Source organism: Amycolatopsis sp. WGS_07 (genome assembly GCF_045278895.1).
GTDB lineage: Bacteria > Actinomycetota > Actinomycetes > Mycobacteriales > Pseudonocardiaceae > Amycolatopsis.
On sequence record NZ_CP136053.1, the window covers coordinates 10080374 to 10193946 of the forward strand.

107 protein-coding genes, 1 tRNA gene and 1 pseudogene (2 of these 109 running past the window's edge) are annotated in these 113573 nt (G+C 69.8%); 62 read left to right on the forward strand and 47 right to left on the reverse strand.

Going from position 1 to position 113573, the window contains the following annotated elements; genetic code table 11:
- Window positions 1-134, forward strand: the end of a protein-coding gene (locus tag RPX00_RS47145) for a GNAT family N-acetyltransferase (RefSeq protein WP_406635914.1). Its footprint begins 232 nt before the window's first position; 134 of the gene's 366 nt are visible here — the last part of the coding sequence; its start codon lies off the left edge, out of view; its stop codon occupies window positions 132-134.
- A 9-nt stretch (window positions 135-143) separates the two neighbouring features.
- Here the strand turns inward: RPX00_RS47145 and RPX00_RS47150 are convergent, their stop codons facing one another.
- Together RPX00_RS47150 and RPX00_RS47155 are read right to left on the reverse strand one after the other, a co-directional pair.
- Window positions 144-2807, reverse strand: a complete 2664-nt coding sequence (locus tag RPX00_RS47150; RefSeq protein WP_406635916.1) for a hypothetical protein — start codon at window positions 2805-2807, stop codon at window positions 144-146.
- 67 nt (window positions 2808-2874) lie between these two features.
- Window positions 2875-3519 (reverse strand): TetR family transcriptional regulator, encoded by a 645-nt coding sequence (locus tag RPX00_RS47155; RefSeq protein WP_406635918.1) that lies wholly within the window; start codon window positions 3517-3519, stop codon window positions 2875-2877.
- 194 nt (window positions 3520-3713) lie between these two features.
- Here RPX00_RS47155 and RPX00_RS47160 point away from each other — a divergent pair, with 194 nt between their 5' ends.
- The 5 genes from RPX00_RS47160 to RPX00_RS47180 all read left to right on the forward strand — a co-directional run bounded on the left by RPX00_RS47160 (window position 3714) and on the right by RPX00_RS47180 (window position 9200).
- Window positions 3714-4679, forward strand: coding sequence for an AraC family transcriptional regulator (locus RPX00_RS47160; protein ID WP_406635920.1), 966 nt, complete (start codon window positions 3714-3716; stop codon window positions 4677-4679).
- Between the two features lie 105 nt (window positions 4680-4784).
- Window positions 4785-6332 carry a bifunctional 3-(3-hydroxy-phenyl)propionate/3-hydroxycinnamic acid hydroxylase gene (locus tag RPX00_RS47165; RefSeq protein WP_406635922.1) on the forward strand — a complete coding sequence of 516 codons (1548 nt, stop codon included), beginning with the start codon at window positions 4785-4787 and terminating at the stop codon, window positions 6330-6332.
- Window positions 6329-7354, forward strand: a complete 1026-nt coding sequence (locus RPX00_RS47170; protein ID WP_406635924.1) for an alpha/beta hydrolase family protein — start codon at window positions 6329-6331, stop codon at window positions 7352-7354. Before RPX00_RS47165 ends, RPX00_RS47170 begins: the two co-directional genes overlap by 4 nt.
- Window positions 7355-7359: 5 nt before the next feature.
- Complete coding sequence (locus RPX00_RS47175; protein WP_406635926.1) at window positions 7360-8184, forward strand: dioxygenase; 825 nt, start codon at window positions 7360-7362, stop codon at window positions 8182-8184.
- A complete protein-coding gene (locus tag RPX00_RS47180) occupies window positions 8184-9200 on the forward strand; it encodes a maleylacetate reductase (protein WP_406635928.1) in 1017 nt (338 codons plus the stop codon). Before RPX00_RS47175 ends, RPX00_RS47180 begins: the two co-directional genes overlap by 1 nt.
- Here RPX00_RS47180 and RPX00_RS47185 read toward each other — a convergent pair.
- On the reverse strand, window positions 9187-10089 hold the full coding sequence (locus tag RPX00_RS47185) for an NmrA family NAD(P)-binding protein (RefSeq protein WP_406635930.1): 903 nt from the start codon (window positions 10087-10089) through the stop codon (window positions 9187-9189). The two genes, RPX00_RS47180 and RPX00_RS47185, sit on opposite strands and share 14 nt — an antisense overlap.
- Before the next feature lie 96 nt (window positions 10090-10185).
- On the opposite strand from RPX00_RS47185, the gene RPX00_RS47190 reads away from it, so the two are divergent.
- A complete protein-coding gene (locus RPX00_RS47190; RefSeq protein ID WP_406635932.1) occupies window positions 10186-10746 on the forward strand; it encodes a TetR/AcrR family transcriptional regulator in 561 nt (186 codons plus the stop codon).
- Here RPX00_RS47190 and RPX00_RS47195 read toward each other — a convergent pair.
- Window positions 10730-11368, reverse strand: coding sequence for a TetR/AcrR family transcriptional regulator (locus RPX00_RS47195; RefSeq protein WP_406635934.1), 639 nt, complete (start codon window positions 11366-11368; stop codon window positions 10730-10732). The genes RPX00_RS47190 and RPX00_RS47195 overlap by 17 nt on opposite strands.
- 65 nt (window positions 11369-11433) lie before the next feature.
- Between RPX00_RS47195 and RPX00_RS47200 the strand changes: the two genes are divergently transcribed.
- From RPX00_RS47200 to RPX00_RS47210, 3 genes are read left to right on the forward strand one after another with little or no spacing between them, the layout of a single operon-like run.
- Window positions 11434-12393, forward strand: a complete 960-nt coding sequence (locus tag RPX00_RS47200) for a PDR/VanB family oxidoreductase (RefSeq protein WP_406635936.1) — start codon at window positions 11434-11436, stop codon at window positions 12391-12393.
- Window positions 12394-12404: 11 nt separating this feature from the next.
- On the forward strand, window positions 12405-13067 hold the full coding sequence (locus RPX00_RS47205; protein ID WP_406635938.1) for an MSMEG_1061 family FMN-dependent PPOX-type flavoprotein: 663 nt from the start codon (window positions 12405-12407) through the stop codon (window positions 13065-13067).
- Window positions 13068-13112: 45 nt separating this feature from the next.
- Window positions 13113-13988 (forward strand): hypothetical protein, encoded by an 876-nt coding sequence (locus RPX00_RS47210; protein ID WP_406635940.1) that lies wholly within the window; start codon window positions 13113-13115, stop codon window positions 13986-13988.
- A 1-nt stretch (window position 13989) separates the two neighbouring features.
- Here RPX00_RS47210 and RPX00_RS47215 read toward each other — a convergent pair whose 3' ends face one another.
- Both RPX00_RS47215 and RPX00_RS47220 read right to left on the reverse strand, forming a co-directional pair.
- Window positions 13990-14505: a hypothetical protein gene (locus RPX00_RS47215; RefSeq protein ID WP_406635942.1), complete on the reverse strand. Its 516-nt coding sequence runs from the start codon at window positions 14503-14505 to the stop codon at window positions 13990-13992.
- Window positions 14506-14508: 3 nt separating this feature from the next.
- Entirely contained in the window at window positions 14509-15510 is a 1002-nt protein-coding gene (locus RPX00_RS47220) for a 4,5-dihydroxyphthalate decarboxylase (RefSeq protein ID WP_406635944.1), read from the reverse strand.
- A 73-nt stretch (window positions 15511-15583) separates the two neighbouring features.
- On the opposite strand from RPX00_RS47220, the gene RPX00_RS47225 reads away from it, so the two are divergent.
- Window positions 15584-16051, forward strand: coding sequence for a MarR family winged helix-turn-helix transcriptional regulator (locus RPX00_RS47225; protein ID WP_406635946.1), 468 nt, complete (start codon window positions 15584-15586; stop codon window positions 16049-16051).
- A 47-nt stretch (window positions 16052-16098) separates the two neighbouring features.
- Window positions 16099-16959, forward strand: coding sequence for an alpha/beta fold hydrolase (locus RPX00_RS47230; protein WP_406635948.1), 861 nt, complete (start codon window positions 16099-16101; stop codon window positions 16957-16959).
- Between the two features lie 7 nt (window positions 16960-16966).
- On the opposite strand, the gene RPX00_RS47235 is transcribed toward RPX00_RS47230, so the two are convergent.
- Window positions 16967-17407, reverse strand: coding sequence for a nuclear transport factor 2 family protein (locus RPX00_RS47235; RefSeq protein WP_406635950.1), 441 nt, complete (start codon window positions 17405-17407; stop codon window positions 16967-16969).
- Between the two features lies 1 nt (window position 17408).
- Window positions 17409-18284, reverse strand: coding sequence for a TIGR03619 family F420-dependent LLM class oxidoreductase (locus RPX00_RS47240; protein WP_406635952.1), 876 nt, complete (start codon window positions 18282-18284; stop codon window positions 17409-17411).
- Between the two features lie 142 nt (window positions 18285-18426).
- Here RPX00_RS47240 and RPX00_RS47245 point away from each other — a divergent pair, with 142 nt between their 5' ends.
- Window positions 18427-19230, forward strand: a complete 804-nt coding sequence (locus RPX00_RS47245) for a hypothetical protein (protein ID WP_406635954.1) — start codon at window positions 18427-18429, stop codon at window positions 19228-19230.
- 76 nt (window positions 19231-19306) lie between these two features.
- Complete coding sequence (locus tag RPX00_RS47250; protein ID WP_406635956.1) at window positions 19307-19543, forward strand: hypothetical protein; 237 nt, start codon at window positions 19307-19309, stop codon at window positions 19541-19543.
- 54 nt (window positions 19544-19597) lie between these two features.
- Here the strand turns inward: RPX00_RS47250 and RPX00_RS47255 are convergent, their stop codons facing one another.
- Both RPX00_RS47255 and RPX00_RS47260 read right to left on the reverse strand, forming a co-directional pair.
- Window positions 19598-20407: an Fpg/Nei family DNA glycosylase gene (locus RPX00_RS47255; RefSeq protein WP_406635958.1), complete on the reverse strand. Its 810-nt coding sequence runs from the start codon at window positions 20405-20407 to the stop codon at window positions 19598-19600.
- A complete protein-coding gene (locus tag RPX00_RS47260; protein ID WP_406635960.1) occupies window positions 20407-20880 on the reverse strand; it encodes a ribose-5-phosphate isomerase in 474 nt (157 codons plus the stop codon). The genes RPX00_RS47255 and RPX00_RS47260 overlap by 1 nt, the downstream gene beginning before the upstream one ends.
- A 44-nt stretch (window positions 20881-20924) precedes the next feature.
- On the opposite strand from RPX00_RS47260, the gene RPX00_RS47265 reads away from it, so the two are divergent.
- Both RPX00_RS47265 and RPX00_RS47270 read left to right on the forward strand, forming a co-directional pair.
- Window positions 20925-21662: a 2-phosphosulfolactate phosphatase gene (locus RPX00_RS47265; protein ID WP_406635962.1), complete on the forward strand. Its 738-nt coding sequence runs from the start codon at window positions 20925-20927 to the stop codon at window positions 21660-21662.
- Window positions 21659-22450, forward strand: coding sequence for an MBL fold metallo-hydrolase (locus RPX00_RS47270; protein WP_406635964.1), 792 nt, complete (start codon window positions 21659-21661; stop codon window positions 22448-22450). Before RPX00_RS47265 ends, RPX00_RS47270 begins: the two co-directional genes overlap by 4 nt.
- Before the next feature lie 47 nt (window positions 22451-22497).
- Here RPX00_RS47270 and RPX00_RS47275 read toward each other — a convergent pair whose 3' ends face one another.
- Window positions 22498-23118 (reverse strand): DsbA family protein, encoded by a 621-nt coding sequence (locus RPX00_RS47275; RefSeq protein WP_406635966.1) that lies wholly within the window; start codon window positions 23116-23118, stop codon window positions 22498-22500.
- 177 nt (window positions 23119-23295) lie between these two features.
- Between RPX00_RS47275 and pepN the strand changes: the two genes are divergently transcribed.
- Window positions 23296-25863, forward strand: a complete 2568-nt coding sequence (gene pepN, locus RPX00_RS47280; protein WP_406635968.1) for an aminopeptidase N — start codon at window positions 23296-23298, stop codon at window positions 25861-25863.
- A gap of 521 nt (window positions 25864-26384) precedes the next feature.
- Here pepN and RPX00_RS47285 read toward each other — a convergent pair.
- Both RPX00_RS47285 and RPX00_RS47290 read right to left on the reverse strand, forming a co-directional pair.
- Entirely contained in the window at window positions 26385-26867 is a 483-nt protein-coding gene (locus tag RPX00_RS47285) for a DUF5130 family protein (RefSeq protein ID WP_406635970.1), read from the reverse strand.
- Entirely contained in the window at window positions 26854-27108 is a 255-nt protein-coding gene (locus RPX00_RS47290; RefSeq protein WP_406635972.1) for a hypothetical protein, read from the reverse strand. The genes RPX00_RS47285 and RPX00_RS47290 overlap by 14 nt, the downstream gene beginning before the upstream one ends.
- Window positions 27109-27394: 286 nt before the next feature.
- Between RPX00_RS47290 and RPX00_RS47295 the strand changes: the two genes are divergently transcribed.
- Complete coding sequence (locus RPX00_RS47295; RefSeq protein WP_406635974.1) at window positions 27395-27820, forward strand: hypothetical protein; 426 nt, start codon at window positions 27395-27397, stop codon at window positions 27818-27820.
- Window positions 27821-27905: 85 nt separating this feature from the next.
- On the opposite strand, the gene RPX00_RS47300 is transcribed toward RPX00_RS47295, so the two are convergent.
- Window positions 27906-28358 (reverse strand): HNH endonuclease, encoded by a 453-nt coding sequence (locus RPX00_RS47300; protein ID WP_101434098.1) that lies wholly within the window; start codon window positions 28356-28358, stop codon window positions 27906-27908.
- 411 nt (window positions 28359-28769) lie between these two features.
- On the opposite strand from RPX00_RS47300, the gene RPX00_RS47305 reads away from it, so the two are divergent.
- Genes RPX00_RS47305 through RPX00_RS47315 form a run of 3 tightly spaced genes read left to right on the forward strand, consistent with a single transcriptional unit; the run spans window position 28770 to window position 31793 of the window.
- The gene (locus tag RPX00_RS47305; protein ID WP_406635976.1) at window positions 28770-29771 is read left to right on the forward strand and encodes a mechanosensitive ion channel family protein; all 1002 of its coding nucleotides are present in this window, start codon (window positions 28770-28772) and stop codon (window positions 29769-29771) included.
- 28 nt (window positions 29772-29799) lie between these two features.
- Window positions 29800-30189, forward strand: a complete 390-nt coding sequence (locus RPX00_RS47310; RefSeq protein ID WP_369806064.1) for a globin — start codon at window positions 29800-29802, stop codon at window positions 30187-30189.
- Window positions 30189-31793, forward strand: coding sequence for a glycoside hydrolase family 13 protein (locus tag RPX00_RS47315; RefSeq protein WP_406635979.1), 1605 nt, complete (start codon window positions 30189-30191; stop codon window positions 31791-31793). Before RPX00_RS47310 ends, RPX00_RS47315 begins: the two co-directional genes overlap by 1 nt.
- A 57-nt stretch (window positions 31794-31850) precedes the next feature.
- On the opposite strand, the gene RPX00_RS47320 is transcribed toward RPX00_RS47315, so the two are convergent.
- Window positions 31851-32039, reverse strand: coding sequence for a hypothetical protein (locus RPX00_RS47320; RefSeq protein ID WP_406635981.1), 189 nt, complete (start codon window positions 32037-32039; stop codon window positions 31851-31853).
- Between the two features lie 385 nt (window positions 32040-32424).
- Here RPX00_RS47320 and RPX00_RS47325 point away from each other — a divergent pair, with 385 nt between their 5' ends.
- Both RPX00_RS47325 and RPX00_RS47330 read left to right on the forward strand, forming a co-directional pair.
- On the forward strand, window positions 32425-32628 hold the full coding sequence (locus RPX00_RS47325; RefSeq protein WP_378305381.1) for a cold-shock protein: 204 nt from the start codon (window positions 32425-32427) through the stop codon (window positions 32626-32628).
- A gap of 394 nt (window positions 32629-33022) precedes the next feature.
- Window positions 33023-33918 (forward strand): annotated as a pseudogene (locus RPX00_RS47330) (acyl-CoA desaturase).
- Between the two features lie 8 nt (window positions 33919-33926).
- Here the strand turns inward: RPX00_RS47330 and RPX00_RS47335 are convergent.
- The 8 genes from RPX00_RS47335 to RPX00_RS47370 form a co-directional block, all read right to left on the reverse strand.
- A complete protein-coding gene (locus RPX00_RS47335) occupies window positions 33927-34373 on the reverse strand; it encodes a DUF6292 family protein (RefSeq protein WP_406635983.1) in 447 nt (148 codons plus the stop codon).
- A 173-nt stretch (window positions 34374-34546) separates the two neighbouring features.
- Window positions 34547-34813: a hypothetical protein gene (locus RPX00_RS47340; RefSeq protein WP_406635985.1), complete on the reverse strand. Its 267-nt coding sequence runs from the start codon at window positions 34811-34813 to the stop codon at window positions 34547-34549.
- 46 nt (window positions 34814-34859) lie between these two features.
- Window positions 34860-35495, reverse strand: coding sequence for a hypothetical protein (locus RPX00_RS47345; RefSeq protein ID WP_406635987.1), 636 nt, complete (start codon window positions 35493-35495; stop codon window positions 34860-34862).
- On the reverse strand, window positions 35488-35910 hold the full coding sequence (locus RPX00_RS47350) for an acyl-CoA thioesterase (protein ID WP_406635989.1): 423 nt from the start codon (window positions 35908-35910) through the stop codon (window positions 35488-35490). Before RPX00_RS47350 ends, RPX00_RS47345 begins: the two co-directional genes overlap by 8 nt.
- Window positions 35907-40889, reverse strand: a complete 4983-nt coding sequence (locus RPX00_RS47355) for an NAD-glutamate dehydrogenase (RefSeq protein WP_406635991.1) — start codon at window positions 40887-40889, stop codon at window positions 35907-35909. The genes RPX00_RS47350 and RPX00_RS47355 overlap by 4 nt, the downstream gene beginning before the upstream one ends.
- A gap of 583 nt (window positions 40890-41472) precedes the next feature.
- The gene (locus RPX00_RS47360) at window positions 41473-43908 is read right to left on the reverse strand and encodes a hypothetical protein (protein WP_406635993.1); all 2436 of its coding nucleotides are present in this window, start codon (window positions 43906-43908) and stop codon (window positions 41473-41475) included.
- Window positions 43909-43926: 18 nt separating this feature from the next.
- Window positions 43927-45603, reverse strand: coding sequence for an energy-dependent translational throttle protein EttA (ettA, locus tag RPX00_RS47365; protein ID WP_406635995.1), 1677 nt, complete (start codon window positions 45601-45603; stop codon window positions 43927-43929).
- 102 nt (window positions 45604-45705) lie between these two features.
- A complete protein-coding gene (locus tag RPX00_RS47370; protein ID WP_406635997.1) occupies window positions 45706-47718 on the reverse strand; it encodes a cytochrome c oxidase assembly protein in 2013 nt (670 codons plus the stop codon).
- A gap of 156 nt (window positions 47719-47874) precedes the next feature.
- Between RPX00_RS47370 and RPX00_RS47375 the strand changes: the two genes are divergently transcribed.
- The 6 genes from RPX00_RS47375 (at window position 47875) to RPX00_RS47400 (ending at window position 52325) form a co-directional block, all read left to right on the forward strand.
- Window positions 47875-48918 (forward strand): LacI family DNA-binding transcriptional regulator, encoded by a 1044-nt coding sequence (locus tag RPX00_RS47375; RefSeq protein ID WP_406635999.1) that lies wholly within the window; start codon window positions 47875-47877, stop codon window positions 48916-48918.
- A gap of 188 nt (window positions 48919-49106) precedes the next feature.
- Window positions 49107-49535 carry a peptidase inhibitor family I36 protein gene (locus tag RPX00_RS47380; RefSeq protein WP_406636001.1) on the forward strand — a complete coding sequence of 143 codons (429 nt, stop codon included), beginning with the start codon at window positions 49107-49109 and terminating at the stop codon, window positions 49533-49535.
- An 854-nt stretch (window positions 49536-50389) separates the two neighbouring features.
- Window positions 50390-50463: transfer RNA gene (locus tag RPX00_RS47385), tRNA-Arg, on the forward strand.
- A 737-nt stretch (window positions 50464-51200) separates the two neighbouring features.
- Window positions 51201-51545: a polymorphic toxin-type HINT domain-containing protein gene (locus RPX00_RS47390; RefSeq protein WP_406643337.1), complete on the forward strand. Its 345-nt coding sequence runs from the start codon at window positions 51201-51203 to the stop codon at window positions 51543-51545.
- 5 nt (window positions 51546-51550) lie between these two features.
- Window positions 51551-51913, forward strand: coding sequence for a hypothetical protein (locus RPX00_RS47395; RefSeq protein WP_406636003.1), 363 nt, complete (start codon window positions 51551-51553; stop codon window positions 51911-51913).
- A 139-nt stretch (window positions 51914-52052) separates the two neighbouring features.
- A complete protein-coding gene (locus RPX00_RS47400; RefSeq protein ID WP_406636005.1) occupies window positions 52053-52325 on the forward strand; it encodes a hypothetical protein in 273 nt (90 codons plus the stop codon).
- A gap of 429 nt (window positions 52326-52754) precedes the next feature.
- Here RPX00_RS47400 and RPX00_RS47405 read toward each other — a convergent pair whose 3' ends face one another.
- The 7 genes from RPX00_RS47405 to RPX00_RS47435 all read right to left on the reverse strand — a co-directional run bounded on the left by RPX00_RS47405 (window position 52755) and on the right by RPX00_RS47435 (window position 60036).
- Window positions 52755-53936 carry a condensation domain-containing protein gene (locus RPX00_RS47405; protein WP_406636007.1) on the reverse strand — a complete coding sequence of 394 codons (1182 nt, stop codon included), beginning with the start codon at window positions 53934-53936 and terminating at the stop codon, window positions 52755-52757.
- Window positions 53933-54973: a hypothetical protein gene (locus RPX00_RS47410; protein WP_406636009.1), complete on the reverse strand. Its 1041-nt coding sequence runs from the start codon at window positions 54971-54973 to the stop codon at window positions 53933-53935. Before RPX00_RS47410 ends, RPX00_RS47405 begins: the two co-directional genes overlap by 4 nt.
- Entirely contained in the window at window positions 54970-55884 is a 915-nt protein-coding gene (locus tag RPX00_RS47415) for a phosphotransferase (RefSeq protein WP_406636011.1), read from the reverse strand. The genes RPX00_RS47410 and RPX00_RS47415 overlap by 4 nt, the downstream gene beginning before the upstream one ends.
- Window positions 55881-57104, reverse strand: coding sequence for a hypothetical protein (locus RPX00_RS47420; RefSeq protein WP_406636013.1), 1224 nt, complete (start codon window positions 57102-57104; stop codon window positions 55881-55883). The genes RPX00_RS47415 and RPX00_RS47420 overlap by 4 nt, the downstream gene beginning before the upstream one ends.
- Window positions 57101-57352: an acyl carrier protein gene (locus RPX00_RS47425; protein ID WP_406636015.1), complete on the reverse strand. Its 252-nt coding sequence runs from the start codon at window positions 57350-57352 to the stop codon at window positions 57101-57103. Before RPX00_RS47425 ends, RPX00_RS47420 begins: the two co-directional genes overlap by 4 nt.
- A 5-nt stretch (window positions 57353-57357) precedes the next feature.
- Complete coding sequence (locus tag RPX00_RS47430) at window positions 57358-58509, reverse strand: radical SAM protein (protein WP_406636017.1); 1152 nt, start codon at window positions 58507-58509, stop codon at window positions 57358-57360.
- Between the two features lie 189 nt (window positions 58510-58698).
- On the reverse strand, window positions 58699-60036 hold the full coding sequence (locus tag RPX00_RS47435; RefSeq protein WP_406636019.1) for a PQQ-binding-like beta-propeller repeat protein: 1338 nt from the start codon (window positions 60034-60036) through the stop codon (window positions 58699-58701).
- Window positions 60037-60309: 273 nt separating this feature from the next.
- Between RPX00_RS47435 and RPX00_RS47440 the strand changes: the two genes are divergently transcribed.
- Genes RPX00_RS47440 through RPX00_RS47480 form a run of 9 tightly spaced genes read left to right on the forward strand, consistent with a single transcriptional unit; the run spans window position 60310 to window position 69928 of the window.
- Window positions 60310-61929 (forward strand): ABC transporter substrate-binding protein, encoded by a 1620-nt coding sequence (locus tag RPX00_RS47440; RefSeq protein WP_406636021.1) that lies wholly within the window; start codon window positions 60310-60312, stop codon window positions 61927-61929.
- Entirely contained in the window at window positions 61896-62906 is a 1011-nt protein-coding gene (locus RPX00_RS47445) for an ABC transporter permease (protein WP_406636023.1), read from the forward strand. Before RPX00_RS47440 ends, RPX00_RS47445 begins: the two co-directional genes overlap by 34 nt.
- Complete coding sequence (locus RPX00_RS47450; RefSeq protein ID WP_406636025.1) at window positions 62899-63711, forward strand: ABC transporter permease; 813 nt, start codon at window positions 62899-62901, stop codon at window positions 63709-63711. Before RPX00_RS47445 ends, RPX00_RS47450 begins: the two co-directional genes overlap by 8 nt.
- Window positions 63708-64520, forward strand: coding sequence for an ATP-binding cassette domain-containing protein (locus tag RPX00_RS47455; protein ID WP_406636027.1), 813 nt, complete (start codon window positions 63708-63710; stop codon window positions 64518-64520). Before RPX00_RS47450 ends, RPX00_RS47455 begins: the two co-directional genes overlap by 4 nt.
- On the forward strand, window positions 64521-65165 hold the full coding sequence (locus RPX00_RS47460; protein WP_406636029.1) for an ABC transporter ATP-binding protein: 645 nt from the start codon (window positions 64521-64523) through the stop codon (window positions 65163-65165). It abuts the gene before it with no gap.
- Window positions 65162-66145 carry an ornithine cyclodeaminase gene (locus RPX00_RS47465; protein WP_406636031.1) on the forward strand — a complete coding sequence of 328 codons (984 nt, stop codon included), beginning with the start codon at window positions 65162-65164 and terminating at the stop codon, window positions 66143-66145. Before RPX00_RS47460 ends, RPX00_RS47465 begins: the two co-directional genes overlap by 4 nt.
- Window positions 66142-67494 carry a Y4yA family PLP-dependent enzyme gene (locus RPX00_RS47470; protein WP_406636033.1) on the forward strand — a complete coding sequence of 451 codons (1353 nt, stop codon included), beginning with the start codon at window positions 66142-66144 and terminating at the stop codon, window positions 67492-67494. Before RPX00_RS47465 ends, RPX00_RS47470 begins: the two co-directional genes overlap by 4 nt.
- The gene (locus tag RPX00_RS47475) at window positions 67491-68543 is read left to right on the forward strand and encodes a PLP-dependent cysteine synthase family protein (protein WP_406636035.1); all 1053 of its coding nucleotides are present in this window, start codon (window positions 67491-67493) and stop codon (window positions 68541-68543) included. The genes RPX00_RS47470 and RPX00_RS47475 overlap by 4 nt, the downstream gene beginning before the upstream one ends.
- The gene (locus RPX00_RS47480) at window positions 68540-69928 is read left to right on the forward strand and encodes an MATE family efflux transporter (RefSeq protein WP_406636037.1); all 1389 of its coding nucleotides are present in this window, start codon (window positions 68540-68542) and stop codon (window positions 69926-69928) included. The genes RPX00_RS47475 and RPX00_RS47480 overlap by 4 nt, the downstream gene beginning before the upstream one ends.
- Here RPX00_RS47480 and RPX00_RS47485 read toward each other — a convergent pair.
- Together RPX00_RS47485 and RPX00_RS47490 are read right to left on the reverse strand one after the other, a co-directional pair.
- The gene (locus RPX00_RS47485) at window positions 69908-70999 is read right to left on the reverse strand and encodes an alkene reductase (RefSeq protein WP_406636039.1); all 1092 of its coding nucleotides are present in this window, start codon (window positions 70997-70999) and stop codon (window positions 69908-69910) included. The genes RPX00_RS47480 and RPX00_RS47485 overlap by 21 nt on opposite strands.
- A 76-nt stretch (window positions 71000-71075) precedes the next feature.
- Window positions 71076-72029 (reverse strand): Lrp/AsnC family transcriptional regulator, encoded by a 954-nt coding sequence (locus RPX00_RS47490; protein ID WP_406636041.1) that lies wholly within the window; start codon window positions 72027-72029, stop codon window positions 71076-71078.
- A 64-nt stretch (window positions 72030-72093) separates the two neighbouring features.
- Here RPX00_RS47490 and RPX00_RS47495 point away from each other — a divergent pair, with 64 nt between their 5' ends.
- The 3 genes from RPX00_RS47495 (at window position 72094) to RPX00_RS47505 (ending at window position 74944) form a co-directional block, all read left to right on the forward strand.
- Window positions 72094-73068 (forward strand): alpha/beta hydrolase family protein, encoded by a 975-nt coding sequence (locus RPX00_RS47495; protein ID WP_406636043.1) that lies wholly within the window; start codon window positions 72094-72096, stop codon window positions 73066-73068.
- Between the two features lie 89 nt (window positions 73069-73157).
- A complete protein-coding gene (locus RPX00_RS47500; RefSeq protein ID WP_406636045.1) occupies window positions 73158-74744 on the forward strand; it encodes an acyl-CoA carboxylase subunit beta in 1587 nt (528 codons plus the stop codon).
- Window positions 74741-74944 carry an acyl-CoA carboxylase subunit epsilon gene (locus RPX00_RS47505; RefSeq protein WP_406636047.1) on the forward strand — a complete coding sequence of 68 codons (204 nt, stop codon included), beginning with the start codon at window positions 74741-74743 and terminating at the stop codon, window positions 74942-74944. The genes RPX00_RS47500 and RPX00_RS47505 overlap by 4 nt, the downstream gene beginning before the upstream one ends.
- Here the strand turns inward: RPX00_RS47505 and RPX00_RS47510 are convergent.
- From RPX00_RS47510 to RPX00_RS47525, 4 genes are read right to left on the reverse strand one after another with little or no spacing between them, the layout of a single operon-like run.
- Window positions 74931-75884, reverse strand: a complete 954-nt coding sequence (locus tag RPX00_RS47510) for an acyltransferase domain-containing protein (RefSeq protein ID WP_406636049.1) — start codon at window positions 75882-75884, stop codon at window positions 74931-74933. The genes RPX00_RS47505 and RPX00_RS47510 overlap by 14 nt on opposite strands.
- A 7-nt stretch (window positions 75885-75891) precedes the next feature.
- On the reverse strand, window positions 75892-76194 hold the full coding sequence (locus RPX00_RS47515; protein WP_406636051.1) for an antibiotic biosynthesis monooxygenase family protein: 303 nt from the start codon (window positions 76192-76194) through the stop codon (window positions 75892-75894).
- A complete protein-coding gene (locus RPX00_RS47520) occupies window positions 76134-77798 on the reverse strand; it encodes a class I adenylate-forming enzyme family protein (RefSeq protein WP_406636053.1) in 1665 nt (554 codons plus the stop codon). Before RPX00_RS47520 ends, RPX00_RS47515 begins: the two co-directional genes overlap by 61 nt.
- Before the next feature lie 26 nt (window positions 77799-77824).
- Window positions 77825-78271 (reverse strand): nuclear transport factor 2 family protein, encoded by a 447-nt coding sequence (locus RPX00_RS47525; protein WP_406636055.1) that lies wholly within the window; start codon window positions 78269-78271, stop codon window positions 77825-77827.
- A 165-nt stretch (window positions 78272-78436) separates the two neighbouring features.
- On the opposite strand from RPX00_RS47525, the gene RPX00_RS47530 reads away from it, so the two are divergent.
- From RPX00_RS47530 to RPX00_RS47575, 10 genes are read left to right on the forward strand one after another with little or no spacing between them, the layout of a single operon-like run.
- Window positions 78437-79228 carry an SDR family NAD(P)-dependent oxidoreductase gene (locus tag RPX00_RS47530; RefSeq protein WP_406636057.1) on the forward strand — a complete coding sequence of 264 codons (792 nt, stop codon included), beginning with the start codon at window positions 78437-78439 and terminating at the stop codon, window positions 79226-79228.
- Between the two features lie 27 nt (window positions 79229-79255).
- Window positions 79256-80200, forward strand: a complete 945-nt coding sequence (locus RPX00_RS47535) for an aromatase/cyclase (RefSeq protein WP_406636059.1) — start codon at window positions 79256-79258, stop codon at window positions 80198-80200.
- Window positions 80193-81767 carry an FAD-dependent monooxygenase gene (locus RPX00_RS47540; protein WP_406636061.1) on the forward strand — a complete coding sequence of 525 codons (1575 nt, stop codon included), beginning with the start codon at window positions 80193-80195 and terminating at the stop codon, window positions 81765-81767. The genes RPX00_RS47535 and RPX00_RS47540 overlap by 8 nt, the downstream gene beginning before the upstream one ends.
- Window positions 81768-81785: 18 nt before the next feature.
- Window positions 81786-82559 (forward strand): cyclase family protein, encoded by a 774-nt coding sequence (locus RPX00_RS47545; RefSeq protein ID WP_406636063.1) that lies wholly within the window; start codon window positions 81786-81788, stop codon window positions 82557-82559.
- A 49-nt stretch (window positions 82560-82608) separates the two neighbouring features.
- The gene (locus RPX00_RS47550; RefSeq protein ID WP_406636065.1) at window positions 82609-83889 is read left to right on the forward strand and encodes a beta-ketoacyl-[acyl-carrier-protein] synthase family protein; all 1281 of its coding nucleotides are present in this window, start codon (window positions 82609-82611) and stop codon (window positions 83887-83889) included.
- A complete protein-coding gene (locus tag RPX00_RS47555) occupies window positions 83886-85160 on the forward strand; it encodes a ketosynthase chain-length factor (RefSeq protein WP_406636067.1) in 1275 nt (424 codons plus the stop codon). Before RPX00_RS47550 ends, RPX00_RS47555 begins: the two co-directional genes overlap by 4 nt.
- Window positions 85157-85414, forward strand: coding sequence for an acyl carrier protein (locus tag RPX00_RS47560; RefSeq protein WP_406636069.1), 258 nt, complete (start codon window positions 85157-85159; stop codon window positions 85412-85414). Before RPX00_RS47555 ends, RPX00_RS47560 begins: the two co-directional genes overlap by 4 nt.
- Window positions 85415-85442: 28 nt before the next feature.
- Complete coding sequence (gene asnB / locus RPX00_RS47565) at window positions 85443-87293, forward strand: asparagine synthase (glutamine-hydrolyzing) (RefSeq protein WP_406636071.1); 1851 nt, start codon at window positions 85443-85445, stop codon at window positions 87291-87293.
- A complete protein-coding gene (locus RPX00_RS47570) occupies window positions 87290-88081 on the forward strand; it encodes an FAD-dependent oxidoreductase (protein WP_406636074.1) in 792 nt (263 codons plus the stop codon). The genes asnB and RPX00_RS47570 overlap by 4 nt, the downstream gene beginning before the upstream one ends.
- A gap of 56 nt (window positions 88082-88137) precedes the next feature.
- Window positions 88138-88509 (forward strand): FAD-dependent monooxygenase, encoded by a 372-nt coding sequence (locus RPX00_RS47575; protein WP_406636076.1) that lies wholly within the window; start codon window positions 88138-88140, stop codon window positions 88507-88509.
- Window positions 88510-88561: 52 nt separating this feature from the next.
- On the opposite strand, the gene RPX00_RS47580 is transcribed toward RPX00_RS47575, so the two are convergent.
- Window positions 88562-89407 (reverse strand): SRPBCC family protein, encoded by an 846-nt coding sequence (locus tag RPX00_RS47580; RefSeq protein WP_406636078.1) that lies wholly within the window; start codon window positions 89405-89407, stop codon window positions 88562-88564.
- A 115-nt stretch (window positions 89408-89522) separates the two neighbouring features.
- The gene (locus RPX00_RS47585) at window positions 89523-89999 is read right to left on the reverse strand and encodes a MarR family winged helix-turn-helix transcriptional regulator (protein WP_406636080.1); all 477 of its coding nucleotides are present in this window, start codon (window positions 89997-89999) and stop codon (window positions 89523-89525) included.
- Between the two features lie 189 nt (window positions 90000-90188).
- Between RPX00_RS47585 and RPX00_RS47590 the strand changes: the two genes are divergently transcribed.
- From RPX00_RS47590 to RPX00_RS47615, 6 genes are all read left to right on the forward strand, one after another.
- The gene (locus RPX00_RS47590; protein WP_406636081.1) at window positions 90189-91826 is read left to right on the forward strand and encodes an MDR family MFS transporter; all 1638 of its coding nucleotides are present in this window, start codon (window positions 90189-90191) and stop codon (window positions 91824-91826) included.
- A 183-nt stretch (window positions 91827-92009) separates the two neighbouring features.
- Window positions 92010-93092, forward strand: coding sequence for a succinyldiaminopimelate transaminase (dapC, locus tag RPX00_RS47595; RefSeq protein ID WP_406636083.1), 1083 nt, complete (start codon window positions 92010-92012; stop codon window positions 93090-93092).
- A gap of 31 nt (window positions 93093-93123) precedes the next feature.
- On the forward strand, window positions 93124-94188 hold the full coding sequence (locus RPX00_RS47600) for a methyltransferase (protein WP_406636085.1): 1065 nt from the start codon (window positions 93124-93126) through the stop codon (window positions 94186-94188).
- Window positions 94189-94239: 51 nt separating this feature from the next.
- Window positions 94240-94962: a HemK2/MTQ2 family protein methyltransferase gene (locus RPX00_RS47605; RefSeq protein ID WP_406636087.1), complete on the forward strand. Its 723-nt coding sequence runs from the start codon at window positions 94240-94242 to the stop codon at window positions 94960-94962.
- A 712-nt stretch (window positions 94963-95674) separates the two neighbouring features.
- Window positions 95675-96595: a LuxR C-terminal-related transcriptional regulator gene (locus RPX00_RS47610; protein ID WP_406636089.1), complete on the forward strand. Its 921-nt coding sequence runs from the start codon at window positions 95675-95677 to the stop codon at window positions 96593-96595.
- Window positions 96596-96792: 197 nt separating this feature from the next.
- Window positions 96793-97647 carry a BTAD domain-containing putative transcriptional regulator gene (locus RPX00_RS47615; protein WP_406636091.1) on the forward strand — a complete coding sequence of 285 codons (855 nt, stop codon included), beginning with the start codon at window positions 96793-96795 and terminating at the stop codon, window positions 97645-97647.
- A 118-nt stretch (window positions 97648-97765) separates the two neighbouring features.
- On the opposite strand, the gene RPX00_RS47620 is transcribed toward RPX00_RS47615, so the two are convergent.
- A complete protein-coding gene (locus RPX00_RS47620; protein WP_406636093.1) occupies window positions 97766-98659 on the reverse strand; it encodes an NADP-dependent oxidoreductase in 894 nt (297 codons plus the stop codon).
- 94 nt (window positions 98660-98753) lie between these two features.
- On the opposite strand from RPX00_RS47620, the gene RPX00_RS47625 reads away from it, so the two are divergent.
- Together RPX00_RS47625 and RPX00_RS47630 are read left to right on the forward strand one after the other, a co-directional pair.
- Window positions 98754-100466, forward strand: coding sequence for a CocE/NonD family hydrolase (locus tag RPX00_RS47625; protein WP_406636095.1), 1713 nt, complete (start codon window positions 98754-98756; stop codon window positions 100464-100466).
- Window positions 100463-100816, forward strand: a complete 354-nt coding sequence (locus tag RPX00_RS47630; RefSeq protein ID WP_406636097.1) for a putative quinol monooxygenase — start codon at window positions 100463-100465, stop codon at window positions 100814-100816. Before RPX00_RS47625 ends, RPX00_RS47630 begins: the two co-directional genes overlap by 4 nt.
- A 54-nt stretch (window positions 100817-100870) precedes the next feature.
- Here the strand turns inward: RPX00_RS47630 and RPX00_RS47635 are convergent, their stop codons facing one another.
- The 3 genes from RPX00_RS47635 to RPX00_RS47645 are packed head-to-tail and all read right to left on the reverse strand — an operon-like array spanning window position 100871 to window position 103122.
- Complete coding sequence (locus RPX00_RS47635; RefSeq protein ID WP_406636099.1) at window positions 100871-101968, reverse strand: alpha/beta hydrolase; 1098 nt, start codon at window positions 101966-101968, stop codon at window positions 100871-100873.
- A gap of 26 nt (window positions 101969-101994) precedes the next feature.
- On the reverse strand, window positions 101995-102855 hold the full coding sequence (locus RPX00_RS47640; RefSeq protein ID WP_406636101.1) for a hypothetical protein: 861 nt from the start codon (window positions 102853-102855) through the stop codon (window positions 101995-101997).
- A 30-nt stretch (window positions 102856-102885) separates the two neighbouring features.
- Window positions 102886-103122, reverse strand: coding sequence for a hypothetical protein (locus tag RPX00_RS47645; RefSeq protein WP_406636102.1), 237 nt, complete (start codon window positions 103120-103122; stop codon window positions 102886-102888).
- 150 nt (window positions 103123-103272) lie between these two features.
- Between RPX00_RS47645 and RPX00_RS47650 the strand changes: the two genes are divergently transcribed.
- Entirely contained in the window at window positions 103273-105540 is a 2268-nt protein-coding gene (locus RPX00_RS47650) for a helix-turn-helix domain-containing protein (RefSeq protein ID WP_406636104.1), read from the forward strand.
- On the opposite strand, the gene RPX00_RS47655 is transcribed toward RPX00_RS47650, so the two are convergent.
- Together RPX00_RS47655 and RPX00_RS47660 are read right to left on the reverse strand one after the other, a co-directional pair.
- On the reverse strand, window positions 105512-106909 hold the full coding sequence (locus tag RPX00_RS47655) for an amidase (RefSeq protein WP_406636106.1): 1398 nt from the start codon (window positions 106907-106909) through the stop codon (window positions 105512-105514). The genes RPX00_RS47650 and RPX00_RS47655 overlap by 29 nt on opposite strands.
- Window positions 106910-106986: 77 nt before the next feature.
- A complete protein-coding gene (locus RPX00_RS47660; protein ID WP_406636108.1) occupies window positions 106987-107916 on the reverse strand; it encodes a DMT family transporter in 930 nt (309 codons plus the stop codon).
- Here RPX00_RS47660 and RPX00_RS47665 point away from each other — a divergent pair.
- Complete coding sequence (locus RPX00_RS47665) at window positions 107915-109330, forward strand: PLP-dependent aminotransferase family protein (RefSeq protein WP_406636109.1); 1416 nt, start codon at window positions 107915-107917, stop codon at window positions 109328-109330. The genes RPX00_RS47660 and RPX00_RS47665 overlap by 2 nt on opposite strands.
- Before the next feature lie 14 nt (window positions 109331-109344).
- Here RPX00_RS47665 and RPX00_RS47670 read toward each other — a convergent pair whose 3' ends face one another.
- Both RPX00_RS47670 and RPX00_RS47675 read right to left on the reverse strand, forming a co-directional pair.
- Window positions 109345-110847 (reverse strand): class I adenylate-forming enzyme family protein, encoded by a 1503-nt coding sequence (locus tag RPX00_RS47670; RefSeq protein ID WP_406636111.1) that lies wholly within the window; start codon window positions 110845-110847, stop codon window positions 109345-109347.
- Window positions 110847-111752, reverse strand: coding sequence for an alpha/beta hydrolase (locus RPX00_RS47675; protein WP_406636113.1), 906 nt, complete (start codon window positions 111750-111752; stop codon window positions 110847-110849). The genes RPX00_RS47670 and RPX00_RS47675 overlap by 1 nt, the downstream gene beginning before the upstream one ends.
- A gap of 72 nt (window positions 111753-111824) precedes the next feature.
- On the opposite strand from RPX00_RS47675, the gene RPX00_RS47680 reads away from it, so the two are divergent.
- Window positions 111825-112457, forward strand: a complete 633-nt coding sequence (locus RPX00_RS47680; protein WP_406636115.1) for a TetR/AcrR family transcriptional regulator C-terminal domain-containing protein — start codon at window positions 111825-111827, stop codon at window positions 112455-112457.
- A 179-nt stretch (window positions 112458-112636) separates the two neighbouring features.
- Here RPX00_RS47680 and RPX00_RS47685 read toward each other — a convergent pair whose 3' ends face one another.
- Window positions 112637-113573, reverse strand: partial view of an NAD(P)-binding domain-containing protein gene (locus RPX00_RS47685; protein WP_406636117.1) — the 3' portion only. 881 nt of this gene lie beyond the right edge of the window; 937 of the gene's 1818 nt are visible here — the last part of the coding sequence; its start codon lies off the right edge, out of view; the stop codon is at window positions 112637-112639.

Genomic DNA, 113573 nt, shown 5'->3' on the forward strand with positions numbered 1-113573 from the left:
GGCAGGAACTCGCCCTCGAAGTCCTCGCGGTCAACACGCGCGCACACGCGTTCTACCTGCGGCACGGATTCCGCGAAACCGGCGGGCGCGCACGGAAAATCCTCCTGGCCCGCGCCCCGGACCAGGAGGATTGACCAGCGGCCTCAGCCCGCGTCCGTCACCGTCCCGGTGAGGTCGACGGCCGGGTGGGATTCCGTCATCTGCAGCAACACATGCTTCGCCGGATCAGGCCCGTCGTGCCGCACCGTCGGGATCGTCAGGTCGGCGCTCAGCTTCCCCGCCATGATCTGCACCCCCACCGTCACGTTGGTCGCCGACAACGGCTGCGGCTTCTTCGGGTCCAGGCCGTGCTCGATCAGCCATTGCGGGTCGATATCCGAGGTCATCAGCTCCGGTCCGGTCTTCGGCGCTTTCACTTCCGCCGCCACGTAGACGTCCGAATCGGCCGCGGCGGACAGAGTGACCGGCCAGGCCAGCGCGGCGCCCTCGACCGCCGACGCGTCCGTCTTGCCGGCGCTCACCACCGGTTCCGGGTCGTCGTTCTCGACGTTCACCGCGCCCTCGGCAGCCCCGACGACCGTGCCGTGGGTGGCTTTCACGCCGGCCAGCAGCCGGTACGGCCAGCTCCACCGGGTGTTCCCAACGACCGTCGCGGGCAGGTCGATCGTGTGCTGTCCCGGCGCGAGCGTGACCGCCTGATACGTCCACTTCACCGACGCCGGCGAGGTCGCGTCAGCCCGGAAGACGCGCAGCGAACCGCCGCCGTCCCCGGTCACCGTGACCGGGATCTGGTACGTCTTCGAGCCGGAATCGCCCTCCTTGACCGTCAGGGAGCCGAGGTCGACCCGCGTCAGCGGAGCCGCGCTCGGTTCGGGCAGACCGGGCCGCCACGCGTACGCGTCCAGCAGCCATGCCTCGCTGCCTGCCTTCTGCGGCGTCAGTTCCAGGCTCGCCACCTCCTGGTGCGGCGGCAGCGGGACCCGGACTTCCTGTCCCCAGAACGATTTCGTCCGTTCGGTCCCGGCGAGGCCGGTCACCGTGAACGAGCCCAGTTTCGTGCGCTTGCCCCGGGAATCCGCGACCGCGACGTCGAACGACTCGGCCGGGGCGTTCTCCGGCGCGATGACCCGCATCGCCAGCGCCCGCGCGCCGCCGGAAGAAAGCGGACGGGGCAACTGGATCTGCGCCGGAGCCCCCGCCGAACGCACATGCACCGCGGCACGGGTCGGATCGGGAGCGTCCTCCAGCCCGACAAAATGCGGCGACTTGGCCGGACCAGTGAGGCACCGCTGATCCGGCCCGACCTGCTGGCAGACGTCTCCGCTGCCGGTGACCTTGGTCGACGAATCCGGGACCAGCACTGGCGTCCGCGCGCCGCCGAGCGCATGCGTCAGCACGTGCGCCGGATCGGCCGACGGGGCACGCACACCCGAACCGTCCAGCAACGGCTGCACCCGCAGATCGTGCTTCTGGAACAGCTGCGCCGCCGCGGCGACATAGGTCGCGCCGACCGCCCGCTGCTGCGCGTCGGTCAACCGCGCGGGCATACCGGGCGAGCAATTCGGGTCCGGTTCGCGAGAGTAGAAATCGTCATTGGCAGGAGCCACCGCGACGCCCGGAGTCCATTCGGCATTGAAGTAATTGTGGTTCGCGCCCGAGACATAAAGCGCGCTGTGCAATGCCGTGTCCCGGCTGACGCCGCGCGCCCCGTCGATGTATTGCTGCCCTTGGAGATCCGATACGTCGCCGTCGCAGGAAGGCAGGAAGGTGACCGACGGGACGTCCGGCACCGGGTTGAGCCCGAACACAGTCGGCGCGATGAAGACGTTGCCGCGGATCTTCCACCGGACCGGCCCGGGGAACCCGGTGTCGCCCGGCGGCGGATACAAACTGTCCATCGCGGCCCTGTTCACGCCCTCGCCGCCGCGGGAATGCCCGACCAGCAACACATTCGACATATCCGCCGCGGCCGAATCCCGCACGATCTGCGGAGCGCTCGCCCGCGCGCTGCCGGACCAGTCCGCCCAGTGCGCGAGGTGCAGCCGGACCAGCGACGACCGGGCCTGCGCCCCGCCGTCCTCCGCCGCGTGGTCGAGCGCGTTGATCGCGTTGGCCGAAATGGACACGGTCACGAATCCCTGCGACGCCAGCAATTCCTGAGTCTGCTGGTAACCGCGGTAGCTCGGGATCGGCAGCATCCCGGTTTTGCACGGCCACGCGACCGAGAAGTCGTTCGGATCGTTCGGGTTGTAACAGGGCTGATGCCTGCCGTGCAGGAACACCACCAGCGGCCGGTTCCCCGGCGCGTTTTTCGGCGCGACGACCAGGCCCTGCATCTCGATCGGCCCGTCCAGCCCCGGCAGCCGCACCGGGTCGAGCGAGTACTCGCCCTTCACTGTCGAGTACTGCCCTGGTTTACCCGGATCCACCGCATTGGCGGGCAACGCGGGCAGCGGCGCCGGGGACGGCTGATTCGCCGTCGCCCGAGGCGCTTCGGTCAACGAACGGCCGCCGACGCGCACCTCCAGCCCGCGCGGATCGCGGATCCCGCCCGCGGGCAGCGAGAACGTCCGCAGATCCGGGCTCGGCCGCGCGCGGCCGAGCAGTTTCCCGCCGGACCAGAATTCCACCGCACCGTCGCCGAACAGCGGTTTCGGCGCGGTCCAGACCAGTTTCCCGTCCGCGACACGCCATTCCGGCGACGCCGCCGGACCGGGGGCCGGACTCGCCGCCGCGGGCTGCGCCAGCGTGACCGCCATGACCGCGGCCGCCGCGATGGGGACAAATTTGCGCAGAAGGACCTTCACTGGGTGCTCCCTCCCCGAAGATCTTTCCTTTCTACCGGGAAAGCAGACCGCCGTGCCAGGCCGTGGTTCAGCCGCGGCCCTCCGGAAGCGCCCCGGTGCGCAGCCCGGCGACGACGATCTCGCCGAACGCGTCGCCGATCTGCCGGGGCGTCATCGCGCCGCGCGGATCGAGCCAAGTGTGTGCCCACGAGGCCACGCCGATCACCGCGAACGCCAGCACGCGCGCGGTCGCGACCGGTTTGAACGCGCCGCTTTCGATCCCTCGCTCGACCACCTGCGTAACGAGCGCTTCGAACTCCTCACGCTTGCGCTCGACCGAAGCGAAGGCTTCGCTGGAGAGAAACCGGCGTTCCTGCTGGAAAATCGAAATCTCAGACCGGTAGATGCCGATCGGCTCGACCAGCACCTCGGTCATCACCCGGCGGAGCACCTGCTCCGGCGCGCCGCCGTCGGCGAGCACCTCGCGGATCCGCCGCAGCTGGAAATCCATGAACTCGTCGTGGATTTCGTGCAGCACGTCCTCTTTGGTCTCGAAATGGTAGTAGAACGCGCCTTTGGTGAGCCGTGCGGTGTCGACGATCTTCTGTACCGAGGTCGCGTGGAAACCGTCCTGTTCGAACAGGGTGAGCGCGGCGTCGACCAGCGCCCGCCGGGTGGCGTCGGGATCACGCGGCGCCCGGCGTCTCCCCGAGGAGGGCTGGACAGCGGCCATCGAAACGCTCCTCACTGGCCGGCTGGCCGCGGATGCCGAGCCAAGAAGGTAACAAACAATCAGGCCCGGCCAGCGCGAAACCGGCAGATCCGGACCCGCCGCACCAGGGCCGAATTGCCCTCGCGCCAGCCGGGTGACCCGAACGGAGCAACGGCTTATCATGGACCGGAGCAGCGGAAAGGCGGTGCGGCCGGATGGCGACTCTCTCGCGGTTCTCCGTGCTGCACACCGCCGACCTGGAACAGTTCCGCGCCGCCGCCTCCCGGTATCTCACCCCGCACCGGCTCTCCCCCGCCGGGCGGGACGAGGGACTGCAGACCGACGTCGCGAAGGTCGAACTGGGCCCGGTCACGCTCGTCTACTGCCGCAATACCGGCGCTGAGCTGCGGGTGGAGCTGACCGAACAGGTCGACTACTACGACGTCAACCTCGCCCTCGGCGGCACCAACCTGCTGCACGCCGACCGCGACGAGGTGTACGTCGACGCCGGGACCGCGGGCATCCTCTCGCCGCGCATGGTCGCGCGCATGGCGCTGTCCGACGGCTACCGCCAGCTGCACGTCCGCGTCGAACGGCACGCGCTGGAACGGCACCTCGAGGAGCTGCTCGACCGGCCGATCGCGGCACCGATCCGGTTCCGGCCGAGGATGGACCTGGCCCGGCCCGCCGCCGCGTCCTGGGCGCAGGCCGTCCAGCTCCTGCTGCGGGACCTCGACCAGCCCGCCGGGCTCGCCGGCGCGGGCGGCGACAGCCCGTGGCCGCCGTTCCTGATGACCGGGCTCCTGCTCGCCCAACCGCACAACTACCAGCGGGAACTGGAGCACCGGCGGACGAGCCCGCGACGTTCGTCGCCGGTCAAACGGGCGATCGACCTGATCGAACGGGATCCGTCGGCCGAGCTGTCGCTCGAACGGCTGGCGCTCGAGGCCGGAACCACGCCGCGGTCGCTGCAACGGCATTTCAAGGAATACGTCGGCTGCACCCCGCGCGAATACGTGCAGAACATTCGCCTTGCCCGCGCGCACGACGATCTGCGATCCGCGCCGCCCGGCACGACGGTCACCGAAATCGCGTACAAATGGGGATTCAGTCACGTGCCCCGATTCGCCGGGGTGTATCAAGCGCGGTACGGCGTGCGGCCGTCGGAGACCCTGCGCTGACGATTCGTGTCGCGCGGCGGATCGGCCTGTCGCGGAACGGATCGGCGGCGCGGGCGAACGTTCCTAACCTCCTCCCAGGGATTCCTTCCCGATGGGAGACAACACATGCACCACGACTTCGACGTCGCAATCGTGGGCTACGGACCGACCGGACTGGTCCTCGCCTCGGCACTGGGCACAAGCGGCCACCGCGTCGCGGTGTTCGAACGCTGGCCCGGGCTGTACGGACTGCCCCGGCTGACGCACATCGACGGCGAGACCGCGCGGATCGTCCAGGCGACCGGCGATCTCGCCCACGCGCTGCGCGACGCCATGCCGCTGCCGAACTACCGCTACCTGAGCGCGGACGGCGAACCGCTCATCGAACTGGACTGGCGGGGCACGTCGTGCGGGCATCCGGCGCATCTGTCCATCTACCAGCCGGACATCGAGGACGCGATCGACCGGCACGTCCGCGCGACCGGGAACGCCGAGGTCAACCAGGGCTGGTCGGCCGTCAACCTGCGCGCGGACGCCGACGGCGTGCAGCTGACCGCGCGGCCGTGGTCGAAGGATCGCACCGGCCAGTGGTCCCATTCCGGCGAAGAACGCACCGTCACCGCGAAGTACCTTGTCGGTGCGGACGGCGCCGGCAGCTTCGTGCGCGCCACGCTGGGCATCGAGCGCAGCGACACTGGCGTGCATGACCGGTGGCTGAACATCGACACCGAACGCTTGCGACCGCTGCCGGAGCGCTTCAGCCAGGTCACCCAGTTCTGCGACCCGGCGCGCGGCCACATGTACATGCCGATCGGCTACCGCAGGCAGCGATTCGAGCTGGCGGTGCTGCCCGACGAGGACGTCGCGGCCTATGAGGACCCGGAGTTCGCCTGGCGCTGGCTGGGCGAAAAGCACGGTCTCGGCCGCGCGGACGTCCGGATCCTGCGCCAGGTCGTGTACACCTTCCAGGGCCGGATCGCCGAATCCTGGCGGCGCGGCCGGGTCCTGCTCGCCGGGGACGCCGCGCACACCACGCCGCCCTACCTCGGGCAGGGCGCGTGCTCGGGCATGCGCGACGGGATCACGCTGGGCTGGAAGCTCGATCTCGTCCTGCGCGGCCTGGCCGGCGACCAGCTGCTCGACACCTACGAGGCCGAACGCAAACCGCACGCCACCGCGATCACGGAGATCTCGACGGCGCTGGGCAAGGTCGCCAACACACACGATCCGGCCGAGGCCGCCGCCCGCGACGACGCCTTCCGGCGCGGCGACGTCCCGCCTCCGCCGCCGTTCCCGACCATCACCGCCGGGGTTGTCCACCCGAACAACCCGTTGGCCGGAACGCTTGCCCCGCAAGGGATTGTGCGTACCTCCGCTGGTGAAGGCCGGTTCGACGACGTCGTTGGCGGCGGGTTCAGCCTGGTGTGCCGGGCAGATCTCGCCGACGTGCTCGACGCGGGTCAGCGTGCGTTCCTCGCCCAGCTCGGCGTGACGATCGCGACTGACACCGTCGAGGATCTCGACGGGACTTACGAACGCTGGTTCGCCTCGACCGGGACGGAAGCCTTCCTCAGCCGTCCGGACTTCCACCTCTTCTGGGCCGGTCCCCTCGCCGAGTTGCCCTCCGCCGTCGACCAGCTCCGTCAGCAGCTCAGCGCGGCGGTGCCAGCATGAGCCGGACCGAGGCGCTCTGGCGCGCGATGCCGCCGACCCGGCTGCTGGACGGCGGCATGGACTACGCCGACATCCTCGCCCTGCAAACCCGCACGGCCGCCGGACAACCGTGGGACGTCGCCGCCGAACAACTCGCCGACGCCCGGCTCACCCGCTCCCCGACCCACCCGGTCACGGCGCTGGCGGAATTGCGTTACGCCGCCGCAGATCTGCTTTTCGCGCAAATGGCGTACAACTTCGACGAGCCGCGCAAAGTCGCGCTCTACGAACGATTCACCTCCGTCATCACGCGCGCCGCCGAACTCGCTGCCCCTCGTTGGGAACGGCTGGAATTGCCCTTCGCCGGCGGAACGCTGTTCGGCTGGCTGATCCGTCCAGCTGGCCCGATCACCGGGACCGTCGTGGTATTCGGCGGGCAAAGCGGTTGGGGCGCAACCTATCTCCCGATCGCGGACGCACTCGCCCAGCGCGGAATGGCGGCCCTGCTCGCCGAAGGCCCCGGGCAAGGCGAAACCCGGATGCGCGGCGGAATCCTGCTGGACGCCGACGTCCGGGCCGCGTACTCGGCCTTCGTCAGCCACGCGGCAAGCGATCGGATCGGGTTGTGGGGCAACAGCATGGGCGGCCTCTACGCCGCCACCACGGCAGCGTCCGACGACCGGGTCACCGCGGTATGCGTCAACGGCGCACCCGCCGCTCCCCGGCTGCTGGGCTTCCGGACCTTCGACGAACAAGCCTGCGCCATGCTCGGCACCCAAGACCACCAAGCCGTCCAAGACAATTTCGACCGTCTCGCGCTAAAGCCGGAAGACCGGATTCGCGGCGCACTGCTCGTCCTGCACGGCGACGAGGACCCCATTATCCGGCTTGCGGACCAGAAACCGTTCCTGGCCGCCGCCGAGGGCCGCGCCGACCTGAAGCAGTGGCCCGACGGCGAGCACACCATCTACAACCACGCCGCCGAACGCACCGCCTACGTCGCCGACTGGTTCGCCGACCGCTTCCGCGAGAAGAAGGACTGACCACTGTGGATTTCACGGAAACCTCAGCCGAACAAGCGGTCATAAACAGCTTCTCGGCCACCGCTGACCCGCGGCTCGCGGAAATCCTCACCGCCGTCACCCGGCATCTGCACGCCCTTGTCCGGGAAGTCCGCCCGACGATGGCCGAATGGGAGCAGGCCATCGAATTCCTCACCGACATCGGCCACACCTGCGGCCCCGCCCGGCAGGAATTCGTGCTGCTGTCCGACGTATTCGGCGTGTCCATGCTGGTCGAAACCCTCAACGACAGCGACGGCGGCACCGAAGCGACCGTGCTCGGCCCATTCCATCTCACCGAATCCCCGCAACGCGAACTGGGCGATTCGATCGACCTGCTCGGCACCGGGGCCCCGTGCGTCATCACCGGCACCGTCCGCGCCACCGACGGGACCCCGCTGCCCGGCGCGAGCGTGGACATCTGGCAGTGCTCCGCGGACGGTTTCTACGACGTCCAGCAGCCAGACCGGCAACCACCCGGCAATGGCCGCGGCCGATTCCGCACCGACAGCGAAGGAAAATTCTGGTTCCGCACCGTCGTCCCGAGCCATTACCCGATTCCCACCGACGGCCCCGTCGGCCGCCTGCTGAACGCGACCGGACGCCATCCGTACCGCCCGGCGCACGTCCACGTAATCGCCGAAGCCGCCGGACACCATTCCCTGACCACGCACATGTTCGTCGCGGACAGCCCATACCTGGACAGCGACGCGGTCTTCGCCGTGAAGCGAAGCCTGATCACCGAATTCGCCGACCGCGGCTCCCATCGCGAAGCCCACTTCGACATCCGCCTCGCCCCGGAGGGAGAGTGATGGACTCCTTCACCTACGAAGCCCTTCCCATGCGAGTCGTCTTCGGCACCGGCACGCTGTCCCGGCTCGCCGAAGAAGCCGATCGCCTTGGCCTGCACCGGATTCTCGTTCTGTCCACTCCGGAACAACGCGACCTAGCCGACCGCGTGGCCGCCGTCCTCGGCGATCGCGCCGCCGGAATCTTCGACCAGGCCCGCCCGCACGTCCCGGTACCGACCGTCGCCGCCGCCGCGCACGCAGCCACCGAACTAGGCGCGGACGGCTGCGTCGCGGCGGGCGGCGGTTCGACGATCGGCCTGGGCAAAGCCCTTGCCCTGCAACTGGACTTGCCCATCGTCGCGCTCCCGACGACGTACGCGGGCTCCGAGATGACCCCGATCTGGGGACTCACCGAAAACAATCAGAAACAGACCGGTCGAGACCGAAAAGTGTTGCCCCGCAGCGTGGTCTACGACCCAGAACTCACCGCCAGCCTGCCCGCGACCGTAGCCGCGACCAGCGGCCTCAACGCCATCGCACACGCCGTCGAAGCCCTTTACGCCCCGGATTCCTCCCCGGTGATCGCCGCGATGGCCGAACAAGGCGTACGCGACCTAGCTACGAATTTCACCGGAGCCAACGCATTACGCGGAGCCTGGCTCTGCGGCGCTTGCCTAGGCGCGACAACCATGGGCCTGCACCACAAACTGTGTCACGTATTAGGCGGAATGCTCGACCTGCCGCACGCCGAAACCCACGCGATCCTGCTCCCGCACGTCGCCACCTTCAACCTGCCCGCCGCCCCGGCCGCGGCCGCAGCTCTGTCGCGGGCCTTGAACACCGACGATCCGGCGGCCTTCCTGGCTGAACTCGCCGCCAGCACCGGCGCCCCGACCACCCTCGCTGCCCTAGGCGTCACGGAATCCGACTTGGCCCGGGTCGTCGACGAGGTGCTGGCCAACCCCTATGCCAACCCTCGGCCCGTGCCCCGCGCAGACTTGGAATCCCTGTTGCACCAAGCGTTCAGGCCCGCATAGCGGTGTCGGCCCATTCCTCGAAGGAGGTCAGCGGAATCCCGAGTTCCCGCGCGAACTCGGGCCGCGCCGGCTGTCCCAGCTCGTTCAGCATCGAGTGCGAGAACCCCATCGGCGGCATCCCGGCGGCGAGCGCCTCGTCCGCTGTCATGTCCGGCACGGTCAGCGGCACGCCCAGCACCCGGGACAGAATCGGCGTGATCTCGGCCATCGACAGATAGTCGCTCGCCAATTCCAGCTCCACCCGGTCGAACCGCTCCGGCTCCGCGATCGCCGCCGCGGCCGCCCGGCCGATGTCCCGCGTCGCGGCCAGCGACAACTTCGTGTCCGGACGGAGAATCGTCACCAGGCCGCCCTCGATGCCGCGCGGAAACACGTACTTCATGGACGGCAGGAAGTTGTCCATGAAGAACCCGGGCTTGAGCAACGTCCACCGCGGGAATTCGGCCGCGCGGAGCCGGTCCTCGATCGCCGCCTTCGTCCCCGTCGACGGAGCCAGGAACGCCCAGCGCTCCTCCCTCAGCTCCGGCCGCCCGCCACCGCTCACCGACGTGTGCACGAACTGCGGCACCTCCGCGATCTTCGCCGCCTCGATGAGGTTCACCGCCTGAATCATCTCACCGGCGAAATCCGGCTCAGCGCCGCTCATATCCGGCATCTGCACGCTGAACACCGCCCGCACGCCCTTCGCCGCGCGCACCACGCTGTCCCGGTCGTGCAAATCCCCGCGGACCAGTTCAGCCCCGAGCGCCTCAACCTTCTTCGCCCGCTCGGTCCCCGGGGCCCGGACCAAAGCCCGGACCGGCACTCCCGCCGCCAGCAGCTCGCGAGCGGTCGCGCCGCCCTGCCGTCCCGTCGCGCCGACGACCAGAACCGGTGCTTGCTCAGCCATGACTCTCCTTCGAAAACGCTAAGTGGCGGACCCCGCCGTTTCGTGTCCGCTACGATACGGCGGGGCCCGCCACTTAGCAAACCCGGAGGTCACGCCATGCCCGGCCAGCAACGTGCGGACGCGCGCCGCAACTACGCGCGAATCCTCGAAGTGGCCGAGGAGGAGGTCGCCGCACACGGGGCGAACGCGTCGCTGGAACAGATCGCGCGCACCGCCGGGGTCGGCTCGGCGACCGTGCGCCGCCACTTCCCGACCCGGCACGCGCTGCTGGAAGCCGTCTCACAAGAGCGGATCGCGCTGCTGGCCGCGCGCGCCCAAGAACTGGCCGGGGAACCCGACAGCCGCCGTGCGCTTCTCGAATGGCTGGACGACGTGGTCAGCTACTGCGTCACGGCACGCGGCCTCGCGGCCGCCCTGGCGTACGACACGCCCGACCCAGCGCACGGCAACTCCTGCTCGATGACGCTGGAAGAGTCCGCCGCCCCGCTCGTGGCCCACGCGGCCCGCGACGGTGCCGTGGCGCCGGAGGTGACCGTCGGAGACCTGATCGCGCTGATCGTCGGCATCACCCTCACCACCGAGCGCCACCCCGACCCGGAAGGCGAGGCCAAGCGGCTGTTCCGGATCGCGGTGGCGGGGATCAGCCCCCAACCCTGACGCGCACCCCGGCGAGCAGCAGGTCCAGCCCGAACTCGAACCGCTCGTCGAAATCGAGCAGCGACTCCACCGGCCCCGACTCGAGATGCGGGTACTGCCGCGCCCCCAGCACCCCCTTGAGCACCTCGATCTCGTCCCCCGTGGCGCCCTGCTCCTCGAGCGCCTCCCCCAGCACGTAGCAAAACACCGCACTAGACGCCCAAAACGCGTGCTTCCGCGGCAATCCGGAAGCGAGCATGCACCCGAGCAGAGTGTCCACATAGGTCAGATTGCTGCGCTTCGCGGCGTAGTTCCCGCCCACGATCCGCGCCCCGTCCCGATACGCGAGCAGCGCGGAACGCAATCCGGTCGCCAGGCTCCGCACCCGGCTCTCCCAGCCGGCGTCCTCTGCGGGCAAATTCTCGACCGCCCCGGCGAGGATCGCCTCCGCCATCTCGTCGATCAGGGCGTCCTTGCCGTCGAACAGCCGGTAGATCGCCGGCAGGTGCAGCCCGAGCCGGTCGGCCAGCTGGCGCATGGTGAGCGATTCCAGCCCGCCGGCGTCGACCAGGTCCAGCGCCTCCCGCACCGCCCGCTCGGCGCGCGTCGCCGCGATCCCCGCCCGTTTCGTCTCGGTTGACATGTTAACGACGTTACCAATACCCTCGGCGAGGCGGCAAGTAACAACGTTAACAAAGGAGGCAGCCCATGGCCCCGAATGCCGGAACCGCCGGCCAGCTGGACGTCTTCGTCCGGCAGCTGCGCTGGGAGGCCGACGGCGTCGTCTCGCTCGACCTGGCGCCGGTAACCGGGAACCCGCTGCCGAGCTGGGCCCCGGGCGCGCACATCGACCTCGTGCTGCCGAACGGCCTCGAACGGCAGTACTCGCTCTGCGGCCCGCCCGGCGAACGCTCCTACTACCGGATCGGCGTCCGCCGGGAACGCGCCAGCCGCGGCGGTTCGGAATATGTGCACGCGTTTCTCCGCCCTGGACAACGCATCTCGATCAAAGGCCCGCGCAACAATTTTGGCTTCAGCCCCGCCGGTTCGTACGTCTTCGTGGCGGGCGGCATCGGCATCACGCCGATCCTGCCGATGGTCCGCGCGGCGGAAGCCCAGGGCGCGGACTGGCAGCTGTATTTCGGCGGCCGCACCAGCGCGTCGATGCCCTTTCTCGGCGAACTCGGCAGGTACGGCAAGCGAGTGCGCTGTCATCCGTCGGACACCACCGGCCGCATTCCGCTGGCCGAGCTGGAAAAGCCCGTCGAAGCGGGCGCGAAGGTCTACGCCTGCGGCCCGGCTTCCCTGCTGTCCGATTTGGACACCGCGGCGGAGAACTGGCCCGCCGAAGCCCTGCACCTGGAACGGTTCAAGGCCCCGCAACTCGCCCCGGCGGAGAACAAGCCGGTCGAAGTGGAATGCGCGGCCTCGAAGAAGACCGTGTCCGTCGGTGCCGACGAAAGCATCGTCAACGCACTCGACAAGGCAGGCATCCGGACGGTGACCTCATGCCGGTCCGGGATTTGCGGTTCCTGCGAAACCAAGGTGCTCGACGGCGTCCCCGACCACCGCGACGGGATCCTCTCCGCGAGCGAGCAGGCGGCGGGCGACCGGATGTTCATCTGCGTGTCCCGGGCCTGCACCCCACGTCTGGTCCTCGACCTGTGAAGGGAGAAATCATGACCACCGCGGCAGACGGCTACACGCCGATCAGCATGGCGCGCATCCGGGAGATCATCGGCTTCCCGGACCAGTTCATCGCCGAGAAAAAGGAAACCTACCTCGGCGAATTCTCCATCCGGTTCATCGCGCACAGCCCGTTCTTCTGCGCCGCCACCATCGGCGCGGACGGCATGGTGGACGTCAGCCCGAAAGGCGACCCGCCCGGTTCCGTGCGGATCCTGGACCCGTGGACGCTCGCCATCCCCGACCGTCCCGGCAACAAACTGGCCGACACCTTCGAAAACATCACCGCCAACCCGTCGATCGGGCTCGTCTTCTTCGTGCCCGGCGTGCGCGAGGTGATCCGCGTCAACGGCGACGCCTTCGTCACCGACGACCCGGAACTGCTGGGCATGCTCAGCGCGGACAGCAAACCCGCGGTGCTCGCGACGATCGTCCGGGTGCGCGAGGTGTTCGGCCAATGCGGAAAAGCCGTGATCCGGGCCAAGCTCTGGGAAGGCGACACCCGCGGCCTCGCCGAAGCAGTGACCCTCGGCGGCGATTTCTACACCCTCAGCATCGCCGAACAGGCACAGAAGATCAACAACAGCCTCGGCGACCTCGTGAACGGTGCCCTGTACGACATGGTCGACGACAAGTACCAGAACGACCTGTTCTAAAACTCCGTTGCCGCACTGACCGAACTGTCCCTACGATCCGTTTTCGTGCGATCTCGACCTTCCTTCGTCACCGACGCCGCCATCACCGAAGCGCTCGCCGAACACTGGCGTCCCGTCACCGAGATCGCTTACCTGCCTTGGGGTTTCGGCGCACACCACTGGCGCGCCGAAACTCTGTTCATCACACTCGACCAGCTCGAACCCCGGCACACCGCGGCGTCGCTGGAAAGCACCTACGCGAGCGCCGCCGCACTGGCCGCGTCGGGCCTGGAGTTCGTCTGCGCGCCACTTCCCACGCGGTCCGGACGCTTCACCGCCGACATCGGAGCCGGCGCACTCAGCGTCACTCCGATGCTGAATGGCCGCAGCCCCGCGGAGGACGAGGTCGACAAACCGGCAATTCTCGCCGCGCTGGAGGCCTTGCACCACACCCCACCACCCGCCGGGCTGCGGCACTGGACCCCGCAGGTAGGCCCGGAATTCGCCGCCGAACTACGGAGCCGCACCGCCGCCCCGTGGACGTCCGGCCCGCTGGCCGAAGAAGCCCGCACCGCACTGGCTGCCCGCAGCGACGCGATCCACCGCTGGACCGACCGGTACCTGGAACTGTCCGCCCTCGCCGCCTCCCGCCGGGACACCTGGGTCCCCACCCACGGCGAACCCCACAACGACAACCAGGTCACCACCCCAGACGGCCTGCGCCTGGTCGACTGGGAAAGCCTCGCCGTCGCCCCGCGCGAACGCGACTACGCCGACCTGCCGGACGCTCCGGGCTTGGACCCGGAAATGGTGGAACTGTTCGCCCTGGACTGGCGGCTCTCCGAACTGCGCGAGTACTCGGACTGGTTTTCCGCGCCGCACAGCGGGAGTGAGGACGACCGGATCGCGTTGGAAGGGTTGTTCGAGGAGTTAGCGGCCTAGTTCAGCGAATACGCGTGACGATGTCCGGCGCCCCGCTTCGATCCGGCGGGCCGAGCTTGCGATTATGCATGGCTACGAGCGCCTCTCCGGTGTCGGCGAACAGGTAGGTGTGGGCGTAAACCTGCCGCCGATGCGTCCATTCGCAGCGCACGACCGGGCGGCGCAGGATCGCCTCGAACCAGTCCGCCGCACGAGCCGCCAGTTCGCCCGGTTCACCGGTCGCGGTGACGGCGAGACTGGTGGGCGTGTCCGGCAAGGTGAGCAGCTGGTTGTGCAGCTCGTCGCCGCGCAGAGTCCGGCCGTCCAGATGCACGCCGACGGTCAGGAGGACGAGCCGCGCGGCTGGATCGCTCAGGTCTAGCCAAGCGACCAGCGGAAGATCCACGCCGGGCGGGTCCACCTGGCTGTCGATCGGCCTCGCGGGCCAACCGGCCGCGCGAACCCGAAGCGCCTCGACGAAGCGCCGTTCACCCTCGCCGAGATCCCCGTTGCATTCGAACCACTCGTCCGCAGCCACGGCCTAAGTATCCAGCAACTCCGGCACAAAAATCTCCTCAACCCTCATCAACCGCTCCGACAACCCCTGCTCAAAATGCCACCGCAAGAACGCCTCCACCGACACCCGATTCTTCTCAATCCCGTACGGCCACCAATCCTCCCCGAACAACCGCCGATTCTCGTCGAACAACGCGCTAAACCACGGCACCATCCCGGCATCCCCCATATGATTAAAGATCCGCCCGCGCCGATACCCCTCCATCGCAACCTCCTTGGCCTCGACAAACCCCCGGTACAACGCCTCAGCCAGCCAAGGATGCCGCGCCAGTAAATCCCGCCGGACCACCACCGTATGCATAATCGGCCGAACCCCGGTCCGCCGGTAATAATCCCGTTCCACACTCACGTAATCCGGGAACAACGGCGCCACCTCCGGCGAATCCTCCCGAATCCCTCTCGGCGGATCCGCGGAAATCATCGCGTCGATCTCCCCCGCCTCCAGCATCGGCCCCAGCGCCGCAGGAGCCTGCCGCACGTCGATTTCCGCCGGGTGCAGCCGCGGGACGAAATCGAACCAGTCCATCGGCCAGTCGAACCCGCCGATCACCCATCGGCTCTGCTCCGGCCGCACGCCGTACTCATCGGACAGAATCCCCTTCGCCACCACCCCCGCGTCGTGCCCGTACGTCGCGAACTCGCCGATCGTCCGGCCCACCAGGTCCGCCGGCGCGCGGATGCCGCTGCGCGTGTTGACGTAGATCGCCGAATGCCGGAACTGCCGGTTGGGAAACACCGGCAGCGCGACGAACGGCGGATCCGGCAGGTCCAGGGTGCGCAGGTAGAAGGTAAGACCCAACTCGGCGACGGCGAACTCGCGCCCGCGCACCATCCGTTCGAACAGGTCCGAGACGATGTCGGCGGTGTGCAGGGTCGCGTCGACGCCGTCGAAGCGGACCCGGCCGTCGAACAGCGGGCGCGTGTTGTCGTAGCGGTACAGGCCGAGGTCCAGCCGCAGGTCAGTCATCAGGAGCCCCTTTCCGTCCCGATCGATACTAAACGCGTTTACTATCCGAGGGCAACCGCTACGATGCCTCCCGATGGACAAGGACGCGCTCGCCGAACTCTTCGCCACCGCCTCGCTCGGCGCCCCCGAGAACGCGGTCGGCTTCGTCATGTGGCGCGTCGTGCACCGCTACGTCCGCGAGGTCGACCAGGCGCTCGCCCCGCTCGACCTGACCCACCTGCAGTTCCAGACGCTCGCGCTCGCCGCCTGGCTGAACCGCACCGGCGGCCCGGTGACCCAATCCGGCCTCGCCGCCTCCGGCGACATCCACCCGATGCAGGTGTCGCAGATCCTCAAGACCTTGGAACGCAAGGGATTCGTCGCCCGCGCCCGCAGCGCCGAGGACGTCCGGGCCAAACGCGTCGAGGTCACCGACCCCGGCGGGGCCGCCCTGCGCGCCGCGCTGCCTCTCGTGATCGAGGTGCAGCACCGCATCTTCGGCGACGAGGGGCTTCCCGGCGGAAATCTGCTGAACACCTTGCTGCGCCTGGACAACGCCTGACCGCTGCTACGGTGGAAGTGCACGGCAGCCTGTCTTGGGGAGGGACGATGCCGGGAACTTTCGCCAACCCGAAAGCCAGAGAACGCTACTTCGCCGCCTACGCGGAGGTCCTGCGGAAGTGGCCGGTTCCGGCCGAGGAACTGGACCTCGCGACGAAGTTCGGCCCCACCCGCGTCCGGCGCAGCGGCCCCGCGGAAGGCACGCCGATCGTGTTGCTGCACGGCGTCATGGGCTCGTCGCTGTCGTGGTACCCGCACCTCGCCGAACTGGCCGCCCGCCACCCGGTGTACGCCATCGATTCGATCGGCGAACCCGGCCATTCGGTCGAGACCGTCCCGGTACGCACCGACGACGACCTCGCCGAGTGGCTTTCCGAAGTCCTAGACGGCCTCGGCCACGAAAAAGTGTGCCTCGCCGGCGTCTCGCGCGGCGGTTTCCTCGCGCTGAACCTCGCGACCCGTTCCGCCGGCCGGATCGCGGGCGTGATCGGCCTGGAGCCGGCCGGATTCGCGGAGATCAGCGTCGCGAAGTTCATGCTCTGGAGCCTCAAGGAGATCGGCCCGTGGCTGCTGCCCGCCACGATCCAGCGCCGGATCGTCGCCGGCGACCCGACGGTCCGGCACACCCTGCGGCCGCTGCTGTTCGCCGCCTTCAGTTACAAAGCACAATTACCGCCGCAACACGTCTTCACCGACAACGAACTGCGCGCGATCGAAGTTCCCGTCCAGCTCGTCCTCGGCGAACGCAGCCACATCCACCGCGCCCGCGAAGTCGCCGCCCGGGTCGCGACGCTGAATCCCCGTATCCGCACGGAAATCGTGCCGGGCACCACGCACGCGCTGACGCTGCAGCAACCCGATCTCGTCACCGCCCGCGTGCTTGATTTCGCCGAAGCTGACCCGGGCTGACACGGCGTCAGACCTGCCGCGCCGTCGCCATCGCCCGCTCCGTTTCCCAGAACGCGCGCATCGAAACGACCAGCCCGTCCTCGTTGACCCGATAGACGAACACGCCGTCGGTGTCGACGCGGTAGCCGCCCGGCAGGAACGTGGTGATGGTGCCGACGTTCGCGACCTCCGACCCGGCCGCGTGCGAATCGCGGATCACGAACTCGAACTTCTCGACGTTCCCGATCGTCTTGTCCCAGAAGGCGGAGAGACCTTCGGGCCCGTGGTGCCCCTTGCCCTCCTCGTCGAACATCGACGGCCCGACCGGGTCCTCGACGACCGCGTCCGGAGCGAACAGCGCGAGCCAGCCGTCCTTGTCCCCGGCGGTCGCCGCCGTCATCGACTTGAACGCCGCTTCCCGCGCGGGCGGCTGCTTCGCCGCGGGGTCCCAGCAGACCTCGACTCCCATGTCACTCCTCGATTTTCGCGATGATCTCGTCGCCGAACTTGCGGATCGCGTCGACCTTCGGGCCCAGGTCCGCGTCGAACCCGTGCCCCTCGAACACCCACGGCATGGTGATCGCGTCGGTGATGCCCGCCTCGGCCTGTTCGCGGAACCCGTCGAGCCCGAACCGGTCGACGCACACCGCCTGGAATTCGAACGGATCGTCGGCGCGCCCGCGCTCGGCGAGCAGGGCCTTGAGTTTGCCGATGGTTTCGCGCAGCTGGTCGAGCGTCATCATCGCGGACGACCAGCCGTCCGCGACGCGCGCGGCCCGGCGCAGCGCGACGTCGGTGTGCCCGCCGATGTAGAACGGCACCCGCGACGGCGGCGCCGGGCTCATCTTGAGCTTGTCGAAGTCGAAAAACTCGCCGTGGAACTCGACCATGTCCCCGCTGAGGATCAGCCGCAGCACCTCGATCGCCTCGTCGAACCGTTTGCCGCGGCGCGCGTACGGCGCTCCGCACCATTCGAATTCCTCCGGCGACCAGCCGATCCCCAGCCCGAGCCCGAACCGGCCGCCGGTCAGCGCGGCGACCGAGTTGACCTGGCGGGCGAGCAGCACCGGATTGCGCGAGCCGAGTTTCAGCACCGACGTGTAGAACTGGATCCGCTCGGTCACCGCGCCCATCGAGGCGGTCGCGACCAGCGGATCCGCCCACGGCGTGTTCTCGTCCCAGAACCGGCTGCCGTCGGGCGTGTAGGGATAGTCGGCGGACACCTTTTCGGAGTAGAAGAGCGAATCGGGCAGCACGATCGAGGAGAACCCGGCGTCCTCGGCGGCGCGGGCCAGCCCGCCGAGCTGGTCGAGCGGGCTCATCGCGATCGACAAGGAGAACTTCATGCCGCGGACTATAACGTGTTCTAGTTTTGCCTGCCACCGCCCGATCGGAGGCGCCGCCGGGAACTCTCCGCGCACGGTCCGCGTTGTCCGTTTCAGGGACGGCTGCCCGGCCGTCGCGTCAGATCGAGACACGGAGTGACCCATGGGCACCGCGATCCTCCTGATCGTGCTGGTCGTCGTCATCGTCGGGGGCGGGTTGTACCTGGCCAGGAAGCAGGCCGCGACCAGACAGAGCCAGCTCGACGACGCCAAGGCCGACGCGCGCCGGCTCGTCGAACGCCTGGGCGGCCAGGTCCTCAACATCACCGGCACCGACACCGCCTCCCAGCAGGCGATGGCCGACGCGAGCGAGCGCTACAACGCGGCCGGCTCGCAGCTGGAGCAGGCCAAGACGGTCGAACAGGCCCGGCTGGTGAAGGAAACCGCCATCGAAGGCCTGTACTACGTGCGCGCCGCGCGCACCGCGATGGGCATGGACCCCGGCCCCGCGCTGCCGGACGAGGCCGAACGCGAACGCGCGGGCAAGGTCACCGAACGCCGCGACGTGGACGTCGAAGGCCAGCACTACGCGGCCTCGCCCGACCCCGGCCAGGACACGCCGTACTACTACCCCGGCGGCCGCGTCGCGGGCCGCCCGGTGCCGCAAGGCTGGTACAGCGAGCCGTGGTGGAAGCCCGCGCTCGTCGCCGGCGCGTGGGGCCTTGGCTCGATGTTCCTGTTCAGCGCCATGTTCTCCGGCATGGGCGGCATCGCCAGCGCCTCGGCCTGGGAATCCGGCTACGACGCGGGCCAGGCAGACGCCCTGGACGCAGGCGGCGGTGCCGACGGCGGCTTCGATGGAGGCGGCTTCGACGGCGGAGGCTTCGACGGCCAGGACTTCGGCGGCGGTTTTGATGGCGGAGGCTTCGACGGAGGCGGATTTGACGGCGGCGGTTTCGACTTCTGACCGGTGACTCCGGTGAAGGCCCCGTGGCAGGTTTGCCGCGGGGCCTTCGTCGTTCCCGCAGGAGGAAACTGGCCGCATGCCAAGCAGCGAACGGAAAGATCAGGCGAACCTGCGCAGTGCCGCGGTTGAAGCCGTGGCGGCCTACCTCGCCGACGAGGACGCGGATATCTACAACCTCACCGACGCCGCCGTCCGGCAGGACGCGCTGCTAGCGGCGCTGAACCTGGTCGCACTGGCCGCAGCGGCAGTCACCGCCCTCGCCGAGGCGACCGGCCGCACACCGCACGAGGCCCTGCGCTCGATCGACCGTTGACGAACGATCAGCGGGCAGCACCACGGGAGCCGCTCTCGCTTCAAACCACCTAGCTCAAGCAGGCTGGCAAGTAGGACACCAATAAAGATTCCGCGCCGCCAATTCCTTCTGCGCCACCGGCGTCCCGCACACCAGACACGGCATCCCAGCCCGCCGGTAGACGTAGACCTCGCCCCCGTGCCGATCCTCCCGCGGCGCCCGGCCCATCGCCGCGGGCAGATGCTCCGGCGCGACAGTGTCGATCCGCCCCACCCGGACCCCGGCGCGCATCAGCGTCACCAGGTCGGCCCACATGTCGTCCCACAGCGCGCGATCCAGCGAACGCCCCGGCACCATCGGCGAAACCCCGTGCCGGAACAGCACTTCCGCGCGATACACATTCCCGACCCCGGCCAGCACGGCCTGATCCATCAGCAACGCGGCGATCGTCGTACGCGACCGCGAGATCCGCTCCCACGCACGATCCGGCTTGGCGTCGCGGCGCAGCGGGTCCGGACCGAGCCGGGCCTTGATCGCGTCGACCTGCGGCGGATCCAGCAGTTCACATCGCGTCGGACCACGAAGGTCGGTCCAGTGGGTGCGGCCGACCAGCCGCATCCGCACCTGCCCGACCGGCGCGGTCTCCGGCAGCGGCGTCTCGCCGAAGGTGCCGTACAGACCTAAGTGGACATGGACTGTCCCCAAAGGACCGTAATCGTGAAACAGGTGTTTTCCGTACGCTTCAGCGGAAACGAGCACCTGCCCGTCGAGTTTCCCCGCCTCCGCGGCGAACCGGCCCTGCGGACTGCTGACCGCGACCGGTCCGCCCGCGTACCGGCGTTTGTGGAGACGGGCGAGCCGATGGAGCGTGTGCCCCTCGGGCATCAGGCCTCCGGCAGGGCCGGCGGGGTGCCGGTGCGCTCGTAGTCGAGCAGCTGCTGCACGCGCCGCGCGTGGCGCTCTTCCGGGTCGACCGGGGTGGCCAGGAACGCCTCGACGATCTCGGTCGCCTGCTCCTCGGTGTGCATCCGGGCGCCGACGCCCAGCACCTGGGCGTGGTTGTGCTGCCGGGTCAGCTGCGCGGTCTCGACGCTCCAGCCGAGGCCGGCGCGGATGCCGGGCACCTTGTTCGCGGCGATCTGCTCGCCGTTGCCGGACCCGCCGATGACGATCCCGAGGCTGCCCTCGTCGGCGGCCACGCGGCGCGCGGTCTCGACGCAGAACGCCGGGTAGTCGTCGGCCGCGTCGTAGACGAACGGACCGATGTCGGTCACCTCGTGCCCCTGTTCGCCGAGGTGGCGGACAAGGTGGTTCTTCAGCTCGAAACCGGCATGGTCGGATCCCAAGTAGACACGCACAGCGGGAGTGTGCCATCTCGCCGCGGACCCGGCATGCTCCGGGGGTGGAGATCGGAACGCAGGCCGGAGCCGGCGTGCGGCTCGAATGGGGCGGCGAAGGCGTCGGGATTCTCGGCCGGGACTGCGCCGTGCTGATCATCGTGGACGTGCTTTCCTTCAGCACCACAACGGATCTCGTCGTCAGCCGCGGTGGCCGCGTGCTGCCGGTGCGCTGGCGGGACGACCGCGGGATCGCCGAGGCGCGCGGGGCCGGAGCGGTCGTCGCGGGCGAAGGAGCATGGACGCTCCGGCCGTCTTCTGTGACGGAGATCCCGTCCGGCACGCTCCTCGCCCTCCCCTCCCCCAACGGCGCGACGCTCTGCGCGGCCGCGGCCAAAACCGGCGCGCACGTCCTGACCGGTTGCCTGCGGAATGCGTCGGCCGCAGCCGCGAAAGCCGAAGAAATCGCCGGCGGACGGCCAATCGGCGTGATTCCCGCCGGGGAACGCTGGGGCGTCGACCTCCTCGGCGACGGCACCGAGTTCGGCCCGCTGCGGCCGTGCGTCGAGGACCAGCTGGGCGCGGGCGCGATCGTGAGCGCGCTGACCGGCTCCCGATCCGCCGAAGCCGCGCTGGCCGCGGCTGCCTACGCGGCCACCGACGTGCCGGCCGCGCTGCGCACCTGCACCTCCGGCCGGGAACTCGCCGCGGCGGGCCACGGGAACGACGTAATTCTCGCTGCCCAGCAGGACGTCAGCGGTAGCGTGGCGAAGCTGTCGCACGGAATCCTGGAGGGGCAATGAGCTGGACCGAGGTGGCCGACGGGGTTTTCGCCCGCCGGTACGACGAGCTGGACCTCACCACCGGGCTCGTCCTCGGCCAGGAGCAGTGCCTGGTGATCGACACCCGAGGCGACGTCGACCAGGGTGCCGAATTCGCCGCCGCGGTCCGCGAGTTGACCGAACTGCCGTGGTCGGTCGTCTACACGCACGCGCATTTCGACCACGCTTTCGGCACCACGCCGTTCCTCCCGTGCGACGTCTGGGCCCATCCCGGCTGTCTGCGGGCGATGCTGCGAGACGGCGAGAAATCCAAGGAAATCTGGGCCAAGCACTACCGCGAAGAGGGCAAGCCGGAAATCGCCGACGCCATCGAGCGAACCGGGCTCATGCCGCCGGACCGCCTCGTGCCCGACCGCGCCGAACTGGACCTCGGCGGCCGCACGATCGCGCTCGTGCACCCCGGTTTGGCGCACACCGACCACGACCTCCTGGTGCACGTGCCGGACGCGGATGTCGTCTTCGCGGGCGACGTCGTGGAACACGGCCCGCACGGCTTCACCGCGTACTCATTCGGCCCTGACGACCAGCTCGACGCCTGGGCAGTCGCCATGGACGCGCTGCTCGCCCTCGAACCGCGCATCGTCGTGCCCGGTCATGGCGACCCGGTGGACGAGGCGTTCGTCCGCACGCACCGCGATGGGCTGCTGCGGCTGCATGAGCTGAAGACGGCCAAGGCGTCGCGCGAGGAGGCACTGCGAAGCTCGCCGTATCCCGAGGACGTCACTAAGGCGGCGCTCGGGTTCTCGTGAGTGTTGATCACGGCTAGAACCGTGATCAACACTCACGAGGGAGTCGCTCAGTCGAAGTTGAGGTCCCCGGTCCGGGTGCGCTTCAGCTCGAAGAAGTCCGGGTAGCTCGCCAGCGCGACCGCGCCGTCGAACACCTTCAGCGCGTCCTCGCCGCGCGGGATCGACGACAGCACCGGGCCGAAGAACGCGGTCCCGTTGACGTGGATGGTCGGCGTGCCGACGTCCATGCCGACCGGGTCCATGCCCTCGTGGTGGCTCTTGCGCACGGCCTCGTCGTACTCGGTCGTTTCGCCGTATTCGGCGTACTCGGCCGGAGCGCCGATCGCCGCCAGCGCCTCCTTGATGACGAGCTTGCGGTCCTCGTTGTGCTGGTTGTGGTAGCGGGTGCCGAACTCGGTGTAGAAGTTCCGGACCGCTTCCTGGCCTTCGAGCTGCGCCAGCGCGGTGGCGACGCGGACCGGGGCCCAGCCCTCGCTCAGCAGCGCCTTGTACCGCTCCGGCAGGTCTTCGCGGCCTTCGTTCAGGACCGACAGGCTCATCACCCGGAAGGTCAGATCCAGCTCGCGGTGCTTTTCGACCTCGAGAATCCACCGCGACGCGATCCACGCGAACGGGCAGACCGGGTCGAAGTAGAAATCGACCGTCGTGGGCTGGGACGAGTCAGTCATTTTTCACGGGCTCCTCGGCGAGGCTGCTCCCCGGCCTTCGCCGGAGGGCGGGGCAAACCCCCGCACTGCGAGGCAACGCGGGGAACCCTCCGCATTGTTCCCTGGTCGCCGCTTCCCTGCCCGTCATGATTGGATGCTGAACGTCGTGCCAACCGGAACCGAAGACCAGAGGTGCCCGTGCCCGCCCCCAACCTGACGCGTGACGAAGCCAAGCAGCGCTCCGGCCTGCTGGACGTGTCGTCCTACGACATCGAGCTGGACCTGACCGACGGCAACGGCCGTCCAGGGGAGAAGACCTTCCGCTCCACCACCACGGTGCGGTTCTCCAGCAGCCGTCCCGGCGAAGCCTCGTGGATCGACCTCGTCGCCGAAGGCGTCCGCTCCGCCGTGCTGAACGGCGCCGAGCTTGACGTCAGCGGCTACGCCGAGGAAAAGGGCATCGCGCTGCCCGGTCTCGCCGCGGAGAACGAACTCGTCGTCACCGCGGACTGCCGCTACATGAACACCGGCGAGGGCCTGCACCGCTTCGTGGACCCGGTCGACGACGGCGTGTACCTCTACACCCAGTTCGAGACCGCCGACGCCAAGCGCATGTTCGCCTGCTTCGACCAGCCGGACCTCAAGTCCGTCTACCGGGTCGCGGTGCGCGCGCCGCGCGACTGGAAGGTCGTGTCCAACGCGCTGGCCGAAAGCGCCGAGGACACCGAGGACGGCGCGCGCCGCACGCAGTTCGCCGAGTCCGAGCGCATTTCCACCTATCTGGTGGCGCTGGTGGCCGGCCCGTACGCGGAATGGCACGACGAGTTCAGCGACGAGCACCGCACCATCCCGCTCGGCATCTACTGCCGCGCCTCGCTCGCCGAGCACATGGACGCCGACCGGCTGTTCGTCGAAACCAAACAGGGTTTCGCCTTCTACCACGAGAAATTCGGCACCCCGTACCCGTTCTCCAAGTACGACCAGCTGTTCGTGCCGGAGTTCAACGCGGGCGCGATGGAGAACGCCGGCGCGGTCACCTTCCTCGAGGACTACGTCTTCCGCAGCCGCGTCACCCGCTACGCCTACGAGCGGCGCGCCGAGACGCTGCTGCACGAGATGGCGCACATGTGGTTCGGCGACCTGGTCACCATGCGCTGGTGGGACGACCTGTGGCTGAACGAGTCGTTCGCGACCTTCGCGAGCGTGTTCGCCCAGGCCGAGGCGACCGAGTACAAGAACGCGTGGACCAGCTTCGCGAACATCGAGAAGTCCTGGGCCTACCGGCAGGACCAGCTGCCCTCGACGCACCCGATCGCGGCCGACATCGTCGACCTGCACGCGGTCGAGGTGAACTTCGACGGCATCACCTACGCCAAGGGCGCGAGCGTGCTCAAGCAGCTGGTGGCCTACGTCGGCATCGAGCACTTCCTCGACGGCCTCAAGGTGTACTTCGGCAAGCACGCGTGGGGCAACGCCACGCTCGCCGACCTGCTGGCGGCGCTGGAGGAAGCGTCCGGCCGCGACCTGTCGTGGTGGAGCGCGGAATGGCTGGAGACCACCGGCCTCAACTCGCTCAGCCCGCGCTACGAGATCGCCCCGGACGGCACCTTCGCGTCGTTCGCCGTCGTGCAGACCGGCGCGAAGCCGGGCGCGGGCGAACTGCGCACGCACCGCGTCGCGGTCGGCGTCTACGACGAGGACGGCAACGGCAAGATCGTGCGCACCCGCCGCGTCGAGCTGGACGTGACCGGCGAGCGCACCGAGGTGCCGGACCTCGTCGGCCAGGCCGCGGGCAAGCTCGTGCTGGTCAACGACGACGACCTGACCTACTGCCGGATGCGCCTGGACCCGGCGTCGCTCACCACGCTGATCGACCGGATCGGCGACATCACCGAATCGCTGCCGCGCACGCTGTGCTGGTCGGCGGCGTGGGAGATGACCCGCGAGGCCGAGCTGAAGGCCCGCGACTTCGTGACGCTGGTGGCGCGCGGGATTCACGCCGAGAGCGAGGTCGGCGTGGTGCAGCGGCTGCTGCTGCAGGCGCAGACGGCGCTCAACTCGTATGCCGACCAGAAGTGGGCGGCTGCGGAGGGATGGCCTGCGTTGAGCGGGCGGTTGCTGGAGCTGGCCCGTACTGCGGAGGCTGGGTCGGATCATCAGCTGGCGTTCGTGAACTCGCTGGCTGGGGGTGTGCTGGACGAGGAGATCCTGACTGCGATCGCTGGGTGGCTGGACGGGTCTGCACCGTTGCCTGGGTTGACTGTGGACACTGATCTGCGCTGGCGGTTGCTGCAGGCCTTGGTGGCGCACGGGAAGGCTGGGGCGGACGAGATCAACGCTGAGCAGGAGCGGGACGACACCGCTGCTGGGCGGCGGCATGCGGAGCGGTCTCGGGCGTTGCGGCCTACTGCGGAGGCTAAGGCGGATACTTGGCAGCGGGCTATTTATGACGATGAGATTCCCAATGCGGTTAGTGATGCGTTGATTTCTGGGTTCTCGCATCCTGGGCAGAAGCATTTGCTCGGGGAGTATGTCGGGCGGTACTTCGAGGTTATTGACGATGTGTGGGCTCGAAGGTCTAGTGAGCGGGCGCAGCCTACGGCGATTGGGTTGTATCCGTCTTGGGCGGTTGAGGCTGAGACTGTGAATGCTTCGGATGAGTGGCTGGCTGGGGAGCATCCGGCTGCGTTGCGGCGGTTGGTTTCCGAGGGGCGCGCGGGGATCGTGCGGGCGTTGGCTGCTCGGGATTTCGATAGTCAGGTTTGACGGGGGGCTCGTCGCCTGGCGGCGACATTGCGCCCTGGCTGGTGTGGGGCACCCCGAAGCCTGATTGTGATGACGGTCTGAGGGTGCTTGTCAAGGCGGGAAAGATGCCTTGACAAGCACCCTCAGACCGCATTGTGGCTTCGTATCGGGGTGCGGGGGTGGTGTGGGTGCACTGGTGAGTTGGGTGCGTTGGCGGCGGTTTCGGGTGGGGGCGGGGCTAGCGCCCCAATGTGGCATTGGGTGCGTCAGATGCACCCAATGTGGCGTTCGGTGCATCCTGCGCAACCACGCCACATTGGGGCGCATCGGCGGGCCGGCGGCGGGTCGTGAAGGACTCCTTGAGGGAATCTGAGTCCGTGAAGGGGGCCCTCACAGCCAACGGGGAGCCGCGAGGGGCGTGAGGGGAACCCTGGGGGAATCAGGGGCTGTGAAGGTGGCCCTCACGGACGAGGGCCGGAGCTGGGAAGTAAAAAGAGCCGGTCCGCGGGGGGGGCGGAACCGGCTCTTGGGGAGTGCGTGGGTCAGTGCTTCGGGGCGGGGCCTGCTTGGTCGCTCAGCATGCGCAGGGCGTTCACCAGGCCGCCGGTCAGGTCGCCTTCCTTGAAGGAGGCCACCATGCTCGCCACGGCCAGGTTCGCGCCCCGGTCGGGCAGGCGGGCGTGGGAGCGTTCGCCGGTGACGATTTCGATCGCGCGCTGTGCGGGCGAGACGCCCAGCAGCACCGCGTTCGAGGGGTCGTCGGTGGCGGCATGCAGCTTTTCCGCGCCGGCCCGGGTGTCTTCGCCCAGGTCGCCGAGGTAGATGCTGAAGCCGAGGCCGGTCTCGCGGGTCGCGAAGGTCAGGGCCTCGTCAAGGCGCGCCAGTTGCTGCACCGTGAACGGGCTCGTGGGCGCGGCGGGCTCGTACATCTTCGCCGCGGACAGGCGGCCGCTGTTCGTGATGACCTCGCCGAACGCCAGGTCCTTCTCCGCGACCGCGGTCTGGGTCAGTTCACCACTTGCCACGAGCGCCTCCTGCGGCCGTCGAAGCGCCCTCGGGCGCCGCATTCACGTCAACCGCCGGGCCGTGTCCGGCTCCTACGCCGTCCGGGTTGGCGGTCCACCACATCGCGGGGTACTCCCACGGCTGCCCCGGCCGGTACCGCGGCGTCCCCGAGAACTTCTTCCGCAAGGTCGCGGCGCCGACCACGAAGTAAATGGCCCCGGGGATGACCGCGTAGACCAGGATCGTCTCGACAACGTTCACGCCGGTGAGCGTATCGGATGCCTTCCGAAGCCACCGCGCGACACCAGCGACCGGACGCTGCCGTTCGTCGCCGCTGAGGCGCCGTCCGCCGCTTGGCCCGCCGTCGCTGGAACGTTGGGGCGAAGGGCTGCGGGCCGAAAGATGGCAACTCGCCGTACAGGCGGCGGTACCGGCCGATGCCGTCTTGTCGGAACCGTGAAATCCTCGTAGCTTTTTCACCTGTACGGGCCTTGCGCCCGCCTCCCCCGCTTCAGCACGTCACGCACCGGTCCCAGGAGGACACCTCATGCAGAGCGTCCAGACCCCCGCTCAGGCGATCACCGAGACCATTTCGTCACCCAGCGAAACCGAATTCGTGCCCGGAACGCGGGTCACGTCCGGCACCAGGGTTACGCGCGGCACTCGGGTCACCGCGGGCACTCGCGTGACAATGGGTACCCGGGTCACCATGGGAACTCGAGTCACCAGGGGAACCCGCGTTACCCGCGGGACCCGCGTCACGGCCGGAACTCGCGTCACGATGGGCACCCGCGTCACCCGCGGAACCCGCGTCACCCGGGGCACTCGCGTCACGGCAGGCACCCGCGTCACCTGCGGCACGCGCGTCACGATGGGCACCCGGGTCACCCGCGGTACTCGCGTCACGCGCGGCACCCGGGTCACGATGGGCACGCGCGTGACCTGCCAGGCCGACTACAGCCTCGCCGCCTGAGCGAAAACCGCACGTCGAGCAGGTCCACCGGCTCGCCCCGGCCGCCGTACTGGCAGCCGGGGCGCCGACGTGCGCGGGAACGGGGCTAGGCCGCCGACCCGAGGTACGGCTGCCACAGCGGGTCAGCCTCTTTGGAATGCGCCAGCAGCCGCCAGTGCGGGCCGTGCGGTGCGCGCGGCACCACGCGCAGCCGCCAGCCGATCTCCGACAGGAGCCGGTCGGCCTTGCGGTGGTTGCACTTCGCGCAGCAGGCGACGCAGTTGGTCCAGCTGTGCGGACCGCCCTTGCTGCGCGGGACGACGTGATCGATGGTCTCGGCGCGCCCGCCGCAGTAGGCGCAGCGGTGCCGGTCCCGGTGCATCAGCCCGGCGCGCGTGAGCGGCACCTGCGCCCGGTAGGGCACCCGCACGTACGTGCTGAGCCGGATCACCGACGGGACGGGCAGCGACACCGTCGCGGCGTGCAGTTCCACGCCGCCCGGATCGCCGTGGACGACCTCCGCCTTCCCGCACATGACGAGCACCACCGCGCGCCGCATGGGCACCGCGGTCAGCGGCTCGAAAGTGGCGTTGAGCAGGAGAACCCGGCGCCGCCCCCAGGCCGGGGCGACCGGATCGCGGGCTCTACGCTGTCCGGGCGGACGGGACGCTCCCCCTGGACGGGTCCCCGGCCCGGACGGGACGGAGCCGCCGGACGCGGACCCTCCCGGGCGGGCACGCAGGATCGCCTCCGGCGACAGCTCGGCCATGGCTTGGCCGGCGCCGCCGAGGGGGACGGGTTGTCGGTCTGGCACTCGACCACCTCCACCGGTGCAGGCATAGTCGACCACACATCAGGGCCCCCGCGCACGCGTGTTCTGTGACGTGTCACATACCCGCGACCCGGCGGCCACCCCCCGGCCGCCTGCGCGCTGCCGGGGCAACGAAGCGAGAAGGGACTTTTCCAGCCAGTGAATGCCGTGCTCAGCGCTCCGCCCAGCTGCATATCCGAGACCGGGTCGTGGTGCGCCCAGGTCTATTCGGTCACGCACAACGAGTGGCTCGCCGCGTCGGCGGGCTGGCTCGTCACGAAGCCGCTGAAAATCATCATGATCCTCGTGATCGCCTTCGTGGTGCGATATCTCACCAAGCGGCTGATCGAGCGGGTCACCACGCTTCCGGCGTCGGGCAGCGGCGGCAAGATCCCGGCGCTGTTGAGACCGCTGCGCGAACGCGCGCCGGACATGCTCGGCTCGGCGGTGACCGAACGCCGCAGGCAGCGGGCCAAGACGATCGGCTCGGTGCTGAAGTCGATGGCCACGTTCCTGATCTACGGCCTCGCGTTCATCCTCGTGCTGGGCGAACTGGGCATCGACCTGGCCCCGATCATCGCGTCGGCGGGCATCGTCGGCGTCGCGCTCGGATTCGGCGCGCAGAACCTGGTCAAGGACTTCCTTTCCGGGATGTTCATGATGATCGAGGACCAGTACGGCGTCGGCGACGTCGTGGACATCGGCGAGGCCACCGGCACGGTCGAGGCGGTCGGCCTGCGCATCACCACGCTGCGCGACCTGAAGGGCACCGTCTGGTACGTCCGCAACGGCGAGGTGCTGCGCGTCGGCAACTCCAGCCAGGGCTTCGCCTACGCGGTGGTGGACGTCCCGCTGAGCTACTCCGCGGACGTGGACAAGGCGACCGAGGTGCTCAGCGGCGCGGCCACGAAGGCGGTCGAATCGGACGCGCTTTCGGTGAACGTGCTGGAGCCGCCGGAGATGCTCGGCGTCGAACAGGTCACGCCCGAGGGAATCCTGTTGCGGCTGACGGTCAAGGTGCGACCGGGCAAGCAGTGGGCGGTGCAGCGGAAGCTGCGCGGGCAGCTGCTCGGCGCGCTGGAAGAGGCCGGCTTCGAACCGCCGCTCGGCCGGTTGCTGTCGTCGATGCAGGACAAGCAGCCGGGCGCGCCGAGGGGCTGAAGCAGGGCAAGATGGAGGTGTGTCGACTGTGAGCGAGCCGGAACCGGCGAACCTGTACGAGGCGGTGGGCGGCGAACCGACCTTCCGCCGGATCATCAAGCGGTTCTACGAGGAAGTGGCCCGCGACGAGGTGCTGCGCCCGCTCTATCCGGAGGAGGACCTCGGCCCGGCGGAGGAGCGGTTCCGGCTGTTCCTCATCCAGTACTGGGGCGGTCCGCACACCTACTCCGACCAGCGCGGCCACCCCCGGCTGCGGATGCGGCACGCGCCGTTCAAGATCGGCCCGATCGAACGCGACGCCTGGCTGCGCTGCATCCGGATCGCGATCGACGAGGAGAACCTGCCCGAGCCGTACCTCAGCCAGCTGTGGGCGTACCTGGAAATGGCCGCGCACAGCATGATGAACAGCTTCGTCTGATGAGACGCAAGGTCGCGGGACGGCGGCCGGACCGCCCTCCGCGGCCGTCGTGGTGGTCCGACGCGGTGTTCTACGAGATCTACGTGCGGTCGTTCGCCGATTCGGGCGAGGACGGCATCGGCGATCTCGAGGGCATCCGCAGCAAGCTCGGCTACCTGGAGCTGCTGGGCGTGGACGCGCTGTGGCTGACGCCGTTCTACCCGTCGCCGATGGCCGACCACGGCTACGACGTGGCGGACCCGCGCGGCGTCGACCCGATGTTCGGCACCCTCGGCGATTTCGACGTGCTGCTCACCGAGGCGCACCGGCGCGGCATCCGGGTCACCGTGGACGTGGTGCCGAACCACACGAGCAACCAGCACGCGTGGTTCAAGTCCGCGCTGGCCGCCGGGCCGGGCAGTCCGGAGCGGGAGCGCTACCACTTCCGCGACGGCCGCGGCCCCGGCGGGGCCGAACCGCCCAACAACTGGGTCAGCGTGTTCGGCGGCCCGGCGTGGACGCGGGTGCCGGACGGGCAGTGGTACCTGCACCTGTTCGCGCCCCAGCAGCCGGACCTGAACTGGGCGAATCCGGACGTCCGGGCCGATCTCGAACGCACCCTGCGGTTCTGGCTCGACCGGGGCGTGGACGGGTTCCGGATCGACGTCGCGCACGGGATGGCCAAACCGGCCGGGCTGCCCGACATGGACCCGGACACGCCCGCGCACGGCGGCGGCGCGGGCGGCGATCCGCGCTTCGACGACGACGGCGTGCACGAGGTCCACCGGCTGATCCGCAAGGTGCTCGACGAGTACCCGGACGCGATGGCCGTCGGCGAGATCTGGGTGCAGGACGAGGAGCGGCTGGCGCGCTATCTGCGGCCGGACGAACTGCAGCTGGCCTTCAACTTCCGCCTGGTGCTGACGCATTTCGACGCGGACGCGATGCGCACGTCGATCGAGCGTTCGCTGGCCGTGCCGCGCGCGGCGGGCGCTCCGGCGGCCTGGACGCTGTCCAACCACGACGTCTGGCGCGCGGCGAGCCGCTACGGCGGCGGAGCGGCCGGCGTCCGCAGGGCGCGCGCGATGGCTCTGGTGGAGCTGGCCCTGCCCGGCGCGGTCTACCTGTACCAGGGCGAGGAGCTGGGGCTGCCGAACGCCGACCTGCCGCTCGAGGCGATGACGGACCCGCGCGCCCGCACGCAGGGCCCGGAGTTCAGCCGCGACGGCGAACGCGTGCCGCTGCCGTGGGAGGGCACGCTTCCGCCGTACGGTTTTTCGCGCACCGCGCAGACGTGGCTGCCGATGCCCGCGGACTGGGCTCAGCTCACCGTGGAACGGCAGCTCGAAGACCCGGAATCGACGCTGTCGCTGTACCGGCGCGCGGTGGAGCTGCGGAAACACCATCCAGCGTTCCGGGGCGGCGACCAGCTGGAGTGGTACGGCGCGCCCGCGGGCTGCTTCGCGTTCCGCCGTGGCCGGGGCGGGCTGATCTGCGCGCTGAACACCTCCGCCAGCTCGATCGCGCTGCCGCCGGGTGAGGTGCTGCTGACCAGCAGTCCGCTGGTCGACGGCAGGCTCGCCCCGGACTCGGCCGCCTGGCTCGGGCCCCTCAGCGGTCGGTGAGGGGAACCCTGGGGGAATCAGAGTCCCTCAGGGTTCCCCGCACGGACGGCTGGCCGGTCAGGCGCGGGAGGATGCCTCCAGCCCGAGCATGTCGAGCAGTCCGCGCAGGTCGTCGACGTCGTGGGCATGCCCGGCGACGGTGCGGGCGGCGTGTTGCTGCTGGGTGCGCAGGTCCGCTTCGGCGGAGACCCGGGCACGGGCGAATTCACTGGTTTCGGCGGACAGCGGACGTCGTTCCGAGCGCATGTCGCTCCTCGTCGAGGTGGGAGGGCCCACCGGCGGCTCCGGGCGACCGGGCCCGCCGGGGAGGACGCCGGCTCGAACGCCGGCGCGCGATGGGACTTCTCGACCACGCAGACGCTACTCCCCGCCCTGACCTGCCCGTGCACCCCGTCCGGCCCGCGCGCCGCGGGGTCCACAGTGGACCGTCCGGGTTCCAGCCCTGGTGGGACCGCGCCCGGCATGCTTTACTGGCGGTGGTCGTGTTTTGTGTTCGTGCGGTGGGTACGTCCCGCAGCCACGCTCGCAAGATGTAGCGGGCGTGGTGTTTCTCTTTCCGGAAGGCACACCGTCGGTTGCCGGCCCGGATGCCGAGGTGGCATCTGTTGTGAGTCCGATGGAGATCGTTTTTATGACGCAAGGCACCGTGAAGTGGTTCAACGCCGAAAAGGGCTTCGGGTTCATCAGCCCGGACGACGGCAGCGGCGACGTGTTCGTGCACTACTCGGAGATCCAGGGCAACGGCTTCCGCAGCCTTGAGGAGAACGCCCGGGTGGAGTTCGAGGTCGGCCAGGGCCAGAAGGGCCCGCAGGCCACCGGCGTCCGCGCCATCTGAGTTCCGCTGGTGTTTCCCCTGGTGCGGAAGGCTTTCCGCACCAGGGGACCGCGCCGGAGCGAGATTTTTCCGCTCCCGGCAGCCGATTTCGTTCGGCATCCCCGTGCGCGCCGGTGAATTTTCCCGGCCGCGCAAGGTCTTTCGCGGTCCGGGAACCAGGACGCGAGACCATCCGTTGACCAGAGCAGGCCGCGACTGGCCCTGAGGCCCTCCCCTGCCTGGTCAGTACGCACGCACGGCGCGTCCCCCGCGGCGGCTCCCCTTCCGGCCCGCCAGCGCCGCGGCACCGGCCTCGGCCCCCGCAGAGCGCGGCGGGCCCGGACCAGCTCGAGTAGGAGCGTTACCCATCGACACCCAGAGCACCGTCCAGCGTCCCCCGAAATCGCCGCAGCCCATGCTCGCCGGCCACAAGACCGGCACCGAGGCCTTCCTGGTGAAGCTCTTCGCCGTCGTCCCCTCCTCGCGGTCGCCGTCGCGGTGCCGCTGGCCTGGGGCTGGGGCCTCAGCTGGCTCGACGTCGGCCTCGCCGCCGGGTTCTACTGCGTCAGCGGCCTCGGCATCACCGTCGGCTTCCACCGGTACTTCACCCACGGCGCGTTCCGCGCCCGCCGCGGGCTGCGGATCGCGCTCGCCGTCGCGGGCAGCATGGCCATGCAGGGACCGGTGATCGACTGGGTCGCCGACCACCGCCGCCACCACGCGTACTCCGACCGCGACGGCGACCCGCATTCGCCGTGGCGCTTCGGCTCGACGCCCGCCGCGCTCGCGAAGGGCTTCTGGCACGCGCACATGGGCTGGCTGTTCGGCCGCGACCGGACCAACCCGCGCCGCTTCGCCCCGGACCTGCTCGACGACGCCGACCTGCGGACGATCGACCGGCTGTTCCCGGTGCTGACCGTCGCGACGCTGCTGCTGCCCGCGCTCATCGGCGGGCTGGCCACGATGAGCTGGTGGGGCGCGCTGACCGCGTTCTTCTGGGCCGGGCTGGTCCGGGTCGCGGCGCTGCACCACGTGACCTGGTCGGTCAACTCGCTGTGCCACCTGATCGGCGAGCGCCCGTTCGAGGCGCGCGACCGTTCGGCGAACTTCTGGCCGCTGGCCATCGCGTCCTTCGGCGAGTCCTGGCACAACTCGCACCACGCCGACCCGACCGGAGCCCGGCACGGCGTCGGCCGAGGTCAGCTCGACATCTCCGCGCGGCTGATCTGGCTGTTCGAGAAATTCCGCTGGGCCTCGCACGTGCGCTGGCCCCGGCCCGAGCGGCTGGCCCGCAAGCTCAAGGCCGCCTGACTCCCGGCTCAGCTCCTGCGGACCCGCTCCTCGAGCCGGGTCCGCAGGTCGCCGTGGCTGGACACGGCCAGCACCGGCCCCGGCGTCCCGGCCTCCTCGGCCGACCGCAGCACCTCCGCGACGAATCCGCGCACCCGTTCCGGGGAGGGCGTCACGTCCCCGCCCAGATGGGCCACCACCTGCGGAGCCTCCGCGGGCGTCGTCTCCACGGCGACCGTCCAGCCCTGCCCCGTGCTCCACACCAGCATCAGATCCCGGCCGGGAAAACGGGGCGAGCGCCCGCTCAGCGCGACGTACGCGGTGACCGTGTCGGCGACCTCGCACGACGTGCATTCCGCCGAAACCCCGACCGCGGCGGCGACCTCGCGCACGTAGTCGGCCAGCGCCCGTCGCAGGACCTGCGGATCGTCGGCGGCGGGCAGGGACATCGGACGTTCCGGGCCGGACAGGAGCATGGGTCTCCTCTTCCGCCGCCGCTGCGTTCCGCGCGGGAACTGGCCGGGGTCGCCGGGGCGCGCGGACGCGAGCGGTCGCGATGATCGGGGTCGCACCGGACGGGAAATCCGGCAGCTGACCGGGGGCCTCGACTCTACCTGCTGGGACAACCCCGCAGCCGGGTTCAACCCGTCTAGCCGCCGAAATCCCCCGCCTGACCGCTCCCGTCGGCGGAATCGGCGATCGAGGTCGCCACCCACGCGGCGAACAATCCGGCCTGCACATACGGCGCGGCCTCGCCCACCGCACGCACCACCGACCGGGCGCGACCGGGTCCGGGACCGGCCTCCGGCGCGGGATCCTCCACCGCGTCTGCGGGCCGGTCGGTGCGCCACGGTGTCTCCTCCGCCCGTACCTCGGCGAGGAAGTCCGCGGTCGGGTCGCCGTCCGGTTCGTTCATCTCCTCACGATGACACCGCCGGGCGGCTCCCGCCAGCAGAATCGCCTTAGAACAGCAGCGGCAGCAACGCTTGGCGCCGCTTCAGCACCGCGCCGTAACGGGCGTCGAGGCGCAGCCAGGAATCGGTGGCGGTCACGCGGATCACGTCGCCGTCGATGGACGAGTCGAACAAGCCCATCCCGGACAGCGCGAACAGGCAGCGCATCTGGACCTTGACCTCGAGGTCTCCCCCGGTCACGGTGAGCACCGCCTGGTCCATCAGCGACGCGGGCGGCGTGCCGTGCGGCCCGGCGTTGTCGCGGGCCAGCGCGACGCCGCGATCGGCGAGGTCCGACACCACGTCGACCGGCAGCTCGTCCACCCGCTGCCAGCGATCCGACACCGGCAGCTCGGCGTGCCACAGCAGATCGCGCGCCGGGCCCGGGTCCATCACCTCGCCGCCCGCGACGGCGAGCGCCGCGAGCAGTTCGTTGCCGGACACCGTGATGTCCGCCGGGGTCACCGTCCCCGCCACCGCGCGGGTCGCGAGGACCTCGAACGGCGTGGCCGTCCACGCTTCGACGACGTCGTCGCCCCGGCGGCGCAGCCGGACGGCGGTCGTGCCGTCCAGCCGCACCGCGCGGGCGACGAACGCGCTCAGCGTCTCCCGGTCGGCCGGATCGGGAATCCGCAGCTCAGGCATCGGCGAGCACCCGCTTGAGGAATTCCGATTCCTCGTCAGTGAGCCGGCGCGGCCGGAGCTTGACCGTGTCGTACGGGGCCAGCACGGTTTCCGCGGTGACCGCGACCGGATCGGCCGCGTCCGGGCCGGTCCGCACGACGTACCCGAGCGTCACCGTCGAGGCTTTCAGCTCGGTGAGCGTGATCTCCACGCGCACCGGGCGGCCGGGCGCCGCGACGATCGGCGCGCGGTAGTACACGCCGAGCTTCACGACCACGACGCCCTTGGGCAGCTCGGTGAGCCCCGCGCGCTCGGCTTCGCCGAACAGCACGGGGACCCGGGCCTCTTCGAGCAGCGTCACCACGTTCGCGTGGTTGACGTGCCCGAACACGTCCATGTCCGACCATCGCGGCTGGACGTGGGAAACAAATGTCACCGCACCGTGCTCCGGATCTGGCGCGCGGCCACGGACAGCGTCGCGAGGTCGAGCCGCCCGGAACGGGTGATCTCGTCCAGCGCCACGCGCGCCCGCGAAAGCCGCGACGCGTTGGCCTTCTCCCATTGCTCGATCTGCTCGTCGACGGACAGGTCCTGATCGCTGTGCCGCAGTGCGTCGAGCGCGATCGCGCGCAGGGAACCGTACACGTCGTCGCGCAGCGAGAGCCGGGCGAGGGCGTGCCAGCGGTTGCCGCGTTCCAGCGCGCTGATCTCGGTGAGCATCTTGTCGATGTCCAGATGATCGGACAACGCGTAGTACAGCTCGGCGGTGTCGGCCGGGGTGTGCGTCGCGTCGAGCCCGACCTGCTGTTCGGCCAGCTCCGCCACCTCGACCACGTCGAGCAGGCCGTAGCTGTGCAGCAGCAGCGCCACCCGGCGGGCGAGATCGGCCGGCACGCCCTGGTCGACCAGCGCGGCCGCGTCCTGCTCCACCGACTCCAGTTCGCGCCCGCGCAGCAGTTCGCCCAGCTTCGGGCCGAGTTCCGCGAGCACCGAGCCGAACCGGTTGATCTCGGCCAGCGGCGCGAGCGGCTGCGGGCGGTTGGTGAGGAACCAGCGCGCGGCCCGGTCGAGCAGCCGCCGCGTCTCCAGCACCATCCCGTCCGCGACCTCGGTCGGCACCACGTTGTCCAGCGCGTCGATCTCGGCCCACAGCTTCGGCAGGTCGTAGACGTGCGTGACCACCGCGTACGCGCGCACCGCGTCGGTGGCGGTCGCGTTCATCTCCTCCATCAGGCGGTAGACGAACGAGATCCCGCCGCCGTCGACCAGCTCGTTGGTGATCAGCGTGGTGATGATCTGGCGGCGCAGCGGATGCTGCGCGATCGCCGCGGCGAAGGGTTCGCGCAGCGGGGCCGGGAAGTACTCCGGCAGCCTGCGGGTGAACACCTCGGACTCGGGCAGGTCGGAGGCGAGCAGCTCGTCCTTGAGGTCGAGCTTCACGTGCGCGAGCAGCGTCGCCAGCTCCGGCGAGGTGAGGCCCTCGCCCGCCTTCTCCAGCGCGCGGAACTGCGACGGGGTCGGCAATGCCTCCAGCTTGCGGTCGAACGCACCCTTCGCGACCAGCGCGGACACCTGCCGCGCGTGCACCGACACCATCGGCCCGGCGTGCGCCCGGCTGACGCCGAGCACCGCGTTCTGCCGGTAGTTGTCGGCCAGCACGAGCGAGCCGACCTCGTCGGTCATCTCGCCGAGCAGCTCGTTGCGGCGGGTGTGCTCCAGTTCGCCGCCCGCCACCAGGTGGTCGAGCAGGATCTTGATGTTGACCTCGTGGTCGGAGCAGTCGACGCCGGCCGAGTTGTCGAGCGCGTCGGTGTTGATCTTGCCGCCGGAACGGGCGAATTCGATCCGGCCGAGCTGGGTCAGGCCCAGGTTGCCGCCCTCGCCGACGACCTTCACGCGCAGCTGGTTGCCGTTGACGCGGATCGCGTCGTTGGCCTTGTCGCCCGCCGCGGCCTGGCTTTCGCTTTCGGCCTTGACGTAGGTGCCGATGCCGCCGTTCCACAGCAGTTCGACCGGGGCCAGCAGGATCGCCTGGATCAAGTCCATCGGCGCGAGCTTCGTGACGCCCTCGTCGAGGCCGAGCGCCTCGCGGACCTGCGGGGTGATCGGGATGGTCTTGGCCGAACGCGGGTAGATCCCGCCGCCCTCGCTGATCAATGAGCGGTCGTAGTCGTCCCACGAACTGCGCGGCAGGTCGAACAGCCGCCGCCGCTCCGCGAAGGACGACGCGGCGTCCGGGTTCGGGTCGAGGAAGACGTGCATGTGGTTGAACGCCGCGACCAGCCGGATGTGCTCGGACAGCAGCATCCCGTTGCCGAAGACGTCGCCCATCATGTCGCCGATGCCGACGACCGTGAAGTCCTCGGTCTGGGTGTCCTTGCCCAGCTCGCGGAAGTGCCGCTTCACGCTCTCCCACGCGCCCTTGGCGGTGATGCCCATGGCCTTGTGGTCGTAGCCGACCGAACCGCCGGACGCGAACGCGTCGCCGAGCCAGAAGCCGTACTGCGCCGAGACTTCGTTGGCGATGTCGGAGAACTTCGCGGTTCCCTTGTCCGCCGCGACGACCAGGTAGCTGTCGTCGGCGTCGTGGCGCACCACGTTCGGCGCGGGCACGGTTTCGCCCTCGACGCGGTTGTCGGTGAGGTCCAGCAGGCCGGAGATGAACATCCGGTAGCAGGCGATGCCTTCGGTGAGCTGGGCGTCGCGGTCGACCCCGGCGTCCCCGGTCGGCGACGGCGGGCGCTTCACCACGAAGCCGCCCTTCGCGCCGACCGGCACGATCACCGCGTTCTTCACCGCCTGCGCCTTGACCAGGCCGAGGATCTCGGTGCGGAAGTCCTCCCGGCGGTCCGACCAGCGCAGCCCGCCGCGCGCGACCTCGCCGAACCGCAGGTGCACGCCCTCGACGCGCGGCGAGTACACGAAGATCTCGTACTTCGGGTGCGGCTCGGGCAGATCCGGCACGCCGCTCGGGTCGAGCTTCAGCGCCAGGTACGGCCGCGGGTTCCCGTCGGCGTCGCGCACGTGGTAGTTCGTGCGCAGCGTCGCGTTGATGACCGCGAGCAGCCGGCGCAGGATCCGGTCCTCGTCGAGGCTGGTGACCTCGTCGACCATCGAGGAGATCTCGGCGGTCAGCGATTCCGCGTGCGTCTTCCGGTCCACATCGGACAGTTGCGGATCGCAGCGGGTTTCGAAGAGCCGCAACAGTTTCGTCGCGACCTCGGTGTGCTTGACGACCGTGTTCTGGATGTAGGACTGGGAGAACGGGCTGCGCGCCTGCTGCAGGTAGCGCGAGTACGCCCGCAGCACCGCGGCCTGGCGCCAGGTGAGCCCGGCGCGCAGCACGAGCGCGTTGAAGCCGTCGACCTCCGCCTCGCCCTGCCACGCCGCGTGGAACGCGTCCTGGAACCGCTCGCGCACCGCGACCGCGGCCGCTTCGTCGGCTTCTTCGAGACCCTTTTTGTCCACGCGCAGGCCGAAATCGTAGATCCAGCTGGCCCCGCCGTCCTCGCGGAACAGCTCATACGGCCGCTCGTCCACCACCTCGACGCCCATCGCCTGCAGCACCGGCAGCACCTTGGACAGGGTGACGCCCTCGCCGCGCAGGTAGAGCTTGAACCGCCGCTCGCCGGGTTCGGCGTCCGCGGGCAGGTAGAACGACAGCGCGAGGTCGCCCTCCTTTTCGAGGGTGTCGAGCTTGCCCAGGTCGGCCAGCGCGTCCTCGGCGGTGAAATCTTCCTTGTACGCCTCGGGGAACACCGCGCCGAAGCGCTGCCCCCGGTCGACCACGGACTCCTCGCCCATCATGCCGATCGGGCCGCCGTCGCCGACGCGCTCGCGGCGTTCCGCGATGATCGCCTCGACCAGCCGGTCGTCCCAGCTGCGCACGACGGTGTTGAGCCGTTCCTGGATCCGCAGTGTGTCCGGCTCGACCACGTTCGACGGGTCCGTGTGCACCATGAAGTGCACCTGCGCCAGCAGCGTTTCGCCGACACGCGCGCTGTATTCCAGTTGCGTGCCTTCGAGTTCTTCGAGCAGCACTTCCTGCATCGCCAGCCGCGACCGCGTCGTGTAGCGGTCTCGCGGCAGGTAGACCAGGCAGGAGTAGAAGCGGCCGTACGGGTCGCGGCGCAGGAACAGCCGCAGCCGCCGCCGGTCCGACAGCGTGATCGCGCCGGTGGTGGTGGAGTACAGCGAATCGGTGTCCGCGGAGAACAGGTCCGCGCGCGGCCAGTTCTGCAGCACCTCCAGCATCCGCTGGCCGGAGAACGACTCCATCGGGAACCCGGCGCGGTGGATCACCTCGCGCACGCGCTGGCCGACCACCGGGATGTCGAGCACGTTCTCGTGCAGCGCGGTGGTGGTGAACATGCCCAGGAACCGGTGCTCGCCGGTGACCTTGCCGTGCTCGTCAAACGTTTTCACGCCGACGTAATACGGATAAACCGGACGGTGCACCGTGCTCGGCGCGCTGGCCTGGGTGAGCACGAGCAGCGACGGCGCGAGCGCGTCGACCGAGCTGTCCGGGCCCGCGGTGAGGCTGCGGGCGGCGAGGCTGTCCTGGCGCAGCACGCCCAGCCCGGACGCGAGAACCGCGCGCAGGGCGGGCTCGTCGCTGTCCGGCTGCGGGCTGTCGACCAGTTCGTACTTGCGGTAGCCGAGGAAGGTGAAGTGGCCGTCGGCGAGCCAGCGCAGCAGGCGCGCGCCCTCGGTGATCTCGTCGCCGTTGCCGGGCAGCTTCGGCGGGTTCTGCTCCAGCGATTCCGCGAGCGAGCAAGCGGTCTGCGCCATCTTCTCGGCGTCCTCGACCACCTCGCGCACGTCGCCGAGCACCGACGTCAGCCGGTTGTCCAGCTCGCGCGCCCGCTGCGGGTCGGTGACGAGATCGATCTCCACCAGCATCCACGATTCCGCGGACGCCCCGGCGGGCGGATCGGCCGGATCGGCGTCCAGGTGCAGGCCCTCCAGCTCGCCGGTCAGGCCGCGGCTCACCACCACGATCGGGTGCACGATGCGCTGCACCTGCACTCCGTCGCGGGCGAACTCCGCGGTGACGCTGTCCACGAGGTAGGGCATGTCGTCGGTGACCACCTGCACGACGGTCGCGTCGCGCGTCCACCCGTCCTCGGCGGTGGTCGGGTTCAGCAGCCGGACCGCCGGGCGGCCGGGCACGCGATGCTTCGCCAGCTGCAGGTGCGACCGCACCGCGCCGACGAGCGCGGCCGGATCGTCGCCGACGATCTCGTCGGCCGGAATGTGCCGGTAGTACAAGCGGATCAGGTCCGCGATCTCCGGCGCCTGCGCCGCGGCGGTGTCGATCAGCTCGTCCCGGATCTGTTCCGGGCTGGCCGTGCGGCGGGTGGCGCCGGCTTCGGTGCCGACATCGGGCGGGGACGAGACTCCCGTCGAGCTCATTGAGCAACTCTCCAGTGTGCGAGACCGAGATGCGTCCGTCACCACAACGTGCCGGACTTCCTTCACCCTAATCCGCCCGGAGGCGGCCCGGTTCGCGGCGGGGAAAGACTTAAGGTTCGTTTCAGGGGTCCCCGGCGGGCCCGCCGCGCGGGATCGGTTCAGCTACCGGCGAGTTCGGCCGGGCCGCTTCCGGCAAAAGGCTTGGCACGCGGCCGGGACGCGCCGTCCGGCTGCTTCGCGGCCGCTTCGGGATCGGTTCAGCTTCCGTAACGCCCGCGGCGAGAACGGAAAAGGTTGCGTCGGACCCCTGCGAGAATTCCCACCCGGACGGGCTAATTCTTCCGTTGCGACAGAGGGATCGGGGTGGTCCGGGAGGAGCAGCGATGTCCAGGATGAGGCAATCGCGGGGTGCGCGCAGAACGGCGCGACTGAGCAACTCCGGGCAGGGCGGGGCCTGCCGCACGCGGCTACGGCATCCTTCGGCCGGGTTGGGGGTCGTGAGTGTTTGTCCCGGTTCTCACCGGGATTGCCGCTCACGAGCACTTTCCTGCGGCACAACGGTTTCCCCGCCGGCCGCCGGATGTCAGTCGCCGTTGTTGCGGTGGCGGTCCGCGGTGGCCCGGCCGTTGATCGGCTTCGGTTCGTCGTTCGGGCCGAGGCGTTTCACCAGCGCCGCCGCGCTCGCGGTGCCCGCCTGGTGTTCGGCGAGCGCGCGGGCGAGCAGTTCCGCGAGACCGGCGTCCGGCGGCGGTTCGTCCTCCGCGATGGCTCGCGCGTAGCCCTCTGGGAAGGGTTGTTCCGACGGGGTCCACGCGTCGATGTCGGACAGCGGGTCCAGCGCCGGCGGCATCCGCAGCCGGGGCAGCCACGGCTCCTCGGCCGGTCCGGCTTCCTCCGGTCGCGGCGCGGGGGCCAGCTCCGGCTTGTCCTGGGGCTCGGGTTCCGGGTCCGCCGCGGCTTCCGGACGCCCGGGCTCGTCGGCGCGGCGACGTCCGCCGCCCCCGCCGCTCGCGGTGATGCCGAGCCGGTCCAGCACCGATTTCGCGGCGACCGAACCGTGTTCGGCGTCGTGCCGGGTCTTGCGCCCGCGCGATTCGCGGCGGGCCGCTTCCTCCCGCGCCCATTCGGCGCTTTCCCACAGCGGCGCGGCGGGCTCGTCCGCGGGAGGCGGGGCGAGCGGCAGCTCCGGCAGGATGTCCGAAAGATCCGGCATCCGCAGCGAGAACCTCGGCTCCTCGCTCGGCTTCTCCTCAGCCGGGGCCGGTGCCTCGGCAACCGCTCGCACCGGCACGTCCTCGGCCGCCTTCACCGGGTCCGGCCAGCGAACCTCTTCCGGGGCCGGAGAAGGCCGCTGCGGCGTCTCGGCCCGGCGAGCTGGCACATCGTCCGCGGCCCGCTGCACAACGGCGCTCTCCGCCCGCACCGGGTCTTCGCGACGGGTCTCCGGTTCGGCCGCTCGCGCCGGAGCATCGTCGGCCGCTCGCTTGCGCGGCGCGGGCGGTTCCGCGTTCTTCCGCCCGAACGGCCGCGCCCACCCGGGCAGCACCGGCGTTTTGCGGTCCTCGGCCCGTCGCCGTCCGCCGGTCCGCGGAGTCTCCTCGGCCGGCTCCTTGATCGCCGGCATCACCGAGGTCTGCTCGGCCTCAGTCTCCGCCGCGGCCCGCCGGAACGACCACGCCGGCTTCTTCTCCGCCGCCGCGATCCAGCCCGACGCCGAAACCGGCTCTGCGGCCACCTCGACCCGCGCCGGAACGGCAGGCAGCGGAGCCGCGACCGGATCCTCGTCCCGGATCGCCGGCATCACCGAGGTCTCCTCGGCCGCGACCCGCGGTTCGACCTCCATCGACACCGGACGCCCGTCGCGCGGGGCGGACGCGGCGAGGACGTCGTCGAGGTCCATCGACGCCACTGCCTCGGCGCCAAGCTCGCCCGCGATCAGCCCGCACGCCTGGCGCCGGGCCCGCGCGTGCACGTGTTCCGCGGCCCGCGCCCGGTGCAGGCAGCCGATGGCCTCTTCCGCGCTGCCGAACCGTTCCTCGATCTGCGCCAGCTCCAGCCACAACCGCGCGGTGACCGCCGCGAGCCCGTGCCGGTCGGTGGCCGCGACGGCCTCCCCCACCAGCTCGGCGGCGGCGTCGCCGGCCCCGGCGGGCAGGTGGATGCGCGTCGCGACGGCCAGCCGCAGCCACGCCGCGGGCGCGACCCCGGCGGCCCGGACCGGTTCCCGCAGCACGGGTTCGGCGATGTCGTAAGCCATGTCGGCGTCGCCGCGGTCGAGCAGCGTGCTCACCAGCTGCAGCACGAGCCGGATGCGGACGAGACCGCCGTCGTCGCCGGGCCGGTCCATCTTCTCGAGGAAGCCGAGCCCGGTGCGCGCGGCGTCCGCGGCCGCGGTGAGGTCGCCGTGACGGCGCCGGTGCGCGGCGGTTCCGTTGCGCAGCAACGCCCGCATGAGCAGCCGGTCGTCCGCGTCGAGGGAATCGTCGGCCACCAGCAGCCGGTCCGCCTCGACGAGCACCCGGTCCAGCTCCGCCTTCCGGCCGAACTGGGCGAGGCATCCGACGAGGTGGCACAGCGCTTCCGCGCGCAGCGACGGCGGCACGTCCTCGGACAGCACCGGCCGCAGCGCGGCCAGCCCCATCAGCGGAACGCCGAGGCTGCGCGAGCACACCGCGAGGTCGACGCGCAGCCGCGCCGCCGTAGTGGCGTATCCGGCATGCTCGGCCGCGCGCAGCGCCGCGACCGCGCGGCCGACCGTGGACGTCCGCGCGCCGATCCGCACGCGCGCGGACACCACGAGCGCTTCCGCCCGGATCCAGTGCCCGTCCGCGCCCGCCGTCTCCGCGAGCGCGGCCGAGCGTTCGCCGAGAACCAGGGACAGCTCAGGCGCCCGGAAGCGCAGCGATTCCGCCCGGTCGATCAGCCGACCGAGGTCGGCGAGGGTCCCGCCACTGGCAACGGCGGGCCGCCCGTCCGCGGTCGCGGACGGGCTGGGCCGGTTGTGCCTGCTGGTTTCCACTCGGGACCCCCGCGCCGGTCAGTCGCGCTTCAACTTGCGGTGGGTGACCCGGTGCGGACGAGCCGCTTCGGCGCCGAGGCGCTCGACCTTGTTCTTCTCGTAGCCCTCGAAGTTGCCCTCGAACCAGAACCACTTCGCGGGGTCCTCGTCGGTGCCTTCCCACGCGAGGATGTGCGTGGCGACCCGGTCGAGGAACCACCGGTCGTGGGAGATCACGACGGCGCAGCCGGGGAACTGCTCGAGCGCGTTCTCCAGCGAGCCCAGCGTCTCGACGTCCAGGTCGTTCGTCGGCTCGTCCAGCAGGATCAGGTTCCCGCCCTCTTTGAGCGTCAGCGCGAGGTTGAGCCGGTTGCGCTCGCCGCCGGACAGCACGCCGGCCGGCTTCTGCTGGTCCGGGCCCTTGAAGCCGAACGCGCTCACGTAGGCGCGCGAGGGCATTTCGGTCTGCCCGACGTGGATGTAGTCGAGCTTGTCGGACACGACCTCCCACACGGTCTTCTTCGGGTCGATCCCGCCGCGGCTCTGGTCCACATAGGACAGTTTGACCGTCTCGCCGATCTTGACCGAGCCGCCGTCCGGCTCCTCGAGCCCGACGATGGTCTTGAACAGCGTCGTCTTGCCGACGCCGTTCGGGCCGATCACGCCGACGATGCCGTTGCGCGGCAGGTCGAACGAGAGCCCGTCGATGAGCACCCGGTCGTCGAAGCCCTTGCGCAGCTTCTCGACCTCGACCACCACGCTGCCCAGCCGCGGGCCCGGCGGGATCTGGATCTCCTCGAAGTCGAGCTTGCGGTGCTTGTCCGCCTCCGCGGCCATCTCCTCGTAGCGGTCGAGCCGCGAACGGGACTTGGTCTGGCGCGCCTTGGCGTTGGACCGCACCCATTCCAGCTCGCTCTTGAGCCGCTTGGCCAGCTTCGCGTCCTTCTTGCCCTGGACCTCGAGCCGCTCGCGCTTCTTCTCCAGGTACGTGGAGTAGTTGCCCTCGTAGCCGACGACGCGGCCGCGGTCGAGTTCCATGATCCACTCGGCGACGTTGTCCAGGAAGTACCGGTCGTGGGTGACGGCCAGGACGGCGCCCTTGTAGGTGGCCAGGAACTGCTCCAGCCACAGCACGCTTTCGGCGTCCAGGTGGTTGGTCGGCTCGTCGAGCAGCAGCAGGTCGGGCGCGGACAGCAGCAGCTTGCACAGCGCGACCCGGCGGCGCTCGCCGCCGGAGAGGTGGGTGACCGGCTCGTCCGGCGGCGGGCAGCGCAGGGCGTCCATGGCCTGTTCGACGGTCGAGTCGAGTTCCCAGGCGTCGGCGTGGTCCAGCTCCTCCTGGAGCTGGCCCATCTCCTCCATCAGCGCGTCGCTGTAGTCGGTCGCCATCAGCTCGGCGATCTCGTTGTAGCGGTCGAGCTTCTGCTTGGTCTCGCCGAGGCCCTCCTCGACGTTCTGCCGGACGGTCTTGGTCTCGTCCAGCTCCGGCTCCTGCATGAGGATGCCGACGGTCGCGCCCGGCTGCAGGAAGGCCTCGCCGTTGCTGGCCTGCTCGATCCCCGCCATGATCTTGAGCACGGTCGACTTGCCGGCGCCGTTCGGGCCCACGACGCCGATCTTGGCTCCGGGGTAGAACGCGGTGCTCACGTCGTCGAGGATCACCTTGTCCCCGACGGTCTTGCGCACCTTCTTCATGGTGTAGATGAACTCGGCCATGCCGTCGATCGTAGAGTGGCTCCTCCGGCGGCCTGACGGCGGTCACCACCGCGCTACCGAGGGTCAGGTCGTCCTCACTCCGGCGGTATCATTTCCGCGCGGTCATTCGGCCCGTTTGCCGTCGGCGAGGTTCTTCAGCATCGCGTTGTAGGCGGCCAGTTCCTCGCCGCCGGTGTTCTCCTCGCGCCGGTCGCGCCGTTTCGCCTCGCGCTCGTCCTGGCGCGCCCACTGCACCAGCAGCGCGATGAGCACCAGCAGCACCGGCACCTCGCCGGACGCCCACGCGATGCCGCCGCCGAGCCGCTGGTCGGTGAGCAGGTCGCCGACCCACGGCAGCTTCAGCGACGTGTAGAACTCGCGGCCGATCACGGTCTGCATGTTCATCAGGATCACGCCGAAGAACGCGTGGAACGGCATGGCCCCGAACATCATCCCGAGCTTGCCGACCGGCGGCAGCCGCCGCGGGGCCGGGTCGACGCCGATCACCGGCCAGTAGAAGACGTAGCCGACGAGCAGGAAGTGCGCGTTCATCGCCAGGTGCGCCCAGTGGTAGTTGAGCGCGTTGTCGAAGAGGCCGGAGAAGTAGAGGCCGTAGAACGACCCGACGAACAGCAGCAGCGCGACGATCGGGTTCGTCAGGAACCGCGACACCGGCGAGTGCACGGCGGCCAGCAGCCATTCGCGCGGTCCCGGCGGGGCGTCGCGGCCGGCCGGGGACAGCGCGCGCAGGGCGAGCGTCACCGGGCCGCCGAGCACCAGCAGCACCGGCGCGACCATCGACATCAGCATGTGCGTGCCCATGTGCACGCTGAACATCGCGGGCGCGTACCGGCCGATGCCCGACGACGTGGCCAGCAGGATCACCGCGCAGCCGGCGAGCCACGCGACCATCCGGCCGACCGGCCACGCGTCGCCGCGCTTGCGCAGCCGCCGCACTCCGGCGAGATAGAACCCGGCGAGAACGATCGCGAGGGTGCCGTAGACGAGGTCGAACCGCCAGTCGGTGAGCAGCCGCCAGAACGTCGGCGGGCCCTGGAGGTCGTAGCCGATGAGGAGTTCGACGGTGCCCGGCTGGGTGACCGCGTCCGGCGGCGGTGGCGTGCGGGCGAGGCCGGAGGCGATGCCGATGGTGACGAACATGATCAGCACTTCGACCGCGGCGAGCCGGAGCAGCTGGCCGCCGCCCTTGCCGTCGACGAGGTTCGCGACGCCGCGGCTGCGCTGCTGCTGGCCGAAGACGCCGAGGAGCAGCAGGGCGACGATCTTGGCGACGACGAGCAGGCCGTAGTCGGTGGTGAAGAGGTCGCCGAGGTTGATCCGGACCAGCGCGTTGACGATGCCGGACACCGCCATCACGACCCAGCAGACCAGGGCGAGCTTGGAAAACCGCTGCGCGGCGAGGCTGAGGTTCTTGCCGCGGCGCCAGCCGAGCGCGAGCACCGCGAGCAGGCCGCCGACCCACAGCGCGGCCGCGACGAGGTGGAACAGCAGGCTGTTGGTGGCCAGGTCGTGCGAGCCGCCGCTGGCCGAGTGCCCGGTGACCGCGACCGGGACGAGCCCGGCGACGGACACGAAGAACAGCACCGCCGTCCAGCCCCAGCTGAGCACCAGGCGGCAGCCGAGGGCGAGCAGGATCGCGATCAGCGCCGTCCACAGCCACGCCTTGGGCTGTTCGATCGCGCCGATGAGGCTCAGCAAGGTGTCCGGGTCGAGGACGTCGCCGAACGGCTTGCCCGCGCTGTCCGCGGCGGTGAAGGCGACCGACAGGATCGAGGCCGCGAACCACACCCACGCGGCGATTCCCGCGGTGCGGACCGCGGCGTACCCCTCGGGCGCGAGCGTGCCGGATTTCTGTGGCGGAACGAGGAAAGCGGCCAGCAGCAAGGCGCCGACGCACACGACCGACGAGGCCTCGGCGAGCACCCGGACCACGGTGACGCCGTACCGCGTGACGAGCCCCGGGTCCGGCAGCCCGGCGATCACGTAGCCCGCGCCGCCGGTGAGCGCGACGAGCCCGACCGCGACGACCGCGCCGAGCACGACTCCGACCGAAAGCAGCGGGAGCACGCTGGTCTTGCGTCCGCGGTTCGGTTTCGTCACAGGTTCCGAGGTCACGGTACGAGACTAGGCCGGTCGCGCGCGCGGCGGCACGGGGGTGGGGGCCGCCGCCGGGTTTCGCGCCGGATCGCTCGCTTGCGGTGTTTGCACTGGTCGAGCCGGGTTGTCGGACGGAATCCGGTGCACTGTAAAGCTTTCCTCTATGCTCCGCCGATGACCAGCAGCCGTCGCCGCCGCCCGACGCTAGACGACGTCGCGGAGGCGGTCGGGGTGTCGCGCGCCACTGTGTCCAACGCCTACAACCGGCCTGACCAGCTGTCGGCGCAGCTGCGGGAGCAGATTCTGCGCGTGGCGGGTGAACTCGGTTACCCCGGCCCGAACCCGACCGCTCGCAGCCTCGCCACGAGCCGCACCGGCGCGATCGCCTTCCTGCTCGATTCGTCGCTGTCGGCGGCCTTCTCCGACCCCGCGCTGTCGATCACCCTGGACGCGCTCGCGAAAACCGTGGAACCCACCGGCAACGCCTTGCTGCTCCTGCCCGGCCACGAAGCCCAGGAGGGCCCGCCAGCGTCGCGAGTGCTGGCCGCACAAGCGGATATCGCCGTCGCGTACTCGCTGGCCGACGGCACTCCCGCGCTGGAAGCCGTACGGGCGCGGGGTTTGCCGCTGGTGGTCATCGACCAGCCACCGCTGCCGGACACGGCCCGGGTCGGCTGCGACGACCGCGGCGGCGCCGCATTGGCCGCCCGCCATTTAGTGGAGCGAGGACACCGGCGGTTCGGAATACTGGCCGCACCACGGATTTCCGGCTTCACCAGCGCTTTCCACGGCACCCGGGAACGCCTGGCCGGCTACCTCGACACCCTGGCCGCCGCCGGGATCACCGACATCTCCGTCGCCGAGGCCCCCTGGCTCTCCGCCTCGACCGCCCGCGCCGCCGCCACCGAACTGCTCACCGCTTCCGCGCGTCCGACCGCCCTGCTCTGCATGTCCGACCAACTGGCCTTCGCCGCGATCGCCGCCGCCCACCGCCTCGGTTTGCGCGTCCCCGCCGACGTTTCCATCGTCGGCTTCGACGACACCCCGCAGGCCGCGTGGTCTGAACCACCGCTCACCACCGTGCGCCAGGACCTGGCGGGCAAGGGCCGCGTCGCCGGCGAACTGGTGATGGCCCTCCTCGCGGACCCCGCCGCCGTTCCTCCCCCGGTCCAGCTCCCGGTGTCGCTGGCCGTCCGCGAAAGCACGACGGCGATTTAGCAAGACCGCTCGCCGATCTGTGGACAACTAGGTCTCGTCCGAGTGACGGGAATCTACTTGTCCACAGACGTAGGAATGCGTGCAGACAAACCGCGCGGAACCCGCCATCGTGGACACAGACCCGGTTTCCCCGGGCCGCCGCCGGCTCTCTCGCCGGCGCTCGTTTCCGATGAGGGGGAGTTCCCACGATGTTCCGCCGCCTGATGCCGACCCTGCCGTTCCCGGTCCGCCGCTCCGTCCCGTCCCGCCTGCCCGGCGTCCTGCTGCTGGTCACCGCCGGTCTCCTGGCCGGATCCGGCCTGGCCCAAGCGACTCCGGCCGGTCCCCCGGCTCCCGCCGGCCCCGCCTGCGGTGCGGGCGAGTTCTGCCTGTGGGACAGCGAAACCTATTCCGGCACGGCACAGAGTTACGACCTGCGCACGGCAAATCCGGGTGATTGCATTCCCCTGCCCGAGGGATTCCAAGCGCATTCCTTCGTCAACCGGATGGCCCGCGACGTCACGATCTATCAAGGAGCCGACTGTTCCACCGAAGGAGATTTCATCACCTACCCAGGCGGTGGCACGTACGTTCCGCAGTCCCCGTTCGCGGTGCGTGCCCTGAAAGTGTGGGAATAGCCCCGAGACCGGGCCAGGTGAACAAGGCAAGCTCCAGGCCGAGTCGACTCGCAGCCGCAGTTCGCCTGTCCCCGGGGGGCCGCGACCCCGGCGGCCCCCGAGGCCCGTGGGCGCGCGCAGCCCGGAAGATCCGCGCCCACGGGCCTCTCCCGGCCCTCGCCTCCCGCTCCCCGGCCCCGACCTGGGGACGGGAGGCGAGGCCCTGGTCCCGATCTGCGGGCGTCGGAGGCGTGGCCCCGCTCGTGCTCAGCCGCCCGTTGTCCCCGCCCGTTCAGTGCCGTTGCCCCGCCGCACCCCATCCACGCTCCCGGCCAGTTTCACCGCACCTCGATCCACGACGCTCCGCCCGACCTTCTGCCCTACCCGATCCACGATCGATCCTCCGCGCCCCGGCCCACGACATCCCGCCAGACCCGCCCCATCCCACCCCACCGTGACCGCCGCCGGACCACACCCCCGGGTGGTCCGCCCGAGCCGACCCGCCTCGTTCGACACCCGTCCGCAGCTCCACAACCGCCGAACCGCCGAACCGTCACCACCAGGCCAGATGCCTTACATCACAAGATCGCCACAGTCTCATCCCGCCGCCGAGCCCCGCCGACCCGCCGAACCCCCGCCCGGAGACCCACATGTCCAAGCTGCACAAACCGCCGCCCGCCCGCCGCACCAGGCCACCGCCGGAACAACTCCCCCGAGCAGTGCGTACCGGCACCGTCGCACGCTGTGGCATTCCGTCCCGGAGAACCGCAAATCCGACGAAGGGAAGCTGAAACGATTCGACGGTGTCGAACGATCGAGAGATTGGCGATGACTAAGCTGCCCATGCTGGAGGTCAGCAGCTGTCGGCCACCCGGGCCCTCGTAGCTCAGCTGGATAGAGCAAGAGCCTTCTAATCTCTAGGTCGCAGGTTCGAGTCCTGCCGGGGGCACTCCGCAGACGGTCCCGTTGGGGCCGTCTGCCTGAAGCCCTGCCGGGGGCACAAACGGCCTGGTCAGGGAATCCCTGGCCAGGCCCGGCCGAGGGTCGCAAGCCAGGCGGCACACCAACGGTGCACATGACGACGGCTCCGGCCGAGCGCGCCCGCCAGATCCCTCCCCGCAACGGCCAGCCGCGGCGGCTCTTCCGCCCGATCGAGCGGTCGGCAGCACGGCGTCGCCACCCGCCATCACGACGCCTCAACCAGCCCGAAACACATTCGTGATCTTGCCCTCAGCCAGCTCACCACACCAGGAACCACTATGTCGGACCACCCCAGCCCCAGCCGACGGGCCCGAAACGGAGCCACCCGAGTTCTCTTTGCGGAAGCACGCCGCGCCGGACTCGTCCAACGGCATCTCCGCAAGCTCCACCACCTCGCCCGGCACCCGCACTCACCGACAGCAAGCACGCCGCGACCAACCGCGAACCTGCCCGCCGCCGAGGCACCGACCCAGCCGACCAGAGTCCGCCGGTCACCCGGGCAACTCACCCTCGGCATCGAACTCGCCCGCCGGCCCGCAACGCCGCCACGCCGACCGTCCACAAAGACCACCGCATCGAACGAAGCCGCCTAGCCGCCGATCACAGTGGTCCATCGCGCTCCGACCACAAGAGACGGCACGCCAAGGGTCGGCCCGCGCTCGCGTCAACGGCAGTAAAAGGGAGCATCCGCGCTCCTCGTAGGAGATCAGGGCCGGCGACGTGGTCACTGCCAAGGATCCGGTCACCGGAGTGCTCGCCGCCAAACCGGTGACCGCGTTGATCAACGGCGCGGGCCTGAAGAATGTCGTGGACCTCGAGGTGTCCGGCACCGGCGGACAGGCACAGCTGCACGCCACCTCGGATCACCCGTTCTGGGTGAGCAACCAGCACCGATGGCTGCCGGCCAAGAACCTGCGGGCCGGGATGCAACTGGAATCGCCGCACGGCGAAACACCACGGATCTCCAGTGTTCACCCGCGGCAAATTCAGACGCAGGTTTACAATTTCACCGTCGACGGATTGCATTCGTATTTCGTCAATTTCGGCTAGGCCCCGTGCTGGTGCACAACTCTGGATGCCTTGACTACATCGCTCTCGGACTGGAGGCCTATGTCGAGAAGCTGGCGAGTGCGGTCGGCGCGCGCAGCCTGATGGGCGACAAGGACTGGCAGGGCACGGTCTGGGTCACCGCCCAACTGCTGAAGCTGCAACCCGGTTCAGTGCGGGTATCCTTCACTCTTGACGGAATGGAAGGCTCTGACATCGACGTGGTCACCGCGGTCAACAGAGCCATCCTGCGGAACGCCCGGCAGATCGGCGGCGCGACGGATCTGGAACTGGTGATGTTGAAGGACTTCGGTGCTCTCAAATACGTCGACTTCTACATCGGTGGTCGCCTCATGCCCAACTCCTTCTGAGCGGAAGCCCCGAATGCCTGAGCTGACCTTCCCTCTGCGTCTCGAGCGGAATTTCCGTTTGTGGTCCTATCAGACTTCACACAGTGTCCTTCTGCTGCGAGCGACCTCGGCGAGCGAAGCCCCGACCAGGATCGACATCATGTTCCGCGCGGTGCGGGCAATCAATCTCCGGCAGCGCTACGAGCGGTTGGAGATCGGACTCGCCGATCCTGCAGAAGAGCCAGCCGAACTGCGCGATCTTCTCGAATACGGTGCACGAGTCTTCACGGTGACCGACGGCGGGTCAGACGGCTACGTGGTCGCTTCGGCGGTCTACCTCTCCGAGGACCACCTGTCCTATGGCGAGCCGTCCACTATCGATCATCCGGAGCTAGCCGACCGGATAGTCCGGAGCGGCTACTTCGGAGGGTGAACCCGGGCGGCCTCGCCGGTTGCGGGCGAGGCCGCTCGACGGAAAGCCTTGCTGTGCACGTGTCAAACCAGACGTGACTCCGAGGTCGCGCTTGGGTGGCGAGAGCCTTCTAATCTCCAGATCGCAGGTTCGAGTCATGCCGGGGCCACGAAGAGCCTGGTCAGGCGAGCGGTCAGAGCCTCCGTCCGCTGCCGCCCCGCGCTTAACCCACAGGTTTCGCCGGGACGGCGCTGTGCTCGCTTCCTCCCCGACGATCATGATCAGGTCGACATAGTCCAGCGACGTGCTCGCCTTGCCGTGCCCTACGCCGGGTGGCGATCGCGCTTCGCCGCACTGGAATAGGTCGACCCGGTGATGCCGACCTGGCTGTAGGCCGCCGCCGCTTCGGGCTGCCGCTGTGGGCGGATTGCGACCTGAACCCTGCCGTCCTTAGCCGACCTGTTCGGCTACCGCCGGCCACAGTGCTCGGACGCGTTCGCGGGTCCAGCCTCGGCCGTCGGAGGAAAGGTGGGCGGTCAGGGTGCCTTCGGCGGTCGAGCGGGAGCGGATCGCCAGCGTCGTCGGGGCGCGGGTGTCCTTGGGGCCAGCCGCCGCGATGACCTGGCCGGTGATCGGGCCGAACGAGTACGGGGCGGGCCAGTCGTCGGGGACGTATTCGTAGAACGGGACCGCGGCGTCCGGTTCGGTCAGGAACTTCCGGGCGTCCGGCATGGGGTAACGGCAGTGGCGGCGGCACTCCCGCAGGACGTCGCGGACCTCGACGGCGTACTCCGGGGTCAGCCGCGGCGGCGGGGACGGCAGCGGGACGTACGCGGTGAGCAGGCACGGGCCCAGCATCCGGCGCCATTCCGGGCGGTCCCGTCGGCTGAACACGGTGGTGAACGCCAGTGGTCCCGGCCCGGTGAACGGGCGCATCGCGCAGGCCAGTGCGGCGAACAGGGTCGTGGCTGGGGTGGTCCGGTGTGTTCGCGCGAACTGGTGGACCGCGGTCAGTCCGGAGGCGGGCAGCAGCGTTGCGCGTTCGGCGAACGGCGCGCTGGTCTCGTCTTTCCGGACCGACGCGAAGTCCTTGGCCAGCGCGGTTTTCCACCACGCCCGGTCCTCGGCTGCGGCGGAACGGCGCTGGTGGTCTTCGGCGGTCGCGTAGTCGCCGTACTGCGCGACCGGGGCGGGAGGGGCGACGCCGCCCAGTTCGGCTGAGTACAGCGCGGCAAGCTCTCGGCAGGTGGCCCAGACCGTGCTGGGGTCGGCGACCAGATGATGCAGGTGCACGGCGAGCAGGTCGGCGTCGCGGATCAGGCGGACTACCAGCGGGCCGGACTCCGGGGGTACCGGCGCGTGCAGCCAGTCGGTCGAGCCGTCGCCTTGGTGCACCTCGAAAACCGGTGGGCCGGGCGGGGACACCAGCTGGGCGTCTTCGGTCACGCGGGTGCGCAGGATTTCGTGCCGGGCGACCAGGTTCGTCAAGGCCGCGGACAGCACGTCCGGGTCTAGCGGGCCGCTCAGCTGGAGGACGGTGTTCATGGTGAACCACTGTCCGGTGAAATCCGCGGCGTGCCGGCGCAGGTCCAGCATCACTCGCTGGAACACCGAAAGCGGGTGCCGGGTCACGCGGCCAGCTCCGCGGAGTAGTCGGCGATTCCCGGCAGCGCCCGCAGCAGGGCCTGGTGCATCCCGGCCAGCAGTTCGCCGGAGAAGCCGCTGTCCCGCCACGTTTCGTACGGGATCCCGAAACCGAGCCGCTGCCACACCTCGCCGTTGCGTTTTTCGGCTGCTCCCAACGGTTCCAGCAGCAGCAACGGGGTCGCGGACCACAGCGAGTCGAGACATGTCCCGCCGCCGGGTTTGCTGACCATCGCCTGGGCCATGCGGACCAGCTCGAACGAATCCGGGTGTGCGGCGCCGCGGGTGTAGGTCGCGCTGTCGGCTGGCCGAAGCGGTGGGAAGCCGTTGTCGTGCCAGGGATGCCAGTCCGGATCGGTCATGAAGTAGCGGACACCTGGGCGCGGGTCCACATCGGACTCGCGGTAGGCGAGCACGTCGAGGGCGAAGCCGGAGCCGGCCAGTTCGGCGATGTGCTCGCGGTAGGTGCCCATCCCCCAGCCTCCGCCGTGCAGGTACAGCCGGGGCTGGCGGTCGGCCCACGGGACCGGCGGGCGCGCGCTCACCGGGACGCTGCACGGGACCGTCATCGACGTCCCGTCCACCAGGAAGACGTCCTCGTGCGGCACTTGCCATCCGGCGGCTTTCCGGAACGACGGGGACGCGATCGCGTCGATGTGGCAGAGCACCACCCGCACGGCGCGGCCGCGGGCGAGGTAGCGCTCGACGATCGGCAGCCAGAACCCGGAGAAGACCACGAAGGTGCCAGCCCGCTCGGTGTCCCAGCGGTCGAACAGCGCCGCCTCGGCCGCCGGGTCGGTCACCGCTGCCGGGTCGGTCGCCAGCCGGTGCCCGGCCTTGGCCAGCCGGAAATCCCGGTGGAAGGCCCATTTCATCTCGGCGGTGGTGGCCAGTTTCCGTTCGGGCAGCAGCCGTTCGAGGACGCTGACGTCCGCCGCCGCGCCGCGTTCGCGCAGCCGTTGGGCGAGCAGCAGCCCCGGCACGTGCACGCCGAGTGCCACGCCGGAGGTGAGCACTTCGATCACGACGACCTCCCGAGGAACGTCAGCGCCCGGCGCAGGTGCGCGTCCGCCAGCCGGATCGTCGCGGGTGCACCACCTCCGCGCGGCACGGTCTCGACCAGCATGATCAGGTACAGGTAGCAGCGGTACAGCGCGAGCCGCACGCGGGCAGCATCGTCGAAGACCAGTGCGCCGCCCGCTTCGCGGTAACCGCGCACGAAGTCGGCATCGCGTTCGATGTCGCCGAACAGCGCCAGTGACACCAGATCCGCGAGCGGGTCTCCCCAGAACGCGCGTTCGCCGTCGATGAAGCCGGTGATCCCGGACTCGCCGAGCAGGATGTTGCCTGGCCATAGGTCGAAATGGACCAGCACCGGTGTCCGCACCTCCGCCAGGACTGCGGTACTCGCCATGAGCGTCGTTCGCACCTGCGAGATCGGCACCGGTAAGGCGGCCGAGAACCGTTCGGCGTCGGCCAGGACCGCGTCCAGCATCGCGGTGAACGCGGTGCGCCAGCTCGACGAAACCGCGCTGGGGTAACCGAATCCGGTGCCGGTGATCCGGTGCAGGCGGGCCACGAGGCTGCCGAGTTCGGCTCGCAGCGCCGCGCGTTTCGTGGGAGGTACGCGGCGCGCGGCCCAGCTGTCGCCGGGAAGTTCGGTCATCACCAGGACATCGCCGTCGACCAAGCGTCGGGAGAAGTCGGTGTGCACGACGCGCGGGACCGGCACGGCGGCTGCGGCTGTTTCGTAGAACAACGCTTCGGTGCGCAGCAGACCGCGTTCGTAGGTCAGCGCGGGCGCGTCCGGCGGCGGGGACACCTTGACCACCAGGCCGGGCGGGCGGATGCGGTAGGCGGTGTTGAAACTCGCCCCGGACAGCGGCGTCCATTTCGCTTGCCGCACCCCGGCCGCGGCGAGCACCTCAGCGATCATCTGGTTTCTCCTCGCGCGGTCATTCCGGCCGCCTCGATCGCGTCGAGCAGATCGGCGCGCAGGGCCGCGCTCTCGCCGGGGCGGGCCATCAGCGCGCAGTAGATCCGGCCGCCTGGCGCGGCGAGGCCGCTGCCGCCGGCCAAAGTGACTCCGGGGACGCTCCGTCCTCGATAGCGGAGCCGGTGCAGCGCGGCGAAGAGGTCGCTGATCCCCTTGCCCGGCGGGACTTTCAGATCGAACCGCCACAGGTGGCAGCGCAGGCCGTGCGGACGGACCCGGCGGTCCAGCAGCAGCGACAACAGCCCCAGGGACTGCCGCGCGTTGATCTCCAGCACTGGCACGAGCGTCCCGTCCGCCAGCACCATCGCGTCCACGCCCGCCGGTCCCCAGTAGCCTGCTGCGGCCAGTGCTTCGGCCACCGCAGCGAGCGTTTCGTCGTATCCGGCTTCAGCCAGCTCGGCGAGGAGTCCGTCCGGGGCGGGCTCCGATCCGGCGTGCCGGAAGCCTCGGTTGTGCATCACTTGCACGCCAAGGGTTTCCCAGCGCCCGTCGGCGTCGATGCGCAGGTGCGCCGAGAAGTCCGTGCACCGGTCGAAGCGGGGCTGGACCAGGAGTTCGACGCGCGCGTTCTGGGCTGCCAGCGTGCGGGTGACCGCGCGCAGCACGCCAGGCGTGGCCACTTCCAGGGTCGCCCGGCCGGACACTCCGTACGGGTCTTTCACCACGCTCGGCCGGGTGCCGACCGCCTCGGCGAGTTCGGCCGCGGACCGGACGACGACGCCCGCGCCGGGCAGTCCGAGCGACCGCGCCAACGCGTGCGACCAAGTCTTGGAATTGACCGCTGCCACGGTTTCCGCGGCTGGCAGCCGGTCAGCGCGACCGAGCCGCGCGGCCAGTGCGACGGTGTCCGGCAGCACGGCGTACGGAGCCATCTCCGGCCATCCGGCCAGTGTCTCCGCGTCGACAGCTCGTTCGATCGGGGTACCCGGCGGCGCTGGAACCAAGCGGTGCTCGAACTCGATGCCGCAGTCGGCCAGCGACGCCCGGATTTCGGGGGCCGGGGCGCGGCGGGTCAGCAGCAGGTCGCCCGGCGAACACCCCGCGGCGAGCAGTTCGTCCATGCCGTCGGCGGCGTCGCCCCCGGGAGCGGCGGGCAATGTGGCCAGGTCCGCGGGCCGCCACCAGCGCTCGGCGTCGAACGTGCCGAAGTGCGCGGTCATGGCGTCGCGAGTGTCCGCAGGAACCCGGTGAAGCGGCCGAACACGCGCAGGTCGTCGAGTTCGAGATGCTCGTAGTCCAGTTGCACGCCGAGTTCGTCCTCGACTCCGAGGAGGAAGGAGATCATCTGCAGCGAGTCCAGCCCGTAGTCGTCGACGAGATCGGCGTCCGGGCCGATCTCGCCGGCTTCGGTCCCGTTGTCCAGCACGGCGACCAGCACGTCGGTGACCCTGCGTTCGAGGTCCGGCACGGTTCTCACACTCCGTTGAGGTAGAGCAGGACGCACCGCGAGCAGACGGGCATCATCCCGTTCGCGCCGAGGATGCGGCGGATCTTCCGGAAAGACTCGTTGTGCCACAACCGCACCGGGTCCGTCTCGTACAGGTTGCCCACCACGAACTCGGGGAAGAACTTGCACGAGCTGACGTTGCCGTCGGCGTGCACCTCCATCCGGTTGGACACCGCGAGGCAGCGGCTGCGGTGCTGGGCCGGTTTCGGCGTGCCGAGCACGAAGTCCTCGACCTCGTCCGGTTCGAGCTGCGGCTGGTAGCGGATCCGCACGCGCCACCGCCGCGAGGCCAGCCGGTCCATCGACTCGCGCAGCACCGGCAGGCATTCCGGGGGCAGCCGGTAGGTGTAGGAGTGCCAGGTGGGCCGGGCGGTGCCGGTGTCGCCCGGCAGCCAGGCGAAGGATTCGGCGTAGACCCGGTCCATCGCTTCGGCCACCTCGGGGCTGATGTACCAGGGAAACTGGAAGTAGACCGTGTTGACGCCGAGGTCTTCGGCCCACTCCATGAACTCGTACATCGTGTGCACGGTCCGGTGGGACACCATGCAGTTCACCGAAACCTCGCCCGCGAACGCGCCCTCGCGCTTGAGGCCGAGCATCAGCTCGATGTTCTTCGTGGTCCGGCCGAAGGTGCCGCGGCCGCGCAGTTCCTCGTGATCGGCGCCGAGGCCGTCGAGGCTCACCAGAAGGTTGAGGTGTTCGCCGAGCGCCAGGAGATGGTCGAGATTGCGCTTGAACAACAGGCCGTTGGTGCAGACGGTGACGGTGCGCGGCGAGCGGCGCAGCAGTTCGGCGATGTCGCCGAACCGGCTGTGCATCAGCGGTTCACCGCCCCATACAAAGACCTTCGAACGTACGGATTCCGTGGCGTCCAACAGTTTCGCGACGATATCCACATCGAGTTCGGTCCGCTGCTTGGCGGTGTCGAAGTCGCGGAAGAAACCCTGCTCGCTCCACTGGTAACAGTGGCTGCAGCGCAGATTGCAGCGATAGGTCAGCTGCAGGCACAGTTCCCTCGGCAACGGGGTGGCATAGGCGGGGTCCTCGGCGACAGCCCGGCGCGCCGACGACCGGATCGCCACCGTGTGCTTGAGATCGGCGAATTCCTTGGCAGTCAAGGTTCTCGTGGTTTGCGGACGCATTGATCGCCCCCTCCGCTCGGTGCGGGCTCGCTCCGAGGTTAGGAACGCCGCGGTGGCGGCGGCACCCCTAGCCCCGGCGGCAGGGGAACACCGCGGAACCGGGACAAATCAGGTGACATTAAAGGAGCGCACGCCTTCGAGGAAAGCGTGCGCTCCTTTAATGGATCAAGCGCCGGAAACAGCCACCACTCCCGTCATCGTGCCCACATAAGCGCGGTCACCAGACAGCGTCGGCGATGCGAAATGCGGGACCGTGCCCAGATTGATCTGACTCCGCACCGAGCCATCAGCCGGTGCCAGCGCGTACAGGACACCAGTGCGGTAGTCCACCACCCACACCGCGCCGCCGCCCACCGTCGGGGAGCCGTTCGCGCGGACCGGGGCGCGCCAGATCACGTGGGGTGTGCCGTTCGGGTCGACGCGGACCGCGGCTGGGCCGTCGGAGCAGGGCAGGTAGGCGGTGTCTCCGCTGGTCGCGCTGCCGCCGAATGACTGGCAGATCTCGGCTTGCGCCAGTTCGCCGCCGATGCCGCCCAGCTGGTCGTGGCGCAGCACGTACCCGGTTCCGCGTTTGCCGACGGCGATCACGTGGTCGCCCAGCAGGGTCGGGCTGGACGAGCCCAGATCGAGGTCCTGGGCGTTGTCGTCGGCCCAGGTGTCGGGGGCGAACAGGTCCACTCGCTGCAGGGCGGGCGACAGGGCCAGTACGGAATCGCTGTCGTCGTAGCCGGTGGTCGATTCGCCGTTGCCGACCGAATAGAGCAGGCGCTGGCCGTCGACTACGCCGCCGCCGGGGGCCCAGATTCCGGCTTCTCGGGTGGTCGGCACGCTGTAGCTGATCGGGTCGTTGCCAGCGGTGGTCACCGACGCTACCGAGCCGATGTAGTTCGCGCAGTCGCCGGCCAGTCCGCCGTAGGGCACGTACACGCGGCCCTCGTACAGCGTCAGTGCCGCTCGTTGCTGGTGGGCTATCGGGTCGCCTTTGGGCGGTTCCAGTTGCGTGCGCACTTCGACCGCGCCGGTGTTCACGTTCACGCCGGCCAGTACGTGCTGGCCGCCGGTGAGTTCGGCCAGTGCGTAGACCCGCGAGGTCGCTGGGTCGTACACCATGGTGCCGGTGATGCCTAGGGGGTCGATGTTCCCGCACGGCAGCTCCGACCGTCTCGCCGGTTCGCCGAGGTGGGCGGACCAGCGCGGGGCGCCGGTGGCCGGGTCGAGCGCGTACACGGTGTTGTTTTCGGTGGCGGCCAGGATTTGGCCGCCTACCACGAGCGGCTGGCCGTACACCGCACCGTCCAAAGTGGACTTCCAGGCGGTGCCGAGGGTGCCCAGCGGGGCGAGATCGGCGGCGTCGCCGGTGCGGGCGTTGTCTCGGTGATAGGTGGGCCAGTCGCTCGCGGCGAGCTGTCCGGGATGACCCGCGGCCGCCGGGGAGGCCGTCCAGCCGATGGTCAGCACGGCGGCTGTGCTCGCGATCGCCGTGCGGAAGCCAGTTTTGTTCATCACGCACCACTTCCCGAAGAGGGGGCCGATGAAGGCACTGGAACCGCAGTATCCCGCGCGTCCCACGGGCACGACAGCGCCGGGCGACGCGGGCCGTCCAGGCTAACCGGCAACGCCATTCGCGCCGAGTGGCCGTCTCGGCGGCGCGATGCCAAGACTCGCCACCGACCGTCCGCAATGGACGGCCGAAACCGGACAAGGAGCACCACCGGGCAGAGATGACCCAGATCACACTTAATTGATAATGATTGTCACTATCAATAACTTGGCCAGGTGCCTCTCTCCCGTACCCGCCTGCCCCTGCTCCGTTCCGTGCTCGCGATCTCCCTGGGCGCCGCGCTCGTCTCCTGCGGCGCTGCTGGTCCTCCGCCGGCCGGGGATCGCTTCACGGTGATCGACGCCGAGGAACTCGGCCGGCTCAACCCGCTGACCGGCCACGGGGCCAACGGCGAGTCGAAGATCTACGAGAGCCTCTACCGCGTCGCGGAGGGGCAGGACGACCGGATTCCGGACGCGGTGCCGGTGCTCGCGGAGGGGCCGCCCGTTCCGGTCGACGGGGATCTCGCCCATTGGCGGGTCCGGACGCGGCACGGGGTCACGTTTTCGGACGGATCCGCGTTTGGCCCCGAAGACGTAGCTGCCACCTACAACGCGGTGATCAATCCGGCCTTCGCCGCACGCGTCGCGGCGAATTTCGACTTCGTCAAGTCCGTCAAGGCGACCGGGCCCGACACCGTGGACTTCTTCCTCACCGGGGCGTACGGCGACGTGCCGCACCGGTTGTTCCTGGCCATCGCGCCTTCGGAGGCATTCGCGAAACCCGGTCCGGCCGACCAGCTGCCGCTCGGCGACCATCCCATCGGCACCGGACCGTACGCGCTGACCGAGCTGCGGCCGGACCAGATGGTGCTCACCGCCCGCGACGGGTACTGGGGCGCCAAGCCGGCGGTGAAGACGTTCGTGGTGCGCCGAACGGACGACGAGAAGGCGCGCGCGGCCCAGCTCGCCGACGGTGCGGACGGCACGCGGCTGTCCCCGGCGCTGGCCAAAGCCGCCGCGAAGAACGGGTATCGCACGGTGAGCGCGAAAGCCAACGACTGGCTGGGAATCACCTTGCCGACCGGCAATCCCGTGGCGGGCGATCCGGCCGTCCGGCTGGCGTTGAACCTCGGGGTCGACCGGGCCGCGATGGTGCGCGACATCCTGCGCGGCGAGGGCACGGCGGTCTCCACGCTGGTCACGCCGTTGTTCGGGGACGCCTACGACCGGGCGCAGGACTTCACGTTCGACGCGGACCGGGCGCGGCAGGTCCTCGACGAGGCTGGATGGAAGGTCGGCGGCGACGGCGTTCGGGCGCGGGGCGGTCTCCGGGCGCGGTTCGACGTGGCCTACTACCCGACCGAGACCTTGCGCCGCGACCTCACAATGGCCGCCGTGTCCGACGCCAAGAAGATCGGGATCGAGCTGAACCCGGTCGCGGTCGAGCCGTCGGCGATGACGCCGCAGCGCCTGGCGAGCACGCCGTTCCTGCTCGGCGGCGGCGGTCAACCGTACACATTGGACACTCAGCTCTACCCGAAGTTCCACTCCCGCTACGCCAAACCGGGCGCGGGATCGAAGTGGGACAACGCCTCCGACTACACGAACCCGGACGTCGACCGTGCGCTCGACGCGGCGCGGGTCGAGCGCGACCCGGCCAAGCGGGCGCAGCTGTACCGCGATTTCCAAGCCGCCTATCACGCGGCTCCGGCGATGCTCGCCCTCGTTTCGGAAAACCACGTGTATGTGTTGCGCGACAACGGATGGCGTGTCGGGCCGACCGCGCTCGAGCCGCACGCGCACGGGGTCGCCTGGGGGCCGTGGTACTCGCTGGCCCGCTGGACGCGCTCGTGACGCGGCGCGCCCGCATCGTCCGGCTCACCGGGCGGCGGCTGGCGTTCGGCGTGCCGCTGGTGCTCGTCGTCTCGCTCGCGACGTTCGGGCTCGCCGCGGCCAGCCCGTTCGACCCGCTGGACGCCTACCTCGGCGGGGTCGGCGACGGCTACACCGAGGCCGAACGCGCGGCGCTCAAACACACCCTCGGGCTGGACCAGAGCTGGTTCGCGTCCTGGTGGCACTGGCTCGCCAACGCGGTGACCGGGGATCTCGGGTACTCGCGGGCTTATCACGCGCCGGTGCTGCAGGTGCTGGGCGACCGGCTGGGCTGGACCGCGCTGCTCGGGCTGGCCGGTTCGGTGGTCGCGGTGGTGCTCGCGGGCGTTCTCGGCGCGGTCGCGGGACTGCGTCCCGGCGGGCTCGCGGACCGTGCGATCAGCGCGCTGGCGGTGGTGCTGCAAGCGGTTCCGCCGTTCGTCATCGCCCTCGGCTCGGTCCTGCTGTTCGCCGTCACGCTGCGGCTGTTCCCCGCTTCCGGGCTCACCGATCCGGGCGCGGCGATCACCGCCGGCTCGGCCGCTCGCCACCTCGTGCTGCCCGCGCTGGCACTGGGGCTGTCCCAGGTGCCCTGGCTCGTGCTTGGCCTGCGCGAAGCGATCACGCGGGCCGCGGGCAGCGACGCCGTCCGTGGCGCGCAAGCTCGCGGACTCCCCCGGCGGATCGTCGACCTCCGGCACATCCTGCCCTTGTCGGTTACGCCGTTCTTCGCGCTGATCGGCGGCCGGCTGCCGGAACTGCTGGTCGGCGCGACCGTCGTGGAGACCGTGTTCGCGTGGCCAGGCCTCGGCGACGCGACGGTGAATTCCGCGCGGGCATTGGACTTTCCGCTGCTGGCGATCGTCACCGTGCTCACGGTCGCGCTCGTCCTGCTGGGCAATCTCGCCGCGGACGCTGCCGCCGTGGCCGTCGACCCGAGGATTGAGGCCGATGGCTGACCGAAGGCTTGCCGTGTGGGGCGCGGCCGGGTTCGTGGCTCTGCTGACCGTCTACGCGATCGCCGCTCCCCTCGTGCACCCCATCGACGAGGCCATCACCGACTTCGCGGCCGCCGACCAAGGACCGGGCACGGCGCACTGGTTCGGCACCGACTCGTCCGGACGGGACCTGTTCACCCTGGTCGCGAAAGCGATGCGGGTGTCGCTGGGGATCTCCGCGGCGACCGCGGTGGTGTCCACGATCGTCGGGCTCGTCGTCGGCGTCGCGGCGGGCGCGTTCGGCGGCTGGTGGGACCGGATCGGGATGCGCGTGGCCGACGCGATGACCGCCATTCCCAGCCTGCTGCTCTCCCTGCTGATCGTCTCGATGTTCCACGGTTCGATCACCGCCATCGTCGTGTCGCTCGTGCTCACGCACTGGACGGCGGTCGCCCGGGTGGTGCGGGCCGAGCTGCTTGCCTTGCGGCACACCGAATACGTCGAAGCCGCCCGGCTGCGCGGCCTGCCCGCGCTGCGGATCGCCCGGATTCACTTCCTTCCGGTCGCGGCGGGCCAGGCCTCGGTGGCGGCCGTGCTGCTGGTCGCCCACGCGATCTGGCACGAGTCGACGCTGTCCTTCCTCGGGGCCGGGCTGCCGCCGCATCAGGCGTCGCTCGGCACCCTGCTCTCGGAGGCCGGCGAGGCGCTGCTGCTCGGGCAGTGGTGGCGGCTGGTGTTCCCGGCGGGCGCGATCGTCGCCGCGACGCTGGCGTTGTCGGTCCTTGGACGCTCGCTCACCGCGAACCGGACGGAGGCAATCACGTGACGTTGCGCCTTGAACAGGTCAGCGTGCGGATCCCCCTCGACTCCGGACGGGAGGTGCACGCGCTCACCGACGTCGATCTCCTCGCCACCCGGGGCAGGCCGCACTTCGTGATCGGCAGCTCGGGTTCCGGAAAGTCCACGCTGTGCTCGACAGTCACCGGGCTCCTGCCCGATTCGGCCCGGTTCAGCGGGACTGTCACGGTGGCCGGCGCGTCCACCGCGCCCGAGCTGTGGCGGGAGCGCGGCCGGACGGTCGGGGTGGTGCCGCAGTCCGCGATGACCTGCTTCACTCCGGTCCGCAAGCTCGGCGGGCAGCTGGCGGAGACCGTGCGTTTCCTGCGCGGCGAACGCAGTCCGCGGGAATTGCTCGACCTCGTCGGGCTGGAGGCCGACGCGCTCGCCAAATACCCGCACGAACTCTCGGGCGGGATGGTGCAGCGAGCGGCGATCGCCGCCGCGATCGCGGGCGACCCGCCGGTGGTGGTCGCGGACGAGCCGACGTCCGCGCTCGATCCTGAACGTTCCCGGGACGCGGTCGCGCTGCTCGCCGATCTCGCCGTGCGTCAGGACCGCGTGGTGCTGGTCGCGACGCACGACATCGAAGCGCTCCACGGCGTAACCGCGGATCTCTCCGTCATGTTCGCCTCGCGCGTCGTCGAAACCGGCCCGGCCGCCGATGTGCTCACCGCGCCGCGGCATCCCTACACGCGTGACCTGCTGGCCGCGCTCCCGGAGAACGGGCTGCACCCGCTGCCCCATCCCACGCCCAGTCTCGTCGACCTGCCCGCCGACTACCGATACGGAAGCTGAATGCTCTCGGCACGTTCCCTGACCGTCGGACACGGCCGCACCGCCCTGCTCCGCGACGTCGACCTGGACCTGCGTCCCGGCGAAATCGTCGGCCTCACCGGTGCTTCCGGCTGCGGCAAGACAACGCTGGCCCGCTGCCTCGCCGGGCTCAACGCCCCCTTGAGCGGCGAAGTGCTGCTGGACGGAGTGCCGCGTCCCCGGCGGCCGGACGGGCGCGTGACGATGTTGTTCCAGTCGCCGCGCCGGGCCTGCGACCCGCGGCTCACGCTGCGCCGGAGCATCGAGATCTGCGCGACCGGCCCCGAGATCGACTGGGATTCCTGGTGCGCCAAGGCAGATCTCCCGGTCGGCCTGCTCGACCGGGTGCCCCAGCAGGTGTCGGACGGGCAGTTGCAGCGAGCCGCGATGGTCCGCGCGCTCATCGGCGAACCCGGCTACCTCCTGTGCGACGAGATGACCTCCGCGCTCGACCCGGCGACCACCGCCGCAGTGGTCGCGACTGTCCGGGGCGCGGCGGACGACGGAGCGGGCGTCCTGTTCGTCAGCCACGACCTCCCGCTGGTCCGTGCTTTCTGCGACCGCGTTCTCGAGATCCGCGACGCGGCGCTTGGTACCCCTTCCACGAGAAAGGTTGTCAGCTCATGAATTCCGGCCCGATCCTGCACATCCTGACCCGAAGCGATCTGCACAGTCTCGAACTCGCCCCGCACGAAGCGATCACCATGGTCGAGGACGGTTACCTGGCCTACGCGTCCGGCGCATCACGCAATCCGGCGAAGCTGATGGTGCCGATGCCGGACGCCGCGCGCGACTCCGTCGCGTACTCGATGCTCGGCTACGACGGCTCGCTCGAACAGGCCGCATTCAAGACGAGTTACCGGCAGGGCAGCACTTCCGCCGAGAAGTACTACACGACGATCACGCTGTACGACGACGTGACCGGCCTGCCGTTCGCGCTCCTGGACTGCCATCGCGTCGGCTCCACCCGCACCCCAGCCAGCACCGCGCTGCTCGCGAGGACCTGCGCCCGGCCGGACGCGCGCACGGCACTGATGGTCGGCACCGGCGCGCAGGGGATCCGGACGCTTCCGTACCTGCTCACCGCGCTGCCGGGGCTGGAGCGGCTGCGGCTGTTCGGCACGCATCCGGACGGCATCCGCGACAGCCTCGCCATGATGGCCGAGCACTTCCCCGGCCGGGAGGTCGAATTGGTGCAGGACGTGGAGGCCGCGGCACGCGAGTCCGACATCGTCGTCGCCGCGTCCGGCCGGGCGGCGCACCCGAAGATCCACCTTGGCTGGCTGCCGCCGGGCGGGCTGCTGATTTCGGTCGCCAGCAAGGGTGTTCAGGAAGGCACGCTCGCCGAGGCCGACTACACGGTGGCCACGAGCGCCGCGCAGGTCGAGGTCACCGGACGGCGGATGGCAGGTCCGGACGGGGTTTTCCGCATCGACGCCGAACTGCCCGAGATCCTGGCGGGCCGGGTGCCGGGCCGTCGCACGGACGAAGACCGGGTGTTCGCCTTCAGCAGCGGCATGATCATCACTGACATCCCGGTGGCGCACGCGCTCGCCGCGCGCGCCATCGCGGCTGGCCGGGGTCGAGAGGTGGCGCTGTGGTCGTGAGCGCTCTTTCGCCGCCGCTGCCGGCCCGTGAACGCCCGTGGGCGCTGAAACTGCGTGAGAGCGCGATGTTGTGGGAGATCGGCCGCGCGGTCGGCGGCGGTCCCTTTCACGTGATCCATCCGCCGACCTTCGCCGAAAACCTTCGCGGGTTCGTCGACGCGCTCGCCGCGGAAAATGTCCGAGGCACCGTCTACTATGGCAAGAAAGCGAACAAAGCGGCCGCCTGGCTGCGCGAGTGCACGGCTCCCGGCACCGGGGTCGACGTGGCGAGCGTTCCGGAACTGGTGCACGCCTTGGGCAACGGCGTGCGCGGGGACGCGATCGGGGTCACCGGGGCCGCCAAGTCCGAGGGCCTGCTGTGGCTTTCGCTGCGGCACCAGTGCTTGCTGGCGGTGGACGCGGCGGACGAGCTGGAGCGCGTCGCGAGCCTGGCTGCCGAGCTTGGCGTGACCGCTGAGATCCTGCTGCGGGTCCGTCCGCCCGCCGCGCCGTCGAGCCGGTTCGGCTTCGCTCCCGGCGAACTCGCCGCTGCCGTACGGCGGTGCGTCGAGCTGGGCGCGGCGGTCTCGTTACGCGGCTTCTCGTTCCATCTCGACGGATACGACCCGGTCCCCCGTGCCGAACTCGCCGCGCACCTGGTCGAGCTGTGCCAGGACGCCCGTGCGCTCGGGCATCCCGCGTCGAAGATCAGCGTCGGTGGCGGAATCGCGGTGTCCTATGTGGACAAGGAAGACTGGGCACGCTTCGAAGCCGGCCGGAACGACGGGTGGTTCCACAGTGGACGGAATCCCGCGCGCACCTATCCGTATCACCAGGAACCCGCTGGGGCGGCGATGGTCACGGCGATCGTCCGCCACGAAGTCGGCGGGGTTCCGTTGGCGAAGCGGCTGCGCGACGCCGGGATCGAGCTGCTGCTCGAACCGGGCCGGGCGCTGGTCGACGGTGCCGGGTTCTCGGTGTTTCCGGTGCAGGGCTGCAAAGCCAGCGGCGAGCATCTCGTCACCACCGTCGCCGGGTTGAGCATGAGTCTGTCCGAACAGTGGAAGGGCAGCGAGTTCCTGCCGGATCCGATCCTGGTGCGGCCGGGCGGGATCGCCCCGGACGAGCCGACCGCGCGCACCGCCGTCGCCGGGTCGAGCTGCATGGAATACGACGTCCTCACGTGGCGGACGGTCGAACTGGCGGGCCGTCCGGCCGTGGGCGATCTCCTCGTCTACCCCAATACCGCGGGCTATCAAATGGACAAGAACGAGAGCGGTTTCCACCAGCTGCCGCTGCCGCCGAAAGCGGTGGCGGGCGACGACGGCTGGCACCTCGACACCGACTTCCCGATCCAGGAGATCCGATGACGATCGTCCAGCGCGCCTCCGATCTGATCGGGGACACGCCTCTGCTGGAGCTGGCGCGCACCGGCGCGGGAACGCGGCTGCTGCTCAAGCTCGACCAGCTCAACCCCACCGGTTCGTGCAAGGTCCGGATGGCCCGGCAGATGATCGACGAGGCCGAGCGCGACGGCATGCTGGCCCCGGGCGGGCACATCGTCGAGCCCACGTCCGGGAACACCGGATGCGGCCTCGCGCTGGTCGCGCTCGAACGCGGCTACCGGTTCACCGCGGTCGTCGACCGGCACGCGGCCCGCGAGAAACTGCGCATGCTCTCCGCGATGGGCGCGCGGCTCGTGTTCGTCGAATGCCCTGCCGACGGCGGGGTCAGTTCCGTGCGGCGAAGGGAGGTCGCCGCCCGGATGGCGGCCGAACTGGGCGCCTACCACCCGGACCAGCACAACAATCCCGGCAACGGGAACGGTTATCTCGGCCTGGCGGCGGAGCTGCTGCGGCAGCTGGGCTCCGTCGACGTGCTGATCGCGGCCATCGGCACCGGCGGTTCGCTGTGCGGCACCGTCCGCGGCCTGCGCGCCGCCGGTGCGCGGACCCGGGCGGTGGCGGTCGAACCGGCGGGCTCGATCATCTTCGGCGGCCCGCCCGGCGTCTACCACCAGACCGGTGCGGGCAGCCCGGAAGGCTTCCCGGTCGGGTCCAATGTGGACTACTCGGTGATCGACCGGTCCCACCGGGTCAACGACTGCGACGCGTTCGCCGGGGCGCGGGTCGTGGCCCGCCGGACCGGGATGCTGGTCGGCGGGACCACCGGCGGCGCGATCTGCCTCGCGTTGCGCAGCCTGCTCGGCTACCCGGCCGGGAGCACCGTCGTGGTGCTGTGCAACGACGCCGGGGAGAAATACCTGGACTCGGTGTACGACGACGAGTGGCTGCGCGAACGCGGGGTGCTGGACGAACTCGCGCACCGCCGGGTCGAGCGCTGGTTCACCGCCTACGAGGCGTCCGTCGGCGTGGCTGCCCAAGACGCCTGGTCCGTGCCGGTGGCGGTGAGCGCGTGAAGACCGGGTACCGGCCGCTGGTGGCGCTGGCGGCTCCGATCGCCGGGGTGCAGCTCGCCCAGGTCGCCCTGACCAGCGTCGATCTGGCCATGCTCGGGCTGCTCGGCGTGCCCGCGGTCGCCGCGGGCGGGCTGGCGATCCTGCTCTACAACCAGATCCGCACCATGTGCGTCGGGATGGTCACCGGGATCGGGAACCTGGTGGCCGCCGCGGCCGGGGCGGGCGAACAGCGCACCGGAACGAGCGATCCGGACGACCGGGCGCGGGACGAGATCCGCACACTGCTCCGGTCGGCCCTCCTGGTGGCGACGCTGACCGCCACCGCCGGCGCGGCTGTCCTTTGTGGACTCGCGCTCGCCCTGCCGCTGCTCGGGCAGAAACCCGAGATCGTCTCGCTCGCCCAGTCAATGATGTTCGCCCTCGCGGGCGGGCTGTTCCCGATGGTGTGGCTCAACGTCCTGCGGCAGTTCTCGGTCGGGCTGCGCCGCCCTGGCTCGCTCCTCGCGGTGACCTGCGTGTCCATCGCGGTGAACGCGGCTTGCAACGGCGCGTTCATCTACGGCTGGGCGGGCCTGCCCCGGCTGGGCGTCGCGGGGGTCGGGCTGGCGACCACGGTCGTCCAGTTCTTCACCCTGGCGGTTTTCGCCTCGGCCATCCGCCGGGACCCAGCCCTGCGGACGATGGTCTCGCTCGCCGCGTGGCGCGCCGACGCCGTGGTGGTCCGGCGCATCCTCCGGCACGGGACGCCGATCTGCTTCACCTACGGGTCGGAAGCCGCGATCACCTCGATCGCCACGCTGCTGATGGGCGCGTTCGGGCCCGCGATGCTCGCCGCGTCGAACGTCGCGAATCAGCTCGCGTACATCGTCTATCAGTGCAATATCGGGCTGTCCCAAGGCTCTTCGATCCTGCTCAGCCGCGCTGTCGGCCAGGGCAAGCCGCAGCTGGCTCCGTCGATCGCACGCCGCGCGCTGACCCTGTCGTGGACGCTGATGGCGATCGTGAGCCTGGGTTACCTGGTGATTCCGCAGGCGATGCTGTGGCCGTTCCTGCACGACGAGACAGGCACGGCGGTACTCGCGACGGCGTCGACCCTGCTGCTGTTCGCGATCGCGCAGCAATACAGCAAGGGCACCCAGAACATCCTGGTCGGCTTGCTCCGCGGGCTCGGGGACACCGTTTCGGGGCTGCGCTGCACGCTCATCGGATACTGGGCGATCGGTGTCCCGGCGATGGTGGTGTGCGCGTACGTGTTCGGCTGGGGTGGATGGGGAGTGTGGACGGGGCTCTGCGTCGGCTTCGCCGCAACGGCGGTACTCCTTGCGCGACGGTTTCGGGCTGTCGCGGTGACGGTGCGCCCGGGTTTATCTGCGGTCCGGGGCTAGGGTCGGATAGTCGACATAGCCGCGGTGGTCGCCGAGGTAGAAGGTGCGCGGGTCGGCGGGAGTGAACGGGCCGCCCGCGCGCAGGCGTTCGACCAGGTCCGGATTGGAGACGAACAGGGTGCCGAACGCGAGAACGTCGGCGAGCCCGTCTTCGATCAGGCGCAGCTGGGCGCCTGGATCGGCATACGTGGCCTGGTACGGGTTGAGCATGAACACGCCAGGCCACCGCTCGCGCAGGCTCCGGATCAGGGCGCGGTGTCCAGGGAACTCCAAGACGTGCAGGTAGGCCAGGTCGGTGCGCAGTTCGGTGACGAGGGCGGCGTAGAGCGCGTCGACGTCGCTCTCCCGGATGCCGAACGCCGGGCAGCCGGGGGAAATCCGCAGGGCGAGCCGTCCCGGTCCGATGCGGGCGGCGACGCTGTCGACCAGTTCCAGCACGAACCGGATCCGGTTGGCGATGGAGCCGCCGTAGCGGTCGGTACGCTGGTTGGCCGTGTCGGACAGGAACTGCTGGATCAGATACCCGTACGCGCCATGCAGTTCCACGCCGTCGAACCCGGCGGCGTCGCAACGGGCCGCGGCGTCGGCGAAGTCGCTGATCGTCTCGCGGATTCCGGACACGGTCAGCTCGTGCGGCACCGGGTAGGGCGCACGCACGGCGGGACCGTCCGTGCTGATGCGGACCTGCCCCTCTGCGGCGACCGGCGACGGCGCGACCGGATGCAGGCCGCCGCCGAGCAGGACGGGATGGCTGTTGCGGCCGGCGTGCATGAGCTGGGCGAAGATGCGGCCGCCCGCGTTGTGCACGCGCTCGGTGATGGGACGCCACGACGCGACCTGGCGTTCGTCGTGGATGCCGGGCGTCCAGGTGTAGCCCTGGCCGACTCGATTCGGTTGCAGCGCCTCGGAAATGATGAGCCCCGTGGAGCAGCGCTGGATGTAGTAGTCCCCCATCAGCTCGGTGGCCGACAGACCCGGACCGTAGGCGCGGCGGCGGGTCAGCGGGGCCATCGCGATGCGGTTGGGCAGGGTCAGCGCGGGCAGGTCGATCGGGTCGAATGCGGTTGCCATGGGGCCACTGTCGCCATGCCCAGGCGGGCTTCCCAGGAAAGGCGTGATCTTCGGCGGTATTTTCCAGTCTTAGGGCCTAGATGGCGATTTCCGACTGTTTGAGTGTGCGCATCACCGGCGCAGTCTCCACCGCCGATACTCCGGGCAGCGCGGCCAGCGGCCCGGTCGCGTACGCATAAAGCGCGCGTGGGCTACGGCATTGGACGCTGACGTACAGATTGGACGGTCCGGTCGTCGCCGCGGCGAAGCTCACCTCGGTGTGCTTCGCGAGGGCCGCACCAGCGGCGGCGAGGTGGCGCGGAGCCACTGACAGCCACAGCGAAGCAGTGGTACGGAGCCCGAGCAGCGAAGGCGCGAAGTCGACATCGAAGTACAGCACTCCCGCCCGGCGCAGTTCGGTCAGCCGCCGCCGGACGGTCGTCTGAGACCAGCCGGTAGCCGCGGCCAGCTCACGGAAACCGATGCGCCCGTCGCGGCCTACCTCCGCCAGCAACGCCCGGTCGCCGTCGGTCAGCTCGACCGGCTCGTCCGGCGCCGCGGCGACCTCGGGAGGCCGGAGGCGCGCGATCTGGGCCGAGGTCAGCGGACCGGCCTTGGACAGCGGGCTGGTGGGGCCGCCGAAGAAGACGTGCACGACGCAGTGCCCGCTGACCTGCGTCACCGGCGGCGAACGGGGCAGGCGCGCCAGCACCGACGACGTGGCCGCCTCCGCGGGAGTCCGCACCATGCACACGATCTCCGCGCCGCCGGAGGCCACGTGCACCCACGACGTCTCCGGACGGCGGGCCAGTGCCTGTGCCAAACTCTCGGCCGTGCCCGGCGCGCAGCCGACCCGGACGAGCCAGGTTTCCTCCCCGACCGCCTCCGGCAGGGTCAGCCCCACGACCCGGACCGCGCCGGCCGCCCGCAGCGCCTGATACCGCCGGGCGACGGTCTGGTCCGACACCCCGAGCACCTCGGCGACCTGGCTGAACGACACCCGCCCGTCGATCTGCAGCGCCTGCAGCAGACCGGATTCCACGTGATCCACCCGGCAACGGTAACGATCAGCGACGCTCATGAGTCCTTGACACTTCTTCGGCACTCTTTCCGGCATGACTTTCCTTCGCACCGCCGTCGCCGTGCTGGCGCTGGTGTTGGCCACCGCCCTGGCACCGCAAGCGACCGCCGCGCCGCGTGTTGGCGTCCTCGAATACAACCTCGGCGACCAGGCCTTCCACGACCCCACCGTGTCCGTGCCGATGGAGCTGGCCGCGGTCGTGCACTATCCGCGCGATCTCGGCGGCCGTCCGCATCCGCTGATCGTGCAGGAGCACGGCAGCTGGTGGAGCTGCGTGGACCCGGTCGCGAGAACGCCGCAGGGTGACTGGCCGTGCCCGCCAGGCCAGCGCACGCTGCCGAGCTACCGCGGCTACGACTACCTCGGCGAGAAACTGGCCGAACGGGGGTTCATCGTCGTTTCGATCAGCGCCAACGCCATCAACGCGCACCTCCTCGGCGACGAGGGCTACTTCTCGCGCGCCCATCTGGTCAACAAGCACCTGGAGCTGTGGCGCGACCTCGCACGCGGCGAAGGACCGCTGGCGGGCAGCCTCTCGCGGTTCCGGGGGCACGTCGATCTCTCCCGCGTCGGCACGATGGGACATTCCCGCGGCGGCAAGGGCGTAATGTGGCAGGCGTCCGACAAGCACACGCCCGAATGGCCCGCCGGCGTCCGGATCCGCGCGGTCGTCCCGCTCGCGCCGGTCTACTTCAACTCCACCGAGGACGACAACAGCGACGTGCTCGTCACCCGGGTGCCGTTCAAGGTGGTCCTCAGCAGCTGCGACGGCGCTGTCGGCACCGTGGGTCAGCAGTACGTCGACGACGTGGCGGGACGCAATCCCGACGCCAGCGCGGTGACGCTCGCCGGGGCGAACCACAACTTCTACAACACCGAATGGTCACCCGGAAAAATCGGCGGCGAGGACGACACGACGCCGGGCTGTGTCGGTAAATTGACCCCGGCGCAGCAGCGGAACGGTGCTGTGCGCGAGATCGTGTCGTTTTTCGGCAGCCGTCTGCGCTGAGACCGCGCTTTTCGTCAGGCCTTCGTCCACGGACCTTCACGCGGGATGTTCGAAGCATTCTTTAACGGTCCGGAGTTACGTATGAAGACGTGACTGCGACGAATAAGCCAAGCCTCGGAAGCCCGCACGATTTGCGGGCCCGCGTCGAAGAACTGGGGGCGGCTAGGGAACAGGTACTCGAGGGTCCGTCGGCCGCGGCGACGGAGCGGCAGCGCGCCAAGGGGAAGCTGACCGTGCGGCAGCGGCTGGAGCTGCTGTTCGACGCCGGTTCGTTTCGGGAGGTGGAGGGGTTCCGGCGGCATCGGGCGTTCGGATTCGGGCTTGAGGACCGCCGTCCGTATTCGGACGGGGTGGTGACCGGATGGGGAACGGTGTACGGGCGGAAAGTGTTCGCCTACGCGCACGATTTCCGGATTTTCGGCGGTTCGCTCGGCGAGGCGCACGCGGAGAAAATCCACAAGGTCATGGATCTGGCCGAGACCGCCGGGGCGCCGCTGGTGGCGTTGTCGGACGGTGCGGGCGCGCGGATCCAGGAGGGGGTGACCGCGCTCGCCGGATATGGCGGGATCTTTCGCCGGAATGTGAAGGCTTCCGGGGTGATCCCGCAGATCAGCGTCATGCTGGGACCGTGCGCCGGTGGTGCGACCTATTCGCCGGCGTTGACCGATTTCGTATTCATGGTGCGGGGTATCGCGCAGATGTACATCACCGGCCCGGACGTGGTGCGGTCGGTGACCGGCGAAGAGATCTCGCACGAGGACCTCGGCGGCGCGGACGTGCACGCGGCAGTCTCGGGCGCCGCCGGGTTCGTGTACGACACCGAGGACGATTGCCTCGCCGAGGTGCGTCATCTGCTCTCGATGCTGCCCGCCAACAACCGTGAGCTGCCACCGGTCGTCGTGCCTAGCGACGATCCCGCGCGACGCTGCCCGGCGCTGCTGGACCTCGTCCCCGGCGATCCGAATCAGGCCTACGACATGCGCACGGTGATCGAAGAGATCATCGACGACGGCGACCTGTTCGAGGTGCACGCGTCCTGGGCGCAGAACGTCATCTGCGGATTCGCGCGAATGGCCGGCCACGTGGTCGGGATCGTGGCGAATCAGCCCGCGTCGTTCGCCGGGGTGCTGGACATCCACGCCTCGGAGAAGGCGGCGCGGTTCGTGCAGACCTGCGACGCGTTCAGCATCCCGCTCGTGACGCTGGTGGACGTGCCCGGTTTCCTCCCCGGCCGCAGCCAGGAACACGGCGGCATCATCCGGCACGGCGCGAAGCTGCTCTACGCCTACTGCAACGCCACTGTGCCGCGCGTCCAGCTCGTCGTGCGCAAGGCCTACGGCGGGGCGTACATCGTGATGGACTCCCGTTCGATCGGCGCGGACGTCTCGTTCGCCTGGCCCTCCAACGAAATCGCCGTGATGGGCGCGGACGGCGCGGCGAACATCGTGTTCCGCCGGGAGATCGAGCACGCCGCCGATCCCGACGCGGCGCGCGAACACCTGGTCAAAGAGTACGTGCGGGAGCTGATGCATCCGTTCTACGCGGCCGAACGCGGTCTCGTGGACGACGTGATCGACCCGGCCGACACGCGGCTGGTGCTCATCGACGCGCTGGAGATGTTGCGCGCCAAGCACTCCGAACTGCCGGCGCGCAAACACGGGAACCCGCCGTCGTGAGCGAGCCGGTGTTGGTCGTCCTGCGGGGCGCTCCCGCGGACGACGAAATCGCCGCGGTGCTCGCGGCGCTGTGGCTGGTGGCTGGCCGGACCGAAACCCGGCCAGCCCGCACCCCGCCCCGGCCGAGTTGGAGGAGCCGGGCTTACCGGATGCCGGGAACCTGGGTCGCCGGAACACACGCGGAGGTCACCCGCCGGTGAGCTGAGCCAGCGCCGCGTGCCAGGTTTCGCGGGTCGTGGCCGCGGTCGGCGGCAGCAGTGGCAGCGCGGCGCTGGTTCCCCGTCGGACGGCCGGATGGCGGCGGGCCAGCACGGACAGCATTCCGCCCGGTCCCGCCTCGACCAGCGTGTAATCGCCAGATCGCAGCAACGCGCACAGCGCGGGCCAGTACAGCACCGGCGTCGCGAGTTGCCCGGCCCAGAACCCGGGCGTCCTGGCCTCGTCCGGGCCGATCGGAGCCGCAGTGCGCGTCGAATAGATCGGGACGGCCGGGGCGTGCAGCGGCACCCGGTCGAAGGCCTGCTCGAACCGGGGGACCACCGCCGCCATCTTCGGGCTGTGAAAAGGCAGATCCGCGGGCACTGAAAGGCCGCGGATGCCTTCGCTCGCAAGGCGATCCGCGACCGCCGCCAGCTGGGGCCGGGGTCCGGAAAGGACGGTGACGGCGGGTCCGTTGATCGCACCGATCGCCACGGCCGGGCTGAGATAAGGCTCCACCTTCTCCGCCGAAGCTCCCGCCGCATACATCTCGCCTGGCGCCGCGTCGGCCATCGCGGCCAGCCGGCCACGCATGATCGCCGCGGCCGCGCGCCGGTCGAACACGCCCGCGAGAGCGGCCGCCGCCAGTTCGCCGATGCTGTGCCCGAGCAAGGCCGCCGGCCGGACCCCGTGTGCGATCAGGGTCCGGCCGAGCGCGTGCCCGATGGCGAACAGCAACGGCTGAGCGAGCGCGGCGTCGTGGATGGGCGTGTCGGGATCGTCGCTGAGCCACGCCGAACGCAGCCGGCCGCCGACGGTGCCGAGATCGGCGAAGAAGGCGTCCATTTGTTCGCTGAACACCGGTTCGTACCCGTACAGCGGCACTGCCATGCCGTGGTGCTGGGAGCCTTGTCCCGGCAGAAGCAGCGCGACCGGCGTCATGGCAACGTCACGCGACCTTGCCCGCGGCGTGCTCGGAGACCAGGTCGAACGGGGCGGGGTCGGCGGCGGCGAGCTTGATCACCTGCTGGACGCGGCTGCGGAACTCCGGGCTGCCGGTGGCCGCCTGGTGGTCGGCGGCGCTGTCCCACAGGGCGATTTCGAGGTAGACGTTGGCATTCCGGCCGGAACGGTACAGCGCGTGCGACCCGAAACCCGGCTGTGTCTGCATGTGATCGGTGATCTCGCCGATCAGCCGCTCGAATTCGGCTGTGTCGCCGGAGACGGTGAACCGGTTGATGAACGTGTACATGACGCTCTCCTGTTCTCGGGATCGTGGGTGCGGGCGGACGCTCTCGCCCGCAAATCGCGCCGCTGGACCTTTCCGTTGGCCGAACGGGGAATCGCGTCGATCAGCTCGACGTCGCGCAGATGTTCGTAGTACGGCAGCCGTTCTGCGATGTAGGCGGCGAAACTGGCCGGATCAGCCTGTTTTTCGTCGCGTGGGACCACCAGCGCGTAAGCGACCGCGCCGCTGAAGGTGTCCGGGAAGTCGAAGACAGCGCAGTCCGCCACCTGAGGATGACGGCGCAGCACCCGTTCGATCTCGGTCGGCGAGACCAGCCAGTTGTCGCATTTGAACACGTCTTTGATCCGGTCCGAGACGAACAACCGGCCAGTGCTGTCGACGTGGCCGACGTCGCCGGTGGAGAACCAGCCTTCGGCGTCCACCACTCTCGCGAGGTCCTGGTCGTGATAGCCCAGCATCAGCTGCGGACCGCGGACCTGGATCTCGCCCTTCTCGCCGACCGGGAGCACGTCCCGCTCCGCTCCGATGCGCACGATCCGGCAGTCGGTCCCGGCGACCGGACGCCCGGACGACAACAGGGTCGGCGCGTCGAGGTCGTCGAAGTGGAGCAGCGGCGACGTCTCCTGCAGCCCGTAGCCTTGGGCGACCGGCACGCCGAACTGCCGGGTCAGGGTTTCCGTGGCGAAGCTGGGCAACGCCGATCCCCCGCACAACACCGCTTGCAGCGAACGGGCCCGCATCTGGGGCAGCCGTTCATCGGACGCAAGCCGCGAAAGCCGCACCGGAAGGCTGTAAAAGTGCGTCGCGCCAAACCGATCCGCCGCGTCGACCGCCTCCGCGACGTCGTCACCAGTCCAGAGAACCAGCGACGCTCCCGCGGTGACACTGATGGTGAGGTGCATGAGGTGGAACGTCGGCAGGTAGTTGAACACCACCGACGTCGCCGTGAGCCGCTGCGCGAGTGCCGTCTGCGCCGCGTTGACCACCAGGTTGTAATGCGACAGGCGGACCACTTTCGCCGGTCCCGTGGTGCCGCTGGTGAATTGCAGGCAGGCGATGTCGTGGCTGGTCGCGGGCGTGGGCGGCGCGCTCCCGGTGCCCGCCGCCACGAGGTCGGCCACGGTCGGCAATGCGCGGGCGGCCGGATCGGTTTCGGGGCCTCGATGCGTCAGCACCACCGAACGCAACCGCGGCAGGCGGTCGCGGATCGTGGCGAGGCGCGGGTACAGCTCCGGCGGGATGATCGCGACCGTGGCGGCGCAGGTGGCCAGTACGTGTGCCAGCGCCTCCTCGCGCAGCAACGGGTTGACCAGCGCCGGAATCGCCCCGACCCGGCAGAGTCCGAAGAACGCGAGCGGAAAGGCCGGGTCGAGCACCGACGCCAGCGCCACCACTTCGCCCGGCTCCACGCTCTCGTGGATCGCCGCGGCGAACCGGCCGACCTCCTCGTTGAGTTCGGCATAGGTCCGCGTCGTGTCCCGGGACCGGACCGCCACCTTGTCCGGCGACCGCCGGACCGCTCGTACCAGTAAATCGTCCACCAGCGGGCCGCCGATCAACCCGTCGAGGTCGGCGAGCGGCGGACCACTGGTCATGCTCACTGTCATGGCCGGCTCCGCGTCTTTCCGGGAATTCACGCCGCGGACAGGTCGTCGCGGCGGACTTCGCGGCGCAGGACCTGGAACTCCCCGTCGCCCCGCGCCAGGACGTCCTGGCAGCTGCAGCTGAAGTCGGCGGCTGGCTTCCCGCCGCGCGGCGTGGTGTACACGATGGCGTAGGTCTTCGCGAGCACCGTCCCGTCCGGCTGTTCCTGCACCTCGAGCATCCCCAGCCAGTGCCGGCGCTGGAGCCCGGACGCCTCGAGTTTCGCCGTGGTCTCGCGGGCGCCGTTCTCGATCGCGGGCCGTCCCGTCTGCAGCAGCGTGTTCGCCTCGAACACGCCGTCCTCGGCGAAAGTGCCTGCCCACTGTTCGACGGCGCCCTCGTCGAGGAAACGCATCTGACGCCCGTAGAAATGCTGAACCTCGGTGTAGAGCCGGAAATCGTGCTCCCGGCCGGCCTGCTGCGCCGTGCGCGTCATGTGGCCCTCCCAATCGGTGCGGCGTACTCGCGGTTGCCTGGCGAGCCTGGCACCGGTGCTTCGAGGATCGCTGGAACCGCCGTCTCTAAGCGGCGTACGACGAGTTTCGAACCGCGGAAGACAAGGTGGGTGGCGATCCCAGACCCAGCAGGCGAAGGGCAACGCATGAGCACCTCCAGTACCGCGCCGGTCGCATTGGTCACCGGCGCCACGAGCGGGATCGGCTTGGCCGTAGTCGAGCAGCTGGTCGCGCAGGGCACCAAGGTCTACTTCTGCGCACGGACCGCGGCGAACGTGAGCGATACGGTCAAACGGCTGCAGGACAGCGGTTTCGACGTGGACGGCACCGACTGCGACGTCCGGTCCGCCGAGTCGGTCCACCGGTTCGTCCAGTCCGCTGTGGACAGATTCGGCCCGGTCACCGTGCTGGTGAACAACGCGGGCCGCAACGGCGGCGGCGTCACGGCCGAGATCCCCGACGAACTGTGGTACGACGTCGTGGACACGAACCTCAACAGTGTCTTCCTGATGACCCGCGCGGCGCTGACCATCGGGCGGCTGCCCGAGGCCGGCACGCGCGGCCGGATCATCAACGTCGCCTCCACCGGCGGCAAACAAGGGGTCCCGCTCGGCGCGCCCTACTCGGCCGCGAAGGCAGGTGTCATCGGGTTCACCAAGGCACTGGCCAAAGAGCTGGCGCTCACCGGGGTCACTGTCAACGCGGTGTGCCCCGGCTACGTCGAAACCCCGATGGCCGTGCGGGTGCGCCAGGCCTACGCCGGCACCTGGGGGATCTCCGAGGACGAGGTGCTCTCCCGGTTCAACGCGAAGATCCCGCTCGGCCGCTACTCCAGCGCCGAGGAAGTAGCCGGGATGGTCTGCTACCTGACCACCGAAACCGCGGCCTCCGTCACCGCGCAGGCGCTCAACGTCTGCGGCGGCCTTGGCATCTACTGACCTCCGCGACCCCTCCGGGAGCCGAAAATGCGACACCACACCGAACATCACATCGACGTCCGCGCACCGGCCGAGGTCGTTTACCGGATCATCGCCGACGCCACCTCGTGGCCGCAGCACTTCGCACCGACGATCCACGTCGAACAGTCCCAAGTAGACGCGAACACCGAGCAGCTGGTCATCTGGGCGAAGGCGAACGATACGGTGAAGAACTGGACATCGCTGCGCGAACTCGACCCCGGCGCGGGCCGCGTGCGCTTCCGCCAGACCGTGTCCGCGCCGCCGGTGGCGTCGATGAGCGGGGAATGGACCGTCCGCGAACACGGCGACGGCACCCGGCTGGTGCTGGAGCACGACTTCTCCGCGATCGACGACAAGCCCGAGTCGGTCGAGTGGATCCAGCAGGCGACCGACCGCAACAGCACCACCGAACTCGGCAACATCAAGGCACTCGCCGAGCGTTGGGACCGCTTGGGCGAATTGCTGTTCGAATTCGACGACAGCGTCGTGGTCCGGGCGCCGCTGGCGGACGTTTACGACTTCTTCTACCGGGCCGCCGAATGGCCGTCCCGCCTCCCGCACGTGTCCAGGCTCGAACTGCGCGAGCCGGTCGAGAACGTCCAGGAGATGTCCATGGACACCTCGGCCAAGGACGGCTCGACGCACACCACCGAGTCGATCCGGCTCTGCCGCACCGGCAAGGACATCGTCTACAAGCAGACCCAGCCGCCGTCGCTGATGACCGCGCATCTCGGCCGGTGGTCGTTCACCCCGGTGAGCGACGGCGTCCGGGTGACCTCCTGGCACCGCGTCACGCTCAACGAGGAGAACATCCGCCCGGTCCTCGGCCCGGACGCGACCGTCGCCACCGCGCGCGAGTTCGTCCGCAACGCTGCGGGCGGCAACAGCAGGGACACGCTGGGCTTGGCGAAAGCGTTCGCCGAATCGGCCGCGGAGACCGCTCATGCGTGACCCGGAGGTGCTGGTCGTCGGCGCCGGGCCGGTCGGACTGACCGTCGCGCACGAACTGGTCCGGCGGTCCGTGCGGATCCGCCTGGTCGACCGCGCGGAGGGACCCGCCACCACCAGCCGGGCACTGTCGGTGCACGCGCGCACGCTGGAGATCTGCCATCAGATGGGGCTGGTCGACGCCCTGCTCCCCCGCGGACGGCAGATCGTGCACTTCACGCTGCACCTGCGCGGCCGGACGCTGGTCCGGTTCGACACCAACTACGCCGACCTGCCGACCCGGTATCCCTACAGCATCATGGTCGACCAGGTGCTCACCGAACAGACTCTCCGGGAAAGCCTTTCCGCGCAAGGGGTCGAGGTCGAGTGGAACACCGAACTCGTCTCGTTCGCCCACTCCCCCGACGGGGTGCGAGCGGTTCTCCGCGACCAGCACGGCGAGCACCAGCAGGCGGTGCCGTGGATGGTCGGCACGGACGGCGCGCACAGCGTGGTGCGCCGGACGCTCGGGTTCCCGCTGCTCGGCGATTCGACGGAAACGTGGCTCAACGCTGACGTCATGCTCGACGTTGACCTGCCGACCGACAGCCACCACCTGGTGCACGACGGCTCCGGAACCCTCCTGTGCGTCCCGTTCCCCACGCCGGGCAAATGGCGGGTGATCGACACCGAGGACACCGCGCACGACGACGACCCGGTCCGGGTCCGTGCCAGGGTCACCCAGCGGATCTCGAAGGCGCTCGGCCGTCCGGTCGCGGTGTCCGAGCCGAGCTGGATCTCGGTGTTCACCGTGCAGCAGCGCCGGATCGAGCGGATGCACTCCGGCCGGTGCTTCCTGGCCGGAGACGCCGCCCACGTGCACAGCCCGGCGTCCGGACAGGGCATGAACACCGGCATCCAGGACGGCCACAATCTCGCCTGGAAGCTCGCCTCGGTCGTCAAGGGGCACAGCGATCCGTCGCTGCTGGACAGCTACGACGCCGAACGGGTGCCGGTCGGCAAGACGCTGCTCGCCTCGACCCGGAAAGCGACCGCGCTCGTGGCCTTGCGCAACGCGCTGGCCCCGATCGCGATGCCGGCGGGCTTGGCGGTGGTGAACCGGGTCCGGCCGCTCAAACAGGCAATCGAGGGCAAGATGATCCGCGGGTTCTGCGGGCTTGGCCTGCACTACCGGGAAAGCCCGCTCTCCGTGGGCGCGCCGGACCGCGCCGGGTTCTCCCCCGGCGACCGGGTCGGCTGCTCGGCGGAGACCGAGCGCGCTTCCGTCGGCTGGCACACGCTGTACGCCGAAGAAATGACCGACCCCCGGTGGACGCTGCTGTGCACGGGAGAAGCCGGTGCGGTCAGCGACGCGATCAGCGTGCGCACGGTTTCCGAACGCGGGGACAGCGGTCCGGGTCCCCTGGCCGATCCGGGTGCGGCGCTGCGTCGCGACTTCTGGGCTCGGTCCGGACGAGTTCGCGCTGGTGCGCCCGGACGGATATCTGTGCGCGGCCGGACGGATCGGCGCTCTCGCGTCCGTGCTGCGCGCAGCCGGTTTCCGTCCCTCGGTGCGCGCTTCCGAGACTAGCCCGAAGTGAGGAAGGCGATGCGGTACCTCGATCTGTCGTCCACAGTGGACGCTTCGGCGGAGTGGGAAGCCAACCCCGTCGAGCACAAGGTCCTCTCGCCCGCGGAAGGCGCCGAGCGCATGGCCGCCCAGCTGCGGGAGAACTGGGGCATCGACTTCGACCCGGCGGTCCTCCCGATGGGCGAAATGCTGTCGCTGGACACGCTGACCCTGACCACGCACACGGGCACGCACGTGGACGCACCGTCGCACTACGGCTGGAAAACCTGCGTCGGCACGCCACGGCACATCGACGAGCTGCCGCTGGAGTGGTTCCACGGCCCCGGCGTAGTGCTCGACCTGACGTGGGCACCGACCGGAACAGTGGGCGCGGACGACCTGCGCGGGCAGTTCGACGTCATCGGTTACCAGCCGCGTCCGGGCGACATCGTGCTCCTGCACACCGGGGCCGACGCGCTGGCGGGTTCACCGAAGTACTTCACCGATTTCACCGGACTCGACGGCACCGCCACGAATCTGTTGCTGGACCTGGGAATCCGGGTGATCGGCACCGACGCGTTCAGCCTCGACGCGCCGTTCGCGCACATGATCGCCCAGTACGCCGAGACCGGGGACCGCGGCGTGCTGTGGCCCGCGCACTTCGCCGGCCGGGAACGGGAGTACTGCCAGATCGAACGGCTCGCGAACCTCGGTGCGCTGCCCGCGGCGACCGGGTTCGCCGTGAGCTGCTTCCCGGTCAAGATCTCCGGCGCGGGAGCGGGCTGGACCAGAGCGGTCGCGCTGCTCGAGTGACCCGCCCGAGGACAAGTTCGCCAATCTCCGAACGAGAAGAGGAAAGCCAGTGTCTGGACCAGACGGCGGCCGTCGAGTGCTGCTGACCGGAATCGGCGTGGTGGCGCCGGGAGGGGTGGGCGTCAAGCGGTTCTGGGACCTGCTCGCGAACGGCCGCACGGCCACCCGCACGATCACGGCGTTCGACCCCGCCCCGTTCCGCTCGCACGTGGCCGCCGAATGCGATTTCGACCCGGTCGCCTCGGGGCTGAGCCAGCAGCAGATCCGGAAATGGGACCGCACGACGCAGTTCGCCGTCGTCGCGACGCGGGAGGCGATGGCCGACAGCGGCATCAGCGGCGAAGCGGAACCGCACCGGACCGGGGTGATGCTCGGCACCGCGTGCGGGATGACCGCGAGCCTCGACCGCGAGTACGCGGTGGTGAGCGACAGCGGCCGGAACTGGCTGGTGGACGACCGGCACGGCGTGCCCTACCTCTACGACTACTTCCTGCCGTCCTCGATGGCCGCCGAGATCGCCTGGCTGGCCGAGGCGGAGGGACCGGTCGGGATCGTGTCCACCGGATGCACCTCGGGCATCGACGTCGTCGGCCACGCGACGGACCTCATCGCCGACGGTGAGGCGGACGTGGTGATCGCCGGGGCGTCGGACGCGGCGATCTCCCCGATCACCGTCGCGTGCTTCGACGCGATCAAAGCGACCACCCCGCGCAACGACGAGCCCGCTACCGCCTCGCGCCCGTTCGACCGCACCCGCAACGGTTTCGCGCTCGGCGAGGGGGCCGCGGTCTTCGTGCTGGAGGAACTGGAGCACGCTCGCCGCCGCGGTGCGCGCGCCTACGCCGAGATCGCCGGGCACGCCGGGCGGAGCAACGCCCACAGCATGACCGGACTGCGCGCGGACGGCCGGGAAATGGCCGAGGCGATCACGCACGCGATCGGCAATGCCGGGCTCGAACCCGGCGACGTCGACTACGTCAACGCGCACGGTTCGGCGACCAAGCAGAACGACCGGCACGAAACCGCGGCGCTGAAAACGAGCCTCGGCACGCACGCGTACCGGACGCCGGTCAGCTCCATCAAATCGATGATCGGCCATTCGCTCGGCGCGATCTGCTCGCTGGAGGTCGCCGCCTGCGCGCTCGCGATCGACCAGTCCCTGATCCCGCCCACCGCGAACCTGCACGAGCCGGACCCGGAGTGCGATCTCGACTACGTGCCGCTGGTCGCGCGGGAACAGCGGGTCGACGTCGCGCTCAGCGTCGCTAGCGGCTTCGGCGGCTTCCAGAGCGCGATCGTCCTGACCAAGCCGGAAAGGGCGAGAGCATGACCGCCGCGGCGGTGCGGACCGGTCCGGCGCGGGGCCGCACCTCGGTGGCGCCGGTGGTGACGGGGATCGGCGTGGTGGCCCCGAACGGGGTCGGCACAGCCGAGTACTGGGCGGCGACCTTGCGCGGGCGAAGCGGGCTCGGCCGGATCAGCCGGTTCGACCCGGCGGGCTACACCACCCGGATCGCCGGCGAGGTCGACGCCGCGGTCGGAGAGCGGCTGTCCGGGCGGATGCTGCCGCAGACCGACCACATGACCCGGCTGGCGCTGCTGGCCGCTGACGAGGCGCTCGCCGACGCGCACGCGGATCCGCGGAGCATGGCCGAGTACGCGGCGGGCGTGGTCACGGCCGCGTCCGGCGGAGGTTTCGAGTTCGGGCAGAAGGAACTGCAGGCGCTGTGGAGCAAAGGCGGCTCCTACGTGAGCGCGTACCAGTCGTTCGCCTGGTTCTATCCGGTCAACACCGGGCAGATCGCGATCCGGCACGGAATGCGCGGACCCGGTTCCGCGCTGGTCGCCGAGCAGGCGGGCGGGCTGGACGCGGTGGCCAAGGCCCGCCGCCGCATCCGCGACGGCACGGCGCTGATGGTGACCGGCGGGGTGGACGGCTCGCTGTGCCCGTGGTCGCTGCTGTGCATGACGAGGTCCGGGCGGCTGAGCCGGACCGAGGATCCGCGGCTGGCTTACCGTCCGTTCGACCTCCGCGCCGACGGCTACGTTCCTGGGGAAGGCGGCGCGCTGCTGGTGATCGAGGACCCCGCAGCTGCGCGCGAACGCGGCGTCACCGATCCGTACGGCGAGATCGCCGGTTACGCGGCGACCTTCGACCCGGCACCGGGCCGGGGCGGCGAACCCGGCTTGCGCCGCGCGATCGAAATGGCACTCGCCGACGCCGGAACCGAGCCGGCCGACGTGGACGTGGTGTTCGCCGACGCGGTCGGTGAGCCCGAGTCCGACCGGCTGGAAGCCGAGACGCTGGCCGCGCTCTTCGGTCCGCGCGGAGTACCAGTCACCGCACCGAAAACGATGACCGGCCGGCTGCTCGGCGGCGGTGCGCCATTGGACGTCGCCACCGCGCTGCTGGCGATCCGGGAAAGCGTCATCCCGCCGACAGTCCACAACGGACACAACAGCTACTCCGAAGCGATCGACCTCGTCACCGGCTCCCCCAGGCAGGCGAATCTCCGCACGGCGCTCATCGTGGCGCGCGGCTACCGCGGGCACAACTCGGCTCTCGTGGTCAGAACACTCCGGAAAGGAACCCAGTCATGACCCGCTTCACCCTCGAAGACCTCACCGTGCTGCTGCGCGAATGCGCGGGCGAGGACGAAACCACCGGCCTGGACGGCGACATTCTGGACACGGCGTTCGAGGACCTCGGGTACGACTCCCTCGCCCTGTTCAACACCATCGGCCGGATCGAGCGGGAACGCTCGGTGGCCCTGCCCGACGACGTGGTCGTCAACGCCAAGACCCCGCGCCAGCTCCTGGACGAGATCAACGGGTGCCTCGGCGAATCCGCGTGACCAGTGACTCGGAGAAGGGACAGCACCGATGTGCGGAATCACCGGATGGGTGGATTTCGAGGCTGATCTTTCGGCGGAACAGCACGTCGCACGGGCGATGACGGACACACTGGCGTGCCGGGGACCGGACGCGGAGGGCTGGTGGCTCAGCCGGCGAGCGGTGCTGGGCCACCGGCGGCTGTCGGTCATCGACCTCGAGGGCGGCGCCCAGCCGATGGTCGCCGAGGAGGACGGCGAGGCCGTCGCCGTGCTGAGTTTCTGCGGCGAGATCTACAATTTCCGCGAGCTGCGGGAGCAACTCGTCTCCTTCGGGCACCGGTTCCGCACCCGAAGCGACACCGAGGTGCTCCTGCGCGCGTACCTGCAATGGGGCGAGGACGCCGCGCAGCGGCTGAACGGAATGTTCGCCTTCGCGGTCTGGAACGCACGCCGCGAAGAACTGCTCCTTGGCCGCGACCGGCTCGGCGTCAAACCGCTGTACTACTTCCCGACTCAGCACGGCGTGCTGTTCGGTTCGGAGCCCAAAGCGGTGCTGGCCCATCCCAAGGTGCCGCGGCGGGTCAGCGCCGACGGCCTGCGGGAAGTGCTCGACATGGTGCGCACCCCGGAGCACGCGGTGTTCTCCGGGATGCGCGAAGTGCGGCCGGGCCAGCTCCTCCGGGTGACGCGCGCCGGCATCGCCCCGTCCCGCTACTGGAGCCTGAGCGCGAGCGAGCACACCGACGATCTCCCCGCCACGGTCGAGCGGGTGCGGGAACTCCTGGCGGACACCGTCGAACGGCAGCTGGTCGCCGACGTGCCGGTGTGCGTGCTGCTGTCCGGCGGGCTGGACTCGTCCGCGGTCACCGCGCTGGCCGGCCGGGCGCTCGCCGAGGCGGGCCGGGGCCGGATCCGTTCGTACTCGGTGGATTTTACCGCTCCCGCGAACGGATTCCAGCCAGACGCCGTGCGCGGGGCGAGCGATGCGCCGTTCGTCCACGACCTCGCCCGTGCCGTTCCGACCGAGCACACCGACATTCTCCTCGACAGCGACGACCTCGCGGACCCGGCCGTCCGCGCGGCTGTGCTCCGGGCGACGGACCTGCCCCCGGCGTATTGGGGCGACATGTGGCCCTCGCTGTACCTGCTGTTCAAGGCGGTCCGGCAACGGTCGACGGTGGCCCTGTCCGGCGAGGGCGCGGACGAGCTGTTCGGCGGCTACCGCTGGTTCCGCAACCCCGGCGCGGTGCACGCCGACACCTTCCCATGGCTGACGTCCGGTTCCTCGCGGTACTTCGGCGGGCTGGGCCTGCTGGACGCCTGGTTCCGGGAGAAGCTCGACATCCCCGGCAACCGGCAGGACAGCTACCGCGCGGCGCTGGCCGAGGTGCCCCGGCTCCCCGGCGAGGCCCCGGTGGACCGGCGGATGCGCGAGATCACCTACCTGAACCTGACCCGGTTCCTGCCGACGCTGCTCGACCGCAAGGACCGGATGAGCATGGCGACGGGCGTCGAGGGCCGGGTCCCGTTCTGCGATCACCGGCTGGTGGACTACGTGTTCAACGTCCCGTGGTCGATGAAGTCGTTCGACGGCAGGGAAAAGAGCCTGCTGCGCGCCGCGACCGCGGACCTGCTGCCGGACTCGGTGGTCAACCGTGTGAAAAGCCCCTACCCAGCGACCCAGAATCCGGCGTATGCGCAAGCACTGCGCGCTGAACTCCGGTGCGTCGCCGAGGACGCCGACGCACCGGTCCGGCCGCTGCTCGACCTCGCCAAGGTCCGCAAAGCGCTCGACCGCCCGCTGGGCGAGGTCAGCCGTCCCTACGACCGCGGCAGTCTGGAAATGGCGCTATGGCTGAACAAATGGCTCACCGCGTACGACGTCACCCTCGACCTGTGACCGGCGAGCGCACGGACTTCTGCGTCGTCGGCGGCGGCCCGGCGGGGCTGACCGCGGCGCTGCTGCTGGCCCGTTCCGGGGCGAAGGTGACCGTGGTCGAACGGTCCACGTCGCTGGAGCGCGAGTACCGAGGCGAGATCCTGCAGCCCGGCGGGCAGGCTTTGCTCGCCGGGCTCGGGGTGCTCGACGGGGCCCGCGCCCGCGGCTGTCACGAACACGACCGCTTCCTGCTCGAAGAACACGGCCGGGTGCTGATCAACGGCGATTACCGGCGGCTGCCCGGACCGTACAATTGCCTGCTCAGCATCCCGCAGCGGCACCTGCTCGCCGAACTGCTCGAACACTGCCACCGGGAGCAGCAGTTCAGTTATCTCGGCGGGGCCAAGGTCACCGGCCTCGTCCGCGACGACGACAGGATCCGCGGGGTGGTCTGCCGGACGGCCGCGGGAGAGCAGACCGTCCACGCCCATTGCGTCGTCGGTGCCGACGGCCGGTTCTCGAAGGTACGCCAACTGGCCGGCATCGAAAACGAGCGACGCGACCACTTCGCGCAAGACGTCCTGTGGTTCCGGCTGCGCAACCGCGGCGACGCCCCGCGCGACGTCCGCATCTTCCGCGCCGGCGGCAACCCGTTGCTGGCCTACGCCTCGGTGCCCGACCGCATTCAGCTCGGCTGGACGTTGCCCCACCACGGTTATCGCGACTTGGCCGCGCGCGGGCTCGGATACGTCAAGGAGCGGCTGCGCGCGGCCGTCCCCGCTACGCGGATCAGATCGACGCCGAGATAACCGGCTTCAAGGACCTCTCGCTGCTGGACGTCTTCACCGCCAAAGCACGGCAATGGGTGCTCGACGGCCTGCTGCTGATCGGCGACAGCGCCCACACGCAAGGCCCGATCGGCGCGCAAGGCATCAACCTCGCCATCCAGGACGCCGTCGCGGCCCACCCGGTCCTGCTGGCGTCGTTGCGAACGGGCGACGCGAGCGCCGGATTCCTGCGCCGCTACGCCGATGCCCGGCAACGGGACATCTCGACGATGACGAAAATCCAGCGGGCGCAAAGCAAAACCATGTTCTCGACCGGCACCGTCGCGGCCGCGGTCCGGCCGAAGCTGGCGATGCTGGTGTCCCGGACCCCGGTGTACCGCGCGGTGCTGCACCAGATCGCGTTCGGCAACCGGGGAATCCAGCTCCGGGCGGATCTGCTGGCGCACTGACCACCGGCTCGGGTCGGGGCACGTGTTTCGAGACCGTGCCCCGATCCGTCCATCACCGCGATCCGGTCAGGCTCTCCACGTGCGCCTTGACCGCGTGCAGCCGGTCCGCTTGCTCGGCGGTGAGAGTCTTCCGCAGCTCTTCGCGCGTCTCCGCGGCATCCGGCGCGAACCGCACGACCTGGTCGGCGCGAACCAGTACCCCGCCCTGGTTTTCGGTGAGCGTCCACCGGCCGACGTGCGCCTCGACGGTTTCCGGCAGCCGTAGCTGTTTGTACGCGATCCTGTTCGGGGGAACGAGAACCCGGGCCAGCGCCGGGCCGGGCGGGCCGCCCGCGATCGCCGGGCCGACGTCGGAGCCCCGGCGGGCCAGGAAGTCGTAAGCCGTCCTGGCCGGGCCCGCCACGAACCCCGAGGACCGGACGGTCGTGGTCAGCCGCACGATCTCCGCGCGGTTCTCCACCGCGTGTTTGAGCGCGCCCAGGAAGTCCCGGCTGCCGCGTTCCAGACTCGTCACGAGGTCGCCCGTCGTCGCCATCGCGTCCTCGGCGACGGTGAACTCGTGCAGCATGCCGGCCAGCGTGGTCCCGTCCGGCCGCGGTTCCACCGTCCAGCAGCCGCGCATCCCGTCCTCCCGCCCGTCGCCGGTTTCGTGGGCGAATTCGATGCGGGCCGAATCCGGAGCCCACCGCCGGCGAATCCGCCGCGATTTCACCAGTCCGTCTCCGGTGCCAGTCCAGATTTCGACGAGATCCTCGTTTTCGTGCTTTTCCCGGTATTCCACGTGCACGGTCCGGAGATGGACCTGCGGCCACGTGCTGAGGTCAAGGACCGCCGCCCGGACCTGCTCGGCGGAAGCCGCGACCTCGACCCGGACATCGGTGGTGAACAGTTCCCGCACGGCGAAATTCCTTTCCTGCCGGGAATGCGGCGGAAATCGTTCCCTGATTTCCGCCGGGCGATTCCGGGCAGTCTACGAAAGGAGGTTCAACGCTCGGCATAATGCGCGGGCAGCCTCAGGCCGTGCCGCCGTCCTCGCCCGCCGCGCGCAGCTGCTCGTCGAGCTGGCCGCGCAGCGCACGGAGCACCCGCAGCGTCGCGTCGAGGTCCTCGTGGGAGAACGGCTCGGCCAGCCCCTCGATCCACCGCCGTTCGATCGGGTCGAGATCCTCCAGCGCCTGTTTGCCCCGCGCAGTCAGCTGAACCAGCGGCGCCCGGCGATCCCGCGGATTAGGCCCGACCTCCACCATGCCCTCGGCCTCCAGCCGCCCCACGGTCTGCTGGACGGCCTGCCTGCGCAGCCCTCGCTCCCTCGCCAGATGGGCCACCGGAGCCGGGCCGTTCGTCAGCAGACCCATCACCTGCCAGCGCGCCGAGGTCAGGCCCACCTTGCCGGAGACCGCGTCCCCGGTACGGAGGAACCGGCCGTTCACCGCGAAGATCTCCACGGTGATGTCGTTGAGCAGCTGTCCGTCTGGCGTCAGGCCGTGCATGGAGTCACTCTAGCGCCCCGATCGCCCAGAATCGACAAGGGCTTGTCAGATTCCGCCGCGCCCGCTACCTTCGTAAACGACAAGGGCTTGTCAATCTCATCCACGGCAGAGCCCGGGTCGGTTCCTCCGGTGCGCCTCGCACCGGGCAAGTCACGGGCCGCGGCCCTCGATCACGAAGTTGGGCAAGCAATGACGGACTCCGCGCAGCGAGCCGGACAGGCGGGAGCGCGCGAGGACACCGGGGGGTTCACCCATCGGCAGATCCTCACCGCGATATCCGGCCTGCTCCTGGCCATCCTCCTGGGAGCGCTGGACCAGACGATCGTGTCCACCGCCATGCGCACCATCGCCGACCAGTTGCACGGCGAAACGGTGCAGGCATGGGCGACCACCGGATACCTGATCGCCTCCACCATCGCGATGCCGCTCTACGGCAAGCTGTCCGATATCTACGGCCGAAAACCGATGTACCTGGCCGCGATCAGCATCTTCGTCATCGGCTCCGTCGGCTGCGGCCTGTCCACCTCGATGGAAATGCTCGCGGTCTCCCGGATCGTCCAGGGCCTCGGCGGGGCCGGGCTGATGTCGCTGCCGACCGCGGTCATCGGCGACATGGCGCCCATCCAGGACCGCGCCCGCTACTTCACCTATTCCACCGCGGTGTGGGTGGCGGCGAGCGTGATCGGCCCGATCATCGGGGGCGCGTTCGCCGGCGCCGCGTCCATCGCCGGAATCAGCGGCTGGCGCTGGGCATTCCTCATCAACGTCCCGCTCGGCCTGCTCGCGCTGCTGACCGTGTACCGGCTGCTGAACCTGCGCCATCAGCGGGTCGACCACCGCATCGACTACTGGGGCGCGGCGACGCTGGCGCTGGGCATCATCCCGTTGCTCCTCGTCGCCGAACAGGGCATGACCTGGGGCTGGGGCTCCGGCATGGCGATCCTCATGTACGCGATCTCCGCCGCGGGCATCGTGCTGTTCGTCCTGCAGGAACGGCGGATGGGGGTCGAAGGGATCCTGCCGCTGCGCATGCTCCGCCAGGGCAGCATCGCCCTGTGCCTCGCGATCGCGCTGACGATCGGGGTCGGCATGTTCGGCACCGTCACGACTCTTCCGCTCTACCTGCAGCTGGTGCGGGGAATGAGCCCGACGACCGCCGGTCTGCTGATCATCCCGCTGATGGTCGGCGCGGTCATCTCCCAGTGGACGACCGGCGCGGTCATCAAGGCCACCGGCCGGTACAAACCGATCGGGCTGATCGGGCTCGGCTCGATGGCCTGCGGGCTGCTGGGCATGTCCCTCACCGGGTCCGGCACGCCGCTGTGGGTGACGATCCTGCTGGTCGCGTGGATCGGGCTCGGCATCGGGATCGCCATCACGATCATCATGCTTGCGGTGCAGAACGTGGCCCCCAAGAGCGAACTCGGCGTGGCGAGCGCGTCGGTGAGCCTGTTCCGCCAGCTGGGCGCGAGCATCGGGGTTTCCGCGCTCCTGACCGTCCTGTTCACCGTCACGTCCGGACGCATCGGCACCCTGTTCGCCGACCCCGCCGGCAACGACGCGTTCCATCAGGCGCTGCGCGATCCGGCCGTGATGAGCAAGCCGGCCAACAGCAAACTGCACGACCTCGCGCAGAACGCGAACGGCGGCGGGGTCGACCTGAACGACATGTCCTTCCTGCATCAGCTCGACCCGCAGCTGGCCCGTCCGGTGGTGGACTCGTTCGCCGCGGGCTGCCAGGCGATGTTCCTCGTCGCCAGTTTCGTGCTCTGGGTCGGGTTCTGCCTGACCTGGTTCCTCAAGGAAATGCGCATCGACCACGAATAGCGGTAATCCGCGCACTGACGGGCGCTGTCTGAGCGCTTTCCGCTCGACTCCGTCTCGAACAGCCGCGACTACGTTCGAGACGGAGTCACCAGGAAACCGTGTTCAGGAACTCTCCGATAACCGAGAGGATTTCGCCATGTCATTCGTCGCGGCCGAAAACACCCGAGGGCAGGAGCGTGCGGCATGATCGGCACCCTTCCGGCATTCCCTTGGGACGCGATCGCCGAACATCGCCGGCGGGCACTGGAACACGCCGACGGAATTGTCAATCTCGCACTCGGCGAACCAGTCGATCCGGTTCCGGAAATCGTGCAGCAGGCATTGCGTTCAGCCACCGACACCCCGGGTTACCCGCCTTGCGAGGGAACACCGGCGCTGCGGAAAGCGGCGGCGGACTGGCTCGCGCGGCGGCACCGGGTCACGGTCGACCCAGCGAACGTCCTGGCCGCCACGGGCACGAAGGAACTGATCGCCTGGCTGCCCGCCATGCTGGGCACCGGACCCGGCGACGTGGTCGCGCTGCCGGAGCTGTCGTTCCCGACCTACGAGGTCAGCGCCCGGCTCGCCGGAGCGGCCACCGTGGTCGGCCCCCTCTCCGAGGAGAGCAGGCCGCCCCGGATCGTCTGGCTCAATTCGCCGTCCAATCCGGAAGGCCGGGTGCTTTCGGCGGACCGGCTCCGGGAGATCGTCGGCTGGGCGCGCGAACGCGGCTCCATTGTGGTCAATGACGAGTGCTATCTCGAATACGGCTGGACCGCGGAACCGGTGTCGATCCTCGCCCCCGAGGTGTGCGGGGGCGACCACGAGGGACTGCTCGCGGTCCATTCCCTGTCCAAACGTTCCAACCTGGCCGGCTACCGGGCCGGAATCGCCGCCGGCGACCCGCGGCTCGTCGAAAGACTGCTCGCGGTGCGCAAGCAAGCCGGTCACATCGTTCCGGCTCCGGTGCAGGCCGCGATGATCGCCGCGCTCGGCGATGACAGCCACGTCGACCAGCAGCGGACGCGCTACCGGCGGCGGCGCGACCTGCTGCGTTCGGCCCTCGAGTCGGCGGGCTTCCGGATCGACCATTCGGAGGCTTCGCTTTTCCTGTGGGCGACCCGCGGCCAATCCTGCTGGGTCACCCTCAAGGAGCTGGCAGAACTGGGGATTCTCGTTGCCCCAGGCGAATTCTACGGCCGAGCCGGAGCCCGGCACGTGCGGGTCGCGTTCACCGCGGCCGACGAGCGCATCGGCTCGGCCGCCCGCCGGCTCTCGGCGGGCTGACCTCTTCCCGACGACGAACCCGGAGGTGACCGTGACCGTACAGCAGCGCCACTGGTCGGACGACCCGGCGACAGACCTGAGCTACCAGATCCACGGACAGTTGTTCGGAAGCTTCACCGGGCACATCATCAAGGCCTTTGTGGAACTGCACCTCGCCGACGTCCTTGCGGCCGGGCCGATGCCCGTTCCCGAGCTGTGCGCCGCGGTCGGCGCCGATCCCGGAATCCTGCCCGGTTTCCTTTCCGTGTGCGCGTACCTCGACCTGGTCGAGGTCGACGAGAACGAGAACCTCCGCCTGACCGACCGGGGCAGGCTGCTCCGGTTCAACACCTTCGACGCCAAGTTCGCCCGCTTCCTCACCGCGCCGGGGACCAACCGGATGTACGAGCAGATCTCCAGCCTGGTCCTGAGCGGCGCTCCGCCGCGGAGCATCTCGGGCCGCGGCATCTATCAGCACTTCGAGGAGGACAAGACCGCCGGGGAAGCGTTCCAGGACGTGATGACCGAACTCTCCGGCGGTTGCGTCGAGGGCCTGCTCGCCGCCTACGATTTCTCCCGGCACCGGAAGATCGTCGATCTCGGCGGCGGCAAAGGGGTGCTGCTGAGCAGCATCCTGCACAACACCCCTGGCCCGAGCGGGCTGCTCTACGAGACGCCCAGCGTCATCGAGATGGCGCGGGCGTCCATCGAGCCGACGATCTCGCGGCGCATCGAGTTCGTCGCGGGCAGCTTCCTGGAAAAGGTGCCCGCCGACGGCGATCTCTACATTCTCAAGAGCATCGTCTGCGACTGGGGCGACCACGAGGTCGACCGGATTCTCCGGAATTGCTATCGCTCCGTCCCCGAGGGAACCGCCCTGCTGGTGATCGACTGGTTCGGTCCCGAGCAGTCGCCGACGGAGATCTCCTCCGACGAGACCATTTTCCGCAATCTCTTCCTGCGCACCCTCTTCGGCGGCCGGCTGCGCTCGCAGCGGGAATTCCGCGCGGCCCTCACCGGCGCGGGTTTCCGGGTCGACAAGGTGATTCCGGAATTCTCCGCCGGTTCGCCGTTCGGTCCGCCGTCGCCGTGGAATCTGATCATCGCGCGGCGCTGAGCACCACCGCGACTCGAATCCTCCTCGATGGCCGGCATTTACCGTAATGCCATGAGCGACTCACAGAACGCCGTCGGCGAAACGAGCGCCGACGCCTACCGTCCGCTGATGTCCCCCGAGCGGGCCGAGCGCATCCGGCGCTTTCACGAAGCCATGGTGAACACCACGAAGGCCGAGGACACCGAGACGACCTCGCTGTTCGGGCTGACCTTCGTGGTGCCGCCGGAGGTCAAGCGGATCGGCCCGCTCTCCCAGCTGCTCGGCGAGGCCGTGCTGGCCGAGGTCAAACGCGGGGACCGGGTGCTGGACATGGGAACCGGATGCGGCGTCAACGCCGTCATCGCGGCCACCAAGGCGACCGACGTCCTCGCCGTCGACATCAACCCGCACTGCATGAAGACGACCCACGACAACGCGCTCCGCAACGGACTCGACGATCGCATCGAGGTGCGCGAAAGCGATATTTTCAGCAATGTCGACGGCACCTTCGACCTGATCGTCTTCAATCCGCCGTTCCGGTGGTTCGCGCCGAACACCATGCTGGAGGCCGCCACCTCGGACGAGAACTACCAGGCATTGACCAGATTCTTCCGCGAGGCCCGCCAGTATTTGGCGAAACAGGGCCGGATGATCATTTTCTTCAGCAACGCGGGCGATCTGGCTTATCTGCAGCAGCTCATCGACACCGAGGGGTTCCGGCAGGAAGTCGTCTCCCAGGTCAGCCGGGTCGTCGAGGGCCTGGACATCAACTTCTTCGTCTTCCGGCTGTCGTAAACGCGTCCCCGGAAACCGGGCAACGCTCGTGCCCGATCTCCCGCACGGGCGACCGGGCACAAGCGCCCCCGAGGGGGTGGCGGGGCTCAGGTCCGGCCGGCACCGGCGCATTTCGCCGCTGCCGCACCGTTTCCGCTCTCCTTCCCGGACCGCCACTTGCCCGGATCGGCCCAGCGCAAGACGTCCTCGACCGCGAAGCCGCCCCGCCGGGACGGCGCACGGCTCGGCACAGCCGGTACTTTCCGTTCCCCCAACGGGATGCGGGAACGTTCCGGCCGCGGAGTACGCATCTTCCCCTCCTGGAACCGACCCGAATATCGACAAGACCTTGTCGATATCCACGGTAGCGAACCCCGGCAACCTTGACAAGGTCTTGTCGAGTTTGTTAGGGTTCGGCCATCGGAAAGGCCATCGTGGCGGAAGCGGGAAACCGCGGCCATGACCGCGATTTCCCGCGAGACCGTCGCCGGCCGCGGGCGTTCTCGCGCGCGCGGGAAACGCTCCGGCACGGGCCTGGCTCCGAAACCAGCCTGGGGGAACAGCCACCACCAGTCCCGCGTCCGCAGACGGGATTCGCGCCGGATGCCGAGTGTTCCGGGCGAACCCGCCGAGAGGGAGGACTTCGACGAACCGCACTCGGCACCGCGAGCACCATCGATTACCGGAGACAAGCGCGAAGCCAGGCCGGACGCCGGCGGAGCGGAAGTTCGGCTTGGGACGTTTCGCCGTTCCCCCCAGGGTTGGAATATTCTCTCCGCAATTACTGTCCCATTATGCGCTGCTGGCCGCAGTCATAAGTTTTTCTTCGATCAGGGGTGGCGAGCGAATCGCCCGGACCGCCCGCTTGCGCGGTAGTGACGGGCTTGTCCGCCTGCTACCCTTGACTGGGTCGGACTTAGCCATGGCTGCGACGGAGACCGCCAGGCCATTCCTGGACGATCGTCGCCGGCCAGCAGCCGAGCCCCGGGGGTGGGCCGTGAAACTCGACCTGGATACCGCGAAGGTGCTCCTGATCGAGAGACAGACGCTTTTCCGCGAAATGCTGCAAGAAGTGCTGTCCATCGAAAACGATATTCAGATCATCGGCGACGCGGCCGACGAAGAATCCGCGTTTTCCGCCATTGCGCAGAGCCGTCCCGACGTGGTTCTGGTGTCCCTGCGGGACCTGGGCGGGCTGTCCGGCATCATCGACCGGCTGCACACGGCTCATCCCGGATGCCCGGTCATCGTCCTGACCGTGGCCGAGCAGCCCTTTCCCGCCGCCGACATCCTGGCCATGGGCGTGAACGGCTGCCTGGCCACGAACACCACGAGGCAGGAGCTGGTGATCGCGATCCGGTCGGTCATCGCGCGCGAGGACTGGTTCGTGCTGTCGGTGCCGAGGGAAAGCCTCGCCGCCCGCGGCGACAATCCCGGCGCGCTGCCGGGTTCTCCGGCGAATCAGCTGTCGCGGCGCGAACTCGAGGTTCTCGAACAGGTTTCGGCCGGGCTGAGCAATAATCAGATCGCGATCAGGTTATCCATCGCCGAGGGCACCGTCAAGCGGCACTTGCGGAACATCTTCGCGAAACTGGGCGCGGTGTCCCGGATCGACGCGGTGAACAAAGCGACGCTCGTTTTGCCGGTCGCGTGACCGTTTTTCCGGCGCTCCAGTCCGTCTCGGCGGTCTGGGGCGCTTTTCCGTTCCGGCGGCGAAGCCTGGCGAATGATCCGAAAGTGACATGCCCGCTGCTCCTGGTGGTACGCCGAAAGGCATCCTTGCCGGGGTCCGCGCACCACCGTTAGCCTCGGTTCGGACGACGCCATGCTCCCCAGGAAAGGCCAAGCTTTATGGAGTCGAGAGTATTAGGCCCCTTGAGACTAATACACAACGAGCGAGACATCACCCCGCACGCCCCGAAGATCAGACCCGTCCTCGCCCTTTTGCTCATGCACGCCAAACAGGTGGTCGGGGTGGACACGATCGTCGAGGAACTGTGGCAGGAGAATCCGCCGCGAAGCGCGGTCACGACGGCGCAAACCTACATCTACCAAATGCGGAAGACCTTCATCAGCGAACTCGGCCGCAAGGCAGGCGAACTGGTCATCCGCACCATTCCCCCGGGCTACGTTTTCGGCGGGGAAAACGACCTCGACGTGACGCTTTTCGACCAGCTGGTCACCGAGGCGCAGCGTTTCCGCGCGGCCGGACGGCCGGAGGAATGCGCGAACCGGGCCCGGCGGGCGCTCTCGCTGTGGTCCGGGCCCGCGCTCGCCAACGTCGAAAAGGGGGAACTGCTGCGGAACTTCGCCACACACTTGGAGGACAAGCGGCTCATGGCGCTGGAGCTGCGCATCGAGGCCGAGATGCAGCTCGGCCGGCATCGGGAACTGGTGTCCGAGCTTCGCACGCTGGTCGCCTTGCACCCGTTCAACGAATGGTTTCACAGCCAGCTCATCACGGCGCTGAACGCGGGCGGCCGCCGCTACGAGGCGCTCGAGGCCTACCGCCAGGTCCGCATCCTGCTGGCCGACGAACTGGGGTTGACTCCTTCGATCGCCTTGCAACGCCTCCACCAGGACATCCTGGTGAACGGGATGCGCGACGACTCACCGCTCGCGCCCCCCGGACGGCGGACGATCGAACGGCTCGAAACATCGGCACATCCGCGGCGGCCGCAGTTCCGGCAGGCTTGCACGAAATAGCGCGGCCTATTGCCGGACACACCTCCCGCGCTTCCGGCCAGGAAGCCGCCTTCGCCAGCGCCATCGTCGTCGCCGCGGAGGTGCGCAAGCGCGCTGGCGAAAGGCGGTCACCGGCACGTCACACCAGCAGAACCCGGCGGCCGCGAGTGTGCCCGGCCTGGCTGTCCGCGTGCGCCGCCGACGCCTCGGCCAGCGGATAGGACTTGTCCACCGGAATGCGGAGCTTGCCAAGCCCGATCAAGCGCACTGCCTCGGCCAGCGCCTCCGGCATGTTGCCGCCCACACCGGCGAACCGGATGCCCAGCATGGGCGCCTCCAGGTCGGCAATGGTGATCACCTTCTCCGGATCGCCAGTCAGGTCCAGCAGCCCGCGGATCACGCCCGCGCCATTGAGATCCAGCGCCGCGTCGACCTTGCCCAGCTGACGCACCCGGTCGACCCATCCGTCGTCGTACGTGGTCGCGAGCGCGCCCAGGCTTCGCACGTAGTCCTGATTCGCGGGCCCGGCGGTGCCGATCACCTTGATTCCCTTGTCCCGGGCGATTTGCAGGACCGCGGACCCGACGCCGCCCGCCGCGCCGCTCACCAGCAGCGTCTGTCCAGTTTGGACGCCGGACAACCGGATGGTCCGGAGCGCGGTCTCCACCACCGACGGATACCCAGCCGCCTCGGCGAAGCTCAGCCCGTCGGGCAACCGCGCCCAGGACGACAACACGGCGAATTCGGCGTAGGTGTTCGAGCCTCGGCCTAACACCTGGTCGCCGACCGCGATGCCGGTGACGCCCTCGCCCACCTCGTCGACGACGCCGGATGCGTCCTGTCCGACGCCGGAGGGCAGTTCGATCGGGCGGATCCGCCGGAACTGGCCCTCCCGGGTTCGCCAGTCGTGCGGGTTCACCCCCGCCGCGCGCACCGCTACGCGGATTTGGCCGGGGCCGGCGTGGGGTTCGGGCACTTCTGCCAGGTGAAGGACGTCGGGGCCGCCGTATTCGGCGAAGCGCACTGCTTTCATGCACCCAACGTAACAACAACGGTTAGTGTTTTGCAACCGTTAGTGCTACGGTCGGCCGCAGCGAGAACAGCGCTCAGCCGAATGGGAGTTCACCGTGCACAACCCCCGCATCGACGCTGGTATCGAGATGACGACCCGGGACGGCGTCACGCTCGTCGGCGACCTGTACCGGCCGGACGAGGACGGCCGCTGGCCCGTGCTGCTGCACCGCACCCCTTACGACCGCGCGGGCGTGTTCCGGGTCTCCGGGCTCGTCGCCGATCCGGTGTGGCTGGCCCGGCAGGGCTTCGCGGTGCTGGTGCAGGACAGCCGAGGCCGGTTCGGGTCCGGCGGCCAGTTCGACTTCATCACGCAGGAGTACAACGACTCCTCCGACGCCATCGACTGGGCCGCGCAACAGCCTTGGAGCGACGGCAATATCGGCATCTACGGTTCGTCGTACCTGGGCATGACGGTGCTGCAGGCCGTCGCCGCGCGGAACCCGCACCTCAAGGCGGCGGTCGGGCTGATCGGAACCGCCGACATGCGGCACACCGCGCGTCCGGGCGGGCTGTTCGAACTGGGCTTTCTAACCCTGTACGCCCTCGAGATGGCACAGGAAGGTCTGGACCACACCTCGTTGAGCGAGGCCGAGCGGGACCAGGTGCGCAAGTCGCTGGACGAGGCCTTCGCGGACCGTCGGGCCACGGTGAGCCAGCTGCCGCTGGACCGGATCGCCCCGCTCGACGACAGCCGGGTCGCGCCGTCCTGGGCGGATTGGCTGCGTTCGCCGCACGATCCGTTCTGGGACCGGCCCACCCTGCTCACCGAACCGGAGCGGGTCGGCATCCCGTTCCTGCAGATCAGCGGGTACCGGGATTTCACCAGCCCCACCCAGTTCCGGCTCGCGGCCCGGCTGGCGGGCAATGCGCAAGCCAGCCTGATCGCCGGACCGTGGACGCACTCGGGCACCTACAGCGCGTTCGGCGACGTCGGCGCGCGAGTGCTGCCGAACGCCGCGGCCGGGGTGCCGACGTGGAGCCCAGTGCTCGCCGCGTTCTTCGATCGGCACCTCCGCGGCGGCGACGGTTCGGCTTACCCCGCTGCCGCGCCTTATCTGTCCGACCGGGTCAGCTATTTCGTCGGCGGGTCCAACACCTGGGCGCACGCACCCGCGTGGCCGCCGGCAGCGACGGTCGAGGAATGGACGCTCTCCTCCGGCAAGCTGACCCGCGAAGGAGGCCACGGTTCCGGCTCAGACACGTTCACCGCCGACCCGCACGACCCGTTTCCCACACACGGCGGGGTGATCACCTTCGAGGGAGATTCCGCCGCGGTGCCAGGAGGAATTCAGGATCAGCGCGCAGTCGACGGACGCGAGGACGTGCTCATCTATACCAGCGCTCCGCTGACCGAGGCGGTGACGATCGCCGGTCAAGCCGAGTTGATCGCCTTCGTCACCAGCACCGCACCGGACGCCGATGCGTGCGTCACGCTGGTGGACGTCGAACCCGACGGCTTCGCGCTCAACGTCGCCGAAGGCGCGCAACGAGCCCGCTACCGCAACGGCGGCGACACGGACTGGCTCGACGCCGAAGAGCCCAGCCGCGTGACAGTCACCCTCCACGACGTCGCGCACCGCTTCGACCCTGGCCACCGCATCCGGATACAGGTCGCCGGGTTCAGTTTCCCGCGCTACAGCCGCAATCTGCACACTCGCACGGTGCCGGAGTTCGGCACCCTCGACGAGGCGGTCATCGCGCGGCACACCTTGCACCACAACGAAAAGTCACCTTCCGCGCTGCGCCTTCCGGTGCTCGGCGCATGACCGATCAGGAGCTTCCCTTGTCCGAAATCGTGGTCCTCGCCCGTCTCCAGGCCAAGCCGGGTCGCGGCGCGGAACTGCTCGCGCTCTTTTCCGAACTGGTCCCCGAAGTGCTGCGAACCGAGCCGGAAACGCTGCGGTACGCCTTCTACGTCGAACCCGATTCGGAGCCGTTGCGAGTGACGGTGGTCGAGAAGTACCCGTCACGGGCGGCCCTTGACGCACACAACACCGGCGTGCTGACCAACTACCTGCCGAAGCTGCTCGAATTGCTCGACGGTGCACCGGAAACGGTCGAGTTGCGCCCGGCCGACCTGGCGGTCTCGGACAGCACTGGCCGGTTAAGCCTCTAGCCGGAAACGATGGTGCCCCGGACGGAGCGGAGACCACTCCATCCGGGGCACTTCCTACCCGGCAGCAGCGAAAGCTTGCTCCAGCCGGGGGAAATAATCCACCAGGTCCTGCCCCCAGCAGCCAGCTGTGTGCTTGCCCCGGCAGTTCGGTCCCCACGTCTTGCCGTTGCCGTAATCCACGGCGTAGTAAGGATGTCCGGCCTTGTCCAGCGCCGCCTTCATGTTCTGCTGAGCGACCTCCGTGACCGACTCGGCGAACGCCGGTTCGTCCAGGACGACGTTGATCGGGTTGCCGTTGCCGGAGCCGGTGTAGAGCGAAACGCCGACGCTGGCGAGCTTTCCCGCGTTCACGACCGGGCCGTGCGCCAGGGCCGCGGACATGTCGCCGGCCTCGTTGAGCGGCCCGAAGGCGGAGTCGGTCGGCACGGCCGGGCCGAATCCGCTGCCACCGGTCCCCTCGCCGGAGCCGGAAGTGCCCGACATGGCGAAGCCGACGTTGGACAGCGTGCCGCGGATCGCCGTGCGGACCCAGTACAGGTTGAAGTCGATCGCACCGGACAGCGAAACGGCTTGGCTGAACAACTCGGGCCGGTCCTCCGCATAATGCAGGGCGCCGAACCCGCCCATGGACAGTCCGCCGACAGCCCGGCCCGACTTGGCCGCGACGGTGCGGAAGTTGGCGTCGATGAACGGGATCACCTGGTTGAGATGGAAGGTCTCCCAGTTCTGCGCCCCGGCCGCGGTGTCCTGGCGGACCCAGTCGGTGTACCAGCCGCGCAGCCCGCCGTCGGGCACCACGGTGATCACCTTCTGGCTGGCCAGCATCGCCGGGTACGCCAGATGCGGGTTGCTCGGATCGTCGCCGACCCCGTGCAGGAAGTAGAACACCGGGTAGCGCGTGCTGGTTTCGGTGTAATAGCTGCTCGGGACGATGACGCGGATGTGGTGCTGTCCCGCGACCGCCGGAGTCGTCACGGTGAGGACGAAGTTGGTGGCGGTGCCCTGAGCCGTCCCGACCTGGGTGAGGCCGTAGCCGTCGGTCAAGGCCGGCGGGGCGGGGTCGGCGTGCGCGGCGGGGCCGGTGAAGGCGACGGCCAGCACCGCCGCGGCCGCGGACACCACGGCGCGCGTACGCGTAAGCAACGGTCTCATGGTCACTTTCTCGGTAGCGGGACGGTTCACGGGTTCTGGGTCACGTGGAAACCGGCGCCGTAGGTGCCGGGGTGCGCGGCGTCGCGGGCGCGCAGGTCGGCGAGGATGTTCGCCGAGCTGGTGTAGACGTACTGCGGAACGCCCAGGATGACGGCCTTCGTGATGCCCGCCCACGGGCCGGCCGCCTGGAAGTTGTTGCTCTGCCCGGGGTATTCGGTGCCGGGCACGTGCCAGATCGCCGGTCCGCCGGAGTCGCCGCCCTGGTGCTTGGCCCACGACTGGTAGACGCCGTTCGAGTTGTTGGTGACCCGGCCGTACCAGACGCCGAGCTGGCCCGAGACCACCAGTTCGTTGGTGTTGTTCAGCGCGGCGCCGAGCAGGCGCTCGTTGTCCAGCGCCGGGTTCAGCGCGTTGGGGCTGGCCTGCCCGCCGGGAACCTCCAGCTCGCCGGTCTGCTTCAGGTACGGCCCCTGCGACGAGAGCGTCACCGACGGCACCAGCTCGATGATCATGTAATCCTTGGTCGGGTGGCCGGTCATCGAGCCTTCGCGGTCCTTGAAGTACCGCACGTAGCCGATCGGGCCGAACCCGGTGTCGCCCCGGTCGTAGACCGGCGCGATGTTCTCCGGGATGTCCCGGTCGGAGTACTTCTGCCCGGGCGCGTCGGCGAGGCAGTGCCCCGCCGAGACGGCGATCTTCCGGTCGTACTTGTCGGTGCCGACCGCCCCGATCGTGCAGAAGTGGTCGGGGCTGTTCGGGTCGAACAGGATCTGCATCGAGTTGAAGACCCGTTTCGCCGCCGCGGCCGAGGCGGTGGCCGTCCCGGTGACCGCCAGGACGAGCACCGCGATCACGGCGAGGAGGAAACTGTTTCGTCGGGTGCGCACGCACGCTCCTTGTTTGTCGGGTTCTCTGCTTTACGGCGCCTGGTACCGGCAGACGGCTACCGCCACCAAGATCAGCAGCAGCACGCCCGCCAGCACCAGGCAGCCCACCCCGCCGCCGGTCGGCCGGCGCTCCGCCTGCCCCACTGGCGGAACGCCGGGATGGCACTCGGCGTAGTGCCGCGCCAGCTTCTCGGCGCCCGGCGACCGCGTGAGCCAAGGCGTCCGGTAGCCGCATTCGCCGCACCAATACCGGAAATCGGCGGCCATGTCTCTCCGATGACGAGGGTGGCCGGTCTGGGGATCCGGCCCCGCCGATCGTGGCGTTCGCGCAGGTCGTCGCACCAGAGCACAAGCCGGTCATAGCTGACCGGCCGGACCGGTAAGCTCGCCGGAGGGCAAGAGTGAGGGGTCTGCGCGGTGACGAGCCGGGCCGGGGTTCTGCTGCGCGAGATGCGCCGCCGGGCGGGGTTGACGCAGGAGCAGCTGGCGGAGCGCGCCGAGGTCAGCGTGAGCACCATCCGGCGGCTGGAGAACGGCAAACCCATCGATCCGCGGATGGGCACCGTGAAGCTGCTCGCCGAAGCTTTGGGGACCACGGCGGCCGAACGTCGCGCGCTGCTGGCCGAGTTCGGCGCGTCCCCCGATCCGGAGGAGAGCGAGCCGCCGCGGACCCGGAACGCGCTGCCCGCCGCCGCGGGGCAGTTCGCCCAGGTGGTCATGTCTCGCTGGCAACGCGAGGAAGAGCAACGCCGCGTCCACGACCCGTTCCCGCTGCCGGTGCGCTGGCAGCAGGCCCCGGCGCGGCTGACCGATCGCTGGGACAACATCCGCGGCGTCCGGCCGGGCGGCACGTCCGAACCGCTGGACCTGACCGGCGAACTGGACGACATCGCCGCGGTCTACCGGCGCATTCCGTCCGGACGGCTGGTGGTGCTGGGCCGGGCCGGCTCCGGCAAGACGATCCTGACGCTGCGGTTCGTGCTGGCCTGCCTCCGGACCCGCTCGGCTCACGACCCGGTGCCGACGATCTTCAACCTCGGTTCGTGGGACCCGGCGGCGCACACCCTGCGGGACTGGCTGATCGAACGGCTGCCTCAGGATTACCCCGACTATCCCGGCCTGACCGCTTCGGTGGCCGCCGAACTGGTCGAAACCGGAAGCATCCTCCCGGTGCTGGACGGGTTCGACGAGATCGCCGCCGGACTGCACGCCGCCGCGCTGGCCGCGCTCAGCGCGACCTCGCTGCCGTTCGTGCTGACCAGCCGCCCGGACGAGTACGCGCGAGCGGTCGCCGCGACCGACGTGCCGACCGCGGCCGCCGGCGTGGAACTGCTCGACCTCATCCCGGCCGACGTCGCCCACTACCTGCCCCGCACCACCCGCCGAACCTCGGGCGGCGGAAACCTGTGGGACCCGGTGCTCGCTGAACTGCGCGCCTGTCCGGACGGGCCCCTGGCCGCCGCGTTGAGAACGCCGTTGATGCTGGTTCTCGCCCGGACCGTCTACAGCGACGTCCCCGGCCACGACCCGGCGGTCTTGCTCGACGGCACCCGGTTCCCGACGTCCGACGCCCTCGAAGACCACCTGCTCGCCAGCTTCGTGCCCACCGTCTATCAGCACCGGCCCCCGCAGCCGGCCCGCCCGCACCGGAACTGGGATCCCGAACGCGCCCAGCGGTGGCTGGGCTATCTCGCCCAGCACGTGGGCCAGCTCGACGGCGGCCAGGACCTGGCGTGGTGGCGGCTGGGCGGTTCGCTGCGCCGTTCGTCGCGCATCCTCGCCGTCGTCGCGGCTTCGACGCTGGCCATCGCCCTGCTGAACTGGCTCGTCTTCGTTCCGCTCGACCTCGTCAGCCGGGGGACCGCGTTCACCTTCCGCGCCGGGCTGATGGACGGGCTCCTGATCGGCCCGATGGTCGGGCTGGCCTTCGGTCTGGTCTACGGCCTCGTGATCGTGTGCCGGGGAAGAACGGTCGAGCCCTCGCGAGTGCAGATCCGATTACGGGGACGACATCGAACCGGCAGGCAGTTCTTCCACGCCTACGCCGCCCGGCTCGGCGCCGCTCTGCTGGGCGGCTTCGTGATCGGGCTCGGCTACGGCCCGGTGAACACCGCGTTGCACGGGCTGCTCTTCGGTTTTCCTTCGGACGGCAGGACAATCATCGGGAAGATGCTCGTCCCCACACTGGTCTACGGACTCATTTTCGGGCTCGCCGCCGGGCTGGTGTTCGGGCTGATCGCCGCGCTGGAGATCCCGCTGGACGTCGGCTCGGCCGCCACCCCGCTCGGCCTGCTGGCCACGAACCGCACGACCGCGTTGCGGCAGTTGCTCATTCTCGTTCCGGCCGTCGCGCTCGCGATCGCTTTCGGCGGCTGGCTGCTGGTCGAACTCCTTCAACGGCCGTTGGGCCCGCTCCGCTGGCCGTTGTCTTCGGGCTTGCTCATCGGCACTGTCGGCGGTCTAGGCGGCGGACTCTCGTACGTGCTGGCGTTCACCGCCTGGGGACAGTGGGTGCTGCTGTCCCGCGTCTGGCTGCCGTTGACCGGCCGGTTGCCTTGGGCGGTAACGACTTTTCTGGACGACGCGTATCAGCGCGGGGTGCTGCGCCAGGCTGGCGCGGTGTACCAGTTTCGCCACGCGCGGCTGCAGGAGCACCTCAGCCGTGAGTTCCGGACGCACGCCTGATGTCTGGGCGCCGGTCTCGCCACGGTGCCACGGCCTCCAACTGCGCCGCGACCCGCAACAGCATGTCCTCTCGCCCGGGCGCGGCAACGAGCTGCACCCCGATCGGCAGCCCAGCGGAACTTGTGTGCAGCGGAAGGGAAATCGCGGGCTGACCGGTGAAGTTGGCGAACGGCGTGAACGGTGCGAACTGCTGAGCCCGTCCCAATGGAGCCAGCGGGTCCGCCGGATCGGAACTGAGCGCGCCAGCCGGCAGCGGCGGTTCGGCCAGCGTCGGGGTGAGCAGGAGGTCGTGGTCCGCCCACCAGTCCACAACGGACCGGGCGAACCCAGCGACGCCGTCGACCGCGGCCTGCCGATCCGCCGCGGTCACCTCGGCGCCCAGCGCGCCGAGCGTCCAGTTGAGCGGTTCGACGTCCGCTTCGGTGACCTCGCGGCCCAGCTGGCGCCCGAGTTCGCCGAGCACCGAAGCCATGCCTGAGGTCCAGAACGCCGCGAACAGCCCGTCCAGCGTCGAGTCGCCCAGCGCGGCCGGGAAACCGGGTTCGACGTGATGTCCCAGCGATTCCAGCAGCCGAGCCGCCGAACGCGCGGCCTCGGCGCAGTCCGCGTGCACCGGTGCACCGTCGGGCCGGGTGTCGAGCAGACCGACGCGCAGCCGTCCCGGAGCGACGCCCAGCTCGACAGCTGTGTCGTCACGCGCGATACCCAGCAGCAGCGCGGTGTCCCGCACCGACCGCGTCACGGCCAGTTCGCTGATCAAGTCCCACACCGAACTCGCGCCCTGCCCGCTCGTCCGCGACGGCTTGAACCCGACCAGCCCGCAGCAGGACGCCGGGATGCGGATCGATCCCGCGGCGTCGGTGCCGTGCGCGGCAGGCACCATCCCCGCCGCCACCGCGGCCGCGGCGCCACCGCTGGACCCGCCGGGCGAAAGCACGGTGTCCCACGGGTTTCGAGTCGCTCCCCACGCCGCGGACTCCGCGGCGGGAACCGTGCCGAACTCGCTGCACGCCGTCCGTCCGGCGAAAACCAGCCCAGCCGCGCGGAACCGCGCCACCAGCGGGCTGTCCGCCGGGGCAGGCCGGGCCGACGCCTTGAGCGCGACGTTCCCGTTGGTGCACACCTGCCCGGCGACCTCGGTGAACAAATCCTTGACCAGGAACGGAACACCGGCGAGCGGCCCCGCCGGATCCGCCTCGCGCGCCTGGTCGAAATACCGCAGCGGGACCGCGCCGAGGGCCGGATCGAACCGCTCGATGCGTTCGATCGCCGCCTCGACGAGTTCGCCTGCCTTCACCTCCCCCGACGCCACCAGCGCGGCCTGCTCGGTCACGTCGAGCCAACGGGTCTGTTCGGCGAGGGAGGTCACCTCTCCGTTCTAGCCCGGGCAGCGGACCGGCGACGACGAACGCTGCCCGGCCGGACGAGATCCGTGCCCAGGAGACCTCAGCCGACCGGAGGCCGCGCGGCCCGCACTCGCACCGCGCTGCCCGCGCAGGCGATCACCGCCACGCCGCCCAGAATCGTCTGCCAGGTAAGCTGTTCGCCCAGGAATACCGCCGCCCACGCCAGGCTCAGCACCGGCTGCACCAACTGCACCTGGCTGACCTGAGTCATCGGGCCAAGGCCCAATCCCCGGTACCACGCGAAGAAGCCCAGGTACATGCTCACCACCGCCAGATACGCGAACGCGGCCCACTCCCCGACTGTCGCGTGTGGAGGGTGACTCGCCGTCGACACCACGGTCAGCGCGACCATCAACGGCGAAGCGACCACCAGCGCCCACGAAACGGTTTGCCACGCACCCAATTCCCGCGCGAGCAGCCCGCCCTCCGCGTACCCGACCGCGGCAGCCAGCACCGCGCCGAAGAAGAGCGCATCCGACCATTGCACTCCGCTGAGACCGCCGCCTTGCAGGACAGCGAAACCGATCGCGGCGGCGGCACCGACCGCGGCCAGAACCCAGAACGTCGCAGGTGGACGTTCGCTGGTGCGGAGCACCGCTACTACGGCCGTCGCGGCGGGGAGCAACGCGATGACGACGGCACCGTGGCTGGCGGACGCTGTCGTGAGGGCGTAGGAGGTCAGCACCGGAAACCCGATCACCACCCCGCCCGCGACGACCGCGAGGCGAACCCACTGGGCACCGCGCGGGAGACGTTGTTTGGTGACCATCAGCGCGATCGCGGCGAGCACCGCGGCGACCACTGCCCGCGCCGCGCCGATGAACATCGCCGAGAAGCCGTCGTTCTCCACCGCGACCCGGGTGAACGGCATCGTGAACGAGAACGCCACGACGCCGAGCAGGCCCCACCAGAGGCCGGTCCGGGGTAGCGCCGGTGCTACCGGAAGAGTAGCGCTATCCTTCAGTTTCATGTCCGACGATAGCAGCTCCCGGATCGCCTCGACCCTGCGCACGTGGATCAGCACCGCGCCGGCGGGGGCCAAGCTGCCGTCGTCGCGGGAACTGGTCGCGCGGTACTCGGCCAGCCCGGTGACCGTCCAGAAAGCACTGCGCAGCCTGTCTTCCCAGGGCCTGGTGGAAAGCGTGCCGGGCGTCGGCACCTTCGTCCGCGCACTCCCCGCCACCGGATCCGGCGACTACGGCTGGCAGACCGCGGCACTCGGCACCCCCGGGCACCGGCTGCTCAAACCACCCGCGGCCCTGCAGCCGGTATCTACTAACTCAGTAGCGCTTCACTCCGGTTATCCTGACCCGGAGCTGCTCCCGGAGCGCCTGGTCCGGAGCGCGTTCTCCCGAGCGGCCCGGACCGCCGCCCTGGTCGGACGGCCGCCGACCGCGGGCATCCCCGAACTGCAGGCCTGGTTCGCCGCGGAACTCCGCACCGCGACCCCGGCCGGAATCGCCCCGGTGACTCCGCGGGACGTCGTGATCACGCCAGGCAGCCAGAGCGGACTGGTCACCGCGTTCCGCGCACTGGCCGGACCGGGACAGCCGCTGCTGCTGGAGTCGCCGACGTACTGGGGAGCCATCCTCGCGGCGACGAAGGCGGGCGTCGCGGTCGTGCCGGTGCCGAGCGGCCCGAACGGACCGGACCCCGACGTGCTGGCCAGGACGTTCGAGCAAACCGGCGCGCGAGCCTTCTACGCGCAGCCCAGCTTCGCCAGCCCGACCGGCGCGCTGTGGCATCCCGACCTGGCCAGCCGCGTCCTCGACACCGTCCGCCGGCACGGTGCGTTCCTGATCGAGGACGATTCCGCGCACGATTTCGGCATCACCGCGGAACCCCAGCCGCTAGCGGGCCGCGACGACGACGGCCACGTGGTCTACCTCCGTTCCCTCAGCAAAAGCGTCTCCCCCGCGATCCGCGTCGCCGCCCTGATCGCCCGAGGCCCGGCCCGCGACCGGATCCTCGTCGACACGCTGGCGGAGTCGATGTACGTCAGCACCGTGCTGCAGACCGTCGCACTCGACATCGTGACCCAGCCCGCGTGGCGCACCCACCTGCGCCGGGTCCGCCACCAGCTCAAGACCCGCCGCGACCTGCTCCTCGCCGGCCTCCGCGACCACGCGCCTTCGGTGCACGTGGAATCCGTGCCCCAGGGCGGCCTGAACCTCTGGGCACGCCTGCCCGGCACGGTCGACCTGGCCCACGTCGTCCGCGACTGCGAATCCGCCGGCGTGGTCATCGGCTCCGGCGACGAATGGTTCCCCGCCGAACCGACCGGCCGCTTCATCCGGCTCAACTACGCCGGCCCCAACCCCGGCGCATTCGCCGACGCCGCGCACGTGATCCAGGAAGCCGTCGAAGCTAACACCGAGGCTTGAGAGTCCACAAAGGACTAACCCTCCTCCGCCCGCAACGCCGCCTTCTGCACCTTCCCAGCCGGCGTCAACGGCAGCCTGGGCCGAAGCACAATCTGACGCGGCACCTTGTAATCAGCCACCTTCCCCGCGCAGTACTCCTTCAACTCCTCCTCGGTCACCGCCGCATCCTGTGCCGGGACCACGTAATACCGCCCAATCTCCCCCAGAACCGGATCAGGCACGCCGACCCCAGCCGCCAGCAGGACGCCGGGATGCGCGGCCAGCACGTTCTCCACCTCAACGGGATAGATGTTGAACCCGCCCTGGACGAACATGTCCTTCGCCCGGCCGTGCAGCGTCAGGTAACCGGCCTCGTCCGACTGGGCCATGTCACCGGTGTGCAGCCAGCCGTCCGCGTCGATCGCGGCCGCGGTTTCCGTCGGCAGATTGTGGTAGCCAGCCATGATCGACGGCGTCCGGAACAGCAGTTCGCCAGTCTCGCCAGCCGGCAGCGCAGCACCGGACGGCGAGGCGATTTTCGCTTCCACACCAGGGAACGGGACCCCGATCGAACGCTCAGTGGCTTCCGTGCTCGCACCCCACGGCGTCATCACGACAGCACCGGACACCTCGCTCAGTCCGTACAGATTCATCACCGTCGCGTTCGGGAACGCCGCGGTAAGCCGTTGCAGCAGCGCCGGTTCCGCGTTCGCGCCGCCGGTGACCACCACGCGGATCGCCGAGGTGTCGACGCCCGCGAAACGCTCGTGGTTCAGCAGCAAGGTGTGCATCGTCGGCACGCCGACCCACATCGTCAGACCCGCCGTCCGGAACAGCTCTGCGGCGGCACCGGCGTCGAAGGACGGCAACAGCGCCGCCCGGCTCCCGGCGATCAGACAGGCCAGGACGCAGCAGGTGATACCGCTGACGTGGTTCAGCGGAACAGCCACCGGCACCACGTCCTCGGCGCTCAGCTGCAGATGGTCGGCTTCCATGGCGGCAGAAGCCAATTGCCCACGATGGGTCAGCGTCGCACCCTTGGGACGGCCGGTGGTGCCGGAGGTGTAGATGATCATCACCGGGTCGTCCTCGGCCACCGCCGCCGAGGCCGCGTCCAGCGCCGCGCGGTCCGGCTCCGCCGCGCCCAGGTCCGCGAAAGTCGCGACGGACACCCCGGGCAGCCGCAGATCTCCCAGCAGGGCAAGGAAATCGACGTCGCCCGCCGAAGGTTCGGTGACCACCAGACGCGCACCGGAGTCGGCGAGGATGTGCGCGAACTCCGTTTCCCGGTATCGCGGGCTCAACCCCACCACCGCCGCGCCGATCTTCGCGGCGGCGAAGTACACCGCGAGCCACTCCGGCGTCGTCCGCCCGTTGACCGCGATCCGGTCGCCGCGCAGCACGCCCCGCCGCAGGAAATCCGCGGCGATCCGGTCCGACCACGCGTCCATCTCGGAGAACCGGAGGTCGCGGGAACCGGCCGTCCAGCCGACGGCGTCCGCGGCGGCGGTGCGGAGCAGGTCGTGAATACGCGTCATCACTCGTCCTCACTGGTCAGGTGGGCGGCGAGGAAGCCGAGCTGATCCGCGACGACCTTGTCGACCACAGGCGGATGGTAGACGGTGAAGTGATCCGCGTCGTAGTGCCGCAGCACCGCCCGCGGCGCGTCGCGGGCCACGGCGGCGGCGATCGACGGGTCGATGAGGTTCTCGCGATCACACGCACAGATCAGCAATGGACACTGCACGCGCGAGGCCTGCGCGGCGGCGTTGTAGAACACCATGTCCAACCCGGACGCGGCGGTGATCCGGTTGTCGAACTCGTAGCCGTCCGGCGTGACCGATGCCCAGCCTTCCAGCGCACCGGGCTGGTTGACGAACGCCAGCTCGCCGGGCCGGCCGACCAGCCGGACGTACCGGCGCGGCAAGCGCAACGCCGACCGCAGCAGATCGGAGACGATCGGCCAGGTGAACCGCGCGAGGTGCCGCGGCCCGGCTCGCGCGACGACGGCCCGGCCGCTGAACACCGAACACTGCACCACCGCCGCGGCCAGCGACGGATGCCGAGCCGCCGCCGCGAGCACGTGACTGGCGCCGAAAGACGTGCCCCACAACGCGATCCGGTCAGCGTCGATCTCGGGCCGGGACCGGGCGAACGCCAGCGCCGCGTCGACATCCTCGGCGTAGCGGCGCTGGCTGACCAGCTGCCGCGGCACGCCGCCGGACTCGCCGAGATGCCGGAAGTCGAAGGCCAGCACGGCGAAACCCGCTGCGGCGAACCAGGTTTCGTACTGCGCGAGCATCATCTCGTGCGTCGCGCCGCCGCCGTGCACGAGCACGACCGCCGGATGCGGCCCCGGCCGGTCCAGGAAAGTCAGCCAAGCCGCGCACTGGTCGCGGCCGGAACGGAAAGCGGTGCGGAGGGTGGTGGTGCGGAGGGTCATCTCGGTCTCCCATCAAGTACCGTGTACGTGAACTCAGTTAAACACGTACCTTGTACTTAATCAAGGAGAATCATGCCCGCACCGCGGAAGTTCTCGCGCGGACGGCTGGTGACCGCCGCCCTCGCCTTGGTCGACGCCGCCGGACTGGACGGGCTGACGATGCGCAGCCTCGCGACCGAACTGGGCACCGGGCCGATGACGATCTACAACTACGTCAACGGCCGGGACGGGCTGGAACAACTCGTCACCGAAGCGGTGATGGCGGAGGCGACCTGGCCGGACCCGTCCGACGACTGGCGCGAAGACGTCCGCGCCGTCGCCGAGGGAATGTGGCGGGCGGTGCGGGCGCATCCGCACGCCATCCCGCTGATCCTGACCCGCCGCACCTTCGACCTGCCGACGCTGCGGCCGGCCGAGGCGCTGGTGCGGGCACTGGCCCGCAGCGGGCGGTCCGGGACCGAACTGCTGGTCGCGTTCCGCACCGTGTCCGCCTTCGTGGCCGGCTTCGCCCAGGCCGAACTGGCCGGTCCGCTCTCGCGCGACCTGGACGCCATGGAGACCACCGACCGGCTCGAAGACCTGGACGAAGCCGAGTTCACCGGTCTGCTCGAAATCGCCGAGGCGGCCGTGACGAGCGATCCGGAAGCCGAGTTCGCCGCCGGAATGCGCATCGTGCTGGCCGGGCTGGAAGGAAAAACCCGCTGACGACCAAAGCCCCGAAACGCGAAGCGGCGCAGGATGTTCGCCCGAGACCGAAGTGCCCCGCCTCTCCTGGCAGCGGAACCGGGTCGTCGTCCGTGAAGGACCCCTTGAAGGAATCTGATTCCCTCAAGGGGTCCTTCACGGACCTGCCGATCCGGTCCCTGGCTAGCCGCCCGCGTCGCTCAAGACAGGTGATGCACGTCCTGCAACCCGTACACCGGCGTCTCCAGCCCCTCGAACCGAGCCTTCAGCTGCAACGCCAGATACAGCGAGTAATGCCGCGACTGGTGCAGATTCCCGCCGTGGAACCACAAACCCTCCTGCTGGGTGGGCTTCCACATGTTGCGCTGCTCGCCCTCCCACGGGCCGGGGTCCTTCGTCGTGTCCGACCCGAGGCCCCAGCATTTGCCGACCCGGTCCGCGGTTTCCTGCCCGACCAGATCGGCGACCCAGCCGTTCATCGACCCGTAGCCAGTCGCGTAGACGACGACGTCGGCCTCCAGTTCGGTCCCGTCGGAGAGCACCACCGAGTTCGCGGTCAGGTGGTCGACCTGGCCGTGCGCGAGCTTGATGCTGCCGTTGGCGACGAGTTCCGAAGCGCCGACGTCGATGTAGTAGCCCGAGCCGCGGCGCAGGTACTTCATGAACAGGCCGGAGCCGTCGTCGCCCCAGTCGTGTTTGAACCCGGCCGCTTCGAGGCGCGCGTAGAAGTCCGCGTCGCGCTCGCGGATCGCTTGGTACACCGGGATCTGGAACTCCGGCATGATCCGGTACGGGATCGACGCGAAGATCAAGTCAGCCTTCTCGGTGGTGACGCCCGCGGCCAGCGCCCGCTCCGAATACAGGTCCCCGAGGCCAAGATCCATCAGCGAATCCGACTTCACGATGTGCGTGGACGAACGCTGCACCATCGTCACGTCCGCGCCGTGCTCCCACAGCGCCGCGCAGATGTCGTGCGCCGAGTTGTTCGACCCGACGACGACCGCCTTCTTGCCCGCGTACGCGTCCGGCCCCGGATGCTGCGACGAGTGGTGCTGATCGCCCTCGAACTCGTCCATTCCGGGGAACGACGGCAGATTCGGCTTCCCGGACATCCCGGTCGCGAACACGACGTGCCGC

Excerpts from the sequence above, each read along its gene's own strand:
- RPX00_RS47250 (WP_406635956.1), top strand. The coding sequence starts at position 19,307 with ATGCCAAGCAGCGAACGGAAAGATCAGGCGAACCTGCGCAGTGCCGCG.
- RPX00_RS47400 (WP_406636005.1), top strand. The coding sequence starts at position 52,053 with ATGTTCCGCGCGGTGCGGGCAATCAATCTCCGGCAGCGCTACGAGCGG.
- RPX00_RS47200 (WP_406635936.1), top strand. The coding sequence starts at position 11,434 with ATGGCCCCGAATGCCGGAACCGCCGGCCAGCTGGACGTCTTCGTCCGG.
- RPX00_RS47510 (WP_406636049.1), bottom strand. The coding sequence starts at position 75,884 with ATGACGCCGGTCGCGCTGCTTCTGCCGGGACAAGGCTCCCAGCACCAC.
- RPX00_RS47645 (WP_406636102.1), bottom strand. The coding sequence starts at position 103,122 with ATGGCCGCCGATTTCCGGTATTGGTGCGGCGAATGCGGCTACCGGACG.
- RPX00_RS47220 (WP_406635944.1), bottom strand. The coding sequence starts at position 15,510 with ATGACTGACCTGCGGCTGGACCTCGGCCTGTACCGCTACGACAACACG.
- RPX00_RS47255 (WP_406635958.1), bottom strand. The coding sequence starts at position 20,407 with ATGCCCGAGGGGCACACGCTCCATCGGCTCGCCCGTCTCCACAAACGC.
- RPX00_RS47515 (WP_406636051.1), bottom strand. The coding sequence starts at position 76,194 with ATGTACACGTTCATCAACCGGTTCACCGTCTCCGGCGACACAGCCGAA.
- RPX00_RS47540 (WP_406636061.1), top strand. The coding sequence starts at position 80,193 with ATGCGTGACCCGGAGGTGCTGGTCGTCGGCGCCGGGCCGGTCGGACTG.
- RPX00_RS47585 (WP_406636080.1), bottom strand. The coding sequence starts at position 89,999 with ATGCACGGCCTGACGCCAGACGGACAGCTGCTCAACGACATCACCGTG.
- RPX00_RS47375 (WP_406635999.1), top strand. The coding sequence starts at position 47,875 with ATGACCAGCAGCCGTCGCCGCCGCCCGACGCTAGACGACGTCGCGGAG.
- RPX00_RS47355 (WP_406635991.1), bottom strand. The coding sequence starts at position 40,889 with ATGAGCTCGACGGGAGTCTCGTCCCCGCCCGATGTCGGCACCGAAGCC.
- RPX00_RS47245 (WP_406635954.1), top strand. The coding sequence starts at position 18,427 with ATGGGCACCGCGATCCTCCTGATCGTGCTGGTCGTCGTCATCGTCGGG.
- RPX00_RS47635 (WP_406636099.1), bottom strand. The coding sequence starts at position 101,968 with ATGAGACCGTTGCTTACGCGTACGCGCGCCGTGGTGTCCGCGGCCGCG.
- RPX00_RS47275 (WP_406635966.1), bottom strand. The coding sequence starts at position 23,118 with ATGACTGACTCGTCCCAGCCCACGACGGTCGATTTCTACTTCGACCCG.
- RPX00_RS47495 (WP_406636043.1), top strand. The coding sequence starts at position 72,094 with ATGACTTTCCTTCGCACCGCCGTCGCCGTGCTGGCGCTGGTGTTGGCC.
- RPX00_RS47190 (WP_406635932.1), top strand. The coding sequence starts at position 10,186 with ATGCCCGGCCAGCAACGTGCGGACGCGCGCCGCAACTACGCGCGAATC.
- RPX00_RS47235 (WP_406635950.1), bottom strand. The coding sequence starts at position 17,407 with ATGGGAGTCGAGGTCTGCTGGGACCCCGCGGCGAAGCAGCCGCCCGCG.
- RPX00_RS47270 (WP_406635964.1), top strand. The coding sequence starts at position 21,659 with ATGAGCTGGACCGAGGTGGCCGACGGGGTTTTCGCCCGCCGGTACGAC.
- RPX00_RS47325 (WP_378305381.1), top strand. The coding sequence starts at position 32,425 with ATGACGCAAGGCACCGTGAAGTGGTTCAACGCCGAAAAGGGCTTCGGG.
- RPX00_RS47195 (WP_406635934.1), bottom strand. The coding sequence starts at position 11,368 with ATGTCAACCGAGACGAAACGGGCGGGGATCGCGGCGACGCGCGCCGAG.
- RPX00_RS47380 (WP_406636001.1), top strand. The coding sequence starts at position 49,107 with ATGTTCCGCCGCCTGATGCCGACCCTGCCGTTCCCGGTCCGCCGCTCC.
- RPX00_RS47240 (WP_406635952.1), bottom strand. The coding sequence starts at position 18,284 with ATGAAGTTCTCCTTGTCGATCGCGATGAGCCCGCTCGACCAGCTCGGC.
- RPX00_RS47615 (WP_406636091.1), top strand. The coding sequence starts at position 96,793 with ATGGAGTCGAGAGTATTAGGCCCCTTGAGACTAATACACAACGAGCGA.
- RPX00_RS47180 (WP_406635928.1), top strand. The coding sequence starts at position 8,184 with ATGGACTCCTTCACCTACGAAGCCCTTCCCATGCGAGTCGTCTTCGGC.
- RPX00_RS47545 (WP_406636063.1), top strand. The coding sequence starts at position 81,786 with ATGCGGTACCTCGATCTGTCGTCCACAGTGGACGCTTCGGCGGAGTGG.
- RPX00_RS47535 (WP_406636059.1), top strand. The coding sequence starts at position 79,256 with ATGCGACACCACACCGAACATCACATCGACGTCCGCGCACCGGCCGAG.
- RPX00_RS47335 (WP_406635983.1), bottom strand. The coding sequence starts at position 34,373 with ATGCTCCTGTCCGGCCCGGAACGTCCGATGTCCCTGCCCGCCGCCGAC.
- RPX00_RS47420 (WP_406636013.1), bottom strand. The coding sequence starts at position 57,104 with ATGACCGCGCACTTCGGCACGTTCGACGCCGAGCGCTGGTGGCGGCCC.
- RPX00_RS47450 (WP_406636025.1), top strand. The coding sequence starts at position 62,899 with ATGGCTGACCGAAGGCTTGCCGTGTGGGGCGCGGCCGGGTTCGTGGCT.
- ettA (WP_406635995.1), bottom strand. The coding sequence starts at position 45,603 with ATGGCCGAGTTCATCTACACCATGAAGAAGGTGCGCAAGACCGTCGGG.
- RPX00_RS47300 (WP_101434098.1), bottom strand. The coding sequence starts at position 28,358 with ATGCGGCGCGCGGTGGTGCTCGTCATGTGCGGGAAGGCGGAGGTCGTC.
- RPX00_RS47205 (WP_406635938.1), top strand. The coding sequence starts at position 12,405 with ATGACCACCGCGGCAGACGGCTACACGCCGATCAGCATGGCGCGCATC.
- RPX00_RS47675 (WP_406636113.1), bottom strand. The coding sequence starts at position 111,752 with ATGACCCTCCGCACCACCACCCTCCGCACCGCTTTCCGTTCCGGCCGC.
- RPX00_RS47475 (WP_406636035.1), top strand. The coding sequence starts at position 67,491 with ATGACGATCGTCCAGCGCGCCTCCGATCTGATCGGGGACACGCCTCTG.
- RPX00_RS47620 (WP_406636093.1), bottom strand. The coding sequence starts at position 98,659 with ATGAAAGCAGTGCGCTTCGCCGAATACGGCGGCCCCGACGTCCTTCAC.
- RPX00_RS47560 (WP_406636069.1), top strand. The coding sequence starts at position 85,157 with ATGACCCGCTTCACCCTCGAAGACCTCACCGTGCTGCTGCGCGAATGC.
- RPX00_RS47485 (WP_406636039.1), bottom strand. The coding sequence starts at position 70,999 with ATGGCAACCGCATTCGACCCGATCGACCTGCCCGCGCTGACCCTGCCC.
- RPX00_RS47185 (WP_406635930.1), bottom strand. The coding sequence starts at position 10,089 with ATGGCTGAGCAAGCACCGGTTCTGGTCGTCGGCGCGACGGGACGGCAG.
- RPX00_RS47230 (WP_406635948.1), top strand. The coding sequence starts at position 16,099 with ATGCCGGGAACTTTCGCCAACCCGAAAGCCAGAGAACGCTACTTCGCC.
- RPX00_RS47160 (WP_406635920.1), top strand. The coding sequence starts at position 3,714 with ATGGCGACTCTCTCGCGGTTCTCCGTGCTGCACACCGCCGACCTGGAA.
- asnB (WP_406636071.1), top strand. The coding sequence starts at position 85,443 with ATGTGCGGAATCACCGGATGGGTGGATTTCGAGGCTGATCTTTCGGCG.
- RPX00_RS47165 (WP_406635922.1), top strand. The coding sequence starts at position 4,785 with ATGCACCACGACTTCGACGTCGCAATCGTGGGCTACGGACCGACCGGA.
- RPX00_RS47340 (WP_406635985.1), bottom strand. The coding sequence starts at position 34,813 with ATGAACGAACCGGACGGCGACCCGACCGCGGACTTCCTCGCCGAGGTA.
- RPX00_RS47525 (WP_406636055.1), bottom strand. The coding sequence starts at position 78,271 with ATGACGCGCACGGCGCAGCAGGCCGGCCGGGAGCACGATTTCCGGCTC.
- RPX00_RS47155 (WP_406635918.1), bottom strand. The coding sequence starts at position 3,519 with ATGGCCGCTGTCCAGCCCTCCTCGGGGAGACGCCGGGCGCCGCGTGAT.
- RPX00_RS47520 (WP_406636053.1), bottom strand. The coding sequence starts at position 77,798 with ATGACAGTGAGCATGACCAGTGGTCCGCCGCTCGCCGACCTCGACGGG.
- RPX00_RS47315 (WP_406635979.1), top strand. The coding sequence starts at position 30,189 with ATGAGACGCAAGGTCGCGGGACGGCGGCCGGACCGCCCTCCGCGGCCG.
- RPX00_RS47415 (WP_406636011.1), bottom strand. The coding sequence starts at position 55,884 with ATGATCGCTGAGGTGCTCGCCGCGGCCGGGGTGCGGCAAGCGAAATGG.
- dapC (WP_406636083.1), top strand. The coding sequence starts at position 92,010 with ATGATCGGCACCCTTCCGGCATTCCCTTGGGACGCGATCGCCGAACAT.
- RPX00_RS47590 (WP_406636081.1), top strand. The coding sequence starts at position 90,189 with ATGACGGACTCCGCGCAGCGAGCCGGACAGGCGGGAGCGCGCGAGGAC.
- RPX00_RS47435 (WP_406636019.1), bottom strand. The coding sequence starts at position 60,036 with ATGAACAAAACTGGCTTCCGCACGGCGATCGCGAGCACAGCCGCCGTG.
- RPX00_RS47320 (WP_406635981.1), bottom strand. The coding sequence starts at position 32,039 with ATGCGCTCGGAACGACGTCCGCTGTCCGCCGAAACCAGTGAATTCGCC.
- RPX00_RS47460 (WP_406636029.1), top strand. The coding sequence starts at position 64,521 with ATGCTCTCGGCACGTTCCCTGACCGTCGGACACGGCCGCACCGCCCTG.
- RPX00_RS47295 (WP_406635974.1), top strand. The coding sequence starts at position 27,395 with ATGCAGAGCGTCCAGACCCCCGCTCAGGCGATCACCGAGACCATTTCG.
- RPX00_RS47465 (WP_406636031.1), top strand. The coding sequence starts at position 65,162 with ATGAATTCCGGCCCGATCCTGCACATCCTGACCCGAAGCGATCTGCAC.
- RPX00_RS47345 (WP_406635987.1), bottom strand. The coding sequence starts at position 35,495 with ATGCCTGAGCTGCGGATTCCCGATCCGGCCGACCGGGAGACGCTGAGC.
- RPX00_RS47170 (WP_406635924.1), top strand. The coding sequence starts at position 6,329 with ATGAGCCGGACCGAGGCGCTCTGGCGCGCGATGCCGCCGACCCGGCTG.
- RPX00_RS47660 (WP_406636108.1), bottom strand. The coding sequence starts at position 107,916 with ATGAAACTGAAGGATAGCGCTACTCTTCCGGTAGCACCGGCGCTACCC.
- RPX00_RS47680 (WP_406636115.1), top strand. The coding sequence starts at position 111,825 with ATGCCCGCACCGCGGAAGTTCTCGCGCGGACGGCTGGTGACCGCCGCC.
- RPX00_RS47530 (WP_406636057.1), top strand. The coding sequence starts at position 78,437 with ATGAGCACCTCCAGTACCGCGCCGGTCGCATTGGTCACCGGCGCCACG.
- RPX00_RS47630 (WP_406636097.1), top strand. The coding sequence starts at position 100,463 with ATGACCGATCAGGAGCTTCCCTTGTCCGAAATCGTGGTCCTCGCCCGT.
- RPX00_RS47665 (WP_406636109.1), top strand. The coding sequence starts at position 107,915 with ATGTCCGACGATAGCAGCTCCCGGATCGCCTCGACCCTGCGCACGTGG.
- RPX00_RS47555 (WP_406636067.1), top strand. The coding sequence starts at position 83,886 with ATGACCGCCGCGGCGGTGCGGACCGGTCCGGCGCGGGGCCGCACCTCG.
- RPX00_RS47605 (WP_406636087.1), top strand. The coding sequence starts at position 94,240 with ATGAGCGACTCACAGAACGCCGTCGGCGAAACGAGCGCCGACGCCTAC.
- RPX00_RS47670 (WP_406636111.1), bottom strand. The coding sequence starts at position 110,847 with ATGACGCGTATTCACGACCTGCTCCGCACCGCCGCCGCGGACGCCGTC.
- RPX00_RS47225 (WP_406635946.1), top strand. The coding sequence starts at position 15,584 with ATGGACAAGGACGCGCTCGCCGAACTCTTCGCCACCGCCTCGCTCGGC.